The 110790-nt window shown below is 39.6% G+C and carries 128 protein-coding genes, 1 pseudogene and 2 riboswitches (1 of these 131 only partly in view); of the genes and pseudogenes, 83 read left to right on the forward strand and 46 right to left on the reverse strand.

Annotated elements, in window-relative coordinates; translation table 11 throughout:
* Nucleotides 1-2 precede the first annotated feature (2 nt).
* The 3 genes from AC4NPH_RS16045 (at nt 3) to AC4NPH_RS16055 (ending at nt 2655) form a co-directional block, all read left to right on the forward strand.
* Nucleotides 3-677 carry a hypothetical protein gene (locus AC4NPH_RS16045; RefSeq protein ID WP_053487663.1) on the forward strand — a complete coding sequence of 225 codons (675 nt, stop codon included), beginning with the start codon at nt 3-5 and terminating at the stop codon, nt 675-677.
* A gap of 75 nt (nt 678-752) precedes the next feature.
* Nucleotides 753-1853: a M24 family metallopeptidase gene (locus tag AC4NPH_RS16050; protein WP_013058604.1), complete on the forward strand. Its 1101-nt coding sequence runs from the start codon at nt 753-755 to the stop codon at nt 1851-1853.
* Between the two features lie 223 nt (nt 1854-2076).
* Nucleotides 2077-2655 (forward strand): suppressor of fused domain protein, encoded by a 579-nt coding sequence (locus AC4NPH_RS16055; RefSeq protein WP_013058603.1) that lies wholly within the window; start codon nt 2077-2079, stop codon nt 2653-2655.
* A gap of 41 nt (nt 2656-2696) precedes the next feature.
* Here AC4NPH_RS16055 and AC4NPH_RS16060 read toward each other — a convergent pair whose 3' ends face one another.
* The 3 genes from AC4NPH_RS16060 to AC4NPH_RS16070 form a co-directional block, all read right to left on the reverse strand.
* Complete coding sequence (locus tag AC4NPH_RS16060) at nt 2697-3638, reverse strand: DMT family transporter (RefSeq protein ID WP_029323811.1); 942 nt, start codon at nt 3636-3638, stop codon at nt 2697-2699.
* Nucleotides 3635-4315, reverse strand: coding sequence for a GntR family transcriptional regulator (locus tag AC4NPH_RS16065; RefSeq protein ID WP_491938815.1), 681 nt, complete (start codon nt 4313-4315; stop codon nt 3635-3637). The genes AC4NPH_RS16060 and AC4NPH_RS16065 overlap by 4 nt, the downstream gene beginning before the upstream one ends.
* Nucleotides 4316-4390: 75 nt before the next feature.
* Nucleotides 4391-4909 carry an acyl-CoA thioesterase gene (locus AC4NPH_RS16070; protein WP_013058600.1) on the reverse strand — a complete coding sequence of 173 codons (519 nt, stop codon included), beginning with the start codon at nt 4907-4909 and terminating at the stop codon, nt 4391-4393.
* Nucleotides 4910-5059: 150 nt separating this feature from the next.
* Here AC4NPH_RS16070 and cuyA point away from each other — a divergent pair, with 150 nt between their 5' ends.
* Nucleotides 5060-6052 carry a D-cysteate sulfo-lyase gene (gene cuyA, locus AC4NPH_RS16075; protein ID WP_491938816.1) on the forward strand — a complete coding sequence of 331 codons (993 nt, stop codon included), beginning with the start codon at nt 5060-5062 and terminating at the stop codon, nt 6050-6052.
* A gap of 35 nt (nt 6053-6087) precedes the next feature.
* On the opposite strand, the gene AC4NPH_RS16080 is transcribed toward cuyA, so the two are convergent.
* Both AC4NPH_RS16080 and AC4NPH_RS16085 read right to left on the reverse strand, forming a co-directional pair.
* Nucleotides 6088-7437: a sensor histidine kinase gene (locus AC4NPH_RS16080; protein ID WP_013058598.1), complete on the reverse strand. Its 1350-nt coding sequence runs from the start codon at nt 7435-7437 to the stop codon at nt 6088-6090.
* Nucleotides 7434-8105, reverse strand: coding sequence for a response regulator transcription factor (locus AC4NPH_RS16085; RefSeq protein WP_053487660.1), 672 nt, complete (start codon nt 8103-8105; stop codon nt 7434-7436). The genes AC4NPH_RS16080 and AC4NPH_RS16085 overlap by 4 nt, the downstream gene beginning before the upstream one ends.
* A 222-nt stretch (nt 8106-8327) precedes the next feature.
* On the opposite strand from AC4NPH_RS16085, the gene AC4NPH_RS16090 reads away from it, so the two are divergent.
* The 3 genes from AC4NPH_RS16090 (at nt 8328) to AC4NPH_RS16100 (ending at nt 10942) form a co-directional block, all read left to right on the forward strand.
* Nucleotides 8328-9602 (forward strand): S1C family serine protease, encoded by a 1275-nt coding sequence (locus tag AC4NPH_RS16090; protein WP_013058596.1) that lies wholly within the window; start codon nt 8328-8330, stop codon nt 9600-9602.
* Nucleotides 9599-10501: a peptidyl-prolyl cis-trans isomerase gene (locus AC4NPH_RS16095; RefSeq protein WP_013058595.1), complete on the forward strand. Its 903-nt coding sequence runs from the start codon at nt 9599-9601 to the stop codon at nt 10499-10501. The genes AC4NPH_RS16090 and AC4NPH_RS16095 overlap by 4 nt, the downstream gene beginning before the upstream one ends.
* A gap of 309 nt (nt 10502-10810) precedes the next feature.
* On the forward strand, nt 10811-10942 hold the full coding sequence (locus AC4NPH_RS16100; protein WP_255255980.1) for a hypothetical protein: 132 nt from the start codon (nt 10811-10813) through the stop codon (nt 10940-10942).
* Nucleotides 10943-10949: 7 nt separating this feature from the next.
* On the opposite strand, the gene AC4NPH_RS16105 is transcribed toward AC4NPH_RS16100, so the two are convergent.
* Nucleotides 10950-11405, reverse strand: a complete 456-nt coding sequence (locus tag AC4NPH_RS16105; protein WP_013058593.1) for an Lrp/AsnC family transcriptional regulator — start codon at nt 11403-11405, stop codon at nt 10950-10952.
* Between the two features lie 120 nt (nt 11406-11525).
* Between AC4NPH_RS16105 and AC4NPH_RS16110 the strand changes: the two genes are divergently transcribed.
* From AC4NPH_RS16110 to AC4NPH_RS16125, 4 genes and pseudogenes are all read left to right on the forward strand, one after another.
* Nucleotides 11526-11984: a carboxymuconolactone decarboxylase family protein gene (locus tag AC4NPH_RS16110; RefSeq protein WP_013058592.1), complete on the forward strand. Its 459-nt coding sequence runs from the start codon at nt 11526-11528 to the stop codon at nt 11982-11984.
* A gap of 115 nt (nt 11985-12099) precedes the next feature.
* Nucleotides 12100-12244, forward strand: a riboswitch (cyclic di-AMP (ydaO/yuaA leader).
* Nucleotides 12245-12368: 124 nt separating this feature from the next.
* Nucleotides 12369-13028 (forward strand): potassium channel family protein, encoded by a 660-nt coding sequence (locus tag AC4NPH_RS16115; RefSeq protein ID WP_013058591.1) that lies wholly within the window; start codon nt 12369-12371, stop codon nt 13026-13028.
* A gap of 3 nt (nt 13029-13031) precedes the next feature.
* A pseudogene (locus tag AC4NPH_RS16120) lies at nt 13032-14350 on the forward strand (TrkH family potassium uptake protein).
* A 322-nt stretch (nt 14351-14672) separates the two neighbouring features.
* The gene (locus AC4NPH_RS16125) at nt 14673-14753 is read left to right on the forward strand and encodes a YjcZ family sporulation protein (protein WP_080518348.1); all 81 of its coding nucleotides are present in this window, start codon (nt 14673-14675) and stop codon (nt 14751-14753) included.
* Between the two features lie 188 nt (nt 14754-14941).
* Here AC4NPH_RS16125 and AC4NPH_RS16130 read toward each other — a convergent pair whose 3' ends face one another.
* Nucleotides 14942-15028, reverse strand: a complete 87-nt coding sequence (locus tag AC4NPH_RS16130) for a YjcZ family sporulation protein (protein WP_016765201.1) — start codon at nt 15026-15028, stop codon at nt 14942-14944.
* Between the two features lie 174 nt (nt 15029-15202).
* Here AC4NPH_RS16130 and AC4NPH_RS16135 point away from each other — a divergent pair, with 174 nt between their 5' ends.
* The 5 genes from AC4NPH_RS16135 to AC4NPH_RS16155 all read left to right on the forward strand — a co-directional run bounded on the left by AC4NPH_RS16135 (nt 15203) and on the right by AC4NPH_RS16155 (nt 21333).
* Nucleotides 15203-15700: a tetratricopeptide repeat protein gene (locus tag AC4NPH_RS16135; protein ID WP_234419910.1), complete on the forward strand. Its 498-nt coding sequence runs from the start codon at nt 15203-15205 to the stop codon at nt 15698-15700.
* A gap of 409 nt (nt 15701-16109) precedes the next feature.
* Nucleotides 16110-18188, forward strand: coding sequence for a gamma-glutamyltransferase (gene ggt / locus AC4NPH_RS16140; RefSeq protein ID WP_013058588.1), 2079 nt, complete (start codon nt 16110-16112; stop codon nt 18186-18188).
* A 142-nt stretch (nt 18189-18330) separates the two neighbouring features.
* The gene (locus AC4NPH_RS16145; protein WP_170959544.1) at nt 18331-18471 is read left to right on the forward strand and encodes a hypothetical protein; all 141 of its coding nucleotides are present in this window, start codon (nt 18331-18333) and stop codon (nt 18469-18471) included.
* A gap of 297 nt (nt 18472-18768) precedes the next feature.
* Nucleotides 18769-19668, forward strand: a complete 900-nt coding sequence (gene rocF / locus AC4NPH_RS16150; RefSeq protein WP_013058586.1) for an arginase — start codon at nt 18769-18771, stop codon at nt 19666-19668.
* A 231-nt stretch (nt 19669-19899) separates the two neighbouring features.
* Complete coding sequence (locus AC4NPH_RS16155; RefSeq protein ID WP_029323791.1) at nt 19900-21333, forward strand: amino acid permease; 1434 nt, start codon at nt 19900-19902, stop codon at nt 21331-21333.
* Nucleotides 21334-21383: 50 nt separating this feature from the next.
* Here AC4NPH_RS16155 and AC4NPH_RS16160 read toward each other — a convergent pair whose 3' ends face one another.
* Both AC4NPH_RS16160 and AC4NPH_RS16165 read right to left on the reverse strand, forming a co-directional pair.
* Entirely contained in the window at nt 21384-22559 is a 1176-nt protein-coding gene (locus tag AC4NPH_RS16160; protein ID WP_063672513.1) for a hypothetical protein, read from the reverse strand.
* A gap of 164 nt (nt 22560-22723) precedes the next feature.
* On the reverse strand, nt 22724-22957 hold the full coding sequence (locus AC4NPH_RS16165) for a YczF family membrane protein (RefSeq protein WP_013058583.1): 234 nt from the start codon (nt 22955-22957) through the stop codon (nt 22724-22726).
* A 336-nt stretch (nt 22958-23293) separates the two neighbouring features.
* Between AC4NPH_RS16165 and AC4NPH_RS16170 the strand changes: the two genes are divergently transcribed.
* Nucleotides 23294-23689: a GerAB/ArcD/ProY family transporter gene (locus AC4NPH_RS16170; RefSeq protein WP_098314839.1), complete on the forward strand. Its 396-nt coding sequence runs from the start codon at nt 23294-23296 to the stop codon at nt 23687-23689.
* Here the strand turns inward: AC4NPH_RS16170 and AC4NPH_RS16175 are convergent.
* Complete coding sequence (locus tag AC4NPH_RS16175) at nt 23623-25032, reverse strand: polysaccharide deacetylase family protein (RefSeq protein ID WP_098239106.1); 1410 nt, start codon at nt 25030-25032, stop codon at nt 23623-23625. The two genes, AC4NPH_RS16170 and AC4NPH_RS16175, sit on opposite strands and share 67 nt — an antisense overlap.
* A 158-nt stretch (nt 25033-25190) precedes the next feature.
* Here AC4NPH_RS16175 and sigV point away from each other — a divergent pair, with 158 nt between their 5' ends.
* The 3 genes from sigV (at nt 25191) to AC4NPH_RS16190 (ending at nt 27277) form a co-directional block, all read left to right on the forward strand.
* On the forward strand, nt 25191-25691 hold the full coding sequence (sigV, locus tag AC4NPH_RS16180; protein WP_063672511.1) for an RNA polymerase sigma factor SigV: 501 nt from the start codon (nt 25191-25193) through the stop codon (nt 25689-25691).
* Nucleotides 25688-26551 carry an anti-sigma-V factor RsiV gene (gene rsiV / locus AC4NPH_RS16185; protein WP_491938817.1) on the forward strand — a complete coding sequence of 288 codons (864 nt, stop codon included), beginning with the start codon at nt 25688-25690 and terminating at the stop codon, nt 26549-26551. Before sigV ends, rsiV begins: the two co-directional genes overlap by 4 nt.
* A gap of 195 nt (nt 26552-26746) precedes the next feature.
* The gene (locus AC4NPH_RS16190; protein WP_013058578.1) at nt 26747-27277 is read left to right on the forward strand and encodes an HTH-type transcriptional regulator Hpr; all 531 of its coding nucleotides are present in this window, start codon (nt 26747-26749) and stop codon (nt 27275-27277) included.
* 40 nt (nt 27278-27317) lie between these two features.
* Here AC4NPH_RS16190 and AC4NPH_RS16195 read toward each other — a convergent pair whose 3' ends face one another.
* On the reverse strand, nt 27318-28607 hold the full coding sequence (locus AC4NPH_RS16195; protein ID WP_098239105.1) for a globin-coupled sensor protein: 1290 nt from the start codon (nt 28605-28607) through the stop codon (nt 27318-27320).
* Between the two features lie 185 nt (nt 28608-28792).
* On the opposite strand from AC4NPH_RS16195, the gene AC4NPH_RS16200 reads away from it, so the two are divergent.
* The 8 genes from AC4NPH_RS16200 to AC4NPH_RS16235 all read left to right on the forward strand — a co-directional run bounded on the left by AC4NPH_RS16200 (nt 28793) and on the right by AC4NPH_RS16235 (nt 36438).
* Nucleotides 28793-29467: a C40 family peptidase gene (locus AC4NPH_RS16200; protein ID WP_013058576.1), complete on the forward strand. Its 675-nt coding sequence runs from the start codon at nt 28793-28795 to the stop codon at nt 29465-29467.
* A gap of 258 nt (nt 29468-29725) precedes the next feature.
* Nucleotides 29726-30073: a DUF2642 domain-containing protein gene (locus tag AC4NPH_RS16205; RefSeq protein WP_013058575.1), complete on the forward strand. Its 348-nt coding sequence runs from the start codon at nt 29726-29728 to the stop codon at nt 30071-30073.
* 18 nt (nt 30074-30091) lie between these two features.
* Nucleotides 30092-30292 carry a hypothetical protein gene (locus AC4NPH_RS16210; RefSeq protein WP_013058574.1) on the forward strand — a complete coding sequence of 67 codons (201 nt, stop codon included), beginning with the start codon at nt 30092-30094 and terminating at the stop codon, nt 30290-30292.
* 2 nt (nt 30293-30294) lie between these two features.
* Complete coding sequence (locus tag AC4NPH_RS16215; protein WP_013058573.1) at nt 30295-31821, forward strand: glycosyltransferase family 2 protein; 1527 nt, start codon at nt 30295-30297, stop codon at nt 31819-31821.
* On the forward strand, nt 31814-33037 hold the full coding sequence (locus AC4NPH_RS16220) for a nucleotide sugar dehydrogenase (RefSeq protein WP_029323773.1): 1224 nt from the start codon (nt 31814-31816) through the stop codon (nt 33035-33037). Before AC4NPH_RS16215 ends, AC4NPH_RS16220 begins: the two co-directional genes overlap by 8 nt.
* A gap of 44 nt (nt 33038-33081) precedes the next feature.
* Complete coding sequence (locus AC4NPH_RS16225; protein WP_041816723.1) at nt 33082-34503, forward strand: glycosyltransferase family 2 protein; 1422 nt, start codon at nt 33082-33084, stop codon at nt 34501-34503.
* 155 nt (nt 34504-34658) lie between these two features.
* Nucleotides 34659-35054, forward strand: coding sequence for a DoxX family protein (locus AC4NPH_RS16230; protein ID WP_013058570.1), 396 nt, complete (start codon nt 34659-34661; stop codon nt 35052-35054).
* A 169-nt stretch (nt 35055-35223) separates the two neighbouring features.
* Nucleotides 35224-36438: a cytochrome P450 gene (locus tag AC4NPH_RS16235; protein ID WP_013058569.1), complete on the forward strand. Its 1215-nt coding sequence runs from the start codon at nt 35224-35226 to the stop codon at nt 36436-36438.
* 109 nt (nt 36439-36547) lie between these two features.
* On the opposite strand, the gene AC4NPH_RS16240 is transcribed toward AC4NPH_RS16235, so the two are convergent.
* The 3 genes from AC4NPH_RS16240 to AC4NPH_RS16250 form a co-directional block, all read right to left on the reverse strand.
* Nucleotides 36548-37102 (reverse strand): HPP family protein, encoded by a 555-nt coding sequence (locus AC4NPH_RS16240; RefSeq protein WP_013058568.1) that lies wholly within the window; start codon nt 37100-37102, stop codon nt 36548-36550.
* A 113-nt stretch (nt 37103-37215) separates the two neighbouring features.
* Nucleotides 37216-37815, reverse strand: coding sequence for a CGNR zinc finger domain-containing protein (locus AC4NPH_RS16245; RefSeq protein WP_098239199.1), 600 nt, complete (start codon nt 37813-37815; stop codon nt 37216-37218).
* Between the two features lie 15 nt (nt 37816-37830).
* On the reverse strand, nt 37831-38199 hold the full coding sequence (locus AC4NPH_RS16250; protein WP_029323759.1) for a winged helix-turn-helix transcriptional regulator: 369 nt from the start codon (nt 38197-38199) through the stop codon (nt 37831-37833).
* Nucleotides 38200-38438: 239 nt separating this feature from the next.
* On the opposite strand from AC4NPH_RS16250, the gene AC4NPH_RS16255 reads away from it, so the two are divergent.
* The 3 genes from AC4NPH_RS16255 to helD all read left to right on the forward strand — a co-directional run bounded on the left by AC4NPH_RS16255 (nt 38439) and on the right by helD (nt 41785).
* Nucleotides 38439-38957 (forward strand): enoyl-CoA hydratase/isomerase family protein, encoded by a 519-nt coding sequence (locus AC4NPH_RS16255; RefSeq protein ID WP_223272391.1) that lies wholly within the window; start codon nt 38439-38441, stop codon nt 38955-38957.
* Nucleotides 38958-39096: 139 nt separating this feature from the next.
* Nucleotides 39097-39222: a hypothetical protein gene (locus AC4NPH_RS16260; protein ID WP_016765178.1), complete on the forward strand. Its 126-nt coding sequence runs from the start codon at nt 39097-39099 to the stop codon at nt 39220-39222.
* A 244-nt stretch (nt 39223-39466) separates the two neighbouring features.
* Nucleotides 39467-41785, forward strand: coding sequence for an RNA polymerase recycling motor HelD (helD, locus tag AC4NPH_RS16265; RefSeq protein WP_013058564.1), 2319 nt, complete (start codon nt 39467-39469; stop codon nt 41783-41785).
* 28 nt (nt 41786-41813) lie between these two features.
* On the opposite strand, the gene comJ is transcribed toward helD, so the two are convergent.
* Together comJ and AC4NPH_RS16275 are read right to left on the reverse strand one after the other, a co-directional pair.
* Nucleotides 41814-42221 (reverse strand): competence protein ComJ, encoded by a 408-nt coding sequence (gene comJ / locus AC4NPH_RS16270; RefSeq protein ID WP_013058563.1) that lies wholly within the window; start codon nt 42219-42221, stop codon nt 41814-41816.
* Nucleotides 42222-42256: 35 nt separating this feature from the next.
* Complete coding sequence (locus AC4NPH_RS16275; RefSeq protein ID WP_223269005.1) at nt 42257-42631, reverse strand: NucA/NucB deoxyribonuclease domain-containing protein; 375 nt, start codon at nt 42629-42631, stop codon at nt 42257-42259.
* Nucleotides 42632-42923: 292 nt separating this feature from the next.
* Here AC4NPH_RS16275 and AC4NPH_RS16280 point away from each other — a divergent pair, with 292 nt between their 5' ends.
* Both AC4NPH_RS16280 and AC4NPH_RS16285 read left to right on the forward strand, forming a co-directional pair.
* Nucleotides 42924-43184, forward strand: a complete 261-nt coding sequence (locus AC4NPH_RS16280; protein WP_013058561.1) for a metal-sensitive transcriptional regulator — start codon at nt 42924-42926, stop codon at nt 43182-43184.
* 155 nt (nt 43185-43339) lie between these two features.
* Nucleotides 43340-45289, forward strand: a complete 1950-nt coding sequence (locus tag AC4NPH_RS16285) for an FUSC family protein (RefSeq protein WP_053487648.1) — start codon at nt 43340-43342, stop codon at nt 45287-45289.
* Nucleotides 45290-45324: 35 nt separating this feature from the next.
* Here AC4NPH_RS16285 and AC4NPH_RS16290 read toward each other — a convergent pair whose 3' ends face one another.
* Nucleotides 45325-46143 carry a squalene/phytoene synthase family protein gene (locus tag AC4NPH_RS16290; protein WP_013058559.1) on the reverse strand — a complete coding sequence of 273 codons (819 nt, stop codon included), beginning with the start codon at nt 46141-46143 and terminating at the stop codon, nt 45325-45327.
* Nucleotides 46144-46468: 325 nt separating this feature from the next.
* Between AC4NPH_RS16290 and AC4NPH_RS16295 the strand changes: the two genes are divergently transcribed.
* The 6 genes from AC4NPH_RS16295 (at nt 46469) to AC4NPH_RS16320 (ending at nt 52341) form a co-directional block, all read left to right on the forward strand.
* The gene (locus AC4NPH_RS16295) at nt 46469-47140 is read left to right on the forward strand and encodes a response regulator transcription factor (protein ID WP_013058558.1); all 672 of its coding nucleotides are present in this window, start codon (nt 46469-46471) and stop codon (nt 47138-47140) included.
* Between the two features lies 1 nt (nt 47141).
* Entirely contained in the window at nt 47142-48176 is a 1035-nt protein-coding gene (locus tag AC4NPH_RS16300; protein WP_063672505.1) for a sensor histidine kinase, read from the forward strand.
* An 87-nt stretch (nt 48177-48263) separates the two neighbouring features.
* On the forward strand, nt 48264-48620 hold the full coding sequence (locus AC4NPH_RS16305; protein ID WP_013058556.1) for a DUF1093 domain-containing protein: 357 nt from the start codon (nt 48264-48266) through the stop codon (nt 48618-48620).
* Nucleotides 48617-49384, forward strand: coding sequence for an ABC transporter ATP-binding protein (locus AC4NPH_RS16310; RefSeq protein WP_013058555.1), 768 nt, complete (start codon nt 48617-48619; stop codon nt 49382-49384). Before AC4NPH_RS16305 ends, AC4NPH_RS16310 begins: the two co-directional genes overlap by 4 nt.
* The gene (locus AC4NPH_RS16315) at nt 49371-51281 is read left to right on the forward strand and encodes an ABC transporter permease (protein ID WP_491938818.1); all 1911 of its coding nucleotides are present in this window, start codon (nt 49371-49373) and stop codon (nt 51279-51281) included. The genes AC4NPH_RS16310 and AC4NPH_RS16315 overlap by 14 nt, the downstream gene beginning before the upstream one ends.
* Nucleotides 51282-51408: 127 nt before the next feature.
* Entirely contained in the window at nt 51409-52341 is a 933-nt protein-coding gene (locus AC4NPH_RS16320) for a patatin-like phospholipase family protein (RefSeq protein ID WP_013058553.1), read from the forward strand.
* A gap of 11 nt (nt 52342-52352) precedes the next feature.
* On the opposite strand, the gene AC4NPH_RS16325 is transcribed toward AC4NPH_RS16320, so the two are convergent.
* Complete coding sequence (locus AC4NPH_RS16325; RefSeq protein WP_013058552.1) at nt 52353-52718, reverse strand: DUF3221 domain-containing protein; 366 nt, start codon at nt 52716-52718, stop codon at nt 52353-52355.
* A 174-nt stretch (nt 52719-52892) separates the two neighbouring features.
* Here AC4NPH_RS16325 and AC4NPH_RS16330 point away from each other — a divergent pair, with 174 nt between their 5' ends.
* The 3 genes from AC4NPH_RS16330 to AC4NPH_RS16340 all read left to right on the forward strand — a co-directional run bounded on the left by AC4NPH_RS16330 (nt 52893) and on the right by AC4NPH_RS16340 (nt 54529).
* A complete protein-coding gene (locus AC4NPH_RS16330; protein ID WP_053487645.1) occupies nt 52893-53501 on the forward strand; it encodes a hypothetical protein in 609 nt (202 codons plus the stop codon).
* 136 nt (nt 53502-53637) lie between these two features.
* Nucleotides 53638-53898, forward strand: a complete 261-nt coding sequence (locus AC4NPH_RS16335) for a hypothetical protein (protein ID WP_013058550.1) — start codon at nt 53638-53640, stop codon at nt 53896-53898.
* A 292-nt stretch (nt 53899-54190) separates the two neighbouring features.
* The gene (locus AC4NPH_RS16340; protein ID WP_097812688.1) at nt 54191-54529 is read left to right on the forward strand and encodes a hypothetical protein; all 339 of its coding nucleotides are present in this window, start codon (nt 54191-54193) and stop codon (nt 54527-54529) included.
* 50 nt (nt 54530-54579) lie between these two features.
* Here the strand turns inward: AC4NPH_RS16340 and AC4NPH_RS16345 are convergent, their stop codons facing one another.
* Nucleotides 54580-55053 (reverse strand): YtxH domain-containing protein, encoded by a 474-nt coding sequence (locus AC4NPH_RS16345; RefSeq protein ID WP_013058548.1) that lies wholly within the window; start codon nt 55051-55053, stop codon nt 54580-54582.
* A 328-nt stretch (nt 55054-55381) separates the two neighbouring features.
* Between AC4NPH_RS16345 and AC4NPH_RS16350 the strand changes: the two genes are divergently transcribed.
* On the forward strand, nt 55382-56857 hold the full coding sequence (locus AC4NPH_RS16350; RefSeq protein ID WP_097812689.1) for a glycoside hydrolase family 32 protein: 1476 nt from the start codon (nt 55382-55384) through the stop codon (nt 56855-56857).
* 50 nt (nt 56858-56907) lie between these two features.
* Here AC4NPH_RS16350 and AC4NPH_RS16355 read toward each other — a convergent pair whose 3' ends face one another.
* Entirely contained in the window at nt 56908-57189 is a 282-nt protein-coding gene (locus AC4NPH_RS16355; protein WP_013058546.1) for a hypothetical protein, read from the reverse strand.
* 86 nt (nt 57190-57275) lie between these two features.
* Nucleotides 57276-57464, reverse strand: a complete 189-nt coding sequence (locus AC4NPH_RS16360) for a hypothetical protein (RefSeq protein ID WP_013058545.1) — start codon at nt 57462-57464, stop codon at nt 57276-57278.
* A 122-nt stretch (nt 57465-57586) separates the two neighbouring features.
* Here AC4NPH_RS16360 and AC4NPH_RS16365 point away from each other — a divergent pair, with 122 nt between their 5' ends.
* Nucleotides 57587-57877, forward strand: a complete 291-nt coding sequence (locus AC4NPH_RS16365; protein ID WP_013058544.1) for a hypothetical protein — start codon at nt 57587-57589, stop codon at nt 57875-57877.
* Between the two features lie 49 nt (nt 57878-57926).
* Here AC4NPH_RS16365 and AC4NPH_RS16370 read toward each other — a convergent pair whose 3' ends face one another.
* Together AC4NPH_RS16370 and AC4NPH_RS16375 are read right to left on the reverse strand one after the other, a co-directional pair.
* Entirely contained in the window at nt 57927-59171 is a 1245-nt protein-coding gene (locus AC4NPH_RS16370) for an MFS transporter (protein WP_237656809.1), read from the reverse strand.
* Complete coding sequence (locus tag AC4NPH_RS16375; protein WP_063672501.1) at nt 59168-59911, reverse strand: MerR family transcriptional regulator; 744 nt, start codon at nt 59909-59911, stop codon at nt 59168-59170. The genes AC4NPH_RS16370 and AC4NPH_RS16375 overlap by 4 nt, the downstream gene beginning before the upstream one ends.
* Nucleotides 59912-59994: 83 nt before the next feature.
* Between AC4NPH_RS16375 and AC4NPH_RS16380 the strand changes: the two genes are divergently transcribed.
* Complete coding sequence (locus tag AC4NPH_RS16380; RefSeq protein ID WP_097812692.1) at nt 59995-60675, forward strand: CPBP family intramembrane glutamic endopeptidase; 681 nt, start codon at nt 59995-59997, stop codon at nt 60673-60675.
* 226 nt (nt 60676-60901) lie between these two features.
* Nucleotides 60902-61864: an aldo/keto reductase gene (locus AC4NPH_RS16385; protein ID WP_097812693.1), complete on the forward strand. Its 963-nt coding sequence runs from the start codon at nt 60902-60904 to the stop codon at nt 61862-61864.
* Between the two features lie 36 nt (nt 61865-61900).
* On the opposite strand, the gene AC4NPH_RS16390 is transcribed toward AC4NPH_RS16385, so the two are convergent.
* A complete protein-coding gene (locus tag AC4NPH_RS16390; RefSeq protein ID WP_013058539.1) occupies nt 61901-62287 on the reverse strand; it encodes a MerR family transcriptional regulator in 387 nt (128 codons plus the stop codon).
* A gap of 184 nt (nt 62288-62471) precedes the next feature.
* Between AC4NPH_RS16390 and AC4NPH_RS16395 the strand changes: the two genes are divergently transcribed.
* Both AC4NPH_RS16395 and AC4NPH_RS16400 read left to right on the forward strand, forming a co-directional pair.
* The gene (locus tag AC4NPH_RS16395) at nt 62472-62642 is read left to right on the forward strand and encodes a hypothetical protein (protein ID WP_013058538.1); all 171 of its coding nucleotides are present in this window, start codon (nt 62472-62474) and stop codon (nt 62640-62642) included.
* Between the two features lie 62 nt (nt 62643-62704).
* The gene (locus tag AC4NPH_RS16400; protein WP_013058537.1) at nt 62705-62863 is read left to right on the forward strand and encodes a hypothetical protein; all 159 of its coding nucleotides are present in this window, start codon (nt 62705-62707) and stop codon (nt 62861-62863) included.
* Between the two features lie 18 nt (nt 62864-62881).
* Here the strand turns inward: AC4NPH_RS16400 and AC4NPH_RS16405 are convergent, their stop codons facing one another.
* On the reverse strand, nt 62882-63076 hold the full coding sequence (locus AC4NPH_RS16405) for a hypothetical protein (RefSeq protein WP_223268982.1): 195 nt from the start codon (nt 63074-63076) through the stop codon (nt 62882-62884).
* A gap of 246 nt (nt 63077-63322) precedes the next feature.
* Between AC4NPH_RS16405 and AC4NPH_RS16410 the strand changes: the two genes are divergently transcribed.
* The 4 genes from AC4NPH_RS16410 to AC4NPH_RS16425 all read left to right on the forward strand — a co-directional run bounded on the left by AC4NPH_RS16410 (nt 63323) and on the right by AC4NPH_RS16425 (nt 65039).
* Nucleotides 63323-63820 (forward strand): hypothetical protein, encoded by a 498-nt coding sequence (locus AC4NPH_RS16410; RefSeq protein WP_194719227.1) that lies wholly within the window; start codon nt 63323-63325, stop codon nt 63818-63820.
* Nucleotides 63821-63884: 64 nt separating this feature from the next.
* The gene (locus tag AC4NPH_RS16415; protein ID WP_491938819.1) at nt 63885-64403 is read left to right on the forward strand and encodes a GNAT family N-acetyltransferase; all 519 of its coding nucleotides are present in this window, start codon (nt 63885-63887) and stop codon (nt 64401-64403) included.
* Between the two features lie 2 nt (nt 64404-64405).
* Nucleotides 64406-64888 (forward strand): DinB family protein, encoded by a 483-nt coding sequence (locus AC4NPH_RS16420; protein WP_013058534.1) that lies wholly within the window; start codon nt 64406-64408, stop codon nt 64886-64888.
* Nucleotides 64872-65039, forward strand: coding sequence for a hypothetical protein (locus AC4NPH_RS16425; protein WP_013058533.1), 168 nt, complete (start codon nt 64872-64874; stop codon nt 65037-65039). Before AC4NPH_RS16420 ends, AC4NPH_RS16425 begins: the two co-directional genes overlap by 17 nt.
* A gap of 11 nt (nt 65040-65050) precedes the next feature.
* Here AC4NPH_RS16425 and AC4NPH_RS16430 read toward each other — a convergent pair whose 3' ends face one another.
* The gene (locus AC4NPH_RS16430; protein ID WP_097812695.1) at nt 65051-65692 is read right to left on the reverse strand and encodes a pyridoxamine 5'-phosphate oxidase family protein; all 642 of its coding nucleotides are present in this window, start codon (nt 65690-65692) and stop codon (nt 65051-65053) included.
* A 124-nt stretch (nt 65693-65816) separates the two neighbouring features.
* Nucleotides 65817-66062, reverse strand: a complete 246-nt coding sequence (locus AC4NPH_RS16435) for a hypothetical protein (RefSeq protein ID WP_013058531.1) — start codon at nt 66060-66062, stop codon at nt 65817-65819.
* Nucleotides 66063-66368: 306 nt separating this feature from the next.
* Here AC4NPH_RS16435 and AC4NPH_RS16440 point away from each other — a divergent pair, with 306 nt between their 5' ends.
* From AC4NPH_RS16440 to AC4NPH_RS16455, 4 genes are all read left to right on the forward strand, one after another.
* Entirely contained in the window at nt 66369-67379 is a 1011-nt protein-coding gene (locus AC4NPH_RS16440) for an aldo/keto reductase (protein WP_335481818.1), read from the forward strand.
* 190 nt (nt 67380-67569) lie between these two features.
* Nucleotides 67570-67673, forward strand: a riboswitch (purine riboswitch).
* A 156-nt stretch (nt 67674-67829) separates the two neighbouring features.
* Nucleotides 67830-68708 carry a 5'-methylthioadenosine/S-adenosylhomocysteine nucleosidase gene (locus AC4NPH_RS16445; protein WP_013058529.1) on the forward strand — a complete coding sequence of 293 codons (879 nt, stop codon included), beginning with the start codon at nt 67830-67832 and terminating at the stop codon, nt 68706-68708.
* A gap of 346 nt (nt 68709-69054) precedes the next feature.
* Entirely contained in the window at nt 69055-69477 is a 423-nt protein-coding gene (locus AC4NPH_RS16450) for a phosphate-starvation-inducible protein PsiE (RefSeq protein ID WP_057273829.1), read from the forward strand.
* 2 nt (nt 69478-69479) lie between these two features.
* Nucleotides 69480-69833 carry a Na-translocating system protein MpsC family protein gene (locus tag AC4NPH_RS16455; protein WP_013058527.1) on the forward strand — a complete coding sequence of 118 codons (354 nt, stop codon included), beginning with the start codon at nt 69480-69482 and terminating at the stop codon, nt 69831-69833.
* Nucleotides 69834-70039: 206 nt separating this feature from the next.
* Here the strand turns inward: AC4NPH_RS16455 and AC4NPH_RS16460 are convergent, their stop codons facing one another.
* Complete coding sequence (locus tag AC4NPH_RS16460) at nt 70040-71536, reverse strand: gluzincin family metallopeptidase (protein ID WP_335481815.1); 1497 nt, start codon at nt 71534-71536, stop codon at nt 70040-70042.
* Between the two features lie 206 nt (nt 71537-71742).
* On the opposite strand from AC4NPH_RS16460, the gene AC4NPH_RS16465 reads away from it, so the two are divergent.
* The gene (locus AC4NPH_RS16465; protein WP_061859425.1) at nt 71743-73293 is read left to right on the forward strand and encodes an ABC transporter substrate-binding protein; all 1551 of its coding nucleotides are present in this window, start codon (nt 71743-71745) and stop codon (nt 73291-73293) included.
* Between the two features lie 205 nt (nt 73294-73498).
* Here AC4NPH_RS16465 and AC4NPH_RS16470 read toward each other — a convergent pair whose 3' ends face one another.
* From AC4NPH_RS16470 to AC4NPH_RS16490, 5 genes are all read right to left on the reverse strand, one after another.
* Nucleotides 73499-74233: a class I SAM-dependent DNA methyltransferase gene (locus AC4NPH_RS16470; protein WP_098196856.1), complete on the reverse strand. Its 735-nt coding sequence runs from the start codon at nt 74231-74233 to the stop codon at nt 73499-73501.
* Nucleotides 74234-74482: 249 nt separating this feature from the next.
* The gene (locus AC4NPH_RS16475) at nt 74483-75208 is read right to left on the reverse strand and encodes an AbrB/MazE/SpoVT family DNA-binding domain-containing protein (RefSeq protein ID WP_078082101.1); all 726 of its coding nucleotides are present in this window, start codon (nt 75206-75208) and stop codon (nt 74483-74485) included.
* Between the two features lie 468 nt (nt 75209-75676).
* A complete protein-coding gene (locus AC4NPH_RS16480) occupies nt 75677-75832 on the reverse strand; it encodes a hypothetical protein (protein ID WP_013058522.1) in 156 nt (51 codons plus the stop codon).
* A gap of 144 nt (nt 75833-75976) precedes the next feature.
* The gene (locus AC4NPH_RS16485; protein WP_137738906.1) at nt 75977-76177 is read right to left on the reverse strand and encodes a hypothetical protein; all 201 of its coding nucleotides are present in this window, start codon (nt 76175-76177) and stop codon (nt 75977-75979) included.
* 22 nt (nt 76178-76199) lie between these two features.
* Nucleotides 76200-76724 (reverse strand): ferritin, encoded by a 525-nt coding sequence (locus AC4NPH_RS16490; protein ID WP_371399887.1) that lies wholly within the window; start codon nt 76722-76724, stop codon nt 76200-76202.
* 302 nt (nt 76725-77026) lie between these two features.
* Between AC4NPH_RS16490 and pgaC the strand changes: the two genes are divergently transcribed.
* From pgaC to AC4NPH_RS16520, 6 genes are all read left to right on the forward strand, one after another.
* On the forward strand, nt 77027-78283 hold the full coding sequence (gene pgaC, locus AC4NPH_RS16495) for a poly-beta-1,6-N-acetyl-D-glucosamine synthase (RefSeq protein ID WP_029323698.1): 1257 nt from the start codon (nt 77027-77029) through the stop codon (nt 78281-78283).
* Nucleotides 78241-78702 (forward strand): poly-beta-1,6-N-acetyl-D-glucosamine biosynthesis protein PgaD, encoded by a 462-nt coding sequence (pgaD, locus tag AC4NPH_RS16500; protein ID WP_013058519.1) that lies wholly within the window; start codon nt 78241-78243, stop codon nt 78700-78702. Before pgaC ends, pgaD begins: the two co-directional genes overlap by 43 nt.
* Complete coding sequence (locus AC4NPH_RS16505) at nt 78699-79565, forward strand: polysaccharide deacetylase family protein (protein ID WP_098196853.1); 867 nt, start codon at nt 78699-78701, stop codon at nt 79563-79565. Before pgaD ends, AC4NPH_RS16505 begins: the two co-directional genes overlap by 4 nt.
* A gap of 127 nt (nt 79566-79692) precedes the next feature.
* The gene (locus tag AC4NPH_RS16510; RefSeq protein WP_078082099.1) at nt 79693-79914 is read left to right on the forward strand and encodes a hypothetical protein; all 222 of its coding nucleotides are present in this window, start codon (nt 79693-79695) and stop codon (nt 79912-79914) included.
* 278 nt (nt 79915-80192) lie between these two features.
* On the forward strand, nt 80193-81908 hold the full coding sequence (locus AC4NPH_RS16515) for a putative bifunctional diguanylate cyclase/phosphodiesterase (protein WP_335482143.1): 1716 nt from the start codon (nt 80193-80195) through the stop codon (nt 81906-81908).
* A gap of 84 nt (nt 81909-81992) precedes the next feature.
* Nucleotides 81993-82142 carry a hypothetical protein gene (locus AC4NPH_RS16520; RefSeq protein ID WP_013058515.1) on the forward strand — a complete coding sequence of 50 codons (150 nt, stop codon included), beginning with the start codon at nt 81993-81995 and terminating at the stop codon, nt 82140-82142.
* 24 nt (nt 82143-82166) lie between these two features.
* Here the strand turns inward: AC4NPH_RS16520 and spoIIP are convergent, their stop codons facing one another.
* Nucleotides 82167-83351: a stage II sporulation protein P gene (gene spoIIP / locus AC4NPH_RS16525; RefSeq protein WP_013058514.1), complete on the reverse strand. Its 1185-nt coding sequence runs from the start codon at nt 83349-83351 to the stop codon at nt 82167-82169.
* Nucleotides 83352-83541: 190 nt separating this feature from the next.
* On the opposite strand from spoIIP, the gene AC4NPH_RS16530 reads away from it, so the two are divergent.
* Nucleotides 83542-83694: a hypothetical protein gene (locus AC4NPH_RS16530; protein ID WP_013058513.1), complete on the forward strand. Its 153-nt coding sequence runs from the start codon at nt 83542-83544 to the stop codon at nt 83692-83694.
* 26 nt (nt 83695-83720) lie between these two features.
* On the opposite strand, the gene AC4NPH_RS16535 is transcribed toward AC4NPH_RS16530, so the two are convergent.
* Nucleotides 83721-84107 (reverse strand): VOC family protein, encoded by a 387-nt coding sequence (locus tag AC4NPH_RS16535; protein WP_491938820.1) that lies wholly within the window; start codon nt 84105-84107, stop codon nt 83721-83723.
* Between the two features lie 172 nt (nt 84108-84279).
* Between AC4NPH_RS16535 and AC4NPH_RS16540 the strand changes: the two genes are divergently transcribed.
* Nucleotides 84280-84807 carry a YcxB family protein gene (locus AC4NPH_RS16540; RefSeq protein ID WP_098196851.1) on the forward strand — a complete coding sequence of 176 codons (528 nt, stop codon included), beginning with the start codon at nt 84280-84282 and terminating at the stop codon, nt 84805-84807.
* Between the two features lie 59 nt (nt 84808-84866).
* On the opposite strand, the gene AC4NPH_RS16545 is transcribed toward AC4NPH_RS16540, so the two are convergent.
* From AC4NPH_RS16545 to pruA, 3 genes are all read right to left on the reverse strand, one after another.
* Complete coding sequence (locus AC4NPH_RS16545; protein ID WP_013058510.1) at nt 84867-85670, reverse strand: YwqG family protein; 804 nt, start codon at nt 85668-85670, stop codon at nt 84867-84869.
* A gap of 174 nt (nt 85671-85844) precedes the next feature.
* Nucleotides 85845-86759 (reverse strand): proline dehydrogenase family protein, encoded by a 915-nt coding sequence (locus AC4NPH_RS16550; RefSeq protein ID WP_013058509.1) that lies wholly within the window; start codon nt 86757-86759, stop codon nt 85845-85847.
* Nucleotides 86760-86831: 72 nt separating this feature from the next.
* The gene (pruA, locus tag AC4NPH_RS16555) at nt 86832-88400 is read right to left on the reverse strand and encodes an L-glutamate gamma-semialdehyde dehydrogenase (protein WP_013058508.1); all 1569 of its coding nucleotides are present in this window, start codon (nt 88398-88400) and stop codon (nt 86832-86834) included.
* Nucleotides 88401-88932: 532 nt separating this feature from the next.
* On the opposite strand from pruA, the gene AC4NPH_RS16560 reads away from it, so the two are divergent.
* From AC4NPH_RS16560 to AC4NPH_RS16570, 3 genes are all read left to right on the forward strand, one after another.
* Nucleotides 88933-90327, forward strand: coding sequence for an amino acid permease (locus AC4NPH_RS16560; RefSeq protein ID WP_098314770.1), 1395 nt, complete (start codon nt 88933-88935; stop codon nt 90325-90327).
* A 39-nt stretch (nt 90328-90366) separates the two neighbouring features.
* Complete coding sequence (locus AC4NPH_RS16565; RefSeq protein WP_013058506.1) at nt 90367-91755, forward strand: amino acid permease; 1389 nt, start codon at nt 90367-90369, stop codon at nt 91753-91755.
* 373 nt (nt 91756-92128) lie between these two features.
* Entirely contained in the window at nt 92129-92242 is a 114-nt protein-coding gene (locus AC4NPH_RS16570) for a YjcZ family sporulation protein (RefSeq protein ID WP_013058504.1), read from the forward strand.
* A gap of 40 nt (nt 92243-92282) precedes the next feature.
* On the opposite strand, the gene AC4NPH_RS16575 is transcribed toward AC4NPH_RS16570, so the two are convergent.
* Complete coding sequence (locus tag AC4NPH_RS16575) at nt 92283-92957, reverse strand: hypothetical protein (protein WP_098314769.1); 675 nt, start codon at nt 92955-92957, stop codon at nt 92283-92285.
* A gap of 480 nt (nt 92958-93437) precedes the next feature.
* Between AC4NPH_RS16575 and AC4NPH_RS16580 the strand changes: the two genes are divergently transcribed.
* The 3 genes from AC4NPH_RS16580 (at nt 93438) to sigH (ending at nt 94907) form a co-directional block, all read left to right on the forward strand.
* Nucleotides 93438-93638: a cold-shock protein gene (locus AC4NPH_RS16580; protein ID WP_013058502.1), complete on the forward strand. Its 201-nt coding sequence runs from the start codon at nt 93438-93440 to the stop codon at nt 93636-93638.
* A 77-nt stretch (nt 93639-93715) separates the two neighbouring features.
* The gene (locus AC4NPH_RS16585) at nt 93716-93871 is read left to right on the forward strand and encodes a DUF3934 family protein (RefSeq protein WP_162837669.1); all 156 of its coding nucleotides are present in this window, start codon (nt 93716-93718) and stop codon (nt 93869-93871) included.
* A gap of 385 nt (nt 93872-94256) precedes the next feature.
* Nucleotides 94257-94907, forward strand: a complete 651-nt coding sequence (gene sigH, locus AC4NPH_RS16590) for an RNA polymerase sporulation sigma factor SigH (protein ID WP_013058500.1) — start codon at nt 94257-94259, stop codon at nt 94905-94907.
* Between the two features lie 21 nt (nt 94908-94928).
* Here sigH and AC4NPH_RS16595 read toward each other — a convergent pair whose 3' ends face one another.
* The gene (locus AC4NPH_RS16595) at nt 94929-95357 is read right to left on the reverse strand and encodes a hypothetical protein (RefSeq protein ID WP_055990576.1); all 429 of its coding nucleotides are present in this window, start codon (nt 95355-95357) and stop codon (nt 94929-94931) included.
* Nucleotides 95358-95610: 253 nt separating this feature from the next.
* Between AC4NPH_RS16595 and AC4NPH_RS16600 the strand changes: the two genes are divergently transcribed.
* The 3 genes from AC4NPH_RS16600 to AC4NPH_RS16610 all read left to right on the forward strand — a co-directional run bounded on the left by AC4NPH_RS16600 (nt 95611) and on the right by AC4NPH_RS16610 (nt 98661).
* Nucleotides 95611-96063 carry a MarR family winged helix-turn-helix transcriptional regulator gene (locus tag AC4NPH_RS16600; RefSeq protein WP_013058498.1) on the forward strand — a complete coding sequence of 151 codons (453 nt, stop codon included), beginning with the start codon at nt 95611-95613 and terminating at the stop codon, nt 96061-96063.
* Nucleotides 96032-97231 (forward strand): MFS transporter, encoded by a 1200-nt coding sequence (locus AC4NPH_RS16605; protein WP_029323662.1) that lies wholly within the window; start codon nt 96032-96034, stop codon nt 97229-97231. Before AC4NPH_RS16600 ends, AC4NPH_RS16605 begins: the two co-directional genes overlap by 32 nt.
* Before the next feature lie 179 nt (nt 97232-97410).
* Nucleotides 97411-98661: a C40 family peptidase gene (locus tag AC4NPH_RS16610; RefSeq protein WP_053487639.1), complete on the forward strand. Its 1251-nt coding sequence runs from the start codon at nt 97411-97413 to the stop codon at nt 98659-98661.
* Nucleotides 98662-98700: 39 nt separating this feature from the next.
* On the opposite strand, the gene AC4NPH_RS16615 is transcribed toward AC4NPH_RS16610, so the two are convergent.
* Nucleotides 98701-99240, reverse strand: coding sequence for a DUF2199 domain-containing protein (locus AC4NPH_RS16615; protein WP_098314767.1), 540 nt, complete (start codon nt 99238-99240; stop codon nt 98701-98703).
* 152 nt (nt 99241-99392) lie between these two features.
* Between AC4NPH_RS16615 and AC4NPH_RS16620 the strand changes: the two genes are divergently transcribed.
* The 4 genes from AC4NPH_RS16620 (at nt 99393) to AC4NPH_RS16635 (ending at nt 101748) form a co-directional block, all read left to right on the forward strand.
* Entirely contained in the window at nt 99393-100058 is a 666-nt protein-coding gene (locus AC4NPH_RS16620; RefSeq protein WP_098314766.1) for a sigma-70 family RNA polymerase sigma factor, read from the forward strand.
* Nucleotides 100059-100087: 29 nt separating this feature from the next.
* Nucleotides 100088-100669 (forward strand): ATP-dependent Clp endopeptidase proteolytic subunit ClpP, encoded by a 582-nt coding sequence (clpP, locus tag AC4NPH_RS16625; RefSeq protein WP_029323654.1) that lies wholly within the window; start codon nt 100088-100090, stop codon nt 100667-100669.
* Between the two features lie 144 nt (nt 100670-100813).
* Nucleotides 100814-101458: a Bax inhibitor-1/YccA family protein gene (locus AC4NPH_RS16630; protein ID WP_013058492.1), complete on the forward strand. Its 645-nt coding sequence runs from the start codon at nt 100814-100816 to the stop codon at nt 101456-101458.
* 140 nt (nt 101459-101598) lie between these two features.
* Nucleotides 101599-101748: a hypothetical protein gene (locus tag AC4NPH_RS16635; protein WP_013058491.1), complete on the forward strand. Its 150-nt coding sequence runs from the start codon at nt 101599-101601 to the stop codon at nt 101746-101748.
* 73 nt (nt 101749-101821) lie between these two features.
* On the opposite strand, the gene AC4NPH_RS16640 is transcribed toward AC4NPH_RS16635, so the two are convergent.
* The gene (locus AC4NPH_RS16640; RefSeq protein WP_013058490.1) at nt 101822-102058 is read right to left on the reverse strand and encodes a hypothetical protein; all 237 of its coding nucleotides are present in this window, start codon (nt 102056-102058) and stop codon (nt 101822-101824) included.
* Between the two features lie 157 nt (nt 102059-102215).
* Between AC4NPH_RS16640 and AC4NPH_RS16645 the strand changes: the two genes are divergently transcribed.
* Nucleotides 102216-102902 carry a hypothetical protein gene (locus tag AC4NPH_RS16645; RefSeq protein ID WP_255286311.1) on the forward strand — a complete coding sequence of 229 codons (687 nt, stop codon included), beginning with the start codon at nt 102216-102218 and terminating at the stop codon, nt 102900-102902.
* A 131-nt stretch (nt 102903-103033) separates the two neighbouring features.
* Here AC4NPH_RS16645 and AC4NPH_RS16650 read toward each other — a convergent pair whose 3' ends face one another.
* The 3 genes from AC4NPH_RS16650 to AC4NPH_RS16660 all read right to left on the reverse strand — a co-directional run bounded on the left by AC4NPH_RS16650 (nt 103034) and on the right by AC4NPH_RS16660 (nt 105737).
* Nucleotides 103034-103195, reverse strand: coding sequence for a hypothetical protein (locus tag AC4NPH_RS16650; protein WP_013058488.1), 162 nt, complete (start codon nt 103193-103195; stop codon nt 103034-103036).
* Nucleotides 103196-103263: 68 nt separating this feature from the next.
* The gene (locus AC4NPH_RS16655) at nt 103264-104580 is read right to left on the reverse strand and encodes a CitMHS family transporter (protein WP_013058487.1); all 1317 of its coding nucleotides are present in this window, start codon (nt 104578-104580) and stop codon (nt 103264-103266) included.
* A 296-nt stretch (nt 104581-104876) separates the two neighbouring features.
* Nucleotides 104877-105737 carry a LysR family transcriptional regulator gene (locus AC4NPH_RS16660; RefSeq protein ID WP_013058486.1) on the reverse strand — a complete coding sequence of 287 codons (861 nt, stop codon included), beginning with the start codon at nt 105735-105737 and terminating at the stop codon, nt 104877-104879.
* Nucleotides 105738-105921: 184 nt separating this feature from the next.
* Here AC4NPH_RS16660 and AC4NPH_RS16665 point away from each other — a divergent pair, with 184 nt between their 5' ends.
* From AC4NPH_RS16665 to AC4NPH_RS16675, 3 genes are all read left to right on the forward strand, one after another.
* On the forward strand, nt 105922-107049 hold the full coding sequence (locus tag AC4NPH_RS16665) for a 2-methylaconitate cis-trans isomerase PrpF family protein (RefSeq protein ID WP_013058485.1): 1128 nt from the start codon (nt 105922-105924) through the stop codon (nt 107047-107049).
* 94 nt (nt 107050-107143) lie between these two features.
* Nucleotides 107144-107809: a cyclase family protein gene (locus AC4NPH_RS16670; RefSeq protein WP_491938821.1), complete on the forward strand. Its 666-nt coding sequence runs from the start codon at nt 107144-107146 to the stop codon at nt 107807-107809.
* Nucleotides 107806-108648, forward strand: coding sequence for a GNAT family N-acetyltransferase (locus AC4NPH_RS16675; protein ID WP_097812704.1), 843 nt, complete (start codon nt 107806-107808; stop codon nt 108646-108648). The genes AC4NPH_RS16670 and AC4NPH_RS16675 overlap by 4 nt, the downstream gene beginning before the upstream one ends.
* Nucleotides 108649-108675: 27 nt before the next feature.
* Here the strand turns inward: AC4NPH_RS16675 and AC4NPH_RS16680 are convergent, their stop codons facing one another.
* Complete coding sequence (locus AC4NPH_RS16680) at nt 108676-109254, reverse strand: YjgB family protein (protein ID WP_194719226.1); 579 nt, start codon at nt 109252-109254, stop codon at nt 108676-108678.
* 411 nt (nt 109255-109665) lie between these two features.
* Here AC4NPH_RS16680 and AC4NPH_RS16685 point away from each other — a divergent pair, with 411 nt between their 5' ends.
* On the forward strand, nt 109666-110790 hold the 5' portion of the coding sequence (locus AC4NPH_RS16685; protein ID WP_098196844.1) for a putative polysaccharide biosynthesis protein. It continues 486 nt past the right edge of the window; only the first 1125 of its 1611 coding nucleotides appear in the window; it begins with the start codon at nt 109666-109668; the stop codon falls past the right edge of the window.

Here is a 110790-nt window from a genome sequence, read left to right on the forward strand (position 1 = left end):
GAATGAGTATATATGTGTCATCTTCGAACCTTGTGCTGATTCCAGAAGCGGCGTTAAGTCATTGGAAACCTTATGGCGCGGGGGAATTGACCGGAGCTATTATTTCAGGTAAAGATAGTGCTGAAATAATTAAAGAGCTTAATCAATCGTCTATTCTGCCTTTTACAAGTTTTTTCTATCGAAAGCATTTTGTTATTCTGTTTGATAAAGAACAAGTAAAAAATCATTTTGAACAGCTGCTTTTATTATATAAATCTCAGGGCTATATTTTTTATTCTTCTACTTTATACGATGATCACTGGTCCCAGGTCCTTGAAGGAACGAAGCAGCTGTTGACGGTAAATGGACAGGTGGTGCCGGTGCTTGAGCTTGAACAAAACGGTGAATTTGATGTTGTGCGTGATGAAGGCGGTCTGCACATTGTGATAGATGATGACGAAGACGAAGAGAAGCAGCTAGAAAAAAAAGTTCATGAGCTTCCGCTTGAAGAAGGTACCTATTTTATTGGCGATCCCGGATTTGTTGAAAACCGAGACATGCTGGTAAAAGAATATTTTCCTAAAGGTACGTACGAATTTATTTATAGATACGGAGAAAATGGCTGGCTGATGAAAGTAAGTATTCAGCGAAAAGCGATTAAAGAGCAGCTTACTACTCTTCACGCGGCTTTGTCTTAACCTCTATTCATTGTACAATATTGCTAAATAACTATGTTATAATAGTAATATTGCACAATGAAAGGGGTTTTTTTAATGGAAGCACGTTTACAAAAAGTCGTATCGTGGCTAGAAGAAAAGAATGTAGAAACGGCCTTTATTTCGTCAACCGAAAACGTATTTTATTTAACTGGATTTCACACGGATCCGCATGAGCGTTTGCTTGGCTTATTTGTGTTTACCGAAGCGGAGCCGATGCTTGTTTGTCCATCAATGGAAGTGGGACAAGCAAAAGAAGCCGGCTGGAAGTTTGATGTGATTGGATATGAAGACCATCAAAATCCTTGGGAACTTATTAAAGAAGCTTTACATAAACGAAACGTAATAGATGTGAAAAAGGTTGCTGTAGAGAAAGAGCAGCTGCTGTATGCGAGAGCCGAAGAACTGCTTAGCCTATATCCAAACGCTGAGCTAGTCGGAGCAGAAGAGAAGTTAAATCAGCTGCGTTTAATTAAAGATGAGCGTGAAGTTGAGATTCTGCAAAAGGCAGCTGCCTTAGCTGATTTTGGTGTAGAAGTAGGCGTAGCTGCTTTAAAAGAAGGCGTTACGGAAATGGATGTTCTGGCTAAAATTGAATACGAGCTAAAGCGAAAAGGAATTCGTGAGATGTCGTTTTCAACGATGGTTTTATTTGGTGAAAAAACGGGAGAAGCGCACGGGAACCCAGGTCTTCGCACGTTAAAGCCAGGAGATATGGTTCTGTTCGATTTAGGTGTAGTGCTAGACGGATACTGTTCAGATATTACGCGTACAGTCGCTTACAAGTCCATTAATGATAAGCAAAAAGAAATCTATGAAACGGTACAGCGCGCCGAGCAGGCAGCTCTTGAAGCTTCCAAGCCCGGCACTCGCATTGGCGACTTGGACATGGTAGCACGCAATATTATTACAGAAGCAGGGTATGGAGAGTATTTCTTGCATCGTCTTGGTCATGGTCTTGGCATCAGCGTGCATGAGTTTCCTTCAATGAGCCGCAACAATGATGATGTGCTTCAAGAAGGCATGGTATATACAATTGAACCGGGTATCTATATTCCAGGACTCGGAGGCGTGCGTATCGAAGATGATGTAATCATTACAAAAGATGGATACGAAACGTTAACGAAGTACCCAAAAGAATTACAAATTATTTCATAATAATGTCATAAAAAATAGAGGCTGCCATGGTGCAGGCTCTATTTTTTATGGGAAAAGAAAAAATTGGTTAAGGTTTCTTGTTTGCTTCTTGGTACAATTTCATAGTATGTTACGAAACGATAACATTTCTATCACATTTTCTAAAAACTATATCGTAAGCGAGTGCAGTAGTATATGCTGTACAGTAGGGAGCTTTTTAAGGTCGCAAGCAAGGAGGTTTTTTATGAGTAATTTTACAAAAGATGAAGAATTAATTATACATAAAGCAATAGATGTATTTGGTCAAAAGGATCGAATTGAAGATTATTCAGATGAAAGAAAAAAGCATGGTATTCACGTTGTGGCGTGTGAAAACCATCCGCGTCAAGACGTAACCGCGTATGCAACGCTCGGTGGACATCAATGTCCGACAGGCTATACAGTTGGAGGGATCCCGCTTCGAATTGAAATCGTTGGGGCTTGTCATGAGGAATTCGGTATTTATTCTGCTATTTTAGCAAACTGTATTTTCCATATGATGAAATCTCATGTGTCCATCTTCCCAGGAGCTATTTATAAAGACGTTATTGCAGTCCTTGATGACAGCTTTCATATGCAGCACATTTTGCTGATTCCGCCGTTTTTATGGGATAATTTTTCAACGATTGAACTATCTGATAAAAAAGTAGCGTTCCTGCAGGCCGTTCCGATTTCAGAAAATGAACGTGCTTTTGCACTTGAGTACGGGGTAGATTCGTTGCTAAGCCGCTTTGATGCTGAGCAGGTGAATGTCTTCAATTTAGAAAGAAGATCTGTTGTATAAACAAAAAGAGCGCCGACTGAGACGCTCTTTTTTGTTATTGATTAGTAGGTCAATTCTTTTTGCGGTATAGCTTTTTTATGACTCGTTTGGTAGCTGTGAAGCACCATGCCTGCTATGATAACTCCCATTCCAACCCAAGAAAGAATCGATGGCAAAGGACTTGATAGAAGGAAGACCTCTCCTAGCAGTGCAAATAAAACTTCCATCGATTGTGTAGCTTCAACTGCACCTAACTTTTGAGAATCTTTTTTAACAAGGTCGGTTGCTGCAAAAAATAAAACTGTTGCACATACTCCTGAAAGTAAAGCAACTAAACTGCTTTGATAAATCTGAGTTGTTTTTGGTAGTCCATCGGTCACGTAGGCATAGACAGAAAGAATAATCCAAAACGGCAGGCTTGAAAGCGTCATTCCAAGCACGCGCTGAAACGTATTAAGTGACGACACCTCCATCATTTTACGGTTGCCAAGCGGGTACGCAAAAGAGGCAATCAAAATGGGAATGGTACAAAGCAAGGCAGTAGCGGCCGACAGTTCAGTCGCATGCTCAAGCTGCATGAGCACAACTCCTATTAAAATAATAAACGAAAAACCTAGCTGCTTGAAAGGAATGCCTCCTCGCTTCTTTCCTTCTTTGTAAAACAAAGGAGCTAGGAGAGACCCCGATAAAATTGTGATTTGCCAAGTTCCTGCAATAAGCCAGCCGGGACCGTAGGCTGAAGCAAAACAAAGAGGAGCGTAAAATAAGCCAAATCCAACCGTGCTCCAAAGCAGCCATTTTTGCGGCTGGGCTTTTATTTCTGCCACCACAGGTTTAATACCACCCCAAAAATAAACGAGCACAAGCAAAAGAGGTACCATAAAAAAATAGCGCAGCGACGCGCTCCACGCCCAGCTGCCTCCGGATAAATCCATCGCTCGATTTAAAACGAATGTAAAAGCAAAAAAGAATGATGCAGCAATGCCTAATAAAAGAGGCTTCACTTGGATTCCTCCTCACTTGTCAGCGCTTCACCTAGCGTCAGCCAGTTCGTTTCGACAAGCTGCGTTGTCAGTGCGGCATCTTTTTGACGACAAGCGTTTATGATTTCTTTGTGCTGATCAACGGAAGCAAGACTAGAAAGAGAAGAAAAGCGAGCTATTTCTAAACGCTGAATTTTGGCGCTTGTTTGTTTTACAACACGCTCTAGCTCTATATTGTTCGCCCGTTTTAAAAAGACGGAATGAAATGCTTCATCCGCTTCAATCGCTTTAAGGACATTTCTTGTTTTGATTGCATGTTCTAGAGATTGATTGTGTTTGATTAGTTCGCCCATATCTTCTTCTTGTAACGAATTACAAGCCAGCTTAGCAGCAAGTGCATGAAGAGCTGCGACGACAATAAAAGATTGTTTTGCCTCCTCAAGGTTTAATGGAGCCACTTTTGTAGAAGAGCCAGGTGTCGTTTGGACAAGGCCTTCATCTTCAAGTCTTTTTAATGCTTCTCGAACAGGAGTGCGGCTAACTCCAAATTGCTCAGCCAATTCTTTATCCTGAAGCTTTTGTTCCGGCTGAAATTCAAGCATGACAATATTATGTTTAAGTGTTTGATAGACTTCTTCTCTTAAAGAAAGTCGTTTGAGAGGTTGAATGTCATTTTTCATAAAACCAATATATCGCATATTACATTAAATAACAATGTGAAAACTAAAAAAACTTCGTCTAAAAAGCAGACAGCTGCTTTTTAGATGAAGAGCTTAATTACTGCTGCGCAAAGATTTAGATAAAATGCTCGCAATCGCTTTGCTGTGCTCAACCTGCGTTTTTTTGGACTCTTTTCGTTCAAGAGCTACTTTTTGAAGACTTTTTTCTTCTTCAGTTTGAGCAATAACTTGAGGAACGGGGGCAGGTTTCCCGTTTTCTAATGCAACAAAGGTAAGAAAAGAAGTAGCTGCAATACGCTTAATGCCCGTTAACAAATTTTCGGCAATCACTTTAACAAAAATAATCATAGAGCTTTTTCCTGTAACAACAACGAATGCTTCATATGAAATAAAATCTTCTTCGGTGACGGGTTCGATAAAGTCAACGTGATCAATGGAAGCCGTAACACACGACTTTCGGGAATGTTTAGCTGCTGAAAGAGAAGCCGTCATGTCCATGTCAGCGACAATTTTCCCCCCAAAAAGGGTGTGGTGATTGTTTAGGTCATTTGGAAAAATGTGCTGTGATTTGACTACTCGTGAGACGCTGCAAAGTACTGCTTTTTCACTCATTGAAAACACTCCTTCAAACTGTTTATATGGTTTAATGTATGTTGACTACTTGTTCTTATGTATACAAGTTATAGAAAGCCTTTTCGTAAAAAGCTCTTCAAAAGCTTCTATATGGTAAAATAGAACAAATATGAAAGAGAGGATGAGAGCATGAACTTAACTCAATTTTCTAGAAGAAAATATACGGATTCCCCTACATCTTTAGAAAAGCTATCGGTTTTATCTCAGCAGTTAAATGGACCTTCAATTTATATGAAGCGCGATGATATGCTTGGACTGACAGGGGGCGGAAATAAGACGCGCAAGCTTGAATATTTAGTAGCTGATGCAAAGGCGCAAGGAGCAGACGTGCTTGTAACGTGCGGTGCGATACAATCCAATCACTGTCGTTTGACGCTCGCTGCGGCTGTAAAAGAGCAAATGAAATGCGTGCTCGTACTGGAAGAAGGGGAAAATAAAGCAAGCGATCAGCCGACCGGAAACTATTTTCTTTATCATTTATTAGGCGCTCATGACATGCGGTTTGTCGCTGAAGGTTCTGATTTGACAGCGGAAATGAAAAAAGTAGAGCGAGAGCTAATTGAAAAAGGTCATAAGCCTTATTTAATTCCAGTAGGAGGTTCGAATGTTATCGGTGCAACCGGATACGCTGCCTGTGCACAAGAGCTGCTTATGCAAAGCTATGAGCAGCAAATAAAGCTTAGCCACGTGGTTTGCACAAGCGGCAGCGGAGGCATGCACGCAGGATTAGTGGCAGGCTTTCAAGGTCTTCGAAGTGACGTATCTGTTATTGGAATGAATGTCAGTCGTGCTAAAGAAGAGCAAGAAGTAAAAGTTGCTAAGCTGACGAGTGAACTTTATGATCATTTACATAGTAAAACGCCTTTTAAAAAAGAAGAGATTGTGTGTATGGATGAATACGTAGGTCCAGGGTATGCTGTTCCGACAGAAGAGATGGTGGAAGCAGTCAAACTTGTGGCCAGTACGGAAGGGATTTTATTGGATCCTGTGTATACAGGAAAAGCGATGGCTGGTCTAATTGATTTAATTCGAAAAGGTTATTTTAATAAGGATGAAAATGTGGTGTTCGTCCACTCAGGCGGTTCACCGGCTCTTTATGCCTATACATCATTTTTTTCATAAAAAAGCAAGGGATTCGACTCCCTTGCTTTTTTAGTTTATATAGGAATAGTAAGTGAAAACGTTACTCCGGTGTCTGTATTTTCAGCCGTAATTGCTCCATCGTGCATCGTAACAATACGCTTTACAATGCTTAAGCCAATACCGAATTCACCGTTTGCTCCTTTTTTAAACGGTTCAAACAAGTGTTGAAGCACGCTTTGATCAATCGGCGGACCATCGTTGCTGATTGTACATTGAACGTTCGTTTGGTGTTTAGCAAGTGAAAGTGAAACCTTGGTCTCGGCATAGCGCAGCTGATTGTCGAGTACATTTTCAAGAACTTTTGTCCATAGCTCTTTGTCTCCTTTAATTGTTGCGTTTGCGTCGTCAAATTCCCACTGTATTTCAGGGCGCCTCCACCGCAAGCGATCCACTACTTCATGAAGAAGTGCAGTAAAATCAAAGTCATCTTGTGCAAGCTGATGAGTGGACATATAGTCAAGCTTGGTTAAGTAAAGCAAATCGCGGATTTTTTTCTCAAGATTTTTAGATTCATCTTCAATAACTTTTACCGTTTGAGATAAATCACCTTTTGGATAAATGCCGTCTTGAATCGACTGAGCGTAGCTTTGAATAACCATAACCGGTGTTTTTAAATCATGTGAAATATTTTGAAGCAGCGTTTGCTGTGCTTCATCTTTAGATACGAGCCTTTTGCGCATTTGCTCGATCGAGGCGCCTAGCTTGCCAATTTCATCGGAACGGTTGACTGTAACGGGCTCATGCCAATTTTGTTCGGCAATTTTTTTTACATCTTTTTCAAGCGATACAAGCGGCTTGCTTAAATATCTTGATAGCCAAATAGATGGAAGCCAGCTGAACAGAAATACAATTGAAATTACAAAAAGCAGCTGTTTAAACAGAGTAGAAGTGAGCGCGTTGCGATACGTATCCCACGAAAATGAAAGCAAAAAAGCAGGCTGTCCGTTTACGCTTACTTTTCGAATTACATAAAAAAGCGTCCGGTTGCCGAGATCTTTTTCATAGCGAGCGACGATTTTTCGCTGACTGATTGCATCTTCCTGTGCTTTTCTCAAAAAGTCTTGAGGCAACACCCGTGATGAAAAATAAGAGATATCCGCATGTTCAGGCAATAAAATATGATCCACGGTTCGATTGCCAAGTGTTGGTTCACTGTCTTCATTGCTAAAGTAGTATTCACCTGAGCGGCTTGGCAAGCCGTATTCTTTTAAAATATGCTGTTCATTTTCAATAGTGGTATAAATTTCATTCGTGAAGAACTGCCTGAGCGTCGTTGGGAATAAAATAGCGAGCAAAATTGAAATAAGCAGTAAAATACCGGAGATGACGAGCCAAATTTGAAATGCAAGCGACTTGTTTTTCATGCTTTCATCATCCGGTATCCGTATCCGTAAATCGTTTCAATTCGTGCTTGCGGCATTTTTTTACGCACGCGCCTTACTAAATCATCCACCACTCGGTCTGTGCCGAAATAATCTTCTCCCCAAATGAGATTCAGCAGCTGCTCCCGTGAGAAAGCCTGTCCAAGGTCTTTTGAGATAGTGACAAGAAAATCAAATTCTTTAGACGTTAAATCAATTGGCTTTCCATTTTCACTGACCGTACGGGTATGTAAATCGATTTCATAAGGAGTCAGCGTAATGGTATCGGTTTTCTTTTGATTGGAACCATATACGCGGTTTAGCAGTTTGTTTGCTCGAATAACTAGTTCACGAGGCAAAAAAGGCTTTGATAAATAGTCGTCGCTGCCCATTTCAAGCCCAAGAACCCGGTCAATATCGGCATCGCGGGCTGAGATGAAAATAACAGGCACATGTGGCGTTTGCTGCTTGATTTCGCGAATGAGCTGATACCCGTCAATGTCAGGCAGCATAATATCTAAAATCCACAGATGCGGAGGAGTTGCAATCATTTCTTTGGCGTCCGTGCCGTTAAAAAATGAGCGAACGTCCCAGCCTTCTTTTTGAAGGTAAAGGGTTAAAACTTCGTTTAAATTTTGTTCATCCTCTACTAAATATAGTGTAAAGCTCAAATTTGACACCTTCCTCTGAATATATGAAAATTAAGGTAAATAAAGCATATTACGCCATATATGCGCGTTTCTTTAAAGGTCTATGTACCCGCTATTATACTACGTGTTTGCTGTTATAAAGAAATTTTTCACAATTTCACACATTGTTTTGATACTTATCCCAAACTTTTATTTTATAGTATAGATAACATAAAATTTGCTACGTTAAAAGGAGTGTTTTTCATGGATCCACGTGATTATGAAAGAGAGCAAGAACGAAAAGAAGAATATGAAAACCGCCAGCAGCGCTATGATCAGTATCAGCCTGCGTCATCATCACAGCCTCCAAGAAGACGCTTATTTCCAGTGATTGCATCTTCTATCGCCGGAGCAGTGCTAGGGGGAGGAATTGTGCTATACGGTGCTCCGCAGCTGGGGTTAATAGATTCAGCTGATACGCAAACAGCGAATCAAACAACGCAGACTCAAACCGCAACAACAACGAGCACCACGCCTCGAACAGTAAGCACAACCGTGAATCAGTCAGATCTTGTTTCAGTTGTAAATAAAGTATCAGCTGCTGTTGTAGGCGTGAACAATATTCAACAGCAAACAAATCCATTTTCTGGAGATACCCAAACGCAAGAAGCAGGAACGGGTTCCGGTGTTATTTTCAAAAAAGAAAATGGAAAAGCATACGTTGTGACCAATAACCACGTTATTGACGGCGCAAGCGAAGTAGAAGTGTCACTTTCAAACGGACAAAAAGAAAAAGCTAAGATTGTCGGAGCTGATGCGCTAACGGATTTAGCGGTGCTTGAGATGTCTGACAAAAATGTTGAACAAGTGGCGAAGTTCGGGAAATCATCGGATTTAGTAGCGGGTGAAACGGTGCTTGCAATCGGAAATCCTCTTGGTGAACAATTTTCTCGTACGGTCACACAAGGTATCGTGAGCGCAGCAAAACGCTCTGTCCCTATTTCAGAAAATTGGAACGTAGATGCAATTCAAACGGATGCGGCGATTAATCCAGGAAACAGCGGCGGTGCCTTGATCAATTCTTCCGGTGAAGTAGTCGGTATCAACAGTATGAAAATTTCAGAAGACAATGTAGAAGGCATCGGCTTTGCTCTTCCAAGTGATGAAGTGCAGCCGACGATTGAACAGCTGATGAAAAACGGAAAAATAACGCGTCCATATATGGGGGTAGGTCTTCAAGATGTAGGTCAGCTTTCAGCTGCAACAAAACAAAACCAGCTAGGCCTAACCAGCGATACGTCTGAAGGAGTTGTCGTAACGACGGTTGAACCATTCTCTTCTGCTTCTGATGCAGGTTTACAATCAAAAGACGTGATTGTTGCCATCGATGGAAATGAAGTCAAAACATCCAGTGATTTACGTCAATATCTATACACAAAACGTAAAGTAGGAGACACGGTAAAATTAGACGTGTATCGAAATGGAAAAAAACAAACTATTTCTCTGAAGCTTTCAGAGCAGCAGGATAACAATGGATGAGTTCAACACCGTTAAAGCTGCTGCTAGCAGTATTAACAGCGTTAGGATTTTTAACCGGCTGCGAAGGGAAGCATTCAAACACGATGTTTCCTTCTGTAGAAATTAGTCAGCTATCTTCTACCAAAGAACTGGCAGCGTATGAGGGAGGCAAGGTGACAGGAGCTGAATTCAACCGTTTTTTAGCCGTTGAAGGGTTCTTAAATCCAGATGCTCCGCTAAATGATACGAGCTACCGCAAAGAGTTATTGCGGCAGCTTGTTATGCAAAAAATCTTAATTTCGCATCTAAAGACAAGCGATAAAGTACAAAAACAAGTCGAGGATATGTGGAAGCAAATTAAACGCTCATATGACGAGGATACAAGAAAACAAGGTTATGAAGTGTTAAATATTCGTTCCAGTGATGTAACCAACCAGCTAACGAATCAGTTTAAATTAGAAGAATATTTTCGTAAACAAATTACGTCTGATGAACTAACTGCTTACTATAAACGTATTGAAAACGATCTAACGCGCGTATCTTTTACGCAGCTGGCTTTTTCGACTTTACATGATGCCGCTGCCGCTGCGGCTGAACTGCAAAAGGGAACATCGCTTCAGGACGTTCAAAAAAAATATGCTGATGTCCAGACAGTGAGCAAAATAGAGAATGCTGATAATCTAAAGCTTTCAAGTTTATCTCCCTCTTTTATAGATGTTTTAAAAAAACAGCACATCGGAGAGAGTAGTGAGCCCATTAAAATGGGTAAAGTCTATTATATTCTTATTTTAAAACAAAAAGATAAAAAAACGGAATCAGAAGTCAAAGAAGAAATGATGAAAGAACTTGTTTTGAATCATATCAACCGGTATATCCAGGATCAACTACCAAGGTTCCACGTGACTTTCAACCTTAGGTAGTTCCCTTTTATATAGATTGATTGTTTTCAAAAAACAAGCAGGTAAAAGAGCTTTCTATTAATAGAGAGCTCTTTTACATTTTTAAGTAGACAGAAATGTCGGCACCTGATAAAATGAAGTTGTAAAACTTTCATTATTCGGAAAATTTATACCCTCCAGCTTTGGAGGGTTATTTTTTATGCTGTTGGACGAATAAAAGAGGCTGGGACAAAAGTAGTTTAATGGAAAGAAGATCCGAACGATGAATCGTTCGGATTTTTTCGTTAGTATGGTGAACGTATGTTTAATCTATTTATTTGGTTCTAGCTGTTGATTGGAGGGCAAGGCGAAGACTCCTGCGGAAAGCGAAGCCTGGCACGGAAATCAACAGCGGTGTCAAAAGTGATTCATACGAGCTTATTGATCCCATTGTTCGCTTTTAGATTGGACCGCTTTCGTTAGGTTTCAATCACTTTTCATCTTTTAAATGACTCAATAATGCAGGAGCCATTTCCACGTGAGAAAGGGCGATGTGTGAAATCGTTTTGGCATAAGGTGTAATTTCGTTAATAAATTGTTCGAGTACGTGCAGGTGAGGAAGCTGAAGCTTTGTAATAAAGCAGGCTTGCCCGGCGATGCGTTCACAGAATAAAGCGTAGGGATACTGAGAAATAAATCGTTTAAAACGCTCGTGCTCTCCGTTTTTCATGGTTACTTCAATAAAACACGACACGGGCAAATGCAGCTTTTCATAATCAATATCGATCGTATATCCTTTTATAACGCCAAAGCTCTCTAGCTGCCTTACTCGCTCTGCCACCGAAGGAGGAGACAGGTTAATTTGTTTTCCTAGCTCTCGTAAGGAAAGGCGGCTGTTTTGCTGCAGCGCCTGCAAAATCGATAAATCAATTTCGTCAATTTTCAATTGAAAACCTTCTTTCTCATTAACGTTTCATTTGATTAGTATTAGTAGATAAGATGTTTTATATGTAATCTGAAATTTCCATTTTTCTTACTATAATAATTAAAAAGGAGTGAGTAAAAAATGGCAAGAGTTTTGTTAGCAAACGAAGAGGGAACAAATTTTGAAAAAGCATTGAATTTAATTCCGCATGTAAAAAGATTGTATGATGAGCTTTACGACACGCTTTGGAACAGCGATATAGTAGAAAAAGAGACTAAGGAAAAAATTAGGCTTTATCTAGCAGGTGTTAACGGCTGTGAGACGTGTATGAGCATGTCATATATAGGCGATGAGACGCTTAATCAAAAAGTGTTAAGAGAAAAAGAGCTGGAAGAAAAAGATCAATTACTGTTTCGATTTATTGATGTATACCGGGTGCGTCCAAGGGAGTTGACGGATGCTGATATGAATCAATTAAAGAAATTTTACAGTGATACGCAGCTGTTAGAGCTTTTGGCTGTTATTAATTTATTTGATCAATTTCACAAAATGATTGTCAGTTTAGATTTATATGATTTTTGCAGCTTGCAGGGCAAGTGAGATCTTCCCTAAAAATATCTTGACAGACAAAATCCACAGGAGTAAGATAGCTTTCGTGAAGTGAAACGCATCATGAATCGAATCGATTATTCTAAAAAATAGATCATAGACATTTGAATAAAAATCGCTTAATCCATTACGGAGCGGAGGACCCATTATTTACGCACATATTGTGCTCCGGGGTGAATCCTTAAAAAGGTAGGGTTACTCTTAAAACCCGAATCCGACAGCTAACTTCGCAAGCGTTTTGAGGGGGAAGAGTGTGGGAAAACACAGGAGCCTTCCTGTGTTTTTTTGCGCTTTTTTTAAGAAAAGGATGTAATTTTTTAGGAAAAGTATAAGCTAAGAGAACACACAGCAGTTGAAGAAAGGAATAAATACATTATGAAAAAACAGTTTGCTGTATTGGGATTAGGTCGTTTTGGAGGCAGTTTGGTTGAAGAGTTTGCTAATCTGGATGTGGATGTGCTCGCTATTGACCGCAATCAAGAGGTAGTAAATAAATTTAGCAACTCAGCTACATATGTTGTGCAAGCAAACGCGATTGATGAAGCTAGCTTAAAGGGGCTAGGTATCCGCAATGTTGATCATGCGCTTATTTCGTTTGGAGATGATATCGAAGCAAGCGTACTCGCAACCATGCTTTTAAAAGATATGGGCGTTAAGCAAGTATGGGTAAAGGCAGTGAATATGTATCATCAAAAAGTGCTCGAAAAAATAGGAGCGGACAAAGTTATTCATCCAGAGCGCGATATCGCTAAGCGTATTGCTCATCACGTGGTGTCAGAAAAAATCATTGATTACATTGAACTGTCAAAGGATTATAGTATTGTCGAAATTGTCGCCTCTAAGAAACTTCATAATAAAACGCTGTTTGATTTAAACATTCGTGCCAAGTACGGCTGCAATATTATCGGCTTTCAGCGAAAAGACGGGGAAATGGTTATTTCGCCTACCGCACATGAAATAATTGAACAAGGAGATATGCTGATTGTTATCGGACATAATCGCGATTTGAACCGTTTTGAAGAAGAAGGAGTTTAACTCATGAAAAAACAAATCATTAAACTCACCCCTCCGCAGCTGCTTGTCTCTATTTTTGGAGGAGGAATTATTATTGGTGCTTTTCTATTGATGATGCCTTTTTCTACTACTGAGCCAATCCGGTGGGTAGACGCCCTTTTTACATCTACTTCCGCTATGACAGTGACCGGCTTAGCCGTCGTAGATACAGGTACACGTTTTACCGTCATCGGTCAAACGATCATTATGCTGTTAATTCAAATAGGCGGTCTTGGCATTATGTCATTTGCCGTGTTGATTTTTATGATGCTAGGTAAAAAATTGGATTTAAAGAGCGTATGCTCGTTCAGCAGGCCTTAAATCAGACGAGCGCCGGCGGAGTTGTGCTGCTAGTTAAAAGGCTGTTTATCTTTTCATTTTTAATTGAGTTTGTTGCACTTATCTTCTTAGCAATACGCTGGGTTCCGGAATTCGGATGGTCTAAGGGATTGTTCTTTAGCTTGTTTCATTCGATTTCTGCTTTTAATAACGCAGGGTTTGGACTGCTGTCTGATAACTTAGTTCAGTATGTAGGAGACCCTATTATTAACATAACAATTTCTTTTCTGTTCATTATTGGCGGGTTAGGGTTTACCGTCCTTGCTGATATGTGGGTGAAAAAATCGTACAAAAAACTAACGCTGCATTCAAAAATTATGATTATCAGCACGTTTGCGATTAACGTGACTGCAATGCTTTTTATTTTTTTCTTAGAGTACGGCAATTCACATACGCTTGGAAATTTATCATTAGGGGACAAAGCATGGGCGTCTTATTTTCAAGCAGTAACGACAAGAACCGCTGGATTTAATACGATTGATTTAGCTCACCTGCATGACGCAACGGTGTTTTTAATGGTTTTATTAATGTTTATTGGTGCAGGAAGTGCGTCAACGGGAGGCGGTATCAAACTAACAACGTTTGTGGTAATTATTTTTTCAGTATGGGCATTTTTACGAAGCAGGGAAGATATTGTGCTCCTAAAGAGAAGGCTCCTTCCCCTTCACGTGTTTAAGGCACTAGCCATCACGATGATTTCAATTATGTTTGTGTTTGGGGCCATTTTCCTGTTAAATATTTCGGAAAACCTGCCGTTTGTAAAAATTATGTTTGAAGTTGTTTCTGCGTTTGGAACAGTAGGTTTATCGATGGGAGCCACTCCTGAACTTTCGTACTTTGGACGCGTGATTATTATCTTTATCATGTTTTTAGGAAAAGTGGGGCCATTAACGCTTGCATTTTCATTATCAAAACAGAAGAGAGAAGCTGTACGATATCCAAACGAAGATATTATGCTAGGGTAAGAAAAATCGCCTCCAAGGAGGCGGTTTTTTATGTTATTTATATATTCAAGACATATAAGAGGTTACGCACAAAACAGTTGCGATGAATAAAAAGAAGGCAAAGACAAGAACAATGGGCAATTTGGAATGTCGGCGCATTAAAGGTCCCCCTTTTTTATAGTAAAAAATCTCTTACTATATATAACGAAAGAAACAAAAATATGATTCACTTTTTTAGCGAAATTTGAAGGTTTTTCTCATAAAAATCCGCACCCCTGTCCTAAACATTTTGCCAAGCTGTTGCATACACTAAAAGCAGATAACAGGAAGTGAGGGATGATACGTGGAAAAACAAAGTTTTGCGTTAATCGTTGTGTTATTTGTTTTACTTGTTATTGTAGGTGCGTCTGGCTTTCGCTTTTAAATGTTAGTTCTTTATTTGCGCATAGCCCCTGTCAAGAAGGGCATACTAGGCGGAAGTGAAAACCAAAAATTTCTTCAATATTGCCGAACAATGAGTTCCTCTACTCATTTATCTAATCGGTATGTAGCCATGCGAAAGCATGGTTTTTTTGTCGTAAGAGGATGAATGATGTTCATCCTCTTTAGGAATTAATAGTAGCAAGAACACCCTACGATTACTAATAAAATAAATAAAACAACGATAAATGAAAAACCAAAACCGCCTTTTGCGCCCATATGTGTAACCTCCTTTAATAAAATTCTCTATATCCTATGTACTAATTGGGTTAAGTGATTAAGAAATTTGCCTATTTTTTAACGGTAACGATCTTTTGAGAAAAATGAAGAACACTTACTTTTTTCATTTGTGCAGAAATCCTTTATGATAAAGAGGAAAAGGAGGGCAAAGTGGTGGGAATACATGTAGAATACGTCATGAATCAGCTAGAAGAGGGTAAGTGGAAAGAGATCAAACGCGAAATTCAACAAGAAATGAAGAAAAAACCTCAAGCATCTGATTTGTACTGTTACTTAGCAGTTTGTTTAGCAAAGCAAATCGAAGAATCAATTATTTTTGAAAAAATGGTATTGAATTTAGAAATGGACCGAGCTCTTCATCAGGCATTAACATTAAATCCATCTTCAAGCTTGGCGCACTTCGTTCGAGGAATAAAATACCGGGAAACTCCGCTTATGTTTGGAGGGAATTACGAAAAATCGCTGTCTTATTTGCAGCGGGCGCAAGATCTTGGTTTTGAAGGGATTATGCTGCCGCTCGAACTCGCCAAAACCTATATTCAATTAAAAGAAATGGAAAAAGCGAAAGAACAAATCGTCTATGCCCGGGAAATCAATCCTACTCACGCGGATATTAAAAAAGTCGAAAACATGCTGCAAACAGGACGGTGAATCAAAAGTCCTGTTTTATTTTTGGTTTTCAGGAAATATATGCTGATTTTCATAAAGAATTGCTTTTTATATAACAATAAGAATATTTATAGAAATTTTAAGAAGTGCATGTAAGTCCAACGACTTCTTAACTGCTAGATTTTCTACATTATTAGAGCGTTCAGTCTACGTAATTCCAAAAATAGTAAGAAACTATCAGCCTATGGATAAATTGTTAGAAAATATAGATAATTGTAAATGGATAGAGAGAAAAGTTAAACATGCGACTAACTAAAAAAGCAAAGGTCTGATTTACTTTGCTTTTTATTTATACACATATGTAAAAAATATCATAATAAACCAATTTATTCTTTGTGAAATCCATCGTTTCAGACGATGTAAAATAATGTATTTGAAGGAGGAGACCCAGATGAAGGTTATGAAGATGTTGGTTATTGCATTATTTAGTTTAAGTTTAGTTGTCACACCAGCTGCTGCTGAAGTTCCGGGTGTCGACCATTCAATGAAACGAGGTGCTACACAAGGAATTGTAGCGGCATCTCACCCGCTGGCTGCTGAAGCGGGAAGGAAAGTTTTAGCTGAAGGCGGAAACGCTGTGGATGCGGCAGCTGCCATTCAATTATCTCTAAACGTTGTGGAACCGATGATGTCAGGTATCGGCGGCGGCGGCTTTATGATGATTTATGAAAAAAAGAAAGATAAAATTACGATGCTAGACAGCCGTGAAATGGCACCAGCTGATGTCACGCCTAAGCTGTTTTTAGATTCAAAAGGAAAAGTCATCCCTTTCAGTAAGCGTCACATAACAGGAAAAGCAGTTGGAGTTCCTGGTACGCTAAAAGGAGTAGAAACAGCCCTTAAAGATTATGGAACAATGGACTTATCAGATATTATTAAACCAGCTATTACTCAAGCAGAACAAGGAATCAAAGTAAATTGGTCGATGGCTCAGTACATTGATGAAAATGTGGACAAGCTTGAAAGATACCAAACGGCCGGTAGTGTATTCGTGCCGAATGGCAAGCCATTAAAAGAAGGAGATAAGCTTGTTCAGCCGGATCTTGCTAAAACATTAAAGCTTATTCAAAAAGAAGGATCAGACGCTCTTTATAAAGGAGAAATTGGAAAAGCGCTTGTTAAAGAAGTTCAAAAACGCGATGGAAGCATGACTATGGATGATTTGAAAAATTACGTTGTAAAAGAACGTGAGCCGGTCAAAACAACTTACCGAGGCTACGATGTGGTTAGTGCGGCTCCTCCTAGCTCCGGCGGATTAACCGTGCAGCAGATTTTAAAGCTAATGGAAGGTTATGATGTAGAAAAAATGGGTTCCAATACGCCTCAGTATTTGCAGCATTTAACGGAAGCGATGCACTTAGCTTTCGCGGACCGCGCGGCGTATATGGCAGATGAAGACTTTTACGAAGTGCCGAAAAAAGGACTGTTAGATGAAGATTATATTAAAGAACGTCGTAAATTAATTAATCCAAACAAAGCAACGCCTAATGTCAAAGAAGGAGACCCTTGGAAATATGAAGGAAAAGAAAACCCAAATAAAGCAACAGTAAAGGAAGAAAATCCAATCGGCCAAACGACTCATTTCTCTGTTGTAGACAAATGGGGAAACATGGTTTCTTACACGACTACCATTGAACAAGTTTTTGGTTCAGGAATTATGGTTCCTGACTACGGATTTATGCTCAACAATGAAATGACGGATTTTGATGCCACTCCGGGAGGCGTGAATCAGGTTGAGCCTAAAAAACGTCCTCGAAGCAGTATGTCTCCAACGATGCTGTTAAAAGACGGAAAGCCGTTCATGGCAATTGGTTCACCGGGAGGCCCAACCATTATTGCGTCTGTAGCAGAAACGATTATGAATGTTATTGACCATAAGATGCCGATTCAAAAAGCGATCTTAACACCTCGTATTTATTCAGGCGGCTATCCAACCGTAAGATGGGAACCTGGCTTTAGCCAAGATACAATTCTTGAAATGATGGCTAAAGGACATGGGTTTGAAGAAAAGCCTGAGCATATTGGAAACGTTCAAGCGGTTATCTATGACTATGAAACAGGGAAAATGTACGGAGGCGCTGATAATACGCGCCAAGGCACGGTATTAGGAGTAGACGCAATTAAATATGTATCCAAACAGCCAAAACCAATTAAAGAAGAGAAAAAAGGAGAGTTTACAGTTGAAGTCAACCGTGCCGTTTATCCATTTACTGATAAGCAAGTGAAGCTGATTGATGGAAAGCCTTACGTTCAGTCCGATCGCCTACTGTTAGGCTTAGGCGTCATTGATTCGAGTGATTTAAAGCTATATAAACCAAATCATCACTCTTATTTATCAGTTATCAAAGTAGCAAAATCCCTTGGCTACAAAGTGAAATGGGACGAAGAAAAGAAAGTGGTCTCATTAGAAAAAGATCCTGGTGAAGACGATGCCGGCGATGATGAAGACGGAGACGTTATTACAAATTAAAAAAGAGACTGGGACAAAAGTATTTTAGGTGAAAGAAAATCCGAACGATGAATTGAGATTCTTGATGGAGAATCCAACTCGTTTGGATTTTTTTTATTGCTATGGTGACCATAGTTTTCGTCTATGTAGTTGCTTCTAGCTGTTGATTAGAGAGCAAGGCGAAGACTCCTGCGGGAAAAGCGGACTAGGTGAGACCCCGCAGGAGCGTATGCGACGAGGAGGCTCACCGGCCGCCCGCGGAAAGCGAAGCCTTGCACTGAAATCAACAGTTGTTCATCTTTAGATTGAATGGATTTTGTTATGTCGCAATCTCTTTTTTATGAAAGCAAATAAAATTGGCGATTTTAAACGAAACGACAAAAAAGTTTGCATGTTTTGCTAAAAAGTTGTAGAAATCGACAGTTTTTTTGGCGTATGTAAGAAAACCCGTGATAAAAAGACTGATAGAATGCTACAAACAAAGTTGGCATCATTTTTGCATAAGAAATAGATGAGGGGCTGTATCAATGAAAAAAATACATAGTTAAATAAACACCTATGTTTACTTCACACAAAATAAAATGCAACGGAGGTATAGAAAATGAAAAAAGACATTTCAATTATCGGTGTACCCATGGATTACGGACAAACAAGAAGGGGTGTAGACATGGGGCCGAGCGCGATTCGCTATGCAGGTATGAATACACGCTTAGAAGCTCTTGGCTATACCGTACACGATGAAGGGGATATTAAAGTAGAAATTAAAGAGCGGGCAGACGTAGATAAAAATACGAATTTGAAAAACTTAGCGGCTGTAGCCAGCGGAAATGAACAGCTTGCTGCAAGAGTTGAAGAAGTAAGAGAGCAAGACCGCTTTCCGTTAATATTAGGCGGAGACCACAGCATTGCGATTGGAACGCTTGCAGGAGTCGCGAAAGGTTCAGAAAATTTAGGCGTTATTTGGTATGATGCTCATGGTGATTTAAACACAGCTGAAACATCTCCATCAGGCAACATTCACGGCATGCCGTTAGCGGTGAGCTTGGGTATTGGACATCCTGTACTTTTAAATATTGGAGGGTATACCCCAAAAATTAAACCTGAAAATCTAGTTATTATCGGTGCACGCTCATTGGATGATGGTGAAAAAGAGTTAATTAAAGAAAAAGGAATTAAAGTGTATACCATGCATGAAATTGATCGTTTAGGTATGACGCAAGTGATGAAAGAAACGATTGATTATTTAAGCGGTACAGACGGCGTGCACCTGTCGCTGGACTTAGACGGCTTAGATCCGGATGATGCACCAGGCGTAGGTACACCTGTAAAAGGCGGCATCAGCTACCGAGAAAGTCATTTAGCAATGGAAATGCTAGCGGAAGCAGACATGGTGACATCTGCTGAATTTGTAGAAGTGAACCCCATTTTAGATCAGCATAACAAAACTGCAGAAGTAGCGGTTGCGTTAATGAGTTCATTGTTTGGCGATAAGCTTTTATAAGAAAGAGCTACTTACAGGTATCGTGTAGAAGAAAATCTATTATGATCCAATAAACGGTCATGCAGGGTTAATCGGCTGCCATCCTCGCTACGGGGCTGGCGCCATTTGAAAAACATCCGGCACTAATGGACTTCAGCCATGAAGAGCTACCCAGTAAGCGGCTATAAAAACAAAATAAACCTAAAAAAATGAAAGCGATTTCATTTTTATGCAGCAAAGGGAGGAAATGGGATGAATATTCCACAGGGACAGCCAGGAGAATTAAAAAGAACGATGAAAACAAGGCATCTTTTTATGATATCACTAGGAGGATGTATTGGTACCGGTTTTTTCCTTGGTTCAGGTTATACCATCAATGAAGCAGGTCCGATGGGAGCAATGATTTCCTACTTAGTAGGAGGGATCATTATGTATCTAACGATGCTGTGTCTTGGAGAATTATCCGTTGCTATGCCAGTTGCAGGATCGTTTCAAACATACTCCACTAAATTTATCGGCCCTGCAACCGGTTTTGCGATTGGATGGCTGTACTGGCTAGGATGGGCAGTAACGGTGGCACTTGAGTTCTTAGCTGCCGGACAATTAATGCAAAGATGGTTCCCAGACTCGCCCGTTTGGTTATGGTGCGCCATTTTTGGAGCGTTAATTTTTTCACTAAATGCACTTTCAGCTAAAGCATTTGGTGAAACAGAATTTTGGTTTTCAAGCATTAAAATTTTCGCCATCATTATGTTTATTGTTGTAGGTGGAGCGGCAATGTTTGGACTCATTGATATGAAAAGCGGACAGGAAGCACCGCTTCTATCAAACTTCTTTGCCGAAGGGCTGTTTCCAAATGGCGTAACCGCTTTGCTGATCACAATGATTACGGTGAACTTTTCGTTTCAAGGAACAGAATTGATTGGAATTGCGGCAGGAGAAAGTGAAAATCCGGAAAAAACAATTCCAAAAGCGATCAAGCAAACGGTTTGGCGTACGCTTTTCTTTTTCGTCTTATCCGTGTTTGTCCTAGCAAGCATGATTCCTCGTGAAAAAGCAGGCGTCGTAGAAAGCCCGTTTGTTGTTGTGTTAGACAGTGTAGGTGTACCTTACGCGGCGGATATTATGAACTTTATCATTTTAACAGCTCTTCTTTCAGTCGCAAACTCTGGATTTTACGCGGCTACACGTATGCTTTATTCTCTTTCAAGAGAAGGAATGGCAAGTCCTGCGCTTGGAAAAGTTAACAAAAGAGGAGTTCCATTTAATGCACTATTAATTACGCTTGTGATTTCATGTTTTTCTCTGCTTTCAAGCGTAGTGGCAGCTAAAACCGTTTTTGTGTGGCTGATTTCACTCGCTGGACTCGGCGCTCAAATTGGCTGGATTGCGATTACAGCTTCACTGCTTGCGTTTCGTCGTGCTTACGTGGCTAAAGGTGGAAAAGTGGAAGATCTCAAATTTAGAACACCTCTTTATCCGGTTCTTCCTATCGTAGCGCTTATTACGAACTGTATCGTTATGATCAGTCTTGCGTTTGATCCCGAGCAGCGAATGGCGTTATACTGCGGAGGTATTTTCTTTATAGGCTGCTATGTTTATTATTATTTGAAAATTCGAAAACAAAATCAGTCAAAACAAGAGCAAGAAGTTCAGCTTGCGGAAAATAAACGAATGATTATTTAACATAAAAACCCGGAAAATCACGATTTTCCGGGTTTTTTATGTACTCGTTTTTAGCTATCCAGTGTTGTCTCTTCATTTTTACGGCGGCGAAGTCTCCATAGCGTGATAAGGACAACAAGTGTAAGAACAATACCGCTGCCGAGCAGGATATGACTCACTGTTTTATCCTGCTTTTTTTGGCCTTGTTCAAAATATTTTTTATACATCGCCACGGCAGCTTTATTTTGCTGGTGTTTTTTCGGAACGCTCATTTCTTTTCCGAGCTTCCAGCCGTCTTTATAAGCTTTTTGCTGCAAAGGTTTCACATCTTTATTCGAATAAAAACCTGCTTTGTACCATTTTTCTAGTTCGGGCTTGTCCTGAAGATTTTTAGGCGCTCTATAGGTCTGATAAGTGAAAGCTGAGTCGTATCCGTCTGCTTTTACGTCTTTTTGCTTTTGTTTCTGTCCTTTTTCATATCCTTGCTCAAAGGCTGTTTGCAATTCGCCTTCTGCTTCTGCAGGTACTTCTAATGAAAGGTCGTGATAGCCTTGTACGTAGCCCTGCTTTTCAAACTGCTTTTTTTGCTGCTTCAGCACTTCGGCTTGAGCGGTTTCAAAGCCTTCTGTAAAAGCCTGACGTGTGACATCCTCATCATCATACATGCTCGGAACACTCATTGAATCATTTTCAAGACCTTGGTCATAGCCTTCTTTTTTTGCTTTAACAGATAAGTCCATTAAAGAAATAGCTTTTTTGTAGCCTTGAACATACCCTTTATTCCAGTCGGATGACTTAGAAGGGAAAGGGTCGATTTCTGATTGAATAGTAGCATGTTTGTAATCAAGGACGCCTTGCTGATAGCCTTCCTCTTCGCCGGCAGCCATTTCATTTTCTTGTTCAGTCTTAAGTTCTTCCTCTTTTTGCTGCTGTCCTTTTTTATATCCTACCGTATACCCCATCATAAACCACGTGAATTCTTCAGAAGATTTGTCCAGTCCTGTTGTTTGATCAAACTGTTCAAATTTTTTCTCTGCGTATCCATCTTCTTCTCCAAGCGAATAGCCTTCTTGATAGAGAGAGTCAAAAATAGCTTTTACATCTTCAGTTGTATCCACGTCTGTTGACTGGTCCAAAACGTCGGAAGAGGAATCCGGGGAATCAGGAGTAGCATTAGAAGGGATGGGATCACTTGCAAGAATAAGTAAGCAAGCTGTACTAATAACGGCTAATTTTTTTTTCATCATTTCTTCACCTTTTAGTTCAAAGTCAATGTTTATTTTGTAGTTTAAGCGTACAGCTTTCTATGTAGAAAGGCGTGTAAAAGTTTTTCCAATTATGAAAATTATAACATTTAAATGAGAAGGAGAATAGGTGGTAAAAAGGAGAAATATGTGTTTTTTACGGAGTTTTATTTTTGTCGCTGTTTTGCTTTTTTCACTTTAAATGAACGATAAAACACTTCAGCTACAAAACAGAACAAAAGGAAAAAAAGGACAAATAGTTCAGCGAACTCCATAACACGAAACGGACTGTAGGCATTTTGCAAGGCCATGGAAAAACTAAATCCTTGCATCATATCCACTCCAATAGAAAATCCCATTAAGCATCCTAACAGCAAAGCTGATATCCAAACGATTTTCATACGTCTCACTCTCCGTTTTTGTTTTTTTCTTAAAAACATTCTACCGATAGTTTTTGTTATTTTTTTTGTCTTACGCTTTGATTGCTCTATTAAAAATTGCATACAAAGTATTTATTTGGAAAAAGCTAAAAAAAGAAAAGAAAGGTGTTTTTAATCGTGCCTTCTTTATTTAAAAATAAAAAAAGCAAAGACAATAAAAAGGAAACGGAAGCTTTGTCATCAGAGGAACAAGCGACAGTCCTTTATTTGTAATGAATGTGATGCTGATGCTGTTAATTATTTATACGGTGCACAAAGGACTTGAAGTAATAGCTAGAACGGCTAGACGTGTTTTTTATGATTGCATTAGTAATCGTAGGATTTGTTAAAATCAGCGTCTTTTTTTACGCTGTGATTGTTGGACTTTCCACACTGTTTAAGGTGAAACGACCTTCTGCGCTGACATATCCTGTGGGCACGGTGATTTTATTTTTTTCTTGGACAATTGCAAGTAATGTTCAAGAGCATTTAAAAGAAGGGCTAACGATTATGCCGGTGTTGCTTTTTATCCCTTTTCACTTAGTGATTCCGTTTACGCTGCTCTGTATAGCATTTATTAAACATCGCATAAAAAACAAACGCGCTGCAGCCATCCTAATGGCTGCAGCGCGTTCGTCCGCTATCCGCTACTGCAAATGCAGCTGCTCCCGCTCTTTTTTTACTTGTTCTAGCTGTGAAATCGTAACAAGCTGATACCCTTGTGCATGAAGCTGCTTCATAATTTCAACCGCTGCTTCGGCACTTGTTTGGTAAATATCATGCATTAAAATAACTTTTCCGTCTCCGACTTGGCTCATAACTGCTTGAACGGAGTGAGGAACGTTTCTATATTTCCAGTCTTCGGGATCGATATCCCATAGAGTCACGCCAACATTTCCGATATAACGTCTTACATTTGCGTTCACGGCTCCATAAGGAGGGCGTACATGCAGTGGTTCATAGCCGCTCACTTGTTTAATGAGCGCTTGGGTATCGCCTATTTGGTGTTTGACCTGCGCTTCGTTCAAACGTGTGAGCTGAGGATGATCCCAAGAGTGATTTCCCACTTCGCTTCCTTCCTTGACCATACGTTCGATTGTTTCAGGATAATATTGAACGCGGCTTCCTAACACAAAAAAGGTAGCGTGCCCGTTCACTTCTTTTAATCCATCTAAAATCACATTGGTAGATGAAGGGTTAGGTCCATCATCAAAGGTCATCGCAACGACTTTTTTAGTTGGATCAATAGGCGCTCCTTGCTGCGGCATTTCGTTAACGATATGTTTTGGAGGCGTTTCTTTGACTTTATTTTTATTTGCTGCTTCGTCTTTGTAAGCATCGCTCAGCATGTCTTTAAATAAATCTTTTTGGATAGCGATTGTTTTGGTTTTCGTTTGTTCAGCACCTAGCTGATAAGGCTTAAAATAGATCACAATACTGTTTTCAAGCAGCGCAAACTGACTGAAATTTTGATTAGCTGCCCGAGTTCCTTTTTGAAGGTCCGGGTCAAAATCAGCTGTTTTCATTTGTTTTTTTAATTCAGCATATGAAATAGCCGAAAGGCGATCTAAATAGTTTGCATTTTCTTTAAATAAATTCTTTAACGTCATTTGTTTTTGAGCAGGCAGGTCAAAGGTAAAGGTTTTGAGAGAAGACGTTCCTTTCTCTCCATTTACAGATTCATATTCATCAAAGACAACGCTTAGCGTTTGCTTGCTGTAATGGACGATTTTATATGTAATCGTTAATTCAGATTTTTTCTTTTTTGACTGCTTCTTCAGCTTTTTTTCATAGTGTGCCACTTGATCTGTTACGTAAGCTTGAATGGATTGATCGATTTCTTTTTTACCAAAGGAAGGGTAGCTAATGGCATAGCCTCCGTAGGTAAGGTCCTTAACTAGCGTTTGAATTTCAACGTTTGGATAGGTTTGATCTGTTTGAATACTTGCCGTTTTTTTCTCTGTACTGTTTGCTTTGACGATATACCCTGCTGTACCAAGAAACAAAATACAGCATCCAAGCAGTGTCAAAATACGTTTGTAGCCCATGGTTTTCATGTAGTAATATTCCCCTTTTTGTATATATCTACCTAATAGACGCATGAGACCATTATTTAGTTTTACTTTTTTTAAAAAAAACCAAACTATTTTTCTACTCATTCCGTCTACCTTATAGATGTACTTCAGCAAGAGAAAATAGAAGGGTATGAAAGACGATGAAAAAACATGATGCACATCAGGTACTCGTAGCGTGCGTAACCGAGCATAAAGCGGATTTTTACCGGCTTGCTTTTAGCTATGTAAAAAATCAAGAAGATGCGCTTGATATTGTGCAAGAATCGATTAAAAAAGCACTCATTTCAATGGACAGTATCAAGGATATTCAATCGATTAAAAGCTGGCTTTATAAAATTGTTGTACGAACAGCAATCGATTTCCTGCGTAAGCATAAACGTCTAACGTTTATGGATGATGAAGCGCTTGAGTACTTGAGCAGCGGACGTGAAGATCAGTATAAAGATATCGATTTAAAGCAAGCAATGGATCAGCTGCCGGTTAAATATAAAACCATTATTATTCTGAGGTTTTTCGAAGATTTAAAAATGGACGAAATTGCGGAAATCATTGAGGAAAATGTAAACACGGTAAAGACAAGGCTATACAGAGGGTTGAACCTGTTGCGGATTACGATGACGGAGGAGGACTTAGAACAATGAACGAAAAAATAGAAAAGTTAAAGAAGCAGTATCATGACATTCCTATTCCAGACGAATTAGATGATGTTGTTGCACAGGCACTTTCTTCACATCCCCGTAAAAAGAAATCCTATATTTGGCCGAGCACGATTGCGGCAGCAGCGGTGATTTTTATCACAACGGTGAATGTGAGTCCAGATGCGGCAAATGCAATGGCAAAAATTCCTGTGCTTGGAAAAGTAGTAGAAGTGATCACATTTGATGAACTAAAGCAAGAAGAAAAGCATTCTCGTATTGACGTGAAAACACCATCGATTTCAGGCTTGGAAAACAAAGGTCTTCAAACAAGCTTGAATGAAAAGTATATAAAAGAAAATGAGCAGCTGTATGAACAGTTTAAAAAAGAGATGAAAACATTACAAAAAAGAGAGAAAGGAAACGTGGCTGTCAGCAGCGGCTATGATATTATGACGGATACCGATGATTTGCTTGTGGTTCATCGATATGTGGAAGAATCGAGAGCTTCAACGTCGAGCGTCAATCAGTACGACACGATTGATAAAAAACACGAAGTGCTCGTTACGCTTCCAAGTTTGTTCAAAGATAAAAGCTATATAAAGGTCATTAGTGAAAATATTAAACAGCAAATGAAAGATCAAATGAAGCATGAAGAGGGCAAAATCTACTGGCTGACTGAAGAAGATATGGATCCTTTTAAAGAGATTGCTGAGAATCAAAGCTTCTATATTACAAAAGATCACAAGCTTAGAATTGTATTTGATAAATATAAAGTCGCCCCAGGATATATGGGAAACATTGAGTTTGAAATTCCGACAGACGTTATTTCAAACCTTCTGGTTGGTAAACGGTATATTCATTAAAAAACAGGCGTGAACGCTGAACGTTCACGCCTGTTTTTTACATAAAGAAACGTTAAAATTTATTTTTATGCAAAATAAGTTGAAATATATAAGCAATCATGTATAATATTTTGTATATATTTTCATTCTTTTTGTTTATAAAGTCTTAGGGGAAAATGATGTGAACGGTTGCATTTCTAGAGAGGAAGTGAAGAGGTGAAACGCACGTTAAATCAAGATACGATTAAAGATGCTATGCTGTTTAATCAGCTTGTGATGCAGGTAAGCAAAGCTCTTTGGAAGTCTACTGAAAAGGATTGGGAGCAGTGGGTTAAGCCGTACGATTTGAGCATTAATGAGCATCACATTTTGGGGATTGCATATCAGCTGGAAATTGCGTCGATGACCGACATTTCAAAACTAGGCGTCATGCATTTATCCACAGCTTTTAACTTTGCAAAAAAATTGCACCTGCGGGGCTATCTTACCCTTTCTAAAAATGAGAAAGATAAGCGGAATACATACGTACAGCTCACAGAAGAAGGAAAAAAGATGTTTTTAAAAACGCTCGAGGATTATAATCCTCTTGAAAATCCTTTGTTTCAAGGAGCGATGCCGCTGCGAGATGTTTACGGAGAGCTGCCTGACTTTGTTGAGCTGACGGCTCTGATTCGAAGCATATACGGAGAGGATTTTGTCCAGTTTATCGAACGTTCTTCTCAAGAGCCCGCTAGCTTGAAAAAATAAAAAAGCCTTCTTGTGCAAGCTGAGAAGGCTTTTTTGCATATCAACTTTTTTCAGTTAACCGTTCAAGTTCTTCTGAGGAATGGGCCATCTTCTCAATTCGGAGAGACAGCTGCTTCATTACGCCGGCTATTTTTTCAAGCTCTTTTTTTGTTAGAACGGTTTGCTGTTTGTTCTCGGTTGTTATGCTAAGAACGTTTGTGAAAAAAGAAGTAATGTTGTTCATATTGTCAGCCGTATCTTTTGTTAATGTAGCGACTTCTCCACCTAACGCCGAGACGCTTTCGATTTGTTTTTGAATGTCTCCGATAAAAGTTGAAATATTGGAAATAGATTTCTTCGTTTCTTCTGCAAGCTTCCGTACTTCCTGTGCCACCACTGCAAACCCTTTTCCATGCTCGCCTGCTCGAGCAGACTCAATCGAAGCGTTTAATGCTAATAAATTTGTTTGCTCAGCAATAGAAGTAACAATCGAAACAATTTGATGAATTTGCTGTGATGTATGTTCGAGCGTTTTCATTTTGTTTTGAATGAGCGACGTATTTTTTTGGATGCTTCCAAGCATGTTTTGTTCTTCTTTTAATTTTGCTTGACTCGTAACGGATTCCTTCTCAATGACTTCTGCTAGTTCAGAGCTTTTGTTTGCATAAGAGACGACGTCAGAGGATTGACTGTGCATTTGATTCATAAACGTCTTCGTTTCTTCAGATAACGAAGAAAGGATAGATGATGTACGAGAGATTTCTAGCTGAATCTTCTCTTTTTGAGTCTGAAGTCCAGCGCGCTGCTCGTCATATTCAAGCTCATAGGCTTTTAACACAATTTGCTGCTCTAGACTAATAAGCTTTGTCATACTTGCAATAAAAGCCAGACATTCTTCTTTTGATTCCATCGTACGTTCACATACTGAAAGAAGCGACGTAAATAAATTTTGAAATGCGCACAAATACCAGTTTGGCTCAAGTCCAATTTTAACGTGCATCTTGGAAATTTTTTGACGTTTTACCACAAAAGCATCATCTATTTGTCCATCAAACATTTCTAAGATATGCTGTTTTAACGTTTGTTTTAATGCATGGACGCTGCTATGCTTTTCGATAATCTCAACCAAATGGGCCTGTTCTCCAATAGCTTTGTAAAAATCATTCACGATCTCCTCGATGGCGTTCAGCGCGTGAACTTGAAATCTGGCAACCCTTTCGAGATCCTCTGCTGTTAAGGAAATCATGTTAATCTGCTTTTTTATCACCGGGTCCGATACATGAAGCTTTACAGTGATGGATTCGACAGCCGCGGCTTCGGCATGCGCTTTGTTTCGTTTAAACCAATTCATGTTTATCACCTTTATTTGCTAGAATAGTTGTTTTTCTCTTCTTCTTATATTTCGGCGTTTTACATCCAAGAGTTGAGGCTGTTTAAGAAGATTGTTATCAAATTGTTATCTTCTATTAATTGAATTGTTATCCGCAGATGGTATGGTTGTACGGTGCTTAAAACATGATTCGGGGAGGAAACGAAATGAAAAAAATGCTATCGGCGCTTCTTGTAGGAGGAGCTTTATTTGCAAGTCCGGCAATGGGACACGCTGCGTTTGGCGACACGGTTTTAAAACAAGGGATGACAAATGATGATGTTGAACAAGTTAAAACGGTGTTAAAAGATAAAGGATTTTTAAAAGGCGAAGTATCGCGTTATTTTAATTATGAAACAAAAAAAGCGGTTATGGCTTTTCAAGAGAAACATAATCTAGAAGCAGATGGAGTTGTTGGAGAGAATACATACAATGCATTAGGTAAAGGCGGCGTTGTAGAAGGCGAATCAGAAGTGAATACGGATAAAGTAATCAGCAAAGCAAAATCTTTAATGGGCACGCCGTACAAATGGGGCGGCACTACACCTTCAGGATTTGACTGCAGCGGATATCTTCAGTATGTATATAAAGAAAGTGTAGGCGTTGATATTCCCAGAACGGTTGAAGATATCTATAAAGCAGGTGAAAATGTAAGTGAACCGCAGGTAGGAGATCTTGTGTTCTTTGAAACGTACAAAGAAGGCCCTTCTCATGCAGGCATTTATCTTGGAGACGGAAAATTTATTAACGCATCGTCTTCTAAAGGCGTTACGATTAGCGATAAAAATTCAAGCTATTGGAAAGATCGCTATATAGGAGCAAAGCGTATTGCAGCTAACTGATTTATCATTTAATAGATACAAAAAGGCAAAGCCTAAGGGCTTTGTCTTTTTTGTATTGGTTTCAGTAGGTGGGAGGTAGGTAGGGGATTACCCTATACAAAATGGACTAGTCAAGTGCGTATTTGTATGGAAATATGACAAAAGTTCTGTCACCTTTATGATACAGCTTGTATATATTGATAAAGTAATCTCTCAGGTTACGTCAATTGTTGTAGGTAATTTGAAGGGATAACAGTATAAAAAGGAGGAACAAAATTTATGTTTTTTTGTTGTTACCGTCGCTATGTAGAAAAGATAAAACACCTTTTGTTTTCAAATCGATTTGCTGAATTTATTCAGGAAAACACAAAAAAAGCAGTAGAAGACGTTGTTTATTCTGACACGTTTAGAGAATATGTGATCAGTATTATTAAAGAATCTCAAGAATCACCTTTTAAAGAAATTGCCGAGCAGTATATCGGGAAAGAAGTTGTGATTGAAACAACCGCTGGTCCACTAGAAGGTGTTGTGACATTTGTAGGAGATGATTATTTGGAATTAGTAGAGTCTCCAACGTCAACGGTATTGCTGCCATTTACAAGCATTGTGACTATTCAAAGCGCTTAAACGAAAGGAGGAAAAAATATGTTTCAAGATGCATTACGAGAAAATGTAGGTTCATTTGTGCAAATCATCACAGCTATTGACGTTATTAATGGAACACTGCTTGCTGTTACGGAAGCAGCGGCTGTTGTACGTACATCAAGCTCATATGGCGAGCCTGCAGATGTAACCATTCCACTAGTATCGATTACGTATGTTCGAATTTTCAGCGGAGTTGAGTGAGATTGAAAGTATCAGTGATTATTCCAGCCTGTAACGAAGCTGATTCTTTGTTACCTGTCATTAAAGAAGTTCAAAAAATGAAGCCGTTTGAGATTATTGTCGTCGTAAATGGATCCAGTGATACAACAAAGGAAATTGCCGAGGGTGCAGGCTGCCGCGTTGTTTATTATGAAGAAGCTCTTGGTATTAATATTGGAAGGGCCATTGGGGCTAAAAAAGCAAAAGGAGATATTTTGCTTTTTTTGGACGGAGATATAGCGGTTCCTCATGAGGAGCTGATGAAATATACGAAGGCTATAGAAACCGGTCATGATATAGCGTTGAACAACCTTTCGTGGATTATGAAGCGGAAGGTGCGTCCGCATCCGGTTTCCGTTGCGAAATACATGCTGAACTTATGCTTGCAGCGTGAAGATTTATCCATTCAAGCATTAACAGCTATTCCCCATGCTATCAAGAAAACATCAGCAGCTAAAATTGGATACGAGAACTTAGCTCACCCGCCTCTTGCTCATACGATTGCTCTTTTAAAAGGAATGTCAATCGTTGCACCGTGTTCTTCAGACGTTATTTATACCAATAAGATTAGAACCACCCACAAAACCATTCCTACCAATTCTCCTTTCCCTATTTCCACTAACTATATTATTGGAGATCATATTAAAGCGTTAGCTCATCTTATCGAAGAAAAAGGAATAAGAGGCGGGCTCACAGATGGTGATCGAAACCGAGAAGTTGTTTCCGCTTATACACCGAATGTAAAACGGAAAACAGGAGTTAAGTACAGTGCTGTTATTCCGGCAGGTGAAGAAAAAGAGACGATTGCAAACGTGATTAAAGAAGTAAAAAAAGCCGGAGTGGAAGAGATCATCGTGGTTGCCAACGGAGCCGATGAAGTAACGGTCAAACGAGCGATCGAAGCCGGAGCTACTGTTCTTCATTACAAGCAGCGCCTTGGACACAATGTACCTCGAGCAATTGGTGCGATGTACAGCAGCGGTGAAGTTTGCTTGTTCGTAGATGGAGATATTGTTATTTCCGCGGAACATTTACGTCCATATTTAGAAGCGGCTGACCAAGGAGTTGATGTAGCGCTTAATAATTTAGAGTGTCTGCTTGACGAAGTGCATCCCATCCACTCTGTAAGTGCGGCGAAATATTTTCTTAATATTGTTTGCAAACGTCCGGATTTAACCATTAATACAACGACGGCGATTCCGCATGCAATTAAACGGGATGTAATGGAGAAAGTAGGCTACGAATCTCTTATTATTCCACCTTTATTTCAATTAAAAAGTATCATGTACGGCTTTATGGTTCAGCCTGTTCATTTTGTGGATGTGGCGCGAACGAACCGGATTCGAAAAGAGCATATGAAAGTCAAAGGTCTAGCAGCATCCACTCAGAGAATTCTAGGAGATTATGTAGAGGCCATGGCGTACTATATTAGCCAAACTAGTGAAAGAGGCGAATTTCTTCCGGACATACGAAGACATGATCTTTTGTTTGAGGTGTTAAACAATGAATAAAAAAGTTGCCGTTATTGGTCTAGGGTATGTGGGACTCCCGCTTGCTCTTTTGTTTGCTAAAAAAAACTACACCGTGATTGGACTTGATATTGACGTTCGGAAAATTGAAGCGCTAAAACAAGGGAAAAGCTATATTCCAGATGTACGTAATGATGTGATTCAAAGTGAGAAAAACTTTCAAGCATATGAATTAAAAAAAGGTATTTCCGCATTTCAAGCATGCGATTATGTAGTGGTGACCGTGCCAACACCTATTACAGAGAATCATAATCCGGACTTAGGACCCGTTATTAGCGCATCTACGTTTTTGAAAGAACATATGGTAAAAGGACAAACAATTATTTATGAAAGCTCTACCTATCCAGGCACGCTTGAAGAAGTCGTTTTACCTATTTTAAAGGAGTCTGATTTGCAAGCAGGAGTTGATTTTTATTTAGCATATTCTCCAGAGCGAGTCGATCCAGCAAACAAGTCGTACGACATTGAGTATATTCCAAAAGTGATTAGCGGCTACAGCAAAGAATGCCTTCATCATATACAGATATTTTACGAAAGCATTTTCCAGCAGGTTGTACCTGTTTCTTCTCCGAAAGTAGCGGAAATGTGCAAGCTGTTTGAAAACATTCAGCGCCTGGTCAATATTTCGTTGGTGAATGAAACAAACGAACTGTGTGGGGAATTAGGAATAGATTTTTATGAGGTCTTACAAGCGGCATCTACCAAGCCGTTTGGGTTTACTCCTTATTATCCAGGTCCCGGAATAGGGGGGCACTGCATACCTGTTGATCCGCTTTATTTCTTATGGAAACTAAAGCAAAATGGGCTAACGAGCGAACTTATTGAAGCGGCTCATCATATTAATGAAGAAATGCCAAATAAAGTGATTAGGCGAGTTGAAAAGCAGCTTGACGCAAATGAAAAGCGCGTGTTCGTGGTAGGCGTTGCGTATAAAAAAGACGTAAATGACATACGTGAATCGCCGGCGCTGACCGTGTGTGAAGGTCTTTTAGAAAAAGGGTATGAATTAACGTATCATGACCCGTATATTGACTCTGCCGTGTTTAATAAGCAAACGTACTTTTCTGTCCCGCTTACAAAAGAGGAAATCGAAAAAAGCGACGTTGTACTGGTATTAACTGACCATAGTCAGGTGGATTGGTCAATCGTAAAAAATGCAAAAAAAGTTGTAGATACAAGAGGTATTTTAAATGAATGAAGCCGCTGAGTTATTCAGTGGTTCTTTTTTTAGGGGTGATATTAATGAAAACTCTTTCTGTCGTGCTGCCTGTTTACAATGAAGAAGACACGCTAAAGACCGTGCTTAAACAAATTAAGAAAGTGAATGTGCTTGAGATTATTGTAATCGCAAATGGCTGTACCGATGCTTCAGTAAAAATAGCAAAAGAAGAAGGGTGCATGGTAAAAGTAGTGGAAAAACGCCTTTCTCCCCATGAAGCAAGAATGGAAGGAGCCAAAGCCGCCAAAGGAGATGCCGTCTTATTTGTAGACGGAGATATTATTCTTTCTGCTTCTGAGATTGAACGTTTTGTGCAGCCGTTGTTATTTGGACATAGCGATGTGGTGCTAAACAAGTGGGAAAAAACAAAGATAAATGCTTTTAACCGCAGCGAAATGACGTGGAGCGCGGTCTTGCATCATGCGCTTGGAAAGCCTCATCGTGCCAACGCTTATTTAAAAGCGCCTTACGGGGTGCTGTTAAGTGTATTGAAGAACTACTGGGAGATGCCGCCTCTTTCTTTATTTGTGACATTGTTAACGCAGTATCGTGTAAGCTCGCATATTACCATTGAAACCCAGGGAAAGGGAAGCTTTCGTCCTTTCGATCGCCCGCTGCGCAGCAGAGAACGAATTCAATCCTACCAGCAGCTTCTTCAAACATACTATACGCTTGCGTCAAATCGTAAAAGGAGAGTGGATATGCTTGCGCAGCCCATTCCAGTTGTTGAGTACGGCTGGGGGAAACTATCATCTTTTTATGGAGGCAAACAGCTGTCTGTTATTGTTCCGGTTTGCAACGAAGAACAAACAATCAAACAAGTGATTGCAGAAGCAAGAAAACTTGAGCCGTTAGAAATCATTGTCGTGATTAACGGTTCCACTGATCAGTCGGAGGCGTATGCCAAAGAACAGGGTGTCAAAACCCTCGTCTACGATGAACGGTTAGGGCATGATTGCGGAAGAGCTGCGGGGGCCCTTGCAGCAATGGGAGATATACTTCTCTTTATAGACGGGGATTTTGTTCTTTCAGCTCAAGAGTTGTATCCGTTTGCTTCAGCGGTAGCGAGCGGCGTTGATGTAGCTTTAAACGTATGTGAAGATGAAGAAAAGCTCACGCATGTGGTGCAGGGGTGGAAGTACGTATTGAACGAGACAATAGGAAGAAAAGATTTATTAATGAGCTCCATGACGGCTGTTCCTCATGCCATAAGCAGAGAGTGTCTGGAGAAAATTAAGCCCGAATCTCTTGCTGTACCGCCTTTTGCCCAAATAAAAGCCATCATAGAAGGTTTTCATGTGCAGGCCGTTCACCATGTTGATGTAAATAAATTTAACCGATTTCGATATTCTGAACACCTATCATTAAAGAGCCATTCTCCTACGGCAGAACTCATTATTCAGGATCATATTTTTGCATTTCTATCGTATCTTCAGCGCGACTGAGCAGGGAGTATTGCCTTACTTCCAAAAGAAACGTTTAAAATGAGATAAAGAAATTTGCTGATATCTTGTTTTTCTGTTCTAACCCCTTGAATTTGTTCACAGTTGTAACTAAAATTGTTACATGTGCAGACAAAAGTAAAAAAGGAGGAAAAGAAATGAAAAGCTATCAGCTTGGAACGTTTTTACTTCGTCTTATGTTAGGGCTAACGTTTTTTATTCATGGCCTTGGCAAATTCCAAAGCGGTATTGATAATACGGTCGGTTTTTTCCACAGCATGGGCATTCCTGCGTTTTTCGCTTATGCGGTTGCGGTTATTGAATTCGTAGGGGGAGCCGCTATGATTCTTGGATTTCAAACGCGTTTAATCGGTGTCTTGTTTGCGATTGTGATGATTGGCGCTATTTTTACAGCGAAAAGCGGTGCTGGTTTTACAGGCGGCTATGAGCTTGAGGTTGCCCTTTTTGTCGTTTCGCTTCATATGATTCTAGCAGGAAGCGGCGCGTACGCGTTAGACAACCGATTACAAAAACCAGAAGAACATTATTCTTAAAAAGGTAGGCGCTATGCGCCTACCCTTTTTTGTAAAAAATATCCTTCTATCGATTCATTTTTACTAAAATATACAGCTATCATTTTTAAGAAAATTCTTATATATGGTACTATTTGGTCATAGATGACTATACAGTCATTCTATTTGAACGATACGGGGAGGTTTTAACATGAAAACCGAAAGAGAAAACGGAATTGTCCGTCAAGTGAATACGATTCAAACAAAAGAAGAGCGCTTTAATCCTTTTTCATGGTATGAAGAGATGAGAAACAGCGCGCCTGTGCAATGGGATGAAGAAAGGCAGGTATGGGATGTTTTTCACTATGACGGAGTCAAAGAAGTGCTAGAACAAAAGAATATTTTTTCTTCTGATCGAAGACCTCCACAAAACCAAAGACAAACTGCTCTAGGAACGAGCCTAATTAATATTGATCCGCCTAAGCATGCTGAAATGAGATCGCTTGTTAATAAAGCTTTTACGCCTAAAGCAATGAAAGCATGGGAGCCTAAAATTGCGCGTATTACAAATGAATTATTACAAGAAGTGGAGCATCTTGAAGATATTGATATAGTCGAGCATCTGTCCTATCCGCTTCCGGTTATGGTAATTGCCGATATTTTAGGCGTGCCGATAGAAGATCAGCGTCAGTTTAAAGATTGGTCGGATATTATCGTAGCCGGTCCTTCTAATAACGAACGTGAAACGCTCGAAAAATTGCAGCAAGAGAAAATGAAAGCAAATGATGAGCTAGAAACTTACTTTTATCGAATCATTGAAGAAAAACGCACGCGTCCAGGAGATGATATTATCTCCGTGCTTCTTCAGGCAAAAGAAGAAGGGAAACAGCTAACGGATGAAGAGATCGTCGGTTTTTCTATTTTGCTGCTGATTGCAGGAAACGAAACAACCACAAATTTAATTTCAAATACGATTTATTGTTTAATGGAAGATAAAGCTTCTTTTGAACGACTCAAACGTGAGAAAGAACTTTTGCCTTCTGCGATTGAAGAAGTTCTTCGCTATCGTTCACCCGTTCAGGCTCTTCACCGAATCGTAAAAGAAGATGTGATTCTTGCAGGTCAGAAACTAAAAGCAGGGGAACACGTCGTTCCATGGATGGGATCTGCGCACCGAGACGCGGAGTATTTTGAAGACCCGGATGTATTTAAAATCGATCGAAAGCCAAATGTGCATATGGCATTTGGAAGAGGCATTCATTTTTGCTTAGGAGCACCGCTTGCTCGAATAGAAGCAAAAATTATGCTGGCCGAGCTGATTGACCGCTATCCGCAGATGGACTGGAGCCCGGCATTTGAGTTAAAGCCGATTGAAAGTACATTTGTATACGGATTAAAAGAATTATTAATTCGGAAAAACGTATAAAAAAGACTTCCCACAAGTCAATTTCACTGACCTGTGGGAAGTCTTTTTTTATGTAGATTCGCTCTAGAGACTATTCTTATAAACTTTTAAATTCTTATCAGCAAATTTCTTATATCCAGTAGGTAGGATACGACCTGTTACTTCGTACGTTATTTATAAGAAGGGCAACGATTACAATTACAATCGATCCTATTAAAACGGGATTGATAATATAATTCCAAGAAGAAGCGCCTAAGATCACAACAATGGGGTCTGCTCCTGCGGGTGGGTGAGTTGTTTTTGTAAGCATCATAAAGAAAATGGCTAGGCCGACTCCTGTTCCTAAAGTGTAAGGGTTATTACCGAATAAATGATAGATGGTTAACCCCACCAAAGTCGCTACTAAATGCCCTCCAATAATATTTCTGGGCTGCGATAGAGGAGCGTTCCAAAGGCCAAATGCTAATACACAGCTGGCTCCAAAAGGGGCCATAAGCCAAGGGCTTGATGTAAGCTGAGTCAGTATAGCTAGAAGTAAAATACTAACCGTTCCACCGACTAAGCCTGTAACTGCATCTTTTACGTCAATTTTTAAAGGGCTTCTCGCGGTTGTTATCATTTTAGAAAAATATGATTGCGTGTATGAAATGTCTTCCTTTGCCGACGCTTTAGGTGAACTATTCATCTTTATATAAAACCTCCTTTATTTTTCAATCATTTTACCTCTTTGTAAATTAACCTGTCAATAATGATTTTAATGGTTAGTTTTTGTGAGGTAAAAAAAGCTTGAATTCATGATTAGAATTCAAGCTTTATTTCACCCCTATCCTTTTTATCTTGAAAACGCGCCGCTTTTTGCCTGTTCCCGCAGATTTTCATCGAGCACCATTTACGTCTTCCAGTTGTATCAATAAATAACAATACACAGTCAGGGTTGCTACATCTTCTTATTTTGTTTAGTTGGCCTTCACTGATTAACTGCAAAGCATCTAATGATAGTAAGGAAAAGAGTTTATTTACGATGCTCCCGATTGGGATTTGTACTAATTGCTGTGCATGAACTTTAAAAACATAAGGAGCTTTTTCAATATTTCTTTCTAAAGATACTATCCACTTTGAATCAATGGCATTTCCATCTGCTATTGATTCAAAGTTGTTTCTTAAACACAATCGAAAATCATATATAAGATGTAACACTTCCGTTAATTCACTCTGGGACATAGTCAATATTGTTTTATCAAGAGAAGGGATCTCTTCACACATTATATGAAGCCAGTCTAACAAATCTTGGTCTTCACTTAGTAACTCGTGACGACGGCCATGACTGACGACTTCAGTATTTACTAAATTGAGCGAAAGAAAAGGGGAGATTAAAGGGAATTTTTTTCTTTTATTCATATCGTTTCTCATTCCTTACTCTTTTTCTGCTTGAATTCTCGCTTCAGCAATTTTATCGGTATGATCATATCCCCATTTAAACATCAGCTCGATAATAGGGATGAGCGTTTCTCCAAAGGATGTCAAATAATATTCTACTTTAGGCGGAACTTGTTTATAGACTTCGCGGTGGATAATTCCGTCGCGCTCGAGTTCGCGAAGCTGCAGTGTGAGCATTCGCTGCGTCACACCAGGAATGAGTCTGCGCAGTTCATTAAAGCGGCGGCGTTCCTTCGATAATTGATACAAAATGACGCTTTTCCATTTGCCGCCGACTACATCAACGGCTGCTTCCACAGGGCAAGAATAGCCGTGAGGCTCCCATTTTGTTAAGTCGTATTTCATAGTGATTACTCCTTTTATCAGTGAGTTCAGCTGCATTTGTGCTGTTTATACTATAGCACGTCTTATTTGATAAAAACATGGAAATGATTCATGGAATTATTGACGGGAAATTAAAAAATTAATGGAAATAATTATGAGTTTGTTGTATGATGAAACTATGAAAATAACTTTTCTATTAAAAAGCGAAATATTTTGAAAGCGCTTTATTTATAAAGAACGACAGGGGAAAGGGCGGAGGAATGATGAAAAGATTTATCAAAGTAGAAAAAAGAAATCATGTGGCGGTTGTACGAATGAATCAGTCAATGCTTAATCGTTTGAACAGTGAAGTCATGTATGAGCTGCAAGAAACGATGAATGAGCTGCAGCACGATGCGTCGGTTGGATCTATTGTATTTATGGGAGAGTACTATAAGATGAACGGAGATCATAGAACAACTTCTTTCCTACGTGAAGAAACAGGAAGGCTTTATCAGCCGATTCATGCAGTAGCAGCTCGAGCGATTTTTCAGCGTATTTCATGTAGCTCCAAACAAACGATTGCGCTTCTTACAAACTTTACGTTTGGCGGAGGATATGAGTTAGCTTTAGCATGCGATGTACGAATTGCGGAAGAACCTGTGCAGCTAAAGTTAACAAACGGCATGACTGTTAGTGCGCAAGAAGCGTGCAACATGGGCAAAGTGCAGCACGTTGTGCAAAAAGGAAAAGGATTAGAATATTCACTTGCGCTGAACGCATTAGAAAAGGAAGCTTAAAAAACGCTTTCACTTTATTTTTATAAAGTGAAAGCGTTTTTATTTTGCTTTGTTGATAAAAAGGTATTGAAAATTCTGAAAAAAGGAGTAGAATGATAACAAATCTACTTATTTTAAATAAGCAAAGGAGCTGGTATCAATGCCATTCATTTTTAAAGAAGCGGTAGTCGGATTGTTTACAGCGGCAGCAGCAGGTTTACTGGCGTTTCAAGGGGTAGAAGTGGTGTCAGCCATCATTCATCTGCTAACTTTTTGGAAACAGTAATAGCTAATAAGTAGAGGAACGACTTATAAAGATAAGGGGCTTGAGATTTTCTCAGCCCTTTTTGTTGTGGAGTTCATTATTTTTCAGTATACTAACGGTGGAAATTAAGACATAATATGGTTACATAGCAGGGATTTACGAATTCAGTAGGGAAGTATGTAGACTCTGAAAAAAATAAACAACGATCGCTTTTACCCGGTAACAAGTTCTGTTATCGGGTAACGTGTGTAAGGGGTGTGGATAAGTGAAAGACAAAAATTTAACAGAAGAACAGCAGCGAGTTGATTGGGTAGTAGAAGAAATCAGCCAAAAAGCTGAAAAAATAGGCAAAAGCGTAGGAAATGTAAAAGGCGAAATTGTCGATTTGCGAAGCACGTTTTGGGACGATGTCACGGTTAATATGGATGAGCCGGATGATGTGATTGAGACATTTACGAGTATTAAGCAGCAGGCAGAACTTTTAGCTGAACGTGAAATTACCCATAGACAAGCGTATGATCAATTAAAAACATTAAAAAAACTAACGCAATCCCCTTATTTTGGACGTTTTGATTTTATAGAAAATGGTGAAAAAGAAGCGGAAGCTATTTATGTGGGCGTGGGCTCTTTAATGGATCAAAAAGATGAAGAGTTTTTAATTTATGATTGGCGTGCGCCTATTTCGAGTCTTTATTATGATTATTCACCGGGAAAAGCGCAGTACGAAACGCCAGGTGAAGCGATTAAAGGCGAGATGAAGCTAAAGCGTCAGTTTATTATCGAAAATAGCGTAATTAAAAGCATGTTTGATACAGGAATTACCATTCGAGACGAGCTGCTTCAAGAAGTGCTCGGACACAATGCAAGCAGTCAAATGAAAAGTATTGTAGCGACTATTCAAAAAGAACAAAACCAAATTATTCGAAATGAAAAAAATAAAGTGCTGATCGTTCAAGGGGTAGCAGGGAGCGGTAAAACGTCTGCAGCTCTTCAGCGCGTGGCTTATCTTCTCTATCATCACCGAAAGCAGCTGACTGCAGAAAACATGATGCTGTTTTCACCAAATCCGCTTTTTAACAGCTACGTCTCAACTGTTCTTCCGGAGCTTGGAGAAGACAATATGAAACAAACAACGTTTCAGCAATATGCCGATGGCCGGTTAGGAAACGAGTTTGAAGTGGAGGACTTGTTCGTGCAAATCGAATATTTGCTAACGGAAAAAGATGTTGCGGCAAAAAAGCAAAAAATGCAGGAAATTCGCTACAAGGCAAGCTGTGAATTTAAAAAGCAGGTAGATGCGTATATTGAAGAACTGTCTACTAAAGACATCATTTTTAAAAACATTAAGTTTCGCGGCGAAATCGTGTTATCTGCTCGGCGTCTGCTGTCTTATTTCTATTCGCTTGATAAGGGAATTTCCATACCTAACAGGATGCAGCTCGTTGCGGAATGGGCGCTTAAACTCATTAATCAGCTTGAAAAGCTTGAGCGCAAAAAAGATTGGGTTCAAGAAGAAATTCAGCTTTTAGAAAAAGAAGATTATGTAGAGGCCTATCAGCACCTGCAGAAAAAGGAAGGCTACACGGAAAGTTCATTTGACGACTTTGACCGGGAACAAGCGTATTTAGCCAAAGCGGTTGTAGCTAAAAAAATGAAATTTATTAAGCAAGCCATCAAACAGCTTAAATTTATCGACATTCGCCGTATCTATATGCAGCTGTTTGAAAGAAATCACCTTTTTTCCCACGTAGAGGGATGGGAAGACACTGCTAAAAACACGGTGCAAAGAGTCATGAACATGAAGCTGTCTTATGAAGACGTAACGCCTTACTTATATATAAAAGATCAAATTGAAGGGCGTAAAACCAACCCTGTCATTCGCTATTTGTTTATTGATGAAGCACAGGACTATTCACCGTTTCAGCTGGCGTTTTTAAAAGAGCTGTTTCCGCATGCCAGAATGACGCTGCTTGGAGACTTGAATCAAGCGATCTATGCGCACGCCTTGAACGCACCGACCATTCTTTCAAGCGAACTGTACGAAGAGAAAGAAGCAGAAACGCTGACTCTTACGAGAAGCTACCGATCAACACGTCAAATTGTCGAATTTTCAAGGGATATGGTAGCAAACGGTCATTTAATTGAGCCGTTTAATCGAGACGGAGCGAAACCGACCGTAACGGCTACAGGCGACGTGCAAAAGCTGCATGAGGCAATTATACACAAAATTAATGAATTGAAGCAGCAAAACTATAAAACGATTGCTGTTATTGCCAAAACAGCTGAGGAAAGTCGTCAGGCATTCCAAGCACTGCCTGAAGCGATGTCTGCAAGGCTGCTGACAAAAGAAACAAGTTCATTTGAAAAAGGCATGCTTGTTCTGCCAGCTTACTTAGCAAAAGGAATTGAATTTGATGCCGTCATCATTTACAATGCATCGAGTGAATGTTACCAAGATGAATACGAGCGAAATTTATTTTATACAGCATGTACAAGAGCGATGCATGAGCTGCACCTGTTCTCGCTTGGTGAAATCAGCCCGTTTATATCAAATAAAGAAACTTATGAATACCAAAGTCAATAAAAGAAGGCAGCCAGTAGGCTGCCTTCTTTTATTGACTTTCAAAATGCAGCAAATACTTCACCAAATAAAGGCCTGAGTTTGTTTTTTCTTGAAGAGGAATGGTCAGGCATGTGACGTAATAATACCCGTTTGGAATATCATAGCTTAAGGTTTCAGATAGGACGCTTTTGATTTCAATCCCATCGCTTTCGACGTGAAAAGGAAGGCGAGTGGTCTTTTCAGCCTGTGATACGTCTAGAGTTTCGTTTACCCACACTTCAATAATGGCTTTTGTGTTCGATACGGCTTCAAATGAAATAGCTTTATCGTCTGCGACATATCCTTTTTGAATATCTTCATCACTCCAGTCGTGATGGGGTTTTGGCTGTCCTTTTTGAAACAGCGTAAACTGATGATAAGACATGGTTAGCTCTTGTTCTTTCCATTTTGTTTTCATGATTTCACCTCTTCAAAGTAAAGCTTGTTCTGCTATTATTGAACGATAAATTGTACGCGTGTACCATCTGGATACTGTTCTAACTGATTTCCAACCCATGAGCCGGCTCCACGGTTATCAGAAGGTGAAATATAGCGAATGTCAGCTCCTGCTCCGCCTTCTTCGCACATAGCCATTGGCCATTCATCACGGTCATAGCCTGTTTTTGTCGGATATCCTTTCAGCGATTCTTCCCGGTTCGCTTCAGCACCGTCGCGATCAATTGTGCAAACGGAAGAGTGCCCAGCGGCAATCGCGTCACGAATATGATCACCCGTTTCAGGATATCGGTCTAACGGAAAATAAAGCGTCGCATCATAGTTTACTTCAGCTTCCGTTTTTTCAGGAGCTAAAAAAGCTGCATGTCCCATAAACCCTAAAACACATGCCATGATAATGAATAGACTTGCCATTAATTTTTTCCCGTATGTAGCCATTTCAAACCTCCAGTATAAGTCGTTTTTACAGCTTAACTATACTCTCAGATTGCTAAGTTTAGATTACAGGACAATAAATACGGTGTAAACAAGTATTAACATTTATGCTAAACTTCCTTTACTTGACATCATACCCTAATAGGTATAAAGTTGTGTATACATTTACTTCATGCGTACAGCTTAAAAGCAAGAAACGCAATCATGCACGAGCGGAGGTAGTAGTATGATGGAATATGATAAGCAAGTTAAAAATCGTTTAAAACGAATTGAAGGTCAGTTAAAAGGCGTCTTAAATATGATGGAACAAGGAAAAGACTGCCGTGACATTGTGACACAGCTCTCAGCAGCTAGAAGCGCAATTGATCGCACAATGGGTGTTATTGTCAGCACTAATCTTGAACAATGCGTAAGAGAAAGCATTGAAAAAGGCGAGAATACCGAAAACTTAGTAAAAGAAGCAGTAGAGCTGTTAGTAAAAAGCAGATGAGACATTCGTTTCATCTGCTTTTTGTTTTAGTATAGGCTGCTTATAAGGATAAAAACGGCTATTCCTAAACACAATACGGATAGGAACAGCCGTTTTTTAGGTTTATCACGTTTTAAGAACAGGAAAGATATATGGAGAGAAAGGAGGAGGTCAAGGTGAGTGATGACAAAAAGTCACCAACATATAATCATACGGAAATTCATCATAAAATTGAGGCTTCTCCAAAAGCGCCGGGAATCAAAGCTGCTTTTCGCTTTAACCACGCTTCTTCTCCGTGGGTAAGAGGAATCAGCTCAGGCTTGTCTTCAAGCCTGCCGATTTTGATAGGAATTTTGTTTGATCATTTGCAGTACGGACTCATTGCAAGCATTGGCGGCTTTACATATCTATATACAAAAGATGAGCCTTACGCGCAGCGTGCCGTTAAGTTATTTTTAGCTTTGCTTGGCGTTACGCTCTGTTTTACACTCGGCTCATTATTTGCTGACGTAGCTTGGATGAAAACTATTTTATTTGGTGTTATTGGAGCTGTATCGGTTTATGTTTTCGGAGCCTTAAAAATTCCAGGACCTTCTGCCATGTTTTTTGTCCTTTCATTTGCTGTGAGTACGAGCATTCCAGCGCCGAATTTGCAGGCTGTTTTTTTGCACGCAGGACTCGTTTTTTTAGGAGGGACACTATCTTGGTGTATTAGCATGAGCGGCTGGCTTATTAACCCACGCGGACCTGAAACTGCCGCTGTGGCGAAAGCGTACAGGCAGCTAGCTTCATTTGTCGGGTCTCTTGGTACGGAATCGTTTCACGCCGAGCAGCATAAAACGGTTGTCGAGCTTCGAGCAGCGGAAACAGCGATGAAACAAGCGAAAATTAATCGAAAAAAATCATCGTTTGCGCATCGTCTGTTTTTATTAAATCAAAAAGCCGAAGGGCTGTTTATCTTTGTGATGGCCGCTGCGAACGATTTTAATCCAGCTGTTTCTAAAAAAGCACAGGCAGTGATTGAAACGTTCGCATCCGAAATGGCCACGTTAAAAAAACATAAAAAAATTCGAGACGTTCGAGAAGAAATTGAAGAGCTGTCCATTAAAGAAGAGCTGCGTACATTGCTATTGGATGTAAATGACGTTCTTCAAATGAAAGAATTAAAAGAAACGGAGTATATTCAATTTTCACAAGGCAGCGTAAAAACACGGTTAAAAGCTGCTTTTCACAAGCGTTCGTATGTGCTTAAAAACGCTTTGCGCTACGGAATTATTATGATTGTTGCCGCAGCGGTTGCCTACACGACAAATATTCCAAGGTCTTACTGGATTCCGCTTACGTGCGCAGGAGTGATGCTTGGAGCAACCGTTCGTGCAACGGTTCAGCGAGGTATTCAGCGCTCTGTCGGAACCATTTTAGGTATTTTAATTGGAACCGGGATTCTAATGCTTGAACCAACGGGAATCGTCATTGCGCTCATTGTCTTTGTGCTTCAGTCGACGATTGAAATTGTAATTGTCAAAAACTACGCGCTCGGCACGCTCTTTATCACACCGAATGCTCTTTTAATTGCTGAAAGCGGTCATCCTGATAAAGCGATTAGCTACTTTACGTCTGCTCGAGTGATTGATATTGTCATTGGTTCTATTATTGGAGTGGTCGGCACGGTATTAATTTTCAAACGAGCTTCTTCACTTCGTTTGCCATATTTGCTTGGAGATGTGATACGAAAAGAAGGACAGTTTTTAGAAATGCTAAGCACCGAACAAGATGAAGAAAGAATTAAACGAGAAAGAAATAAGCTTCAAGGAGAACTCGTTAATCTTCGGGCGCTGTACGATAATGTGATTGGAGAATATTCTAAAACGGCCGTCAAGCTAGAAGGGTTGTGGCCTGCAGTTGTCGCTACACAGCAGTTAGGTTATATGCTTCTTGCGTCGTTTGAAGGATATGAGCTTTCAGAAACGGAAAAACGAGAGCTTCAAGAAACATTTGCTCAGCTAGCTGCAGCAGCTGAGCAAAAACGAGCGCCAAAGCTTTCAAGTGTTCCGACCCTGAAACACTACCCTATTATTCAAGGAGAAATCGTCGCTTTATATGAAAGTCTTCAGGTAGAAATATAAAAAGCACGGAACCCAGGGGCTCCGTGTTTTTGTTTTTACATATCCACAACTTCATTTACCGTTTTATTTACATCGTCACGCGTCATTTTTTCTTTTCCTTTCATCAAGGCGTTTAATGTTCCATCAGCAAGCGCTAACGGAATTTTACAGAAATGAAGGATCGGAAGCGATTTGACATCTTCTAAATATTTCTTTCCTAGTGAAAGATTGCGGCGAGCGTAGGCAAACATATCTTCTCTGCTCCAATTGTTAGGAAAGAAGCTGACTCCGCGCTCTGAATCTTCCGAGGTATTACGCAGGATATTAACAGACTGCAAGCCGCGTCCAAACGCAATGGCTAATTCTTTGTCTGTTTCCGTGCCGTCATACCATTTCCAAATGTCATTAAGCATCACACCTACTAGACCAGCTACGTAGAACGTATAGTCATCTAAATCCGCTTCATTTTGAATATGCCAGTCTTTTTCTACCCAATCGGCCATTCCTTTGGCCATAATAGAAGTTGCATCTAATACTTGATCTGCAACTCCAGTCGGACAAAGCGCAATCCAGTTGCCGAGCTGAAGCGTTACGTCAGGTAAATCAGCTTGATAAGGACCTACTAATGCCATGTACTCGTCTTCGTTAAAAGACTTTTTTAACAGGTCACTAATGGCGTAAAGCAAGCGGCTTTTTACACCGGCTTCTAGCTCAGGGTGATCTTCAATTTCATCAATTGCCCTCATACATAAGTAAGCAGATCCTACTGCATCCTGCAATTCTGCCGGCAAGTGGCTAATTGGAATAAAAAATGTTCGGCTTGTCTCTTTTAACATCACCATTGCGTTGTCGCGTAATTTGTTGGGTACACTCATTGATAACTAGCTCCTTTTTACATATCCACATGTCAAATTAGTTTAAGTTTTCATCTTATATACTATAGTAACAAAAAATGAGCATTTAATGGAGTTTAAAGATTACTTATTACCGATATTGTCATTATTTTGTAGTATTTGAACAGAGAAACTTGTAACATATACAAGTTTACACTACGATAATACTCGTTCACTCTTCGTTTTACAGAAATAAATGGTTTATTTTTAAGAAAATTGCTGTCATGCTAATGAATTAGGTGAGCTTTTAAGAGAGTATTCAACAGTGGGTTATACATAATATATAGGACAATACAGAGGTGAATGTATGAAAATTTTAATTGTAGAAGACGATGATAAAATATATGAATTAGTAAAAGAGAAATTTGAACAGTGGTCATTTGAAGTGGCTGGAGTAGAAGACTTTCAAAAGGTAATGGAAGTATTTATTGCAGAAAGCCCAGAGCTTGTTATTTTAGACGTGAATTTGCCTGTATATGACGGGTTTTACTGGTGTCAGCAAATACGTACAGTTTCAAAAACTCCTATCGTCTTTCTTTCCTCTCGTGAACATCCAATGGATATTGTTATGGCAATGAATGTTGGGGCAGATGACTATATTCAAAAGCCGTTTAACTTGGATGTTCTTGTTGCTAAAGTGCAGGCGCTTCTGCGCAGAACGTATTCATATGGAGACACGATTTCAGACGTTATCGATTGGAACGGCGCGGTGCTAGACTTAAAAAAAGGAAGTTTGCATTACAACGATCAAGAAATTCATTTAACGAAAAATGAATTTTTTATTTTACGGCTTCTTTTGGAAGAACGAGGCAAGATTGTATCGCGAGAAGAGCTTATGCGAAGGTTATGGGAAGATGAGAAATTTGTAAGTGACAATACGCTTTCTGTCAACATCACACGCATTCGCACCAAGCTGGAAGACATCGGGCTGAATGATAAAATTGTGACCAAAAAAGGCCAAGGATATTTGGTGAATTAAGATGTGGAAAAGTTTTTTAAGAGAAAGGCTAAGCTGGATTTTATTTGTTCTTATATGGCTGAGTGTAATCGATGCTCTGCTGCTGCTTGAGTATGATATTAAGGTATCGTCCACTTCGTTTTGGTATTTGAATCTTTTAACGCTGTGTCTACTGGTTCTGTTTCTTTTATGGAGAGGAATAAAAGAAAGAAGATTTCTAAAAAAGTTAAGCTTAATGCTGCGGCATGATGCGTACGATTTACAAGAAATGCATTCATACGTTAGAACGAAAGCAGATGAAGATATGCTGAGTCTGCTACAGCATATAGATCGTGTGTATCGCAGACAAACTCATGCTCTTCACGTACAGCAGCGAGAGCAGCAGGAATATGTAACGACTTGGGTTCATGAGATCAAGACGCCGCTTACTGCGATGAAGCTGCTTATTAATGCTCATCGTACAGAGCTTTATAAATGGCCTTGGCTAAAGGATATTGAAGATGAGTGGATGAAAATTGACGGATTAGTAGATCAGAATTTATATTCTGCACGCCTGCAGTACTTAGAAAAAGATTATCAGGTGCAGGCAGTGTCGCTAAGTGAACTTGTTTTTCCAAACGTTGCGTACTTCTCAAAATGGTGTATTGAAAAGAAACTGCATATTGATGAAAAAAATCTAGACATACTGGTGCACACTGACCCAAAGTGGATGCAGTTTGTTGTGAGGCAAGTGCTGTCTAACTCCATTAAATATAGCCCTCTAGAAGGAAAGCTTTCTTTTTTTAGTGAAGAAACGCCAAAGTACGTAAAGTTATTTATCGCTGATCAAGGGAAAGGGATTCCAACTCAAGATCTTCCCCGGGTTTTTGAAAAAGGATTCACAGGAAATGCGGGAAGAAAAACGAAGGGAGCTACAGGGCTAGGACTGTATTTTTCAAAAAAAATTACAGATGCTCTTGGCCATCAAATAGAGGTGAATTCACTTTTACACGAAGGAACCACGGTGATTCTGACCTTCTACAAACCGAATTCTTTTGATAACCTTTCAAAAATGTAAGATTGCACGCTGAGATTGTCATCTGCTTCAAACGAATCTTTCCTTGTTTCAAAGTAAGATAGAGCTATACACAAGGAGGGAACGTACATGAAGAGAAAGTGGATTAGCCTCTTAGCTCTGCTTTTTGTTGTAGGAGCAGGTATAGGAGGAATAAAGATTTATCAAAAAGCCGCAACGGAGCATCAATACGGGATTATCCCAAAAGAAGCAAAAAAAGTGGATGAGTATGGACGAGTTCAATATACAATTTCAGTGATAAACGAAAAAGGACAAACAACGTTTCAAACATTTACAACGATTAAACAGTTAAAAGAAGGAACGGTTATTGACCTTTTCGTTCGAGGTAATGAAGTTCGGAAATATGACATTATAACAAAAAATGAGCTGCCGCAGCGAGTGAAAAGCGTGTGGCCTACAAAAGAACGAAAGGAGGAGGAAAAGTGAGCATTGTTCTTGAAGGAAAAAATGTAACCAAAACGTTTGGATCAAGAGGAAATGTATACGAAGCGCTAAAAGGAATTGATTTTACAATCGAAGAAGGAGAGTTTGTCGGTATTATGGGACCATCTGGAGCGGGAAAAACGACGCTGATGAACATTCTTTCAACGATTGACCGTCCAACCGATGGCGAGGTATGGATTCAAGGGGAAAACGTGGCGCTCATGAAAGATAAGAAGCTGTCTGCTTTCAGGCGCAATCATTTAGGGTTTATTTTTCAAGATTATAATTTATTGGATACGTTAACGGTAAAAGAAAATATTCTTCTGCCGCTTACGGTTACAAAAATGTCTAAGAAAGAGATGGAAGCGAAGCTTAAAGACACCGCAATGCGACTAGGCATCTATGAGCTGGCGGATAAGTACCCGTATGAGATTTCTGGCGGACAAAAACAGCGCGTTGCAGCAGCGAGAGCAATGATTACGAATCCAGCCGTTATTTTCGCCGATGAACCTACCGGAGCTCTTGATTCCAAAGCTGCTTCAAGCCTGCTTGAAAAGCTGTCGCAACTAAATCAAGAAGACCGTGCCACGATTATTATGGTGACGCATGATCCGCTGGCTTCAAGCTACTGCAGCCGCGTGCTGTTTATTAAAGACGGACAAATTTATACGGAGCTGTTTAAAGGCGAACAAACGAGACAAGCATTTTTTAAACGAATTATGAACATTCAAGGCGCATTAGGCGGTGAAGGCTATGACCGTATTTGATCTTGTTAAAAAGAATATGCGCAAAAATATTAGCCGGTACAGCCTTTATTTCTTTTCAATGATTTTTAGCATTATTGTGTACTATGTGTTTGCTACACTTCAGTACGACCAATCGATTTCAAAGGTTATTGGAGAAGAGCTGAGGCTGCAGGGCATTTTTAATGCTTCAAACTACGTTCTGCTTACCTTTATTGTTGTCTTTATTTGGTACACAAACTCATTTTTTATCAGGCAGCGTAAGAGAGAGCTCGGGCTGTATCATTTAGTCGGCATTGAAAAACGTACGATTGGAAAAATGATTTTCTATGAGAATATGCTGCTGGGGATTTCTTCTCTGGTGGTCGGTATTTTACTAGGTACCGTGTTTTCAAGGCTGTTTGTGCTGTTTTTACTAAAGCTTATGGGACTGTCGCTTTCTATTACGCTCACATTTTCTCTTCAAGCGGTTTTAAAAACAGCCGTAGTGTTTTTAATTGTTACCATTTTTATATCGTTTCAAGGCTATTTTATTATGTACCGCTATACGCTATTAGATCTGTTTCAAGCAGAAAGCAAAAGTGAACGCGTAAATAAAATGAATTCAAAGCGATCAATTGTAGTGGGAGGACTTGGTATCTTACTCGTTGGCTACGGGTACTACCTTTCATCAGGAAACATTGTGACGCCTAAGTTTTTTCTAATTGTAGCCGTTGTACTGTTCTCGGTCATTTTCGGTACATTTTTACTTTTTAAAGCCACAATTGAGTGGCTGATGGGACTTTACCGAGAGCATGCAAGCGGATACTATTCGTTTGCAAATATGCTAAGCGTTTCTACTATGATGTATCGAATTAAAGCAAATGCACGAGTATTAACTCTAATTACGATTTTGTCAGCTACTACACTTGTAGCAGTTGGTGTGACGTATTCCTCGTACTATAACACAAAAGCCGACGCCAGAAGTATGCAGCCTTATGACTATACGCTGCACAGCAAAAACGCAGCGCAAGACTTTATGGAAGTACTGCGTAAGTTAGATATCCAATCAAATCAGTATGTGTATCATATCGTGAAGCACTCTGCTGATTTATCGGACTTTCGATTTATTACATCTGGTTATTACGGAGATGGTGAGCGAATCAGTTTTTTAGATGAAGAAGAAGTGCGGAAAAACGGCGTTTCGGTTCCTTCGTTAAGTGCAAACGAAACCGTTGTTTTTGATTCGATGGCAAAAGGAAAAGTGTTTAAGCCTAGTACAGGTAAAACGGCAGTTGTGCAGCTAAACAAATCAGAACAGCTTGCTTTAAAAGTCGTTAAATCAGAACCTTCACTTATTCTTGACTCTGAAAGTGCCGGCTATCAGTTTGTAGTCAATCACGACACGTTTATCAAACTTTCAAAGGCTGGACAAAAGCAAGCGGTGTACGTGTTTAATACGGATGATGAAAACAAACAAAATGAACTTACTAAGAACTATCATCAAATCGCAAAAGTGGCTGGAGAAAGCCGTACTTCATACTATGATGTGTTTCAGGCAGGCTTAATGAGTAAAGGATTGTTTATTTTTATTGGAGGATTTTTAGGGCTCGCCTTTTTGATGGCAACGGGCAGTATTATTTATTTTAAGCAAATCTCAGAAGCTGAACAAGAGCGCAAAAGATTTGAAGTACTGCGTAAGCTTGGGTTTTCAGTGTCTCAAATGATGAGCACCGTGCGAAAGCAGCAGCTGTTTACGTTTGGTTTGCCTTTAGTAATTGGCATCTTGCACAGTCTATTTGCGCTGAAGGTCATTACAAACTTAATCGGTGAAAGTCTGATAGTCCCTGTTTTAATAGCGGATGCAGTATACGGGATTATTTATTTTCTTTTCTACTGGCTGACAATGAATTACTATCGAATGGTAATAAAGCGACTGTAAAGAAAAGACTGTTTCGATAAATGAAACAGTCTTTTTTTGTTAGGAAAATAAAAGGTATGGAGTAGCGAAAACCTGAATATAAAAAAGGGTATATAAAAACTAGAAAGTTGCAGGGGAGGGGAAAGATGTGAAAGCAGATGCTGTATTTGAAGGGGGAGGCGTTCGAGGAATTGCATTCACGGGTGCGATTGAAGCGATGGAAGAAAGCAACGTAGAATGGCAGCGTCTAGCAGGTACGTCAGCAGGCTCGTTAATTGCGGCTCTTTTGGCGAGCGGCTATAAAAGTGGTGAAATTCGCAAGGAGCTTCAAAACATGGACTATGCCAAGTTTCGCGGGAAAACGATCATTAACCGAATTCCTCTGATTGGGAACTTAATTGAATTAATGATTCATTTAGGTTTTTATAAAAATGATTATTTGGAAAAATGGGTGTACGGTTTGCTGCGTGAAAAAGGAATTGAAACGTTTGCGGATTTGCCGGCAGATAAGCTGAAAATTATTGCCTCAGACATTTCGAACGGACAGATGCTTGTACTGCCTGACGACTTGCCTCGCTACGGAATGCAGCCAAGCGATATGAAGATTTCACAAGCCGTGATGATGAGTGCGTCCATTCCTTTTTTCTTTCGTCCCGTCATCTGGAAATCCAAAGGGTTCAAGAGGTCATACATTGTCGATGGAGCGCTTTTAAGCAATTTTCCGATTTGGCTGTTCGATACGGAGCATCCGCGTTTCCCGACGTTTGGTTTTCGATTTGTAAAAGAAGAAATTGATACAGCCGCTGTTATTCCGACGCCGGTCCATTTATTTAAAAGTATGTTTACAACGATGCTGCAAGCTCACGATTTGCGGTATTTGAACGCGGAGACAAAAGAACGAACGGTGCAAATTCCAACCGGTGTGATTACGGCAACGGATTTTGCCTTAAAGGAAGAAGAAATCGAATTTTTATATGAATCTGGTTATATATCAGCAAAGCGCTTTTTAGAAAAATGGGATTTTGAACAGCATAAAATGAATCGGACCGGACGTCAGCTGACACGAAGAAAGCTCCCGTAACAGGAGCTTTTCTACGGCTGTTTTAAAATGTGGACTTCAACAGCTTCGCCTTTTGCCGGAACGGAATACTGAACGCTTTTGTCTTTTTTAAGCCAAGCTTTAACGAGCTGTCCTTTTTTGTATGTTTGATTATCCGGAATTTTTACATAAATAGGCTGTACATCGCTAGAACCAAGTATTTCTTTTGTTGTATAGTCAAGCGCGGTATCTCGCGGAATGACGTTTGCAATAAGAATTTCATCTTGTTTCACTTCTAAAATGCGCCCTTGAACTAAATAGCCGGCCGGCTTTTTTGACTGCTCGGCATTATCAGAACAGCCGCTTAAACAAATAAAAAAGAGAAGAAAAAGTGCAGTTGATTGAACGGTAAACTTCATAAAATCTCCTTTCCGTTTCAACATGACTACCATTATAACGCGTTTGACCATTTCTTTTCCAGTTTTCGGAGAAAGCAAGAGGTAATCGTTGACGTTATTTCAGCACGCGTGATATGTTTTAACTCATAAATGCTATTTTTACTAGAAGTCACGCCTAGTACGGGAGGTCCTTATATGGATGTTACCTTTTTAACCAATGTTATTCGACATATATTGGAACGAGATAATTTTGTCATTGACTTTGAAGAATCAGATGAACAAAATATTCACTTTTGGCATCGAGACGAGCCGTTTCGCCTTTTTATTTCAGAACAAACGGAAAGATATTTAGTATGGACCGTTTTTGAAAATGAAAAAGAACAGTGGAGCGGAAAAACATTTCTTCAAGAAGTGACGAATACGTGTAAAGACTGCAGTGAGCCAATCGCGCACTGGATTTATAAAGACGGAGGCAAAGCAGGTTATTGCGATCATTGTCTGAACACGTTTGGAAATGCGTATTTTACAAATGCTGATGATATCAAGCAAAACCTTCATTTAATTGACGGTTCTATTTGTTTTATTACGGATGAAACCGGAAGCGATTGGTGGATTGCATATGAAGGATTCAAACGAGTAATTGCAAGATTAGAAGAAAATCCCGATCAGAAAGTAGAAATGTACAAGCCCGAATATCCGGTTTTTAAATGGGAAATACATTTTCTAACGGAAAACAATTCTGCTAGCTTTAAGTTCAAAGATGACTTTGCATCTGGAATTGTACCGAAGGGAAGAATACTCTAACATCCTTGTTATAAGGGTGTTTTTTCTTATAATGGGAAGTTTTTTTGAAAAAAATAATTAATTTAGTTTAAAAAGAAGGAATTAAAGGGTAAAGAGTAGAAGATATATCACTATAGGAAGAATGGGGGAAATAATTATGACAACTACAACAAATTTAACACTGGGGTACAAAATGTACACGATTGATTTTAGCCGTCCAACGCAGTCTAACGAGGCACTGCTTGATTTCTTTAAAGATGTGCAGCACAGACAGGGAAATAACGCAGAAAGCTTTTCTAAAACATTAATGGAAATCGAAGAAATCAAAACAAAATATGTAGATCACGAAATCGTACAGCTGGCTAAATCGCTTGAACAGCAAATAAGCCGCTCAAATGCAGAAAAACTTGAGGTCTGATAATCACCAGAAATGGTCGATTTATCAGACCTTTTTTATATTTTTATCGATGTAGCACTTTATACTTGGCTAAAGGGCAGCCAAGTATAAAGTGCTAGACCTATGCGGAAGTTGCCCTCCCTTGCGGGCTGCCAACTTCCGCATAGGTGAACCTTTTGGGGTGAAGTCAAGGGGACAGGATATCTGGTAGTATAGGTTTTTGGTCGAGGATAAAATTCTGTACATTTCAAAGGATGTTTGATTTCATCAAAAGTTGTAGATGAATAGACTATCAAGTCGTTGGAGGCGTTGTATGGTTGGAATTTGCAGCTGGAAGTGTGCAGTGAGTGGAATAAGTATTGCAAGTGTCTACAGTAAGCAGCCGTCGTGGCAGCGGGAGTGCTATTTGGTAACACCTGGTAAAGTTTATTATGAGTCGTGCTATCAAGGGTACGGAGAGTTTGAGGGAATGGATATTTTTTGTTTGATGAGAGAAAGCGGAGCGGAAAAAGAAGACAGTGAAGGGGTAGCAGCTTTTAAGCCTAAGATTGTGCTGGCGAAGTATTACAGCGGACAGCGTTATGAAGAACTGCCGGAATCAGAGCCGTGTCCGTACGGAGGCTATTTTTTTGAAGGGTGGAAGGAAGGATAGCGAATATACATAAAAGCTAAAAGCTGTAGAGATATCTCTACAGCTTGTTATTAACGTCTTGTTTCATCGACAGATTGTTCTAAGTCACTTACTTCTTGCGTAATTGTATTTAATTCTTCTTGCACCGCTTCAGCTTCAAGAACAGGATCTTGAACGATTTCTGTCGTTTCAAGCTCTTCTGCTGCAGCCGTTTCTGCAAGCGGCTGTTCTTTAGCAGTGCGCAGAGATTTCACTTTGTTGACAACTTGCGAAGATTGTTCGGAGACTTTTTGTGAAAGACGAGCCGTGCGCTGTTTGAGGTCTTGGCCTTTTGCATATACCGTTTCTTTCACTTGACCTGTTTTAGCAAGTGCTTGATTCGCTCCGTCTTGAATAGAAGCACGCAGCTCTTTTCCTGACTTTGGCGCTACTAGTAAAGCTGTTGTTACACCCACTACGCTGCCTACTAACGTGCCGACTAATAACTCTTTGCTTCCACCTTTTGTTTCTTTACCCACTGTTTCTTTTACGTTTTCTTTTGTCATGACATTTCCTCCTTTTATAATATGTAATATGAAGGGTTTACCATTTTGTTGAATACTTCCTGCAAAACGCAAATGATTCGCTAAAAAAATGTGCAAGTGCCGTCGGACGCTCGTACAGGCTGGTGAAATTTGATTGTATATAGTATTCAACCACCTGACAGAAAAACCTTCTTTTCTGCTATAAAAACAGAAAAAAACTTATCTATAAAATCCGACACAAGAAAACGACAACATTCGTTCTTTGGTAGCATTTTCACTTGAAATTTTATATCATAGAGTGCAAGGAGAATACGTTCTCTTTTTTTTAGATGCTGGAGGGATTGAAGAGATGGCTGAATCGAAGTACAAAACGATTTTAGAAGCAAAATCTGGTGAGTTAGAAGCATTAAAAGACAAAGCAATCAAAGACAGCTGGCAGCCGATTTATCATATTCATCCACAGTACGGGCTGATGAATGATCCAAACGGATTGATTCAATTAAATGGTGAATATCACGTGTTTTATCAGTGGTATCCGTACGGTGCGATGCATGGAATGAAGCACTGGGCTCATGTGAAATCTACGGATTTAGTAACGTGGGAACGCCTTCCGGTTGCGTTAACGCCAACGGAAGAATATGAATCGCACGGCGCATACTCAGGCGGCGCGATTGAAAAAGATGGTCAAGGGCTGCTGTTTTATACGGGGAATGTAAAATACGAAGACGGCTCACGTTCAGCTAATCAATGTATCGCGATGCTAAACAGGGATGGAAGTGTGGAAAAATACACGCATAATCCAGCGGTACGAGGCGTTCCTGATGGGTATACAGGACATGTGCGTGATCCGAAAGTATGGAAAGAAAATGATACATATTATATGCTGCTAGGCGCTCAGCGTGAAAACGAAACGGGCGCGTTAATTGTGTATGAATCAAGCGATGCGCTTCAGTGGTCATTTAAAGGCGAAGTTAAAACATCGCTTCCTGACTTTGGCTATATGTGGGAGTGCCCGGATTACTTTAAACTGGACGGAAAAGATGTGTTTGTCTTTTCACCGCAAGGAATCAAAGCGGATGGCCACGATTTTCATAATATTTATAATGTGATTTACGCGGTGGGAACATTCGATGTGGAAAGTTTAACGTTTGAAATGGAGTATTACCGTGAAATTGATAAAGGGTTTGACTTTTATGCACCGCAAACGTTCCAAGATGAAAGCGGACGTCGCTTGCTGTTTGCATGGATTGGAAACCCGGATGTTGACTACCCGTCAGACGAATACGGGTGGGCCCATGCCTTAACGCTTCCTCGTGAGCTTTCGCTTGAAGGAAATGAACTTGTTCAAAAGCCTGTAGAAGAGTTAAATAAGCTTCGAGATCAAGCGGTTCATTTTAGAGGAACGCTAAAAAATGAAGAAGTGATCATTGATGAAGCAACAAACAATGCATATGAAATCAATATGACGTTCCGCGAGATAGCGGCCAAACAGTTTGGTTTAGAGCTGTTTAATAGTAAAGAAGAAGAGCTTCGCCTCGTGTTTGATACAGAAAAGCAAGAAGTGCGACTCGACCGCTCTTCATTCCACCATCAATATGCAACGGAATACGGTGTGGTTCGCTCTGAAAAATGGACAGCGTCAAACGAAGTCGATGTTCGCGTATTTGTCGACAAAAGCATCGTCGAAATTTATATAAACGGCGGCAAAATTGTCTTCACTTCCCGGGTATTCCCGAAAAAAGATTCCAAATCAGCTGTAAATGTATTTGCAGAAGGAGCTGTGGATTACCGTATTGATTATTACGGTATGTCGCGCGGTATTTAATATAATAAATAAGAAAAGCCAATGAAGACCATTCATTGGCTTTTTGGTTTCTATAAAAATAAGATACAAATACATGAAGCAACTAAATGAGGAACAGCTGCAATAATAAAGCGTTTCATCCATTCTGTATCCTCTCGCTGCCGGACAGGGGTAAAGTAAGGTCCTCTCGTTTCAAAACGAAATGCGTCCAGTAAGGTTACGAGTGCAATTGCCGTAAGTAATATACCAAGAGGGCCTGAAATATAGTAAATATACTGCCAGTTGCCTGCTGTAATAGAAATGATAATCACAATAATTAAAGATATAATGCCAGATATTAATCCTGTTTTCAAACTCAAAATCTCCTTACATCCAGTTTTTGCTTATCTATTTTACCATAACCGAATGAAGGTTTGTATATACGGCTCGGGGCGGATATTTACTTCTTAATTGACCTTCTATGTAAGTATCTTCTCGTATAAAATGAGTTTCCTAGCAAAAGCAGTGTCCCTAGAATCCAGCCAGCTGCAGGGGAATAAGGAAAGATATTTTTTAAAGCCATCCCAAAAGAAATAGAGGCTGCTCCGAGTATAAATAAAAGCAGCGTGATTCCTTGACGTTTTTTCATATGTACCACCTCTCTTACTAATTTTACCATAAAGTGTGAGTGTAGTAGAATGAAATGTAAGGTGTTATACAAAAAAGAAGTATATGGTAAAAATTAAGAAGTAGGAAGGGGAGAGGGATGCAATGATTAAGAAAGGATTTATAGCAGGTATCGTGATGGTCGGGATTGTTCTTGCTCTTGCTGCTTTTACAGGGAAGTGGAGCTATCTCTATTTTGTGTCAGGCACAATGGGAGCAGTATCACTGGTTTTAGCTTTGGCATACCTTATTGACAGTATTGTGCTAGGAAATACAGGCACATTCTTTTCAGCCAAAAAGACGCGCAAGGTGAGCCGAGTTGAAGATGCAAAACGATTTGGAGCTATTGCAGTACCGAACGTATTAGCTGCTTTGATTTATGTAGCCGCTGGTTGATGAACAGGAGTCTATAAAAAACAGCTTGAGGTATAACCTCAAGCTGTTTTTATGCGTCAATCTGAACGTTTCTTTCCCGTTTATCACGCAGCGGCATCAGCATACTCACAAATCCAACGCTTACGATGATGATTGCCGCCGTTAAAAAAGTCGTCTGAGCACCTGCAAGCTTTACGACTATGCCTCCAAGAAGAGGAGCAGTAAGTAAAACGGCACTCGTTAAGGTGTTAATGAATCCGTACACTTTTCCGAGGTGTTTCTTGTCGCTGTACGTTTGAACGATATAGTTAAACAGCAGTAAATTAAGCCCGACTCCGGCCCCTCCAATAGGTGCAGCAATCAAAATGAAATAGCGTGACATAACGGCTGGATTAAAGCAGCTAATGAAAAATAAAGCCCCTCCAAATAGAAGCAGTCCCAGTGATAAAAGTCTAAATGGATGGTGAACCTGTTTTTTTCTATTAAGATACACTCCTGTTGCTAGCGCTCCCAGCCCGATTCCAGAAAGCAGCCAGCCGAGCATTTCCGGATGGTGAGGCAGCACATCTCGAAGGAAGATGCTAATTTGAGCGTCAACAAGCATGACTACAAAATACGAAAGGTGAAACAAAATAACGACGCGTAAAAGGATTGAGTGCTGAAAAACGATTTTCCAGCCGGTTGAGTACGTTTCTTTCGTTTGATGGGAAGAACGAGCAGCTTGCCCTTGAATGTTTTTACCTGCTTTTTTAAGTGAAAACAGCACCGAAATAGAAATCATACAAGCTGCGGCATTAACTAAAATACATGCTTTTGGCGTTGTGATCGTCAGCGCAGCGGCTCCGAGAAACGGCCCTACAACTTTGGCAATTTGAAACATAATGTTTTGTAAGGTAGAGGCCTGCAGCAGCTGGTCTTCTTTGACCACTTCTCGAACGTAAGCCAGCTGTGCGGGCACTTTCATAACAGAACTCATAGAGCGCAGGGTCAGTACCCCTAGTGCCAAAAGCGGTTCATCTGTGAAAAATAACAGACATGTGAACAGAAGACGGACTAGTTCAGACAGAAACATCAGCTGTACCTTATCGTAGCGGTCCGCTAAATTTCCTGCTGCTTGACTTAGCAGGATGCTAGGCAAAGCGTACGCGACAGGAATAAGCGTAATCCATAGGGAATTTGCGTGCCACACGTATGTAAAAAGCGTCATCACCGCAAACATATCAAATAAATCTCCGAAGCTTGCCGCAGTGCTTGAAATAAATAATTTTTTATAAGAAGAATTAGCAAACAGCTTTTCTTTTTTCAATACCTTCATTCCTTTATATGTTGTTCGTAAAAAATAATCGCATCTTCAATAAATTGAAGGACTTCGCTGTCAATAGGGTAGAGATTAAGTGAACTTGATGCCTCAGGAGATTTGCGAACATCCCAAAAGGCTTTTTCTAAAGCCGTATGATGACCAAACAGTTCACTGGATAAAAGCAGTATATCAGCTGCAATTAGTTGTCCATCTTCAGATTGAGGTGCACGCTGGTGCTTTAAGCAAAGCTGAACTCGTTTTATGATGTTAATCCATTTATCGGCACTCGCATTCTCCATTTTAGGCAAATTATGCTGCAGAATCTCACTTTCTTCTATTGAAAGCGAAAGCAGATCAGTCCAGCTGCTTTTAGTAGTAGACTGATTGTGAACTAAGGGAAGGAGCTGCTTCCAGTTTAATTCACCTTCTATTTTTATACTGTTGCGAAGAGTGTGAGTATGTTCTAAAGCCTGTTGAATTTCTGAAGCTTTTTGCTGAAGTTTTTGTTGATGAATCGCTAGAAGTTTATCAATACTCACTTGATGAAGAATAAGTTCAATATCTCGCAAAGGAACGGCTAAGTTTTTTAAAAGAGTAATTTTTTCTAGTGTGACTAAGTCTGTTTCTGAGTAAAGCCGCTTTCCATTTTCATCTTTTGACGATGGATGAAGCAAGCCGATTTGATCGTAGTAACGAAGCGTACGCACCGTGAGGCCTAATTTTTTAGCGGCTTGCCCAGTAGAAAAATAAATCATTTTTAACCCCTCCAAAAAAATGCTTGCAGGTAACGTTACGTCACCTTTTACACTGAATATATGTAAAAGGGAGGCGAAGTAAATTGAAACAAAAAAATCAAGGATTATGGACAATAAAATCATTCGTAATAATGCTGGTGGTCACGTTTATTGCTGTGCCTGTTTTCATTGAAGGAGCATTACAGCAAGCTTTACAGTCGCTATTTAAAAGTGACCTTTATGCTGGAACAGCTACTGGATTTGTCATGGCAGCTGTGTTTTTATCAGCTCTGTATTGGCTGATGGTTCAGGCTGATGATAGAAAAATTGGTTTTCAATCGTTTTCAAAGCGTTACTGGCCGCTCATTCTTTTTTTGCTTTTGGTGCTGATCTTAGGAAGTGTAGCAATTGTTGTGCTCATGGAATGGTTTGGTATGACATATGAAAATAAAAAAACAAACAGTTTACAGCAGGACCTGTCGCTGTTTTCATTTATACTTGCTTTTGTTTCAGCCGCTGTAATCTCACCTTTTTATGAAGAGATAATCTACCGAGGATTTTTTTATACGTGGCTGAAACGTAAAGGAGGAATTGTGTTTGGATTAATGGGAAGTTCGTTTATCTTTATGCTGGTGCATATTCCAACGTACAATACCTTGCCCGTTAACTTTTTATCAGGTCTCGTGTTTGCCTGGGTGTACGAAAAAACAAAGTCGTTGCTTCCAAGTATGATCATTCATGCTTGTTTTAATGGAATCGCCGTTATTTTAACAGCAGCAGCTTAATGTAGTTTCGATAACGAGTAAGCTATGATTTATCTTACCATATTATGTATACTAAAGAAGCGAATTGCAAAAAAGTAAGCGAAAAATGAACCGGAAAACTGCTAGAAGCACTGCTGTTTCTAGCCGTTTTTTATATATGCACGCACGCTTAAGGCTTGTCTTAAAGTGGACGTTAAGGTGTATGATAAGAGAGGTTAAAGACAGCAATAAAAAGGAGAGGGTATCGATGCAATATCGAAAGCTTGGAGAAACAGGTCTGGAAGTGTCAAATTTATGTCTAGGTACCATGGCGTTCGGACGATGGATTGACGAAAAAGCGTCGGCAGCTATTCTACATAGCGCCATTGAAAATGGCATTAACTTCATTGATACAGCCAATTATTACGGAAAAGGGCAGGATGAAGAGTTTAGATACGGCACAGGGGAATCTGAAGAAATAATTGGACGTGCGTTAAAAGGAAAAAGAGATGATGTGGTGCTTGCGACAAAAGTCGGAATTGCCGTAGGAAAAGGCAAAAATGATAAAGGCCTTTCACGCACACATATTATGAGAGAAGTGGACAATCAGCTGCGACGACTGCAGACGGACTACATTGATCTTTATCAAGTTCATCTTTTTGATCCGAATACACCTATGGAAGAAACGCTTCGCGCGCTAGATGATTCAGTTCGCCAAGGCAAAGTTCGTTATATTGGCTGTTCCAATTACGCGGCGTGGCAAATCGCAAAGTCTCATCATATTAGTGACAAAATGAATCTTGAAAAATTCATTTCAGTTCAGCCTCAGTACAATCTTCTCTCTCGTGAAATTGAACAAGAGCTGCTGCCGTTTAGTCAATCTGAAGGTGTAGGCGTCATGGTATACAGTCCGTTAGCGCGCGGCATGCTTTCAGGAAAATATAAAACATCAAATGACGTGCCGCCAGAAAGCCGTGCTGCGCATGGTGAAAAGCTGCTGCGAAACTACTTTACAGACCGAAACTTTCAGCTGGTGGAGCAGTATCGCAAGTTAGCAGAAAAAAATAAAGTCAGTTTGTCTCAGTTTGCTCTTGCGTGGGTGCTAAATCAGCCCGCTGTAACATCAAGCATTATCGGAGCTAGCAAATTGCATCACGTAACAGATGCAGTTGAAATCAGCGATTGGATATGGTCAGAAGAGCTATTAAATACTGTGAATTCACTATATTGATAAAAAGTCCGCAGGTGCTCCTGCGGACTTTTGCGTTTAAATTTTAATTTCTTTTTGCATTATTTTTGCTTCTAGCGAGTCGTACAAAGCGAGCTTATAGTTAATTTGTTCAAGGTATTTAAACGTTTTGGCCATTTCTTCTTCTACCGCTTCTTTATGATGAAGCATCATGTTTTTTCGTTCTTTAATTGTGCTTTCGCCTTGTTTATAGAGCTCTACATAGCGCTTGATTTCTGCAAGCGGCATGCCCGTTGAGCGAAGAGCTAAGATAAAACGGATCCATTCAACATTTGTATCATTATAGAGGCGCTTTCCGTTTTCATCACGTTCTATAAAAGGAAGGATTCCTTCTTTTTCATAGTAGCGTAAAGTTGGTGCGGAAAGCCCGGTTTTTTTATTCATTTCTTTCATGCTATAAGACAAGATTGTTCACTCCCACTTGTGAATCGTAAAGCTTACTTTAAGGTATATGATAATCGATAGTTGAGTGTTTTATCAAATTCTTTTTCGGTTGTTAAAAAATATGGAACTTTTATACAGTTTGTCCGTAATAACAAGTAGACAATAATAAACTTACTGTAAAAGGTTAAGTAAAGGAGATAGAGTAATGAAAAAAATAAAATGGATTAGTTTTATACTGCTGCTGATTTCAAGCGGAGTCTTTTTTATCAATCATCAGTACGCCATTTTACTAGCGGCTTGGACTGCTTACGGAATGGCTTTATCAATCCTGGTTTATTTCTTTTCATACGGTATTAAGGATTCAAATCAAGAGTAAAAAGCGTATACGCTTTTCTTATTGTTTTCAAAATAAAAACAGAAAATGAAAGGGTGGAAGAAATGGGAGAACTTTTTTGGATGACTTTGTTCGGAGCCTGTATTTGGGTGCCAATAATTTGGAATAAAATTGCGATTGGCAAGCGCATCGCACACGAAGAAAAGAAAGCAGGACGTGATTTAACAGGGGAAATCAATCCGTTTACCGGAGGAAGAATGTAAATAGAGATTAAGACATATCTAAATTAATTCCATTGAAAGACGAACAAATAGGATAAATGAGCTCGTATGAATTACTTGTGACACCGCTGTTGATTTCCGTGCAAGACTTCGCTTTCCGCGGGCGGCCGGTGAGCCTCCTCGTCGCTTACGCTTCTGCGGGGTCTCACCTGTTCCACTTTTCTCGCAGGAGTCTTCGCTTTGCCCTCCAATCAACAGCTAGAAGCAGCTACATACATGAAACTTACATTCAGCCTATCCATAACAAATCCGAACGAATTTAATTCTCTACCAAGAATCTCAATGCATCGTTCAGATTTTCCTACCCTAAATTACTTTTGTCTCAGTCTCTTTATTAGTAAAGAAAACAATAGTTTAATTTTGTTATTAATAGTATAATTAACCATATTTATTTTGAATAGAAAGGCTGATGAAAAGGTGTCAACATTCTTTTTGGCCGGCATGGTACTTGTGCTGGTGATGATTGTTTTTTCGCGTACGCTGTGGGTGCCCAGGGGAATGGCAGAACGTCTCAGCAAGAAAAAGTGGTTTCAAAACCATTGGCTGAGCGGAGGCTATTTGTTTGGCATTAACGCGCTGTATTTTGGTACTACGCTATGTTTACTCTTCCTTCCTACCTTTACAAATATCCCTTATCTGCATCTTGTGCTCATGTTTGTAGCGACGATTGTAAGTATTCTCACGTGGAGCGCCTTTAGTGCAGCGTGGAAAGGATCATTTAAAAACCGTCTTAAAATGGCTTTAACGGGAAGCAGCTTTTACTTGATATTAGCACTGATCATGGTAATTCAGTGGCTAAGCGTTAAGCCTCTGTATCCAAATGAAGATACGTTTATGCGAGCTTTAGGATGGATGCTTGGCTTTTTTGTATCAGCCGTCGCTTTTAGTATATGTTTTATCTTCATTGCGTTTCTTGGAAAACGTTCAGCACGTGTGTAAGGATATCATCCGTTTATTAACGTTCTTTTCTAGTTAACTACTATTGACGAAAGCAGGGGTAAACGTGATTCGAGAAATTTTAGCTTCCGATGCAGCCGTTTTTTTAGCGTTAAATAAAGAGCTTGATCGAGAAACAGCATATATGCTGTACGAGGAAAATGAGCGTGCGACTACGCTTGAACAGCAGAAAAAAATGATTACAACTTTTTTAAAGATGCCGAACTCGACCATTTTAGTGGCGGAACAAGACGGACAGCTTGTCGGACATTTATCTGTGATTGGCGGAAGCGTTAACCGAAAAAAACACAGCGTATACTTAGCTGTTGGCGTGCTTCAATCTTATGGAAACCGAGGCATCGGCACTGCGTTGTTTGAAGAAATGGAGAAATGGGCAGCGCAGAGCGGCATCAAACGAGTGGAGCTAACGGTTATGACACACAATGAACCGGCCATTTCGCTGTATAAAAAGATGGGTTTTAAAACAGAAGGGAAAAAAATATGTTCGCTCGTTGTAGATGGAAAATCAGTCGATGAATATTATATGGGGAAGGTTTTTGAAAAAACGTGCTTAAAGGAGAAATGAACATGGAAACGACGATTGTTCAGTTAAATGAATGGGTGGTAAAGCTTCCTAAAAAGCTTGAAGTACTCTCTGAAGCAGCGGCGTCAAACCGTCCTGCTCCTAAGAATTGGTCACCAAAAGAAATTGCGGGTCACTTATGCGATTCAGCTATTCACAATTTGCAGCGGTTTATCAACGTGCAGCATGAAAAAACACCTTTAGCCCTGACGCCTTATAAACAAGATGAATGGGTAGAACTGCAGCACTATCAAGCTACGTCCATGGCAGAAATAGTTGCCCTATGGCGCAGTTTAAATAAGCAAATTGCTTCCGTTCTTTCCCATATACCGACAGAAAAGTATATGTATCAATTTGAATTAGAAGGTGGAAAGTTCGTTTCGCTTGAGTGGTTGGCTAAAGATTATATTGCTCATTTAGAGCATCATATTAAGCAAATTGACGCTCAACTGCCGCTAGGAGGCAAAGTGAATGAAAAAAGAACATAAAAAAGAAGAATCTCAGGTGAAAGTCGATTTTAGAGCAGGCCGCGCCTATGGTGATCATGAATACATAGAAAGTTCAAAAAAAGGCGTGCTTCTTGCTTTGTTACCAGTTCTGATCATTGCCGGAGGTATACTGTTTCTGATGGTAAAATGACAAAAGCCGCATTATAGCGGCTTTTTTTCATAGAGGTGCTGGGTTTTGCTTTCTTTGGGATTGTTGCGGCTTTCTAGAGTGGAAAAGCCTGCGTGTTCTGCGACTATTTTAGCTGCGGAAGGAAGCGTTTCGACTCTTTCCCAAGATTCTGGATTCCACAGCTTTGATCGCTTGAATGCTTTGCTGCAGTGGAGAAAGCATTCTTGTACTTCGACGCCAATAGCGAGCAGCGGAGCTTTATTGTGAACCGCCATTGTTTCAAGCAGCGCTTTTTCTTTTACAATGCAAGCTTTGCCGTTAATCCGCAGCGTTTCTTCTATGCCTGGAATCAAAAAAAGCAGCCCTATTTGAGGATTAGATAAAATATTTTCCAATGAATCTACTTTTTGATTGCCGCGCCTCTCTGGAATCAACAGCTTTTTCTCATCGACGACTTGTACAAAACCAGGGTGATCACCCCGCGGAGAACTGTCGCAAATTCCTTTATAATCAGCTGTAGCGATGATGACAAAAGGGGAATGTTTAATAAATTCCCGGCAGTGTCGATCTAAATAAGGAATTATTTTTTGATGCGCCAATTTGTTAGGCGCGCCGACTATACGGCGAAGCTCTTCTTTCGTTTTTACTCGTTCTTTAAAGTGACTGTTTTTCATTCCTCTTTTCACTCCTACTGTATGCGTATACTGAAAATACCATTTTTATATATGAAATACTATATTTTTATATTTGAAAAACAGAAAAATCAGTATATTTAAATGAAGTAGAAGTGTTATAACGCTAGCTTCGGTCTTTTTTTAAATTTTTGATTGCGTTATCAAATATGTCATTAACCGTTTTCATATGTTCGCTGACAAGATGATTCGAGTCTTTTTCTCGCTGGCGCATGTCTTTTAACAAATCATCCATATCATCTAGCAAACTTTGAAAATACTCATCTTTTTGTTCTTCTTTCATTGTGGAATCGTCCATTTCATCAAGCTTATCGAGCTTATCTTCAATTTTTTTGAAGTATTCATCTCTCAAGAGTCTCACCTCATTTATAAAGTAGCTTTCTGCTTATTGTATGCAAAATGTTTGTTTGCATGAGTAAGAAGTAGAAAGTACATAAATAAAAGGAGAATCTGAAGAGCTCATTTACTCCTTAGTAGGTTACTTTTTAGTTCCCATATTACTTTGAAGTGCGTACTTTTTTTTATTGTGTATATGCTTCATAATAAATTTTGTCAGGAGATAATATGACATTTAATGAATAGATCAGTCGTTGAGTTTACCTTCATACTGATCAATTTCTAAAATAGAGTTATAAAAATTTCAGGAGGTTTTATGAATATGAGAGAGATACTGCAAGGAAAACTAGGTTTTGGAACGGCACCACTGGGCAATATGTATCGTAATATTCCAGAAGAAGAGGCCATCGCGACGGTCGATGCTGCTTGGGAAAGCGGCATCCGTTACTTTGACGCAGCTCCTCTTTACGGAGCTGGCTTAGCCGAGATACGCCTTGGTGAAGCCCTGTCAAAAAGAAATCGCGATGAGTATGTGCTAAGTACGAAAGTAGGTCGCGTTATTTCAGATGAACTAGAAGACACATCTTTACGTGATATGGGAGAAAAAGGCGGGCTTTTTGAATTTGGCCGTAAAAATAAAATTATCAATGACTACAGCGCAGATGCAACTCTTCGTTCGATCGAGCAAAGTTTAAACCGTTTGAAAACAGATCGCTTGGACTTTGTGTATATTCATGATGTCGCGCAAGATTTTTATGGAGATGAGTGGGTAGGACAATTTGAGTCTGCTCGAACGGGCGCATTTCGTGTGCTTACACGCTTGCGTGAAGAAGGAGTTATTAAAGGATGGGGACTTGGAGTAAACCGAGTAGAACCAATTGAAATCATGCTGGAGCTGGAAGAAGCAAAGCCGGAGGTCTCGTTGCTAGCTGGCCGTTACACGTTATTAGATCATGAACGTGCGCTGCAGCGAGTGATGCCCGAAGCCGTAAAGCATAATATGGACATTGTTGTCGGCGGACCATACAGCTCAGGCGTTCTTGCTGGAGGTACGCACTTTGAATATCAAAAAGCATCCTCAGACATTATGGCAAAAGTAGAAAAAATCAAAGCTATTGCAGATCGTCATCAGATCAGCATTAAGGCTGCTGCTGTCCAATTTTCACTCGCTAATCCAGCAGTTGCTGCTGTTATCCCCGGCGCTAGTCGTCCAGAGCGTATTGCTGAAGACAAAGCAGCATTAAACACAGTAATTCCGGCAGCCTTCTGGGAAGAAATGCTTGAACAAAAGCTTGTAGCTCCTCATGCACCGCTGCCAATTAACGTTAAGTGAAGTTAGAGGATAAATGTTTAGTAAGTAGAAAAAGTGTCTCAAAGTTCCGATTTTGAGACGCTTTTTTTGTTTTGAGACAGAGGTTTATAAAAGATTTAGTGGTGTCCGGTTATAAAAACGAACGTTTTAACGATTTTTCGGATGTAATATTCGTTTTAATATTGAATAACCATTTTGTATTTGATACATTTAGAAGGTGAAAAATATTACTCGTATATACTTGGAAATATGGTCTGAGTGTCTCTACCTGATTCCCATTCAAAGAACTGGACTACGAGTTAAAGTATAAAAATGTTCGGTTTATCAATACATAAGCGTTACGCCGTGCTTAATTTCTTATACTTTGACTCTAAAACCCTTAGACTATCAAAAATGTTCTAGGTTTTTTTCTTTTGTCCAATCATCGAGTGTATGAAACAGCAAAACGAAATGGAGTGAAAGTAACGATTTATGAAAAACAAGATGTTAAAAACAGGGACTTTACTTACTATTGGTATGGTTTTACTGCTATCTGTACTTGCCGGGTGTAACTCAGCTTCAAAAAAAGAAGCCGGAAATAAACAAAACCAGAAGCCTATCATTGTTCAAGGGCCGATGCCGATAGAAGCGCAGAAATTCGCTAAAAAATTAGAAAATGTAAAAGAAGAAAAGTCAGGGAATTTTGTTTTTTACAAGGGAACTGTCGATAATTATCCGGTCATTGTTGTTAAAACGGGAAAAGGAATGGAAAACACGGCAGCTGCTACAGCGATAGCTATAGAAAAATACCATCCTAAAGCGATTATCAACCAAGGAACATCGGGCGGACATGATGAAAACCTGAACGTATTTGATATTGTATTAGGGAAGAGAACAACAAACATAGGCTCTTTAAAAACAGAAGATAAAAAAGAAGGCGAAGGAATGGATCCTACTGCTTGGAAGCCGATGGATTTAATGGCTTCTGAAGGAAGCGCTGGAGAAGATCCTGATGCTGAAAAAGCTCGCTATTATGAAGGAGATAAGAAGTTACTTGCGGCTGCAAATGCAGTAAAAGATACATACAAAAAAGGTAAAGTAGTTGAAGGAACGATAGGATCAGCGGACACGTGGAATAACGAAGTGGATCGAATTAAGTGGTTCCACACTAAGTATGGGACGTCTGTAGAAGAAATGGAAGGCGCAGCGGCAGCACAAATTGCAGGAAGCTATGACGTTCCATTCTTAGGTATCAGAGTGCTATCTAATAACAAAGTAAACAATGGAAAATATAATCCAAACACAGCAGCCGCTTGTCAAGATTACGTTTATGAAGTAATTAAACGCTATATCAGCGCAAACGCCAAGTAAATCTTTGTTTGAAGTTTTGATGTGTTGCGTTATAATTAAGTGAAAAGAAGCTTATTGATAGAAATTCATTACATATGTTTTTTTATCTTTGGTGACTTGATGATATGTAAATATATGGCGGGCTGGATAACAAGTATTGAAAAATGCTGAGTCGTTAACCCATCATAAGGAAATTTGTACAACTATGCACAAATTTCTTTATGATGGGTTTTTTTGTGGAGGAGTGGAGGTACTGGAGACAACTAAAAAAGCAGCAGATTCTCAGACAGGCTACCAAGTTTTGGACGCTTTACGAACATAAATAGAATCAATGTAAGGAAGTTAGATAAAAGGAAGGGATACAAAGATGTTCAAACTATTTTTATGTAAAAAAAGGAAGTATCTAATTACGACATATCAATTTATTTTAAATATCTCGCTGATTGTCCTTGGGTTTATACTTGTTTATTTTTTATTAAGAGAGCTTTTTTATATTATGAATGATGCCTTAACGGGAAATAATAACGTTCATAAAATTCTTGGAAAAGTATTGGTTTTCTTTCTATACTTTGCTTTTGTTTCAATGATTATGACTTACTTTAAGGAAAGCTGCCATTTCCCGTTAAGCTATCTTTTATATATTGGAATTACCGCCACAATACGATTTATCATTGTGAATAACAATTATCAAATTGGAAGTTTATTTTTATCGTTAGGAATTATCGCTTTAACAATTAGTTATTTAATGTTAACAAAAAAAAGATTAGAAGATAATGAAAGGAGAATTTGAGCATGAGTAGAAATAGAGAGCATGAATTTAGTAATTTGGTGCGCGAAATCCGTAAAGAGCAGGTTGGGAACGGACCTAGAGAAATCACTACTCGTTTTATAGATACATGGGCGGTTAGTGAAATGAAAGGCAATCTTACGAATGTAGAAAAATTTATGATAACTTCTCCTGAAGGCAAAAGGATGGTTCATGAGGCACGTACAGAACTAGTGAAAAAAATTTATGATTGCTCCGAGATACGAGATAAGTTTGAAAAACTTGTTCATGCAAAAATTGTAAGAGTTTTTTCAGACATTAATATTGAAGAAGATGTTGCGATGACTACTTTTGTTTTTGATAGAAAGTTAGATAATTAACTAACTAAGATAAACTCCTTGGCGTACGAAGCAATCGAACTGCAAAAACACCAAAAACATAGCAGATATTTGCTGTTGTGGTTTGGATGGAAAGATTAGTATGACCTTAAAAGGAATACGGTTTATTAACCATAAAAGAAGCTGTCGCTAAGTCAAGCTTTTTGCTTAGCAGCGATAGCTTCTTTTAAACATTTATCTAGAAAGAGTTAAAGTTTATATAACCCTTCATACTTTTTTTTCAAATAATTAATTAACGGCTGAGCATCAATTCTACCTATAGAAAGGTTAGTTAAGATCTCTCTTGGCGTTTTTAGTTTTCCATACTGGTGGATATGCTGTTTTTGCCAGTCTGCTATAAGTGATAGGTTTTGACTCGAAATGATTTCATCAAAGTCAGGATTGTCTTTGATTACGGCTTCTCTTAGCTGAGCTGCATAAATGAAGCCTAGATTGTAGGAAGGGAAGTAGCCAAACGCTCCTCCGTACCAGTGGCCGTCCTGTAACACCCCGTCACGGTCTGTTTCCGGTTTGATTCCTAAGTACGCTTCATATTTTGCATTCCATGCGGAAGGAAGATCCGAAACGCGAAGCTTGTCAGCGAATAAATCTCTTTCTAGCTCGTAGCGAATGATAATATGCAGCAGATAGGTAAGGTCATCTGCTTGCAAACGAATGAGAGAAGGTGTGACTTCATTTAAGGCAAAGTAAAGAGTTTCAAATGAAATATCACCGTAGATCGCAGGTTCTAACTCTTTGAATAAGTGAGCGTGATTTCTCCAGAAGCCTTCGTGTTTTCCAATGATACGTTCCCAAAAAAGAGATTGAGATTCATGCAGTCCCATAGAAGTGTATGCGCCTAACCCTGTGTCAAGCAAGTCGGAGCTAATTTGCTGGTTATAGATAGAATGTCCGCCTTCATGTAAAAACATAAAAGCTGCCAGTTTTACATTGTGTTCGTCGTATCTTACTGCAAGCCGTGCGTCTTGAGGGTGAATGCCTGCACTGAACGGGTGGGTCGTGGTGCCGATTTGGCCAGACTTAAAGTTATAGCCAATAGCAGTGAGAAGTTGTTTTCCGAGCTTCTGCTGATTTTCTATTGAAAACGGCTTGTTGAGAAATGATGTATCATGTGTAACCGAAGAGCGTTTAATTTTTGTCAGCAAAGGAAGAATAGCATCTTTAATTTGTTGAAAAAGCGAATCGATGGTTTCACTAGAAACGTCGGGCTCATATTCTTCTAAAAGCTGTTCGTAAGGAGCGAGGTGAGGATTACGGTACTCCGCAAATCTTTTATGCATATGAATCAGCTGCTGCAGGTTGTCTTCGATGAGCTTAAATTCATTTTGCTCTCTAGCCTGTGACCAAAGAGCATGAGTAGAAGCTTTTAAAACGGAAAATTGATAATAATCCTCTAGCGGTACAGCGGAAAGTTTTTGATAGATGTTCCAATAGTGCTGTACTTGTTTTTGCTGTAGTTGATTTAGATTTTGTTCTTGAAGATGCCGCAATTCTTTTGCAAAGGTTGGATCTGTTTGCAGTAGGTAAAGCTCTTTTGAAAGCGTACCTTGAATGGTTGCATGCTGTTTTTGGCTATTAAGAGGAGCGGATGTTTTTGCGTCCCACGATAGAAGAGATAAAGCTTGCTTATAGTGTTCAATCCTCGAAATATGTTTTTTAGTATGAAGACGGCCGGTAGAATTCATCATATCCTCCTTTAAAGAAATTAACTTTACCTATAAACATACTAGGAATTAGGGTTTGAAACAAGATAAATTGAATCAGTAATTGCAAAGAAATAGTTTAATTTTGCTAATTTCACAAACAAATGGAAAGGTGGTAGGATGGTTAATATTCATACTAACCTTACAAAAATAGTGGGTTTTAAAAAGCGATTTTAAACATTGGGGGAATGACGTTGAAACAGGTTAAGGTAAAATGGTTATTATTTATTGTGATTGCTTTATTTGTCGCAGGTTGCAGCAATAATCAAGCGAGCTCAGGGAATAAAAGCACCAGTGCCGCTCAAAAAGACGGAGGTACGCTAAACATTGCGTTTCAAAGCGAGCCAACGACTTTAGATCCTCAAATTACAGGGAATTCTTCGGTTAAAGATGCGGCGCGAAATATTTACGAAGGACTCGTTATTTTTGATAGCAAAGGTAATGTAGAGCCTGATTTAGCAGAAAAGATTGACATAAGCGAAGATAAAAAAGTCTACACGTTTCAGCTGCGAAAAGGGGTAAAGTTTCATAACGGCAAAGAAATGACGGCGGACGATGTAGAAGCTTCGATTAACCGTTGGATCAAGCTATCTTCACTTGGTAAAACAAACTTTGTTGGTGCCCAGGTTAAGAAAACAGGAGACTATACGGTTGAGCTTCATTTGAAAACACCAAATGTGAATACACTGGCACTACTAGCAGATCCAATTCCAGCAGCCGCTATTTTTCCAAAAGAAATCATCGAAAAAGCACCTGCTGAAGGAGCTACTGAGTTCGTTGGTACAGGACCATTTAAAGTGAAGGAATGGAAAAAGAATCAATATATCACGCTAGAGAGGTTTAAAGATTATTCTTCAAAAGGACGAAAAATTAAAAAGACACCTCACGTAGATGAAATTAAAATTAGCTTTTTAAGCGATGAATCTACTAGAATTTCAGGCATTACAGCTGGACAGTTTGACATTGCCTTAGGTGTTTCAAGCGACAATGCGGCTCAAATTGAAAGTACGCAAAACGTTAAGAACAAGCTGGCTCCAGGCGGATTCATTGGTTTATTTTATAATACACAAGAAGGGTTCTTTAGCGATTTAAATGCTAGAAAAGCCGTAAATGCCGCGATTAATGCAAAAGATATTTTATCAAGTTCATACGGCGATTCCGATTATTATGAACTGACTTCATCGATTGTCAATAAAAAGTTTCCGAACTATTACAGTGAAGCAGGAAAAGAAGAGTACAATCAGCATGATGAAAAGAAAGCAAGAAGCTATTTAAAAAAAGCTGGATACAGCGGGCAGGAACTGCGTCTTTTAACTTCACGCGATTATCAAGATCAGTACAATACGGCTGTTATCGTGCAGCAAGAGCTTGAAAAAATCGGTGTGAAAGTAAAGCTAGAAGTGTATGACTGGGCAACGTTTACAGATAAAGTAAATGACCCTAAAGCATGGGATATTTACCCCGTAGACTGGGCGGCGCGTTCAACCATTTTTCAAGGATTTTGGACGTCAGGAGGAGCACCGGTTGAAAAATCAACAAAATACTTAGATAAAATCAAAGCGGCTGCTTCTGTAAAAGATGCACGACCAGCTATTGATGCTACGCAGAAATACGTATGGGAGGAGCTTCCGTTTACGTTAATTGGTCATAAAGTCAACATTAACGCGGTATCTAGAAATGTAAAAGGCTATGACTTTAACTTAGGACCTGTATTTTATAACGTGAGCGTGAATAAATAACATAATGTAAGAACGAGCAAAAGTGGTTTTATACAAAAAAAGTTACGAAAGCGGCTGGGACAAAGAGTATTTTAGTTAAAGGAAAATCCGAACGATGAAGATTCTTGGTGGAGAATCTTCATCGTTCGGATTTTTTGTAATGGGTAGGTTTCATGTATGTAGCAGCATCTAGCTGTTGGTTTCGTCATGTCTCAATTTCTTTCGATTATCTGTTTTTCACGCCGCTCATTAGTAAAAACAAAGGAATACGCATTCGACGCTCGTAAGTTTCAACATTGTCAAAGTGTTCTTGTTGAGGGCACGCTTCCTTTAAGTTTGTGATCGTAAAGCCGCTTTGCTGCATCAAAGAAAAGTACTCTTCAAGCGTGCGATGATACTTTTGAACGTATCCGCCCATCCAATGCTGCTGACGGAATCCCATTGAGAAGTAGTTATCCACCGTCCAGTTTGTGCGCAGAGCGGAAGGCTGCAAAGTGGAAGTAATGACTGGGTGTTCAACGGAAAAAATAAATCTTCCTTCAGGTTTGAGTGCTTGATTCACTTTAATGAAAATGGAGGCTAAGTCTTCCATGTAGTGGAGAGACAGTCTTGCAGTAACCAAATCGTATTCGGTGCGTGGTGGAGTATAATGCTCCATCGATTCATGGAGCACTCTTGCATTTGGATAGTTTAAAAGCTGTTGCTGAGCCGCGTTTATCATATTGATCGAGCCGTCTACTCCGGTATAAGAGAAACATCCTTGTTTCAGAAGCACCGCGCCAAATCCAGCGTTTCCGCACCCTAAATCTAAAACGTTTGCATCTTTAACATCACCTAGAAGCTGTAAAATAGCGGGTTTTTCAATCGTATCGTTGGCATTTTCTTTTTGCTGCCGGTGTTTTGTATAGGCCAAAAACGCCTCGTCATTATCGTAAAATTCAGCTCCTGTTGAGATTTTCAACTAAATCAGCCTCCTCTATGCAAAGTACCTCATTATAATCATATATTCAAATTATTTACAATGATTTCGATAGATGTGGAAATGATGTTTTATTTTGGAGATAGTGCTATCATGTGGAGTAACCGGCTTGTACACATTTATGGAAGATAAGTCTAAAAGCTAAGAGTTGGGTATAGAAAGGGTCACTCTATGCGTAACTCTTAGCTTTTGCTTTGAAGTCGTAGGGAACCATTTGTTTTGGCGTCGTTCTTATTTTGATAATTTTTCAACAATTGCTGCGTCTATTTGCTGAGATAATACGCTGTTAATCTCTTTTTCGTTCTCCACTTTTTCTAAAATTAGCTGCTTATTACCTGTCTTTATTTTTAACATCGTACCTGAGTGGATGGAGAAATCATCTCGCAGCTTTTTAGGAATAGTAAGTCGAAAACGGTCATCAATTTTTCGAGATTGAGCCGTAAATGTTAAAGTCGTTTTCTTACCAAAACTCATTTCATATTTTTGAATCACAATGTTATTTTCTTTGTTAATAAAAAATTGGACCTCCATGTTTGCATCCAATTCGACTGACGCTAAAAGTTCAGAGGTGAGCTGAATCTGCCGTCCAGTTAATGTTGCATAATAAGGAGGAGACGCCGCAGGTTTTCGTGAAAGCGCTATCGATTTTTCGTCTCTTTTTTTCATAACAATTTGCTGTTCTACCACGTATAGTTCTACATAATCAAAGGGCTTAAGTTCATAGTCATCTCGCAGGGATCTTGGAATGACTATTCTACCTATATGGTCAATTGTTCGAATGAAGATATGAGAAGGAACGGGGACATTTTCATCATGATGATCGATAATAATCCAATCATCACAGCTCCGTAAAAAAACTTTGTCGTTCGTCTCGAGTTCTGTTAGTTGCATAAACAAAGAAGGAAGGGATACTCTTCCCATTTCGTCAATTATACACTCTTCTTTTTTTGTACGCATCTTGCTACTTAATCCTTTCTAAAAACATTTTAGATGGGGTATGTTACTTAAATTACACAGCATTTATTTCTTTGTCAAATGAAGCAAATGAGTATTTATTCATCCTACAGATTGAGAAATACAGGAAGTTTGACCTCATTCAGTAGATGCACAGCTGTCCCGTGTAAATAATCATCATCTGAAGAAAACAGTTAATCTGTTAATTAGAAAAGCATAGAATAAAAGCGTTTTTCTTTCTTTTGATTTTATTGTCGGAAACAAAGGTTTAAAAAGAAGCTTCCTCCCTTTTCTAAAGAGTAGGTTTTTTATTAACAAAATGCAGCCGGATTTATGCTGAATGATGAATAGATTTATGCATATTAAGTCTAGAAAAAAATTTCAAGCGGTGCTTTTTTCACTTTTTTGGGAGAGCAGTTATAGTTGAACAATAAAGAAAAAAGCTCAAAGCAATGAGCTTTGAACCAATTTTTATCGTTTTTCAACCAGCAGTAAGATGAAGGTAGCCAGCGGTCCTAAAGCAAGAGATAATAAGAACCAGTTCAGACCCGTTCGATTTTTACCTTGCGCTAATCCGGCATTAGTTAAAGCCAGCGTTCCCCATTCTGCAACGTATTGATTATCCATATGACACCCCGCTAATAATTGTTTCTTTATTTGATTAAAAAAAACTATATTAGCATAAATATCCATATTTTTGATTGGAATTCCTTAATTAGGGTGGAGAAACGGTGAATTTCTTCAAGAAGCAAAATTCCTATTCTCCTTAACTTAGTGAAGGTAGTAATGAATAAGAGAAGGGTGCACGTAGTAGACGTGAACGTATTGAGGACGATGATAGTGAAACTGATGCATATATTGATTCATAAGTCTTTGAATGGCGTTATACACATTGGGCGGATAGCCATAATAGCCGTGATGAATACCAACTCGAAACAAGGAAACGGGCGTCGTGTTATTGGTTCTGCACATTGTTCTACACTCTTCTGCGCTTTTAACCTTGCGCAGCTGCTCCACCCGCTGGTGCTCCGCCCGCCGGCGCAGCTTTTCGCTGTCCTAGTTCTTGATCGAGTATAAAAATAGCTGCAGGGTTATTTTGGGCGATTTTTAAGCGGTCTACAATCGTTTGGGCTTGAGCTTCTTCGTCGACTTGCTCTCGTAAAAAGTCCTGCACGATGACTAAAGTTTGAGGGTCGTTCGCTTGGCTGATAAACTGAAACGCTTGACGATAAGAATTCGTGACGAATTTCTCATGCTCCAGTACTTTTTGAAACGTTTCTAACGGTGTCCCAAACTCACTTGGCTGAGCAGGCAAAGAGCTTAATTCCACCGTTCCGCCGCGGTCAACTAAGTAGTCGATGAGTTTTAGCATATGGGTGCGTTCTTCTTCAGACTGCAGACGCAGCCAGCTGCCCATTCCTTTATAGTTTAATCGATTCATATAGTTAGACATAGCTAGGTATAAAGTCGAAGAGGCATGTTCAAGTTGAATTAAGTTATTGAGAAGTTTTGAATTTATTCGTTCATATTTGTTATTCCTCCTCAGGGAAAGGATTTCTTTACTATACTTGCTGCAACCATCACACTTTTTCGTGATGAAAGAAATCTACAGTGATACTATATGTCACTTCTTTAAGTAGGTAACTTGCCCATCCTTTATTGGTGCTTCTTACTTACATATAAGGGTTGTATAATATAGGAATAAAAGTAGTTTAAAAGTATCTTTTTTTAGATGGTTAAAATTACTATGTTCTATTTAACCAATTTAGTGATAAAATTGTCACTCTGCGCAATTTTAATTGGTGTGAAGGAGTCAGAAAAATGAATATGCAACACGTATTAATACCTGGATTTGAAAAGCTTGCGAGCTTTGTTTTCTGGTATCCATTTATCATGTCTTTATTTTGGATTGCGGGCACGCTTATTTACATACGCTATCGTGACCGAGATCCTAAAGTTGATTTTTCAGCAGTTGATTGGCCGTTAGTGAGCTTTTTAGTGCCTTGCTATAATGAAGAAGAGACGATTGAAGAAACGCTTAAGCACCTTTTGGCGTTAGATTATCCGTCTAAAGAAATCATCCTTATTAACGATGGAAGCACGGATGGAACAGCTGATATTTTAAAGGAAATCAGCAGAAATCACCCTGAAGTTCGTGTGATTCAGCTTTATGAAAATAAAGGAAAAGCCAACGCGTTACATTTAGGTGCACACGCATCTAAAGCTGAGTTTTTAATCTGCTTAGATTCCGACGCTATTTTAGATCAAGACGCTCCGTATTATCTAATCCATCATTTTCTTCATAAAGGGGAACGGCTGGGAGCCGTTACCGGAAATCCGCGCATTCGAAACCGTAATACACTGCTGAGTCGCATTCAGCTAGTTGAGTATTCTTCTATTATCGGTTCTATTAAACGAACACAGCGAATTTTAGGAAAAGTAATGACGGTCTCAGGTGTAGTGGTGGCTTTTCGAAAGAAAGCACTTGTGGACGTCGGGCTGTGGGATCGCGACATGATTACGGAAGATATCGCCGTGAGCTGGAAGCTGCAGCAGCGCTTTTGGGATATCCGCTATGAACCCCGGGCATTGTGCTGGATGCTTGTGCCCGAAACCTTAAAAGGAATTTGGAAGCAGCGAGTACGCTGGGCTCAAGGCGGACAAGAGGTAATGCTTCGTCACTGGAAAGTGTTATTAAAATGGAAGCAGCGCAGAATTTGGATTGTATACCTAGAGCAGTGGATCAGTACTTTTTGGTCATTCGCATGGCTGTTTGTGACTCTAATGCTGCTTGTTACCGCGAGCAGTCCTCAAGATATGCTGTTTTGGTTTACGTTTACGTCATTTTCCCTTGTGTTTATGAGCTTAATTCAGCTGTTTATTGCGCTGAAAATTGATTCGAAATACGACAACGTGAAGCGTTATTACGTATGGGCTGCATGGTACCCAGCGCTTTACTGGATTGTGAATACGGTTGTGGTAATAAGTGCATTTCCTCGCGCTATCAGATCTAGAGTGAAAGGAGGCTATGCTACATGGAGCAGTCCAGACCGCGGCTTAACGAAGAGCAAATCATGATTCAAGCCAAACAGCCTCTTGCTCGATTAGTGATAAGTATCATTATTTCATCTGTTTTTTGGCTGTATTGTGCCATTGTTCTTTGGTTTTTCCTTTCAGCTGTTATCGGCGTAAATGACCGTTACAGCGGGGTATTAAAAATTGCGTTCAAAACGACGAACGGCGAAATTCGAACGTTTTTAGTGATTGGACTCGCTATTTTTTGCTTCTTTTTCCTGGCTCTGTTTTTATGGAGATTCTACAACAAAAAGAGATTTGGAAGCTTAAACCGACGGAAAGAGCCGGCGTATACGAGTATAAAAGATTTAGAGCGTCTTGAGCTTTTATCCAAGAAGCAAATTCAAGAACTTCAGCGTGCGCATTACATTGAGTTTAATGTTAATCCGTTAAAACATACTGAGGAGAGGAAGCACGCATGAAGAAATATGTATTCTTTCTTTTGATAGCGGCAGCGGTAGTTAGCTTTGTTTTCTTTAAAGTAGTGAACTGGGAAGACAAGGCGAAAGCCACAACGACCGTGGAGCCAGCGCTTGAGACGAACGGATGCTTAGGCTTAAATTATCATCGCGTGCGCAAGCATAATTGGTTTAACCGAATTGTCAGCTCAGTTACAAAATCTAATGAACTGACAGAGTACAGCGTTTACAGCAATGATTTCGAACATCAGTTGAAAAAGCTGAAGGAACTTGACGCTACGTTTATTACGCCAAAAGATATTGAAACGTATCAGCAAAAAGGCACGTTTCCAAAACGCTGCGTATGGATTTCATTTGATGATATTGACCGTACTGTTTATCAAAACGCGTTTCCCATTTTAAAAAAGGAAAACATTCCGTTTACGCTATATGTAATCGCAGGACAAGTGGGGGCAACGGATTTTCAAAATTTAAACATGGCTTCGTGGAGTCAGCTAAAAGAAATGAAAGACAGCGGCCTTGCGACAATCGGTTCTCATACATATGACATGCACCGCTTGGAAGAAGACAAGCCTTTATTTCTGACGCCTGCTAAATACAGCGCGTTTGCCCGTGATTTACGACAAAGCAAAGAAACGATTAAGAACCATTTAGGAATAGACCCGGTTTACTTTGCGTATCCATACGGCAACACAAATGATGACGTAGCTAAGATTGTGAAAGATGCTGGATTTCACCAGGCAGCTATCCTAGCGCCGCATCTTATTACAAAAGACAACGATCCTTATTATCTTAACCGAATTGTTGTATACAACAAAACCTTTCAACATCTTATTCTTCCGTGGCTGACACGTACGAGCTCATGAGAAGAAAGTGGAAAAAGAAGCTGAGACAAAAGTATTTAAATCGAAGGAAGATCCGAACGATGAATCGTTCGGATTTTTTTATTGTTAGGGTGAACGTAGGTTTACTGTATGTAATTGCTTCTAGCTGTTGATTGGAGGAAAAGGCAAAGACTCCTGCGGGAAAAGCGGAACAGGTGAGACCCCGCAGGAGCGGAAGCGACGAGGAGGCTCACCGGCCGCCCGCGGAAAGCGAAGTCTTGCACGGAAATCAACAGCGGTGTCTCAAGTAATCCATACTAACTCATTTATCCAATCTATTCACGAAAAGGTATGTCAATTAAGTGAAGAAAGTACACTTTCATTTCTATAAAAATCATTTTAATGTTACCATATAAAAGTTGTGATAACAGACATGGATAAACGAAACGAGCTATCAATTCTTTTACAAACTACGCGTAAGAAGTTTGTGAAGGTGAAAAGAGGAAAAACAGCGATCCTACGCTTGCTATTTTAATAATGTAAGGCAATCGGACAGATTAATTCGTTGTCCGTTGCTGATTAAATTGTATTCATTATTCACGATTCCTCTCTATCATTTCGTCATGGGTTTTGTTTTATCGTTAAAATTTTGATAAAGGTGTATAGGCTATGGAAAACAGGCATTTTGAATATAAATTTAAAGAAGCGCTGAAAAAACTAAATGATATTGAACTTGCGTTAAATGAATCATCGATTGTAGCGATTACGGATAGTCGCGGATTCATCAATCACGTGAACGATAAATTCTGTGAAATTTCTAAGTACGAAAGACATGAGCTTCTCGGTCAGGATCATCGTATTATTAATTCGAAACATCATTCAAGCTTGTTTTTTAAAGAGTTATGGAGCACGATTAGATCCGGTAAGGTATGGCACGGAGAAATAAAAAATAAGGCAAAAGACGGTTCGTACTACTGGGTGGATACAACCATTGTTCCTTTTTTAGATGAACGAGGCAAACCGTATCAGTACGTATCGATTCGCAATGATATTACAAAACGAAAAGCATATGAAGAAAAAATTAAGCAAATGGCTTATTATGATCCTTTAACCAATTTGCCTAATCGCTACTGGTTAAACAAGCAGCTGAAAAAATTACTTTTAGATCGAGAATCTCCTGAACTGCTGGCCATTTTATTTTTGGATTTAGACCGCTTTAAATCAATAAATGATACGCTTGGCCATCATCACGGCGATGTGCTGCTGAGACGCGTAGCAGAAAGATTAAGAAAATGTATTCCTTCCTCTGATTTTATCTCGCGGCACGGGGGAGATGAGTTCATTTTAGTGCTGCATTCACTAAAAAATGTTGAGGAAATTGAAGAAATGACCGAGCAGATTGTAAAAGAAATGTCGCTTCCTTTTTATATAGACGGAGATAAAGTGCTAACCTCTACAAGCGTTGGCATCAGCCTATTTTCAAAGGAATGTCAGCAGCATATTATTCCAAAAGACGCAGATGAACTAATCGACCGGCTGATCAAGCAAGCAGATATTGCGATGTATGTAGCAAAACGGAATGGACGAAACACATATGAAATGAGTTCGTCTTCATCTAATGAACGAATAATTAAAACAATCAGCATGGAGAATGAGTTAAAGTATGCGCTAGAAAGACATGAGTTTCAGCTCGTTTATCAGCCGTTAATCGATTTAAAGACGTCTGGTGTGATAGGGGCGGAAGCGCTTATCCGCTGGGATAGTGCAAAATTTGGTACCGTCTATCCAAATGAATTTTTGCCTATTTTAGAAGAAGTGGGTCTAATTGTGCCAGTTGGCAAGTGGGTGTTAGAAGAAGCGTGTAAGCAGATGAAAGCATGGACGGAGCTGAATTCAAAAGCGAGTAAAATAGGAGTGAACGTATCACCTATTCAGCTGAAGTCCTCACGATTCGTAGCGGAGATGGAACAAATTTTGAAAAAAACGGGCCTTGAGCCGCACTTTCTGGAACTTGAAATCACTGAAAGCGTTATTCAAAACAGTCAAGAATCAAAAAAAGTGTTAAACCGTCTGCGGAGTCTAGGGGTAAAAGTGGCGATGGATGATTTCGGAACGTGCTATTCTTCTCTTAGCTATCTGAAACACTTGCCGATTAATACGTTAAAAATTGATAAATCATTTATTGACGAATTAGACGAAGTCGGAAAAGTGCTGGTGGAAACGATTATTCAAATGGGAAAGAAACTTAACTTTGATCTAACTGCAGAAGGAATCGAAAACGAAGAACAGCTGCAGTTTGTGACGGAACAAGGCTGTCATATCGGTCAAGGGTATCTATTCGATAAGCCGCTTTCTCCTGAGGAAATGAGCCGTTTGTGGAATTGAAGGAAAATCATATGTACGGAAAGAAGCTCTTTAATAGAGCTTTTTTTTTATGGTTTTTAATCGTATGGAAGGAGTGAGAAATTCGTGAAAGAGTACGTTGGAATCTGCACAGTATGTCAAAAAAATGTGTACTGTTTAGAGGGCTTTTTAAACGGTGTGGTTGTTGAAGGGAAGCTTGTGTGCTTGGCGTGTGAAGAAGAGGAGAAGCGTGACTCTCATAAAAACAAAAACTAGCTACCTGGGGTAGCTAGTTTTTGTTTACTGCGCATTCACTTTTTCAGCTTGCCAGTAATACTCGCTGAACACATCTGAAAAGGCTTTGACAGTGTTTGTAAGTTCTTCCATATTGTTATCGACGCCGCCTACTTCAATTAAAATGGAGCGGTCGGATAAGTCTTGATTATATAACCCGTTATTGCCGCTTGTTTTCTTTTTGCTTAATACTCCGCGGCTAAGGCCTGGATATTTTTCCTCTAGCTTTTCATGAATCGCTTTGGCCATTTTAACGTTTTCATCAAATTTCGGGTTTGCTTCACCTAATACAATCATCATTTTAGCGTACGATTTGCCGTTGATAGCGGCCGTTGTTTTTTCTTGGCGCAGTGAATCCCGATGAATATCAATTAAATAATCGACGTCTTTGTTTTGCTGAAGAGCCGTTTCCACCACGCTGCGAGACATCGCATAGGCTCGTCCTGTACCCCAGCCTTTTTCATTCAGCTTTTGCGTCATATTAGTTGTATCTACTTCCGAACCGATTCCGTCTGCTTTTAATTCCATTCCTAGCATTTGACCAACGAGCGTGATGTTGGTTTTGTTATCAACGGCTTTATTTTCGTTCGCTTCACCTTGCATACCAAGTAAAGGGAAATAAGATTCCCAGCTGTGCGTGTGGTAGATGTACACAACTTTTTTGTCTCCCGTACTTTGCTTGGCCTGTGTTTGAGACTGTTTTTTGCTTTCTTCGTACGTTTTGCTTTCAGCAGGATCCAAATCACGCTCGCCTGAAATGCTTTCGAGCGGAGGAGCCGATTCATGAGGAATCGTGGTATAATCCGTTCCTTCACCGGCTAATAGAATATGAGAATCAAAAATAGAAAATCCGGGCAGTTCTGATCCAAATAGACTTCTTGTATCTGCCACGCGAATATTCGTCGCAAGCTGCAGGGCGACAGAAGAGAGAGGAGGCGGGGAGAAGTCTTCTTCAAAGGCATGAGAGAAATGATGGTTTTCCGTATGCATGAAGTAGAACAAGCTTTGGGCTTTATAATTTGATAGTGCTTGATAGACAACGTTTGAGCGCAGCGTATGCTGAAGAGTTGAATACGTGACGGTAAAAATAGCGGCAGATGTTAAGAGAACAAATAGTATAGCGATAATTAATGATTTATAAGAAAGGATCCAAAAAAGCTTTTTAGGCTTTTCAGTGAACTTGTTTTTCATAGAGTAAACCTCCTCTAATAAAATTTTGAAATCAGCGGATGAGAACTCTAAGAGGAGAATGTTATGTATCTACTATTTACTCTATTAAAAAGAAATAGAAATATGATAGAAACCATGATATTTAACACCACATAAAAAAGTTTATATTAGGGTATACTGTAAAAAAATGATGCGTGTTGGAGCTGGTTAGATGAACGACTCATGGGTTTATCATCATTTTATTAATACATTTTTATTTCCTTTAACAATGTTTGGCGTGGCATTTTGTGTGCTAGGGGTGTTGCTGTACATGCTGTGGAAAGAAAAGCAAAAAGAAGGACCAAAAGAAAACAAGAGCTCTTAAATAAGAGCTCTTGTTTTGTCGAACATTCAGTTGGAAAAAGGGAGATTCACTTTCTCTAAGAACTCCATTCGGTTGCCAAAAGGATCAGTCACATAAATTCTTTCGACACCGGTAATGTTTTTGTCTTCTATAAAAGAAATACCGAAGCTAGTCAGATGATCTTTGAACGCAGGTAGATTTTTAACGTGAAAGCCTGGATGCGCTTTTTTTGCGGGTGAAAAGGTAGGTTCAACACCAATATGCAGCTGATAAGAACTAAATTCAAACCACACGCCGCCGCGCTTTTTTAGACTTTCCGGCTTTTTGACTTCTGTTAAGCCAAGAACGGTTCCGAAAAAGTGTCGTGCTTCGCTTTCTGAATTCGGGGGTGCAGCTAGCTGAATATGATCAATATGCGTCAGTGTAAAAGTCATAAACATTCCTCCTTAAATAGTAGAGTACTAGTTAAGTTTACGTGATGTATACGTGTAAATAAATGACAAAAAGATGATGCTTTTTATAAGAAAAACTTATTGTTTTATATACATATAACACCAAATGAGGTATATTTTATTTTGTTGTTATTTAGGAGAATTGGAGATTAATATGGAATATCATTATATGTTAACAAAAGATGATTACGTAGCTTTTAACATGCATCACGCTCAACATTCGGAAAGAGTACAAAAAGTGCTGAGAGTTCAGCGATGGATGTCGCTTATTTTTCTTCTTATTCCTTTGCTTGTTTCGTGGGTTGAAGGAGAATTTTTACTTGGCATGTTCGTAGCGTTTGCGCTGCTTGCGGTGCTGTGGTTTTTATTTTATCCGAAGTATTTTTACGGAAGTATTAAAAAGAACATTGTAAAGGTAATAAATGAAGGAGATAACAGCAGTCTGACGGGTGAGTATACTATGATGGTTACGGAAGATGGCTTGGTAGAGAAAAGCTCGAAAGGAGAAGTGAAGACTCCTTGGTCAAGCATCACTCAAATTAAAGAAACAGATGAACATATCTTTATCCTTGTTAGTGCAATGAGCGGATACGTTATTCCTATAAGCGCATTTGCAGATGTAAAAGCGCTACAGCAGTTTAAAGAAACGTTGAATGCTGCAAGAGTCGGAAAAACAGGCTGAGTAGTAATAATAATGTGAAAAAACGCCCTCCTAGATACTTTTCTAAGAGGGCGTTTTTTTTAACAGCAGTCCCAGTTGTACAAAACATCTCTAAAGTTATGGTTGCGAAGATCTTCTTCTTTAATGAAGAAATTGGCCACTCCCGCATCACCAAACATAATATCCGCTTCGTCGTCCATGGCGAATTGAAGAAGCAGAACGTTGTATGCACGCAGCGCTTCATCGTAGTCTCGAGGATCGCTTTGAGTGAAAAAAGCGTATCCGCCCATTTTATGATACTCGCCCGTAAGCTCATCCCAGTAGATTTCTTCCATTTCTTCATCGTCAAATAAATCTGATTCTATATCGTTATATTGATAGTCAGTAGGAGACACAGGTTCGCTTTTTATTTCAAACTGTAAGCCTACTTCTTGAGGAATAGGGAACATATCTCGGTCAACGTCCTCTAGGTATGTGAAATCGGTTGTTAACTTGTTTTCGTCGGTTGTTACATCTTCGTAAAAAACGACGCGAAAGTCTTTTTGAGACGTAGGGTGATCAAAGTCAAGTCCGTACATATCGCCGGCGTTTTCATTATCAGCTCCGCAAATGAAAAATTGAAGCATGCCTTGAATGGGCATATTTTTATAGGAAGGAACTTCAGAAAAATTGATTTGTGCCATCAGCAGCATCGGCTTGCCCTGAGAATCAAGAGGATGATTCGCTTCTAGAGGAAGGTAGGGGTTGCCGCCAAACTTGCTTTCATATAATTTTGGACTGTTTATGACCGTATTGATGTGGACATAAGGCTTACATGTTTTTTCGATTTCTTTTCGGTAAGGTTCTAGCTTAGGAGGCAGTGCTAATTTTGATAGAGGATTCATATGTACTCTCCTTTTCGTTTGTAATAAAAAGAACGTTTGTTCGTATTTATATTTTAACTTAATACATGCTGAAAGGGAAGAGAAATAGGATAAAAAAATCCCTTTGCAGAAGCATCTACAAAGGGTACAAAGAAATGATAGCGTTTTCATTATGATGCTTACTGAATAGATTGCTTATTTAGAAAAGAATCCTTTTAAAGCAAATGCGACGTTTTGCGGTCTTTCGGCTAAGCGGCGCATAAAGTAGCCAAACCAGTCGTTGCCAAACGGAACGTATACGCGCATTGTATAGCCTTCTTTTGCAAGGCTAAGCTGCATGTCTGTGCGGAATCCGTACAGCATTTGAAATTCAAACTGCGTGCGCGGGATGTTGTTTTTGTGAGCGAACTCTTTTACTTTTGCAATAATATGGTGGTCGTGAGATGCAATAGCCGTGTATGTTCCGCTCAGCAAGTGCTCTTCAATAATTCGCATATAGTTCTCGTCAATTTGGGCTTTATCTTGAAACGCCACGGTTGGTGATTCTTGATACGCGCCTTTTACCAATCGAAGAGGAATGCCTTTTAGCTCTTTTACGTCTTGTTCAGCGCGGAACAGGTAAGCTTGAATAACCGTTCCAACATTATCAAACGTCTCGCGAAGCTCTCGTAAAATATCTAGTGTCATTTGACAGTGGGCGTAGTCTTCCATGTCGATTCGGACGAAGTTATCGTATTTTTTCGCCGTTTCAAGAATGCGGCGCATGTTCTCAACGCAAAAACTGCGGTCAATATCCAAACCAAGCTGCGTCATTTTGACAGATAAGTTGCACGTTACACCGGCTTGCCCCATAGCTTCCAGCGTTCTGACATTATATTGAGTTGCTTCGATAGCTTCTTCTCTGCTTGAAACAAATTCCCCTAAATGATCAAGTGTGCAAACCAATCCTTTTTCATTCAGTTCCCGTACTTTTTTAATCGCATGTTCAATTGTGTCGCCAGCTACCACTTGAGCTGCACCAAAGCGAAGACCCCATTTTTTCGCCGCTTTGTTTAGCGCTTTATTTTGGGAAGCGTGAAGAAACACATTTTTAGATACCTCTGCTAACATAAATATCTCCCCCTATAGAAAAAATCCCTTGTTGTTTTAAGATAGAGCAGCCTAGGGCTGCTCTACTGAGTATTAAAGCGTTGTGCTTGTTGTTTTTGCTTGCAGGTGCAGAATCAAGTAATCAGGACCGCCAGCTTTTGAATCTGTTCCTGACATATTAAATCCGCCAAACGGCTGGTACCCAACGATGGCACCTGTACAACCGCGGTTGAAGTAAAGGTTTCCGACGTGGAACTCTTCTTTTGCACGTTCGATGTGCTCAGGCGTATTTGAAAGAAGGGCACCTGTTAAGCCGTAGTCTGTGTTGTTCGCAATTTCCATCATATGATCGAAGTCGCGCGCTTTGCAGAATGCTACGACTGGGCCGAAGATTTCTTCTTGCATTAAACGTGCTTTTTCATCTACATCTGCAATGATCGTAGGCTGAATGAAGTAGCCTTTTGAATCATCTGCTTCTCCGCCCGTCATTAAACGGCCTTCTTCTTTACCGATTTCAATGTACTTTGTAATTTTGTTGAAAGAAGCCTGATCAATAACAGGTCCCATATACGTGTTCACATCTTCAGGACTGCCCATTGTTAATGTTTTTGTCAGCGCAACTGCTTTTTCAAGAACGATATCGTATACGTCTTGGTGAACAACTGCACGAGAGCCTGCTGAACACTTTTGTCCAGAGAAGCCAAATGCTGAATACACAATAGAAGAAGCAGCTAAATCTAAATCAGCATCTTTATCTACAACGACCGTGTCTTTACCGCCCATTTCAGCAATAACGCGTTTTAGCCAGATTTGACCAGGCTGTACTTTTGCTGCGCGTTCATAGATGCGGCAGCCTACTTCACGCGAACCTGTAAATGAAACGAAGCGTGTTTTTGGATGATCTACTAAATAGTCGCCAATTTCGCTTCCGCTTCCCGGCACGTAGTTCAGTACGCCGTCTGGAAGGCCAGCTTCTTTCATTACTTCTACAAATTTTGCTGCGATAACCGGTGTGTTGTTAGCCGGTTTTAATAGAACTGTATTTCCTGCTACGATTGCTGCTGCAGCTGTTCCTGCCATGATCGCTAACGGGAAGTTAAACGGTGAAATAATAACCCCGACACCAAGCGGAATGTAGTTAAATTTATTTTCTTCACCTTCGCGGCTCTCAACAGGCGCACCGTCTTTTAGCTGCACCATTTGGCGAGCGTAGTATTCAAGGAAGTCAATTGCTTCTGCTGTATCAGCATCTGCTTCTTTCCACGGTTTTCCTGCTTCTTTCACAAGGTAAGCTGAAAATTCATGCTTGCGGCGGCGAATGATGTCCGCTGCGCGGAAAAGAATATCTGCTCGTGCTTCCGGCGCTTCTTTTTTCCACGTATTAAAGGTAGAAAGTGCTGCTTGCATTGCTTTTTCAGCCAAGTCTTGATCTGCTTTTGACACGCGGCCGATAATTTCTGCTTTATTTGCTGGGTTAATGGACTGAATTTGATCTTCTGTTGTAATTAATTCTCCGCCAATTACAAGAGGATAGTCCTTGCCAAGCTCTGATTGTACAAGTTCTAATGCAGATTCAAATGCATCTTTGTTTTCTGCAATCGTAAAGTCTGTGAAAGGCTCGTGTTTGTATTGTTTGATTTCGTTGATATTCATTGTGTTCATTTTCATTACCCCTTTTTTTAGAAAATTTGCAACATAATTAATATTCCAACACCCTATACCTGTATTATAATCATCTTATTCTCGTTTTGTACATAGTTTTTTAACAAAAATGTTCAAAAAATTTAAAAATAAACACTTTTGTTTAAAGAACCAATGAATCTATGGCTTTTATAGTGATTTTGAACAAAACGAAAAGAAAGGAGTGTTGGTAAAATATAAGAAAAGATGTTTTGAAGTAAAGAATTACGATAGGGGAAAGAGTTTATCGTTAGTAAATTAAAATGATCTTCCTTTCAAAAAAACAATAGACAAAGTTGTTCAATATAAATTATCATATAATTCGAAAAGTAATTTTTGTCGAATGAAGCTATCTTTTTCGTCAAGTGAAGGCTTCATTTGAATGTACAGATAAAAGGAGGGTAGGAAAACGGCAGTTATTTGTCCACATTATTGTAAGGGCTTACATATTTAACGCGCGATGCGAAGAACGTGTAATTCTTTAAATGACGGTTCCTATAAGGAGGATTTTAACATGAGTCATCAACCGCCTGAGTTAAAAAAAGAATTAAAAATTCGACACATAACCATGATTTCTTTAGGGGGAATCATTGGTGCCGGTTTGTTCATTGGAAGCGGAACGCTCATTAACGCAGCGGGTCCTGGTTCCATTTTTTCGTACGCGTTTGCCGGTTTGCTGGTGATTTTAGTTATGCGAATGCTGGGGGAAATGTCTACGGCTAATCCTTCAAGCGGCTCGTTCGCCACATATGCTAGAGAAGCGCTTGGACCGTGGGCTGGCTACACAATCGGCTGGCTGTACTGGTTTTTCTGGGTAATTGTTATTGCAGTTGAAGCGATTGCGGGTTCAACGATTATTCAATATTGGTTTCCGTCTTTACCGTCTTGGGGCGTGAGTCTGATCCTGACGTTTTTACTAACTTTAACGAACTTATACTCTGTTAAATCATTTGGTGAATTTGAATACTGGTTTTCGCTTATTAAAGTAGTTAGTTTAGTACTGTTTTTACTTTTAGGAGGAGCGATCATCCTCGGTTTAATACCGGGAGTAGAGTCTCCGGGAGCGTCGAACCTTCTTCATAGAGGAGGATTTCTTCCAAATGGAATCAGCTCCGTCTTTTTAGGAGTGGCGATTGTCATGTTTTCTTTTATGGGGACAGAAATTGTTGCAACAGCCGCTGGAGAATCGGCTCAGCCTGAGCGAGCGATCACCATCGCAACAAATACCGTTATTTATCGTATTTTAATTTTTTATCTTGGGTCAATTTTAATTTTAGTGACCATTCTTCCGTGGGATTCTTCAAGCTTGATGAAAAGTCCGTTCGTTTCGATATTAGAGCTGGTAAACGTTCCGGCAGCGGCTCAAATTATGAACTTTATCGTACTGACTGCCGTTCTTTCTTGCTTAAATTCAGGTCTATACACGAGTTCTCGTATGCTGTACTCAATGGCGCAAAAAGGAGACGCGCCGCGCATGTTTTTAAAAGTGAATAAAAAAGGCATTCCGTTTAATGCCATTGTAGGATGTACCGTGATTTCTTACATCAGCGTTGGTTTTAACTATCTTTCACCTGATAAAATCTTTTTATTTTTAGTAAACGCATCGGGAGGCGTAGCGCTTCTTGTGTACCTTGTTATTGCTTTTTCACAGCTTCGCATGAGAAAGAAATACGAAAAAGAAAAGCCGGAAGCATTAAAAATCAGAATGTGGCTGTTTCCTTATTTAACGTATGGAACGATTGCGGCGATCACAAGCATCTTTATTGCGATGGCATTTATTGATTCACTTCGCACTCAGTTTTATCTCACGCTGCTGATTGCTGTATTTGTGGTATGTTCGTACTTCTTTATGAAAAAGAAAAAAGATGATAGTTCCCTATCAGGACAGGGAAATAAAAGAATTTCTTAATAGAAGAGAAAATCATCACGAGGGCTAGGAGGAAGTAAATTGGCAAACAAAGAGTTAAAAAGAGGGCTTGAATCTCGTCATATCCAAATGATTGCTCTTGGAGGAACCATTGGGGTAGGGTTATTCATGGGTTCAGCAAGCACCATTAAATGGACGGGGCCATCCGTCCTGCTTGCGTATGCTATTTGCGGCGTTTTTATTTTCTTTATTATGCGTGCAATGGGTGAGATGCTCTATTTAGAGCCAAGTACGGGTTCGTTTGCGACATTTGGTCATAAATATATTCACCCGTTAGCTGGCTATATCACGGCTTGGAGCAACTGGTTTCAATGGGTGATTGTCGGCATGGCAGAAATTATTGCAGTCGGAGCTTATATGCAGTACTGGTTCCCTCATTTACCGGCGTGGGTTCCCGGAATTGTCGCCATGGTCATTCTCGGTGGGGCCAATTTAATTTCAGTGAAATCTTTTGGAGAGTTTGAGTTTTGGTTTGCAATGATTAAAATTGTTACGATTGTTCTCATGATTATTGCTGGTCTTGGCCTTATTTTCTTCGGTCTTGGAAACGGCGGCGAAGCGCTTGGGCTGTCGAATTTGTGGGCAAACGGCGGTTTCTTTACAGGCGGATGGTCAGGCTTTTTCTTTGCCCTGTCGCTTGTTATTGCTGCCTATCAAGGAGTAGAGCTTATTGGAATTACAGCAGGAGAAGCAAAAGATCCTAAAAAAACGTTAACAAGTGCAATTCAAAGCTTAATTTGGCGTATTTTAATTTTTTATATCGGCGCCATCTTTGTGATTGTAACGGTGTATCCGTGGAACGAGCTGGATTCACTCGGCAGTCCGTTCGTTTCTACATTTGCTAAAGTAGGAATTACAGCAGCGGCGGGCATTATTAACTTTGTTGTCATCACAGCAGCAATGTCTGGATGCAACAGCGGAATTTTCAGTGCAGGACGTATGCTTTACACGCTAGGTATAAACGGTCAGGCTCCAGCCTTTTTTACAAAGGTTTCTCGAAACGGTGTGCCTATTTATAGTACCGTTGCGGTGATGATTGGCTTAGCGGCGGGCGTTGTCTTAAATTATATTGCACCGCCAAACGTTTTTGTGTACGTGTACAGTGCGAGCGTGCTTCCAGGTATGATTCCGTGGTTTGTGATTCTCATCAGTCAAATTCGTTTTCGAAAAGCAAAAGGAGCGGCGATGGATCAACATCCATTTAAAATGCCTTTTGCTCCTGTGACGAACTACGTAACCATCGCGTTTTTACTTATGGTGCTTGTAGGCATGTGGTTTAATGATGAAACGCGCATATCGCTGATTGTCGGCATTATCTTTTTAGCTATTGTCGTACTGAGCTACTATGTACTAGGTATCGGAAAGCGTGCGGAAGTACGGTCTTCTGAAAGACGTAAGCTAGTGAAATAAATGATTTTGTAAGGGAGGCTATAAAGCATTTTAGTTTAAGGAGAAGATCCGAACGATGAATGTAACGCGTTCGGATTTTTTTATTGGTATGGTGAACGTAAGTTTCAGCTCATGTATCTCATTTGTTCGTCTTTAGATTGGATTGATTTCGTTATGCCTTAATCTCTTTTGGACAGAGGAGAAGAACCGAAGTCAGCGCTTTTCTTAGGCTGTTTTCTTCTTTTAATAATGAGGTGCATGGCAAGAAGGAAAAAGAAAAAAGAAAAAACCAGAGTCAAAACGGCGTGTTCAGGCATAAGATAATCCAACTCAAGCGAAATGCAAACGGCGTTTTTCTTGAGGAAAGAGTAACTAAAGAAAAGGAAGTGTTCGTATGTCTGGAAACGCTGGATATGGTCATGGATCTGGTTTTGCTTTATTAGTTGTATTATTTATTTTATTAGTGATCATCGGCTGCAGCTGCTACGGCGGAGGCTTTGGCTGGTAATTCACTCATTTCAAAAGCCCTATAAGGGCTTTTTCTATGCTTATAAATAACGCTTTTTCCCGTTTTGATAAATGTTTACATGAAAACCGTTTACTTCACTCATAGAGATTTTAGAAGGAAAGTCTGCTGCTTTGACAGAGGAAATGATTTCCACAGTTTGATACGTCTTTGGTTCCAACGTAACAGTATGAAGCCTAGGCTTATTCATCATAAGTAAAAAAGGGGTATCTTCTTTAAAATAGGAGCGCTCATCCAGTGCTACTTCAAACGTAACGGGTTTTGAGCTGTGATTTTTAAATGAAAGGTCACAGGTGCCCGTTAATACGGTTTCTTCTTTATTTCTCTCAAATGTACAAATGCTGTTTTCTGCATCGTAAGAAACGACATACATACCTGGTAATACGGTTTTTTGCATCGCTTCAACCATATGACCAGGACCCGATATGACAATAAACGCAGCTAAAATCGTTAGTTTTAAACGATGACGATTTAAACTTTTGTAAAGGGCAAAAAGACCAAGTAAAAGTATAATTCCCCATGCATTGCTAGCGTATTGAATTCCCGTCATTGTTTCTTCATCTCCATAGATGGGAAGACCTAAAAAAGAAAAGACAGAATGACTGAGCGGCGTTGAGTTAGGAAAAGGGATGTTTAAAATAAAAACAGCTAGTAAAAAGGTGAGTCCTTTTATCAAAAGTGATCGTTCACGAATCATGTTGTTCCTCCTTAGCTATAAATCACGTATCATTATATACTATTATTATCTTTTTTTGTAATTAATGGTTATTTTATTGCGTGGGTGGAAAGAGAGTAGAAAGTAAATTGAGAAAAAATGTGCATGTCCATTTATAAGTGGCATAGTTCTTAGAAAGCAGGATATAAAATATTTATTTTTGTGGAGATGATACATATTGCTGAATGAAAAAATCTTATGCCGCATCACAATCCAGATATGTTGGTATCCTCAAAGCTGCCCGTAGGCTTTTAGCAGATACGTAATTAGTATAAAGTCTGTCTTAGAACAGAAACTTGCTATTTCTAAATTGATATGTTACACTAAGGTTAATTATTTTTGTTCGGTATGAAATTGAAAGAAGAGAAATATTCTTCAATAGAAATTTTTATCTGGAAATAGTACGATTGAGCAAGGGTAGTAATATATGCGTGGAGTAATTCCACCACTGGAGGAAATAGTATGACTGAAGGTACAGTAAAATGGTTTAATGCAGAAAAAGGTTTCGGTTTCATCGAAATTGAAGGCGGAGAAGATGTATTCGTACATTTCAGCGCAATTCAAGGCGACGGATTCAAATCTTTAGATGAAGGTCAAAAAGTGACTTTCGACATCGAGCAAGGTCAACGCGGTGCACAAGCTGCTAACGTTGTAAAAGCATAATTTTATGCAATCCAAAAAAGACTCCGACTTTGGACGGGGTCTTTTTTTATTGTAGCAAACACGCAGGTAACGGAGGAATACGTATGAGTAAAGCAAAAGGTAAAGGCGGCACGGGGCGAGGCACCGGCAAAAAAGGGTGGAACCGCTGGCAGGCGAGTGCAAAAAAGAAGAAAAATGCAAAGCCTTATAAAAGCAAGGGAACAAAAAATGCTGATAAGCCGGAAGGCAACTAATCCTATATGCGCAGTATCATCTGCAACTTCGACTTACTCTGCTTGAGTAAGTTTATTTCATATGGAAGTATTTTTTTATTGCTTTTTTTACAGATTGCCGTCACTATATGAAATAATAAAGTGATTTATGTGAATTTTCTATAAAAATTGATTTTTTTTGCAAACACTTTCATATTTCGACAACCTTTTTGATTTTTATCGGTTATACTTCTTTATAATAGATTATAGAAAGATGCAGGGGAGCATAAAGTGAGAGAGGAAAGCGACAGTTTACTCTGTACGCTTTTTACGTTTCTGGACCGTATTGCAGTAGCGTCGTAACAAGTAGATCATGCATCAGTTTAGAACACATCAAAACTCAACTAAGTGTAACGGGGGGATATGAGTGAGCGTAGGCATCGTAATTGAAAAAGTTCAAAATTATGCTATGTTAGAAGATCATGTTTTGGTTGAAATGGTTCATAGTGGAGACGAAAAATCATTAGAGTATTTAATCAACAAGTATCAAAATCTTGTGAGGGGTAAAGCAAGAAAATACTTTTTGATTGGTGCTGAAAAAGAAGATATCGTCCAAGAAGGAATGATTGGACTGTACAAAGCAATTCGCGACTTTAACGAAGACAAGCTAACATCTTTTAAAGGGTTTGCGGAGTTATGTATCACAAGACAAATCATTACGGCAATTAAAACGGCTACTCGTCAAAAACACGGTCCGTTAAATTCGTACATTTCATTGGACAAGCCTCTGTATGATGAAGAATCAAACTATACGCTGATGGATATGATTCCTGGCGATCAAATTGCTAACCCGGAAGCGGTGCTGATTCATCAAGAAAAAGTGGAAGACCGCGAGTTAAAAATTGCGGAAACACTTAGTGAATTGGAAAGAAAAGCATTGACGCTGTACATGGACGGCCATTCATACGCTGAAATTTCGAAAGAATTAAATACGCACGTCAAGTCAATTGACAACGCGCTGCAGCGTATCAAAAGAAAGTTAGGTCGAGACGTAGAAAGCAGACAAGCTATTTCATAATAGGTAAAAAACAGCCGGACCTTAAAGGGGGTTCGGCTCTTTTTCACGGCCTTTTAAAATGTCTTGAATAATTTCAATATGAACAGAAGCCCACGATTGTTCACGGAAATGAAGGAACACGCTTGGAATGAGAATAAAAACATACAGCGCCACAAAAATAATCCAAAACCAGCTGCCGTCTTTAAATAAAAATTGCTGCAGCCGCTGGGAAAATAAAAAAAAGAGCCAAGGCAAGGCAGAAACAAGGATAGGGATGACGCCGGAGCCATTTTTTTCTTTGATCATTCGGTAATACACTTTTCGCAAAGTAGCGCTGTCGAGCGTAAGGTAAAGCTGCCGAATCTCTTCCATTTCCGCTAATTCATCAATTTCTTCTGCGTTTTGGTTTTGATGAGCCGCTTTTTTCAGTTTAAGGTAGACTTTATGAGCATCGCCGCGCAGTGAAAACATATACCAGCCTCCCGCATATTGTTTCGTCTTCTTTAACAGAGTTTGCAGGTGCATGTAAATATATACAAAAAGTTTCGTGATACGAAAGAATAAGAAAACAGAAGTGAAAGCGTAAATCATTAGTAGAAAATGAGAGAAAAAAGCTGATTTTCGCTCTTTTTAGACGCCTTTACACATCAAGTAGCAGCACATATACTAATAAAAGAACAATTAGTTACCTAGGTAAATAAAATAGAAAGGTGAGGTGGGAAAAGTGAATAACTTGGTGTTTCATGAACTTCATCAAAAGTCGAGATTGTCTATTAAAGAAGTAAATGAAGTGTTAAAGGCGTACGGGCTATACAGCTCACAGTATTCAATTTTATTTTGTTTAAAGCGATTCGGCTCAATGACGCAAACAGAGATTTGGCAGTATTTAAATGTCGAAGCGCCAACGGTTACCCGCACGTTAACAAGGCTTGAAAAAAGCGGATGGATCGTTCGAAAAGCAGGCAGTGATAAACGAGAGCGCATCGTTTATTTATCTCCTCAAGCGAAGAAAAAGCTTCCGGAAATTCAGCAAGAAATTGAACGTTTAGAAGAAAATTTGCTGATTGCTTTATCCGACAGCGAACAAGATCAGCTTATCTCGTTATTAAAGAAAATTTGTAAATCTACAGAAAAGGGTGAAATGAATGACGAACCAGCAGGAGCCAATCTGGACTAAAAGCTTTATCAGCATTGCGATTACCAACTTTTTTATTTTTGTCGTATTTTATGCATTGCTGACGCTGCTGCCGATTTATGTATTAGACGCCTTAGACGGCACGAGTACGCAGGCAGGGCTTGTTATTACCATCTTTTTATTATCTGCGATTATTGTTAGACCATTTTCAGGGAAAGTCATTGAAAACATTGGAAAGAAAAAAACGCTTGTATTTAGTACCCTCATTTTTGCGCTTTCTTCCTTCTTGTATATGCTTATCCACCATTTTAACGTGCTTTTATTACTACGCTTCTTCCAAGGAATTTCATTCAGCTTAGCGACAACCGTCACCGGAGCGATTGCAGCGGATTTAGTTCCCGCTAAGCGACGAGGAGAAGGACTTGGCTACTTCGGAATGTCAATGAACTTAGCCGTTGTTGCAGGGCCGTTTTTAGCACTAACGCTTCATCAGTACATGGCATACAACATTATTTTCCTTGTATTTGGCGTGATTATGCTCGTTGGCTGGCTGTGCGGAATGATGGTTAAAAATCTTCAAGAAAACGCTGCTCCGTCAGTAAAGAAATCATTTTCACTGAGCGATTTGTTTGAAAAGAAATCCATGCCGATTTCATCTGTAGGTATACTCGTTTCTTTTTCGTATGCAAGTATTATTTCTTTTATTTCTGTGTACGCACAGTCGCTTGGATTGATTAAAACAGCAAGCTTTTTCTTTGTCGTGTTCGCAGCTGCGATGCTGATTTCACGACCGTTTACAGGAAGATTATTTGATAAATCTGGCCCAAACATTGTGATTATTCCATCATGTATTGTCTTTGCGATTGGTCTATTTAGCTTAAGCTTTACACATTCTTCTTGGATGCTGCTGTTTTCAGGTGCGTTAGTAGGACTAGGCTACGGAACGCTGCTTCCTAGCTTCCAAACGCTTGCGATTCAAGCGGCGCCTGCTCACCGAAGCGCATATGCAACTGCTACATTCTTTACGTTTTATGATAGCGGTATTGCGGTTGGTTCATTTGTATTAGGAATTGCAGCAGGTGCTTTAGGGTATTCAAAACTGTACTTTGCGCTTGGTATTTTTGTTCTTTTGATTACACTTTACTACAAGTGGATTGCAAATTTACGTCAAAAACAAAAAGCAGCAAATATCCAGGTGGGCATGAAATAAAAAAGCTCGGCGTAATATGCGCCGAGTTTTTTTCTGGATTTTTTACAGGACTTTGGAAGGGAAGCATATTTAAGTCAAAAGGTACTAGCCAATTCCTATCCATCTGCACCATACTTTAACAGGGGAACCATTTACATATAAAACTTCTTGGATGAAATAAAAAACAAAGGAGAACAAATATGAAAGTAATGAAACCTCTTATGGTCACAGCGTTAGGGCTTAGTCTTGCCACTTTTTATGAAGGCGCTTTTCCTGCAGAAAAAGCTGTGCAAGTACAGGCTGCAACAGATGAAAACGTGATTGCTGACAAAGCAAAAACGTATGAAGGAGCGGATTATACGTCTGGAGGAGAGACGCTAAGCGAAGGGTTTGACAGCTCTGGCTTCGTTCAATATGTGTTTAAGCAAGCGCTTGATACAACGCTTCCTCGTTCCGTGAAAGAACAGTCAGAGCTTGGAACAGATATCGATAAAAACGAGCTGCAGGCAGGCGATGTATTGTTTTTTGACACGGATGAAAACGGTGAAGTGAACGTAGCCGCTATTTATATCGGAGACGATGAAATGATTTATGCATCTTCTTCAGATGGAAAAGTTGTGGTGAAAAACATTTCAAGTAGCGCGTATTGGTCATCACATTTCGCCAAAGCAAAGCGCATTACAGGAGCACCGGAAATTGCAAAAGATAATGAAGTCATTGCAGAAGCATTAAAACATCTCGGTACACCATATGTATTCGGAGGCGAGTCGCCAACGGACGGCTTTGACTGTTCTGCATTTGTTGCATATGTATTTCAACACGCATCAGACGTGTACCTTCCGAGATCAACCGATCAGCAGTGGCAAGTTGGAGAAGAAGTTGCTCGCGCAGATTTAAAGCCAGGAGACGTTATCTTTTTTAAAGATACGTATCGTGAAGGGATTTCACACGTCGGCATCTACGCAGGCGGCAATCAGTTTATTCATGCCAAGCGCAGCGAAAATGTGACGGTGGATTACCTGACAAGCAGCTACTGGACGTCTAAGTACGCAGGAGCAAGACGCTACGATGACTTATCGCTGTCAAAAGACAATCCATTTGTGACGGAATCTCTTAAATATGTAGGAGAAGTACCTTACGCACAAGGTGGGACAAGTCCTTCTACAGGCTTTGATACGGCTGGTTTTGTTCAATACATTTACAAAGAAGCAGCTGGAAAAGACATTCCGCGCTATGCGAGTCAGCAGTGGGAAACAGGAGAAACCATTTCAAAATCTGACTTGAAGCCAGGAGATCTCGTCTTTTTTGAAGGAAGTTCGCTTATTCCATCTATCTATATTGGAAATGATTACGTCGTTCACGTATCTACATCTGAGGGCGTGAAAATTACAAACTATAAAGTAGACAGCTACTGGGCGCCTAAATACCACGGAGCAAAGCGCATGCCATAAAGGTAAAAAACCAAGACAGTCTGGGGCTGTCTTGTTTTTTTAATACGAAGTCAATTGTTTTTGTATGTCTTTGATTCGCTCTAGCGTTATCCCTTCCCGCTGCTCGACGGCTAAAGGGTGATCGGTCGGCTCTAATTCAATGAGCGGCCGTGTTCCAACAGATCTTGTATGCACTTTTGTTTTTAAATTTAACGTTTCCGGATAGCCTGGAATTGAAACTGAAAACCAGCCGAAATAAGGCGGTTCATTTTCTCTTTTGTCACTTTCCCATAAATCTGTCATTCGGCGGAAATTTTCTTCACTTAAAGAAACCCATATGTTCCAAGTGAAAAATTCTTCTTCATTAAGAACAGGAATTTCAACACAGCCTCTAATGAAAAAATGTTCTTGATTCATGATACAAATCTCTGAATATAGTTCAAAGTCGTTTTGTCTTTCGTCGTCTGACACGTCATAATAGTAAAAAGGAGCTTCACTTGTATAGCTCATAGGCAAAGCAGGCTGAGGGTGTTCACAGGTTAAGTCTTTATAGTGAAGTTTGTTCGTTTTCTTCTTGCCATATAATCGTCTTCTTCGCATATTATTTTAGACTCCTCAGATAAAAGTATCTTCATTATAATACAAAAAAATGGCTGCTTAAGCGTATAATGTGTAAAAAAGTTTGATCCCCCGTATCTTTTGAACTTCCTTTAATCGTTTAGTAAATAGAGAGTGCAAAAGGAGTGAAAATCATGTCACATTCAAAAAAAATCGAAACACAAACAGAAAGCTTTGACGATGCCTGCTGGAACGAGCATTACCCAAAATTGCAGCAGTACTGCCGCTTTTTAGCACAAAATGTGTGGGATGGAGACGATATTGCCCAAGAAACGTTTTTAAAGGCTCAGCGATATAAAAGTGAAGAGCATAATCTGTCTTCTGCGCTGCTGAAAAAAATTGCGTATCATCACTGGATTGACCTGCTGCGAAAAAGAAAGCGTGAAGGAATAGTCGAAGAAAAAGCTTTGGAACAACAAGCTGAAAAGCATACGTTTGATAGTAAGGGATACTCGGTCGAGCTGCTGATTAGCCAATTTACGCCGAAGCAAGCGGTAATCTTTTTCTTAAAAGAAGGATTCCGCTATCAGCTGAAAGAAATCGCTTCGATTTTACAAACGTCAGAAACAGCGGTAAAAAGCAATTTGCATCGTGCCAAGCAGCGGTTAGAAAAAGACGGGGAGCCATTTTCCACAGATTCTTTTTGGAATGAAAAAGAACGAAAAGAGCTGTCAGAGCTTTTTTATAAGACGCTAGAAGCGCAGGATCCAGCACTTTTGATTCAGGCTTTGCCTTCCTTAAAAAGTGTCATTCAAAAACCAACGTATACTCCGACGTGCACTCTCTGCATGGCTGCATAGCCGTATTACGTGTGATAAGGAGGATATATATGAGCACGATTCCATATGTAATTGAACAAAGTAACCGCGGTGAACGTTCGTATGATATTTATTCGAGGCTGTTAAAAGACCGAATTATTTTAATTGGTGATGAAATCAATGATCATATTGCCAACAGCGTGGTCGCACAACTCTTATTTCTTGCGGCAGATGATCCTAAAAAAGATATTTCACTTTACATTAACAGCCCTGGAGGTTCGACTTCAGCAGGGTTTGCGATTTATGATACGATGCAGTATATCGAACCGGATGTTCAAACGATTTGCACGGGCATGGCTGCTTCTTTTGGCGCACTGCTTCTCCTAGCAGGAGCAAAAGGAAAGCGCTATGCACTTCCGAATAGTGAAGTTATGATTCATCAGCCGCTAGGAGGAGCTAGAGGGCAGGCAACTGAAATTGAAATTAGCGCCCGGCGGATTTTAAAATTGAAGCAGCATATTAATGAAATCATATCAACACGAACGGGACAGCCGGTTGAAAAAGTGGCAAACGATACGGAACGAGATTATTTTATGAGTGCTGAAGAGGCAAAGGAGTACGGAGTTATTGACGGTATTCTGTTGCCGAAATAAAGAGGTGACAAGGAAGCATAGACGGCAGCGTCTATGCTTGCTTTCTATAGAAATAAGAAAAAAGACCTTAGCATTATCTTTATTTTTCTTAAAAAGGTAGGTATTATATAAAATATAGCAGATTTTAGAAAGAAGGTTTTACACATGCAAGAAGTGATTGGAGTAGAGCAGCGGTCTCTGTTTCAAAAAGTATTAGTAACATTTATTTTTTCGTTATTTATTTCAACAGTTGGCTTATACGTAGGTCAATATGTGCCGCCGGCTTATTTTATTCCGTTAGCGATTGCTGAACTTGTGATGCTGGTTGCGGCATTTATGTTACGAAAGAAAAAAAGCGTAGGATACGGTTTTACATATGCGTTTTCGTTTATATCAGGCATCACGCTGTTTCCGATTGTTAGCCACTATGCCTCAGTAGCGGGAGCGCAAGTCGTTCTTTATGCGTTTGGAAGTACGTTCGTTATTTTTACGGTGATGGGTGTAATTGGCGCAAAAACAAAAAAAGATCTAGGGTTTTTAGGCAGCTTTTTATTAGTGGCGCTGTTAGCATTAGTGTGCATCAGCATTTTCTCGCTGTTTAGTCCATTAACAACGCCTGGACTGATGGCATTTTCAGTGATTGGTACCATTGTTTTCTCACTATATGTGCTGTATGATTTTAATAAAATGAAGCACGGTGAAATCACTGAAGAGCTTGTTCCGATTTTGGCATTGTCTTTGTATTTAGATTTTATTAATCTATTCATCAACTTGCTTCGCTTTTTCGGTATTTTAGGAAGCGACGATTAATAAGAAAGAGGCTGGGACAAAAGTGTTTTAGCTGAAGGAAGATCCGAACGTTGAAGGTTCTTGATGGAGAATCTTCAACGTTCGGATTTTTTTATTGGTAGGATGAGCGTAGATTTAATCTACTTAGTTGCTTCTAGCTGTTGATTGGAGGACAAGACGGAGACTCCTGGGGGAGAAGCGGAACAGGTGAGACCCCGCAGGAGCCTATGCGACGAGGAGGCTCAGCGGCCGCCCGCGGAAAGCGAAAGTCTTGCACGGAAATAAACAGCGGTCTAATAAGCAAGCCATAATAGATCATTTGCCCAATTTGTTCGTCTTTAGATTAAAGTGATGTAGTCATGTATCAACCTTTTTTTGTTTTAGTTATTCTCCGCCATCTCCATCCTCGCTAACGTCATCCTCTGTTTTTTCATAGTTTGGTCCGGTAGCGTAAGGTTCTTTAAAAAACTTGTCAAACCACGTGGAGCTTGTAGCGACCGCGCCGTTTTTAGCGTGAATAAATTCACTGATTGTATATATTTCAACGACTTGCTTTCGATATTTCCGAAATAAAAATGCGCTGGCAACAACGCCAATGCTGATGATTATATACGTATTCATGAAATCCTCCTTATAAAAAGGTTAGTGTTATGTATGCCGGATAAAGAAAGGATATGCGAATCTAAAACAAGTTCGTTTAGTGGTGCGAGTCTTTGAAAAAATGGTAGTATAGAGCGTGCTTAGTACACAGAGAACGTAAACTTTTTTGGAAGGATGCATGCTAGTGGTGAATTTTAAAGAGTTTTTTACTATTTCTTCATATGAAGTAGTTGAATATTGGAGTCGAACAGAAAACGGAAAGAATATAGATGAATACGAAGTGATGTTATATAACGAAAACGTCAGTCAAACAGAAAATGTGATGATCAAGTTTAAAAAGGTGAGCGATGAAATAGTAGTTGAAAAGGTCCAAACTCTCTCTTATTTTGATCAACAGCGTCTTAAACACCCCTGTAAGATTTGCGGCAGCGAAATGATGGTAAAAGAGAACAGTAGCGAAGAAACAGAAGTTTACGTGCATGATTGTTCATTTAACGGTGAGGAAATAGAGGATTGTTTAAGGGAACTAGTACAAAATGAACTTTTGCAGGATGGATTTACTCAAGAAGAATTTGAACGGAACTATGGAGTTAATTATCGTGATGACAGTAATAAAGAATATGGCTTTTACGATGCGCAGCAACGAAATACTTTTTATACCATCTTTAACGATAGTGTTTATCACACCTCTTACGCAGGACCACAAGAGCTGCGCTGTAAGTTTTGCGGGATGGATGAAGAGCTGCTTGTTGTAGACGGAGCCTTCTATCAGAAATGCGCAGTGTTAACTCCACATACCAATCGAATTATTGATATGATTGAAGCAAGAAAACAAAACGAGCCGAACGTAACAAAACGTCCATGAGAGGAAAGGGGGTTGGCAGCTGCTTTATAACCTTCTTGGTAGGAGTTTGCAAAAAACATAAAAAAAGAAGCTTCCTTTTGAGCGAAAGGAAGCTTATCAAGTTTGTACCTATAGGGCTGAGTGCTGCGTAATTAAATAGCTATCGGAATAACCGACGAATCATTAAAGTAAACAACTTCTGAAAGAATACTGCAGCCTTTCAGCTTTTTTAGCTGAGAGAGCGCTTCTTCTTTACTGTCAAACTCGTACATTCTCATTTCACCTTTTCCTACATAACACGTAATTACATACATTTTAGAAGTACCTCCACCTATCATTTATCAATTTATTAATAAAAAGCCATGACAGCTTTTATTCCCTATTAAAATAGTGTAAGTGCGCCTGTGATGATAGCAAGGACAATTAGAACAAGAGACGTCAAAATGGCCCATTTAAATGCAAAGCGCTGATGTTCACCAAGATCAACACCTACCATACCTACAAGTAAGAAAGTAGACGCAACGAGCGGACTTAATAGATGAACAGGTTGTCCGAGTACTGAAGCTCGCGCAATTTCCATTGGATCAATTCCGTAAGAAGCTGCAGTTTCAGCGAAGATAGGTAAAACACCAAAGTAATAGGCATCGTTACTCATCACAAATGTAAACGGCATGCTTGTTAAAGCGACGATTGTCGGTAAAAACGAACCGAGTGAATCAGGGACTAAATGAATTAACAGGCTGGCCATTTCGTCAACCATTTTAGTGCCGGATAGTATTCCTGTAAAAATACCAGCTGCAAAAACAAGCGCTGCAACGGTTAACGCGTTGCCTGCATGAGCCATTAAACGTTCTTTTTGATCCTCGAGTTTTGGATAGTTAATCATAAGAGCAAGCGCAAAACCAATCATAAATAAAACGGAAACAGACCAAATGCCAGAAACTAACACGACCATGAGTGCAATGGTTAAAGCTAAGTTAATCCAGATTTTTTTAGGCTGTGTAATATCTTCTTGAGAAGTTAAGGACGCGTCTTCAGCAAAAGCAAGCGAGCTTTTTAATTCAAACTGCTCGATGTCAATAGCACCAAGTCGTCTTCGCTCTTTTTTCCCAAGGATATAGCCTGTAAAGATTACCCACAAAGCTCCGCCAATTAACGTTGGAAGAAGTGGAATAAAGAACTCTGATGCATCGAGGTGAAGGGAGACAATCGCACGAGTAGCCGGGCCTCCCCAAGGCGTCATGCTGCTCATGATACTAAGAGAAAGCATCGCAACTGTCGTTAACACTAACGGACTCATATTCAGGCGTTTATAAAGGGGAAGAAGAGCAGAAACCGTAATCATATAAGTGGTTGTACCGTCTCCGTCTAGTGCAACTAAAAGCGATAAAAGAGCCGTTCCGATGACGATTTTAAGCGGATCGCCTTTTACGATTTTTAACAGCTGCTTAATTAGTGGATCAAACAGTCCAGCATCAATCATAACCCCAAAATATAAGATGGCGAACAGCAGCATCGCAGCTGACGGAGCTACTTGTTTTAACCCTTCTAGCATCATGTCTCCGACGCCTTTACCAAACCCTCCAATCACCGCAAAAAGAAGTGGAATGACCATTAAAGCTACGATAGGAGACATCCTTTTTGACATAATGAGATACGTAAAGACAATAATCATTGTAAAACCTAGTAGTGCTAGCATTCAAACAACCTCCTTTATTTTCCCTCTTTTCTCTGAAAGCGTTTTCTTTTAGAGTAAAAAAACGTGACTAACATCTCTCATCCCCATGTATGAGTCGTAGTTTGATTATTAAGAATTTTTAAAGCCGCTCTTTACTCCCGCTGATGTTTCTTGTTTTCATGTTAGTACATTTTTAAAAATAAAGGAAATATAGGTTTTTTTAGAAAGTTCATAAAAAAATTTTATAATGGTAGTCTAGAAAAAAGCTTGGTCTAAAAGAGAGATTCTTCCAAGACGCAAACTTTTTAGCTTTTGCTTTATTTTTCACTTAGCTTTAAAAAGTCAATAAATGCTTTCACGACCGATAAATTCAAGTAAGAAGGATCATACATGAGCCACGTGTTTCGAAGCAAAGGTGATTCATCTCGGTACGAAAGTCCGTATGTATATAAGTTGTCGCTGGAGTGAAGGCAAATTTCAGGTAAAATTGCAAAGCCTAAATCATTTTTGACCATTTCTTTGGCCGTTTCTTGCCGGTCAACTTCCATTGCCACAAACGGAGGCTCTGAAAACTTGTCATGCCACCAGTCTTGAATGAGATCTTTTAGCGACGTATCGGTTTTATAATTAATATAAGGCAGGTTCGGCAAGTCATCGATCGCAATCTCTTTTTTCGAAATTAAGCAGAGCCGTTCTTTCGTCAGCAGTGATTTTTCTCCGTTCCACGGATAATTGCCTCGTAAAATACCAACGTGCACACGCGAAGAGTCTAATAGATTCATAACTTGCGTACTCCAGCCCGTATTGACGCTGAACTGTACATTTGGGTAGTGAAGAGAGAACTGTTTTAAAATTTTAGGAAGCTTATGCTGTGCAAAGTTACTCGATACCCCTAAGCGAAGCGTTCCCGTAACGGTTTCGCTCATATTACGTATGCTGTCTTTTGTTTCCTGCAGCTGCTTCCACATATTTTCCGCATAGCGAACAAGATGCTCACCTTCAGATGTAAACTCAATTCCTTTTTTCGTTTTGAAGAAAAGCGACACGCCAAATTCTTCTTCAAGATTTTTAAGGCGGTAGCTTAAAGAAGGCTGCGATACGTAGAGCCTTTCAGCCGTTCGCGTAATGTTCTTTTCTTCGTGAAGCGTTTTAATTAATATCCAATCTTTTTGATCCATCCCAATTCCCCCTTGTATTTAGATTATAAAAAAATTTTTAAAAAGACAATAAATTTTATGTATTTTACTTATGACCACCTCTATTATACGATAAATGGCAAATGAACCGGTTCTAAATAGTAAAAAAATAAAATGGTTTGATGAACGCCTCGGCGTTTGTTAGTAGGGGAGAAAGGTGATTAATATGACGCGCATTCCTGTAACGGTTATGAGAGGTGGAACGAGTAAAGGGGTTTTTATCAATCATGAAGAAATGCCTGTGAACAAATCTGATTGGGAACCGTTTTTGCTAGATATAATGGGAAGTCCGGATCAACGTCAAATTGACGGGTTAGGCGGAGCCAATTCGCTGACGAGTAAAATTGCGATTATAAAAAAATCAGATTTAGAGAAAGCTGACGTAGATTACACGTTTGCACAGGTCAGCATCAGCGAATCCCTCGTTGATTTTAAAGGAAACTGCGGCAATATCTCTTCAGCGGTCGGACCTTATGCCATCGAACAAGGAATTGTACAACCTGTGGAACCGGTGACCAAAGTGCGGATTTATAATACGAATACGAAAAAAGTAATTGTAGCGGAAGTAGAAGTAGAAAACGGAAAAGTGAAAACAGAAGGATCGTGTATGATTCCTGGAGTGCCAGGTACGGGTTCACCCATTTATCTTTCGTTTGAAAACGGAGAAGGAGCCGTTACTGGAAAACTGCTTCCGACCGGGAACGCTATTGATCTTCTGCAAACATCCATCGGGACAATAAAAGCATCAATTGTTGATGTAGGAAATCCGCTTGTATTTGTTAAAGCAGGGGATATTGGCCTAAAGGGAACAGAACTTCCGCATGAATACACGGACAAACAGCTGAAGCTATTTGAAGAAATTCGCTCCATTGCAGCGGAAAAAGCGGGGCTTGCACCTCAAAACAAAGCAACTAAACTATCACCAGCGGTTCCAAAAATGACGATTGTTGCTCCTCCTATGGACCATCGCGACGGGACTGGCAGAGAAAAAGCTGCTTCTCAAATGGACGTATTAATTCGCATGATGTCGATGCAAAAACCGCATCAAACGCTTGCGATTACAGGAGCAATTTGTACAACGGCGGCTATTTATACAAAAGGCACGCTTCTGTCAGAAATGGTTCAACTAAAAGGCGATACCGTTCGGCTTGCTCATCCAATGGGAATTATGGAAACCAGTGTGGATCTAAAAGATGGACAGGTTAATGGAATCAAAGTAGTGCGTACAGCTCGTCTTATTTTTGAAGGATTTGTTTATACAAAGCACACGTACGATGTATGTTTATCAAGTTAATAATGTTCTCTAAAAAAAGCTCTTTCTAGGAAACTAGGAAGAGCTTTTTTATGTTAGAATATTTTTACTGAATATTGAAAAAGTGGGTGGGAGTATGAAAAAAAGAACGTATATTGATCTAAGCCACATCATTGAAGACGGAGTTATCACACATAAAGGCTTGCCGGCACCAATCATTTGCGACTATTTAAGCCGAGAAGCGTCTAGAAAGCTTTATGAACCAGGGACTGAATTTCAAATCGGTAAAATTGAAATGGTCACGAATACCGGTACGTATATTGACGTGCCGTTTCACAGATATAAAGACGGAGCGGATTTGGCTCAAACGGCTATTGATAAAACAGCCGGACTGGAAGGAATAGTCGTTTCGGTTGACCCGACTTTAACGGCTATTGATGAATCTCATTTTCAACATATAGACGTAAAAGGCAAAGCGGTATTAATTCATACGGGATGGGATCGCTACTGGAATACAGACGATTATTTAGAAAACCATCCATACTTAACGGAAAGCGCGGCAGCTTATTTAGTGTCTCAACAGCCCGCTCTTGTCGGAATTGATTCGATGAATATTGACGACACAAAAGGAAAAGCAAGACCAGCTTATACGCTGCTGTTAAGGGCGGATATTGTGATTGCTGAACACTTATGTCACTTAGATCAACTAACCGAGTCCTTTTTATTTTACGCTGTGCCTCCTAAAATAAAAGGAGCCGGAACGTTTCCGATAAGAGCATTTGCGGAGGTAGAAAGAAAATGATCCAGTTACATAGATATAGAGAAGTGCAGGAATTTAAAAACCAAGTAGAACCGCTTTTATCAAAAAATGAAGTTCTTCATAACTTAGCGCTTGGCATTTTACACGGCTTAAATGAAAGCAGCAAACCAAATTTTATGGGCGTTATTTTTAAAGATAGCCGTGTTGTGCTTGTGTTACTGCAAACGCATCCTAAGCAAATCATACTGTCTCAAATACAGAAGCTAACGGAGGGTGAACTAAGCGAAGCGGCAGAGCTGTTACAAGAAATCGACATACCGGGCTTAGTTGGAGAGAAACAAACGGTTTTATATCTTTCTCAAAAACTAGCAGATTTAAAAAATCAAGAAGCTTCTTTGAAAATGGATCAGCGCATTTACCGGTTAGACAAAGTGAAAAAAGCTGCGGACGCGGAAGGAGTGCTGGTAAAAGCAAGGTTGGAGCACCTTCCGCTCGTGACAGAATGGATTTGGGAGTTTATGGGCGTCATTGGAGAGCCTGTGTCAAAAGAACAAGCTGTCAAAACAGGCGAAGCTTTTATTAAAGCAGAACGGTTATTTTTATGGGAAGTGAACGGGAAGTATGTGTCGATTGCCAATGCTACGCGTCCAACGACTCATAACATTACAATTAACTTTGTATACACACCTCAAAAAGAACGTAAAAAAGGCTATGCATCAAGCTGTGTGTCGACGCTTTCTCAGCTGATGCTAGACAGTGGTTTTCAAACAACAAGTCTATACACAGATATGACAAACCCTACGTCTAACAAGATTTATATGGAGATTGGGTATGAACACGTAGCTGATTCAGCATTAGTTTTATTTCGTGAAAAAAAGTAGCAGGCTGTCTGCTACTTTTTCTATTACTTAAGGCTTTTCAACTAAGTTTACGTGATTTAACGTTTTGCTATCATCAAAAATAAATTCAAGATCATAGGCGCCGGCATGATACGTGTACTTCGTTTGAGTCGTACCATCACCTTTTACTTTGCTTGTAAAGTTCGGCTGACCTAATTCTTTCTTTAAGTTAGCTTGCGTGATGGACCCTAGATTTGTTTGACGCTCTACATTTGTACCAAAATAGCGGATTTCGTTAATGACATTATTTTGGTCATAGCCAAATGCATATCCAGGGTGACCCATTTCCGCATGATAGTAGTCAAAGTTATTTGATGAACCTTCAGGCGGAGGACCGAACTGATCTCGAACATCTTGACGCAGGCTTTTGCCAATTTTTAAGTCTGCTGTTAAGCGCGGCACTTCGCCTTGCACCGCCGCATTATAAATTTCGTTAATGTTTTTTACAGCTGTTTGATTTTGACTGCTTGTTTCTTGAGATGTAGCTGCGTGTGCTGGGGTATCAAGCTGAGCCACAGGAGCAAATCCAAACGCAGCAATTCCTGTAATCGTTGCAGCGGCAGCTACTTTTGAAAAACGTTGTTTCATTTTCACAATCGTTTCCTCCTTTATTTATATCGATTTAGCAACTCCGACCTACCTAAAGAGCAGGTAGGTCGGAGTTGCTAGACCTAAGCGTCTGCCGCCCCCCTTGCGGGTTAGGCAGCATCCGCCTAGGTGAACCTTTGTGGGAGTAGTCAAGGAGTCTTGGTTGAGTTGGTAACTGATATATATAATGTAACACGCCTTTCAGAATATAAACGTCAGGTAAGGTGAAAAGCAAAAAACGATTCATTTATCATAGGTGAAAAGATTGGTTTGTATTCCTTTATTATGTAAAAAAACGTAATATAGGAAGAATTATAAGTCTTTATAAAAAACTAGATAATAACTGTAAGTATGATACAATAAATCAAGTATTTGTTAAAAATATAATATTTATTGCTGGAGTTTTGATGTATGGAAAAAAATTTGATGAGAGGCACGCTTTTGTTAACAGCGTCTTCTTTGTTAACAAAGATTTTGGGTTTTATTTATATTATTCCGTTTACAGCACTAGTCGGAACATCAGGTTACGCGCTTTATAAGTATGCATACGGTCCATATACCCTGATGCTTAGCTTATCAACGATGGGTCTTCCGCTTGCTGTTTCGAAGTATGTATCGAAATATAACGGTCTTGGAAACTACCGGGCAGGGCAAGATCTATTAAAAGCAGGCCTTCTATTAATGACGATAACAGGCATAATAGGATTTTTAGTCCTCTATACCATGGCGCCGTGGCTCGCTGAACTAGTCATTAACGGAAAAGATTCATCAGGAAATAGTCAAAAAGACGTGGTGTACGTCATCCGAATGGTGAGCTTTGCTTTAATTATTATCCCGCCTATGAGTCTATTACGAGGCTATTTTCAAGGTAATCAATCCATGGGACCGTCCGCGCTGAGTACAATTATTGAGCAAATTGTGCGCGTGTTGTTTATTTTAGTAGGAGCATACGCTGTCATTCATCTTTTTCATGGTACTATGACAAAAGCTGTTGGAATTGGTACGTTTGGAGCGTTTATTGGAGGCGTAGGGGGAATAGGGATTCTCGGTGCCGTTTATGCAAAACGCAAGCGGTTAATTATAAAAGAAGTGAACAGCGGAAAGAATAATAAATCCGTTTCATTCTCTTTAATGTTCAAAGAGCTTGTGACGTACGCCGTTCCGTTTGTATTAGTTGGTTTAGCTATTCCAATCTATCAAAATATTGATACGTTTACGATTAACATGCTCTTTCAATCAATAGGATATGGACAAGCTAAGGCTGAAACGATTAACTCTGTCATTGGATTAGCACAAATTTTAGTGATGGTGCCGGTATCGTTAGCAACTGCCTTCAGCATGTCGCTGATTCCCGGTATTACGTCTTCTTTTGTGCAAGGGAATTTACGAGAAGTGAAAGGGAAAATTACAAAAACACTGCAGCTGCTGTTGTTTTTTACTCTTCCTGCTGCGGTGGGGCTTTGTTTATTGGGTAAGCCGGTATATATGATGATCTTTGGAGCGAAAAACAGTCCTGAAATCGGTGGAGTTGTTTTA

This window comes from Priestia sp. MDV22-iso46 (assembly GCF_058629175.1).

What these genes read in the sequence shown, in the direction of transcription:
- AC4NPH_RS16045 (WP_053487663.1), top strand. Translation starts at nt 3, where the DNA reads ATGAGTATATATGTGTCATCTTCGAACCTTGTGCTGATTCCAGAAGCG.
- AC4NPH_RS16050 (WP_013058604.1), top strand. Translation starts at nt 753, where the DNA reads ATGGAAGCACGTTTACAAAAAGTCGTATCGTGGCTAGAAGAAAAGAAT.
- AC4NPH_RS16055 (WP_013058603.1), top strand. Translation starts at nt 2,077, where the DNA reads ATGAGTAATTTTACAAAAGATGAAGAATTAATTATACATAAAGCAATA.
- AC4NPH_RS16065 (WP_491938815.1), bottom strand. Translation starts at nt 4,315, where the DNA reads ATGCGATATATTGGTTTTATGAAAAATGACATTCAACCTCTCAAACGA.
- AC4NPH_RS16070 (WP_013058600.1), bottom strand. Translation starts at nt 4,909, where the DNA reads ATGAGTGAAAAAGCAGTACTTTGCAGCGTCTCACGAGTAGTCAAATCA.
- cuyA (WP_491938816.1), top strand. Translation starts at nt 5,060, where the DNA reads ATGAACTTAACTCAATTTTCTAGAAGAAAATATACGGATTCCCCTACA.
- AC4NPH_RS16080 (WP_013058598.1), bottom strand. Translation starts at nt 7,437, where the DNA reads ATGAAAAACAAGTCGCTTGCATTTCAAATTTGGCTCGTCATCTCCGGT.
- AC4NPH_RS16090 (WP_013058596.1), top strand. Translation starts at nt 8,328, where the DNA reads ATGGATCCACGTGATTATGAAAGAGAGCAAGAACGAAAAGAAGAATAT.
- AC4NPH_RS16095 (WP_013058595.1), top strand. Translation starts at nt 9,599, where the DNA reads ATGAGTTCAACACCGTTAAAGCTGCTGCTAGCAGTATTAACAGCGTTA.
- AC4NPH_RS16110 (WP_013058592.1), top strand. Translation starts at nt 11,526, where the DNA reads ATGGCAAGAGTTTTGTTAGCAAACGAAGAGGGAACAAATTTTGAAAAA.
- AC4NPH_RS16115 (WP_013058591.1), top strand. Translation starts at nt 12,369, where the DNA reads ATGAAAAAACAGTTTGCTGTATTGGGATTAGGTCGTTTTGGAGGCAGT.
- AC4NPH_RS16130 (WP_016765201.1), bottom strand. Translation starts at nt 15,028, where the DNA reads ATGGGCGCAAAAGGCGGTTTTGGTTTTTCATTTATCGTTGTTTTATTT.
- ggt (WP_013058588.1), top strand. Translation starts at nt 16,110, where the DNA reads ATGAAGGTTATGAAGATGTTGGTTATTGCATTATTTAGTTTAAGTTTA.
- rocF (WP_013058586.1), top strand. Translation starts at nt 18,769, where the DNA reads ATGAAAAAAGACATTTCAATTATCGGTGTACCCATGGATTACGGACAA.
- AC4NPH_RS16155 (WP_029323791.1), top strand. Translation starts at nt 19,900, where the DNA reads ATGAATATTCCACAGGGACAGCCAGGAGAATTAAAAAGAACGATGAAA.
- AC4NPH_RS16160 (WP_063672513.1), bottom strand. Translation starts at nt 22,559, where the DNA reads ATGATGAAAAAAAAATTAGCCGTTATTAGTACAGCTTGCTTACTTATT.
- AC4NPH_RS16165 (WP_013058583.1), bottom strand. Translation starts at nt 22,957, where the DNA reads ATGAAAATCGTTTGGATATCAGCTTTGCTGTTAGGATGCTTAATGGGA.
- AC4NPH_RS16170 (WP_098314839.1), top strand. Translation starts at nt 23,294, where the DNA reads ATGATTGCATTAGTAATCGTAGGATTTGTTAAAATCAGCGTCTTTTTT.
- AC4NPH_RS16175 (WP_098239106.1), bottom strand. Translation starts at nt 25,032, where the DNA reads ATGAAAACCATGGGCTACAAACGTATTTTGACACTGCTTGGATGCTGT.
- sigV (WP_063672511.1), top strand. Translation starts at nt 25,191, where the DNA reads ATGAAAAAACATGATGCACATCAGGTACTCGTAGCGTGCGTAACCGAG.
- rsiV (WP_491938817.1), top strand. Translation starts at nt 25,688, where the DNA reads ATGAACGAAAAAATAGAAAAGTTAAAGAAGCAGTATCATGACATTCCT.
- AC4NPH_RS16195 (WP_098239105.1), bottom strand. Translation starts at nt 28,607, where the DNA reads ATGAATTGGTTTAAACGAAACAAAGCGCATGCCGAAGCCGCGGCTGTC.
- AC4NPH_RS16200 (WP_013058576.1), top strand. Translation starts at nt 28,793, where the DNA reads ATGAAAAAAATGCTATCGGCGCTTCTTGTAGGAGGAGCTTTATTTGCA.
- AC4NPH_RS16205 (WP_013058575.1), top strand. Translation starts at nt 29,726, where the DNA reads ATGTTTTTTTGTTGTTACCGTCGCTATGTAGAAAAGATAAAACACCTT.
- AC4NPH_RS16210 (WP_013058574.1), top strand. Translation starts at nt 30,092, where the DNA reads ATGTTTCAAGATGCATTACGAGAAAATGTAGGTTCATTTGTGCAAATC.
- AC4NPH_RS16220 (WP_029323773.1), top strand. Translation starts at nt 31,814, where the DNA reads ATGAATAAAAAAGTTGCCGTTATTGGTCTAGGGTATGTGGGACTCCCG.
- AC4NPH_RS16225 (WP_041816723.1), top strand. Translation starts at nt 33,082, where the DNA reads ATGAAAACTCTTTCTGTCGTGCTGCCTGTTTACAATGAAGAAGACACG.
- AC4NPH_RS16230 (WP_013058570.1), top strand. Translation starts at nt 34,659, where the DNA reads ATGAAAAGCTATCAGCTTGGAACGTTTTTACTTCGTCTTATGTTAGGG.
- AC4NPH_RS16235 (WP_013058569.1), top strand. Translation starts at nt 35,224, where the DNA reads ATGAAAACCGAAAGAGAAAACGGAATTGTCCGTCAAGTGAATACGATT.
- AC4NPH_RS16240 (WP_013058568.1), bottom strand. Translation starts at nt 37,102, where the DNA reads ATGAATAGTTCACCTAAAGCGTCGGCAAAGGAAGACATTTCATACACG.
- AC4NPH_RS16245 (WP_098239199.1), bottom strand. Translation starts at nt 37,815, where the DNA reads ATGAATAAAAGAAAAAAATTCCCTTTAATCTCCCCTTTTCTTTCGCTC.
- AC4NPH_RS16250 (WP_029323759.1), bottom strand. Translation starts at nt 38,199, where the DNA reads ATGAAATACGACTTAACAAAATGGGAGCCTCACGGCTATTCTTGCCCT.
- AC4NPH_RS16255 (WP_223272391.1), top strand. Translation starts at nt 38,439, where the DNA reads ATGATGAAAAGATTTATCAAAGTAGAAAAAAGAAATCATGTGGCGGTT.
- AC4NPH_RS16260 (WP_016765178.1), top strand. Translation starts at nt 39,097, where the DNA reads ATGCCATTCATTTTTAAAGAAGCGGTAGTCGGATTGTTTACAGCGGCA.
- comJ (WP_013058563.1), bottom strand. Translation starts at nt 42,221, where the DNA reads ATGAAAACAAAATGGAAAGAACAAGAGCTAACCATGTCTTATCATCAG.
- AC4NPH_RS16275 (WP_223269005.1), bottom strand. Translation starts at nt 42,631, where the DNA reads ATGGGACATGCAGCTTTTTTAGCTCCTGAAAAAACGGAAGCTGAAGTA.
- AC4NPH_RS16280 (WP_013058561.1), top strand. Translation starts at nt 42,924, where the DNA reads ATGGAATATGATAAGCAAGTTAAAAATCGTTTAAAACGAATTGAAGGT.
- AC4NPH_RS16290 (WP_013058559.1), bottom strand. Translation starts at nt 46,143, where the DNA reads ATGAGTGTACCCAACAAATTACGCGACAACGCAATGGTGATGTTAAAA.
- AC4NPH_RS16295 (WP_013058558.1), top strand. Translation starts at nt 46,469, where the DNA reads ATGAAAATTTTAATTGTAGAAGACGATGATAAAATATATGAATTAGTA.
- AC4NPH_RS16300 (WP_063672505.1), top strand. Translation starts at nt 47,142, where the DNA reads ATGTGGAAAAGTTTTTTAAGAGAAAGGCTAAGCTGGATTTTATTTGTT.
- AC4NPH_RS16305 (WP_013058556.1), top strand. Translation starts at nt 48,264, where the DNA reads ATGAAGAGAAAGTGGATTAGCCTCTTAGCTCTGCTTTTTGTTGTAGGA.
- AC4NPH_RS16315 (WP_491938818.1), top strand. Translation starts at nt 49,371, where the DNA reads ATGACCGTATTTGATCTTGTTAAAAAGAATATGCGCAAAAATATTAGC.
- AC4NPH_RS16325 (WP_013058552.1), bottom strand. Translation starts at nt 52,718, where the DNA reads ATGAAGTTTACCGTTCAATCAACTGCACTTTTTCTTCTCTTTTTTATT.
- AC4NPH_RS16330 (WP_053487645.1), top strand. Translation starts at nt 52,893, where the DNA reads ATGGATGTTACCTTTTTAACCAATGTTATTCGACATATATTGGAACGA.
- AC4NPH_RS16335 (WP_013058550.1), top strand. Translation starts at nt 53,638, where the DNA reads ATGACAACTACAACAAATTTAACACTGGGGTACAAAATGTACACGATT.
- AC4NPH_RS16340 (WP_097812688.1), top strand. Translation starts at nt 54,191, where the DNA reads ATGGTTGGAATTTGCAGCTGGAAGTGTGCAGTGAGTGGAATAAGTATT.
- AC4NPH_RS16345 (WP_013058548.1), bottom strand. Translation starts at nt 55,053, where the DNA reads ATGACAAAAGAAAACGTAAAAGAAACAGTGGGTAAAGAAACAAAAGGT.
- AC4NPH_RS16350 (WP_097812689.1), top strand. Translation starts at nt 55,382, where the DNA reads ATGGCTGAATCGAAGTACAAAACGATTTTAGAAGCAAAATCTGGTGAG.
- AC4NPH_RS16360 (WP_013058545.1), bottom strand. Translation starts at nt 57,464, where the DNA reads ATGAAAAAACGTCAAGGAATCACGCTGCTTTTATTTATACTCGGAGCA.
- AC4NPH_RS16365 (WP_013058544.1), top strand. Translation starts at nt 57,587, where the DNA reads ATGATTAAGAAAGGATTTATAGCAGGTATCGTGATGGTCGGGATTGTT.
- AC4NPH_RS16370 (WP_237656809.1), bottom strand. Translation starts at nt 59,171, where the DNA reads ATGAAGGTATTGAAAAAAGAAAAGCTGTTTGCTAATTCTTCTTATAAA.
- AC4NPH_RS16375 (WP_063672501.1), bottom strand. Translation starts at nt 59,911, where the DNA reads ATGATTTATTTTTCTACTGGGCAAGCCGCTAAAAAATTAGGCCTCACG.
- AC4NPH_RS16385 (WP_097812693.1), top strand. Translation starts at nt 60,902, where the DNA reads ATGCAATATCGAAAGCTTGGAGAAACAGGTCTGGAAGTGTCAAATTTA.
- AC4NPH_RS16395 (WP_013058538.1), top strand. Translation starts at nt 62,472, where the DNA reads ATGAAAAAAATAAAATGGATTAGTTTTATACTGCTGCTGATTTCAAGC.
- AC4NPH_RS16400 (WP_013058537.1), top strand. Translation starts at nt 62,705, where the DNA reads ATGGGAGAACTTTTTTGGATGACTTTGTTCGGAGCCTGTATTTGGGTG.
- AC4NPH_RS16410 (WP_194719227.1), top strand. Translation starts at nt 63,323, where the DNA reads ATGGTACTTGTGCTGGTGATGATTGTTTTTTCGCGTACGCTGTGGGTG.
- AC4NPH_RS16420 (WP_013058534.1), top strand. Translation starts at nt 64,406, where the DNA reads ATGGAAACGACGATTGTTCAGTTAAATGAATGGGTGGTAAAGCTTCCT.
- AC4NPH_RS16425 (WP_013058533.1), top strand. Translation starts at nt 64,872, where the DNA reads ATGAAAAAAGAACATAAAAAAGAAGAATCTCAGGTGAAAGTCGATTTT.
- AC4NPH_RS16430 (WP_097812695.1), bottom strand. Translation starts at nt 65,692, where the DNA reads ATGAAAAACAGTCACTTTAAAGAACGAGTAAAAACGAAAGAAGAGCTT.
- AC4NPH_RS16440 (WP_335481818.1), top strand. Translation starts at nt 66,369, where the DNA reads ATGAGAGAGATACTGCAAGGAAAACTAGGTTTTGGAACGGCACCACTG.
- AC4NPH_RS16445 (WP_013058529.1), top strand. Translation starts at nt 67,830, where the DNA reads ATGAAAAACAAGATGTTAAAAACAGGGACTTTACTTACTATTGGTATG.
- AC4NPH_RS16450 (WP_057273829.1), top strand. Translation starts at nt 69,055, where the DNA reads ATGTTCAAACTATTTTTATGTAAAAAAAGGAAGTATCTAATTACGACA.
- AC4NPH_RS16455 (WP_013058527.1), top strand. Translation starts at nt 69,480, where the DNA reads ATGAGTAGAAATAGAGAGCATGAATTTAGTAATTTGGTGCGCGAAATC.
- AC4NPH_RS16460 (WP_335481815.1), bottom strand. Translation starts at nt 71,536, where the DNA reads ATGAATTCTACCGGCCGTCTTCATACTAAAAAACATATTTCGAGGATT.
- AC4NPH_RS16465 (WP_061859425.1), top strand. Translation starts at nt 71,743, where the DNA reads ATGACGTTGAAACAGGTTAAGGTAAAATGGTTATTATTTATTGTGATT.
- AC4NPH_RS16475 (WP_078082101.1), bottom strand. Translation starts at nt 75,208, where the DNA reads ATGCGTACAAAAAAAGAAGAGTGTATAATTGACGAAATGGGAAGAGTA.
- AC4NPH_RS16480 (WP_013058522.1), bottom strand. Translation starts at nt 75,832, where the DNA reads ATGGATAATCAATACGTTGCAGAATGGGGAACGCTGGCTTTAACTAAT.
- AC4NPH_RS16485 (WP_137738906.1), bottom strand. Translation starts at nt 76,177, where the DNA reads ATGTGCAGAACCAATAACACGACGCCCGTTTCCTTGTTTCGAGTTGGT.
- pgaC (WP_029323698.1), top strand. Translation starts at nt 77,027, where the DNA reads ATGAATATGCAACACGTATTAATACCTGGATTTGAAAAGCTTGCGAGC.
- pgaD (WP_013058519.1), top strand. Translation starts at nt 78,241, where the DNA reads ATGGAGCAGTCCAGACCGCGGCTTAACGAAGAGCAAATCATGATTCAA.
- AC4NPH_RS16505 (WP_098196853.1), top strand. Translation starts at nt 78,699, where the DNA reads ATGAAGAAATATGTATTCTTTCTTTTGATAGCGGCAGCGGTAGTTAGC.
- AC4NPH_RS16515 (WP_335482143.1), top strand. Translation starts at nt 80,193, where the DNA reads ATGGAAAACAGGCATTTTGAATATAAATTTAAAGAAGCGCTGAAAAAA.
- spoIIP (WP_013058514.1), bottom strand. Translation starts at nt 83,351, where the DNA reads ATGAAAAACAAGTTCACTGAAAAGCCTAAAAAGCTTTTTTGGATCCTT.
- AC4NPH_RS16530 (WP_013058513.1), top strand. Translation starts at nt 83,542, where the DNA reads ATGAACGACTCATGGGTTTATCATCATTTTATTAATACATTTTTATTT.
- AC4NPH_RS16535 (WP_491938820.1), bottom strand. Translation starts at nt 84,107, where the DNA reads ATGACTTTTACACTGACGCATATTGATCATATTCAGCTAGCTGCACCC.
- AC4NPH_RS16540 (WP_098196851.1), top strand. Translation starts at nt 84,280, where the DNA reads ATGGAATATCATTATATGTTAACAAAAGATGATTACGTAGCTTTTAAC.
- AC4NPH_RS16545 (WP_013058510.1), bottom strand. Translation starts at nt 85,670, where the DNA reads ATGAATCCTCTATCAAAATTAGCACTGCCTCCTAAGCTAGAACCTTAC.
- AC4NPH_RS16550 (WP_013058509.1), bottom strand. Translation starts at nt 86,759, where the DNA reads ATGTTAGCAGAGGTATCTAAAAATGTGTTTCTTCACGCTTCCCAAAAT.
- pruA (WP_013058508.1), bottom strand. Translation starts at nt 88,400, where the DNA reads ATGAACACAATGAATATCAACGAAATCAAACAATACAAACACGAGCCT.
- AC4NPH_RS16560 (WP_098314770.1), top strand. Translation starts at nt 88,933, where the DNA reads ATGAGTCATCAACCGCCTGAGTTAAAAAAAGAATTAAAAATTCGACAC.
- AC4NPH_RS16570 (WP_013058504.1), top strand. Translation starts at nt 92,129, where the DNA reads ATGTCTGGAAACGCTGGATATGGTCATGGATCTGGTTTTGCTTTATTA.
- AC4NPH_RS16575 (WP_098314769.1), bottom strand. Translation starts at nt 92,957, where the DNA reads ATGATTCGTGAACGATCACTTTTGATAAAAGGACTCACCTTTTTACTA.
- AC4NPH_RS16580 (WP_013058502.1), top strand. Translation starts at nt 93,438, where the DNA reads ATGACTGAAGGTACAGTAAAATGGTTTAATGCAGAAAAAGGTTTCGGT.
- AC4NPH_RS16595 (WP_055990576.1), bottom strand. Translation starts at nt 95,357, where the DNA reads ATGTTTTCACTGCGCGGCGATGCTCATAAAGTCTACCTTAAACTGAAA.
- AC4NPH_RS16605 (WP_029323662.1), top strand. Translation starts at nt 96,032, where the DNA reads ATGACGAACCAGCAGGAGCCAATCTGGACTAAAAGCTTTATCAGCATT.
- AC4NPH_RS16610 (WP_053487639.1), top strand. Translation starts at nt 97,411, where the DNA reads ATGAAAGTAATGAAACCTCTTATGGTCACAGCGTTAGGGCTTAGTCTT.
- AC4NPH_RS16615 (WP_098314767.1), bottom strand. Translation starts at nt 99,240, where the DNA reads ATGCGAAGAAGACGATTATATGGCAAGAAGAAAACGAACAAACTTCAC.
- AC4NPH_RS16620 (WP_098314766.1), top strand. Translation starts at nt 99,393, where the DNA reads ATGTCACATTCAAAAAAAATCGAAACACAAACAGAAAGCTTTGACGAT.
- clpP (WP_029323654.1), top strand. Translation starts at nt 100,088, where the DNA reads ATGAGCACGATTCCATATGTAATTGAACAAAGTAACCGCGGTGAACGT.
- AC4NPH_RS16630 (WP_013058492.1), top strand. Translation starts at nt 100,814, where the DNA reads ATGCAAGAAGTGATTGGAGTAGAGCAGCGGTCTCTGTTTCAAAAAGTA.
- AC4NPH_RS16640 (WP_013058490.1), bottom strand. Translation starts at nt 102,058, where the DNA reads ATGAATACGTATATAATCATCAGCATTGGCGTTGTTGCCAGCGCATTT.
- AC4NPH_RS16645 (WP_255286311.1), top strand. Translation starts at nt 102,216, where the DNA reads ATGCTAGTGGTGAATTTTAAAGAGTTTTTTACTATTTCTTCATATGAA.
- AC4NPH_RS16650 (WP_013058488.1), bottom strand. Translation starts at nt 103,195, where the DNA reads ATGTATGTAATTACGTGTTATGTAGGAAAAGGTGAAATGAGAATGTAC.
- AC4NPH_RS16655 (WP_013058487.1), bottom strand. Translation starts at nt 104,580, where the DNA reads ATGCTAGCACTACTAGGTTTTACAATGATTATTGTCTTTACGTATCTC.
- AC4NPH_RS16660 (WP_013058486.1), bottom strand. Translation starts at nt 105,737, where the DNA reads ATGGATCAAAAAGATTGGATATTAATTAAAACGCTTCACGAAGAAAAG.
- AC4NPH_RS16665 (WP_013058485.1), top strand. Translation starts at nt 105,922, where the DNA reads ATGACGCGCATTCCTGTAACGGTTATGAGAGGTGGAACGAGTAAAGGG.
- AC4NPH_RS16670 (WP_491938821.1), top strand. Translation starts at nt 107,144, where the DNA reads ATGAAAAAAAGAACGTATATTGATCTAAGCCACATCATTGAAGACGGA.
- AC4NPH_RS16675 (WP_097812704.1), top strand. Translation starts at nt 107,806, where the DNA reads ATGATCCAGTTACATAGATATAGAGAAGTGCAGGAATTTAAAAACCAA.
- AC4NPH_RS16680 (WP_194719226.1), bottom strand. Translation starts at nt 109,254, where the DNA reads ATGAAACAACGTTTTTCAAAAGTAGCTGCCGCTGCAACGATTACAGGA.